Source organism: Ostreiculturibacter nitratireducens (genome assembly GCF_032670585.1).
In the GTDB taxonomy this organism is placed as follows: domain Bacteria; phylum Pseudomonadota; class Alphaproteobacteria; order Rhodobacterales; family Rhodobacteraceae; genus Ostreiculturibacter; species Ostreiculturibacter nitratireducens.
This window is the reverse complement of sequence record NZ_JAVQHL010000002.1, coordinates 625,001-732,999: the sequence shown is the minus strand read 5'-3', so window position 1 is coordinate 732,999 and position 107,999 is coordinate 625,001. Positions and strand designations below refer to the sequence as shown.

At 66.1% G+C, this 107,999-nt stretch carries 111 protein-coding genes, 1 tRNA gene and 2 rRNA genes (2 of these 114 running past the window's edge); 48 read left to right on the top strand and 66 right to left on the bottom strand.

Annotated features, from left to right (window positions below; all coding sequences use genetic code 11):
• A protein-coding gene (locus ABCN56_RS10905; protein ID WP_343080822.1) for a class I SAM-dependent methyltransferase crosses the window boundary here: on the top strand, positions 1-188 show its final stretch. Its footprint begins 445 nt before the window's first position; the window shows 188 of its 633 coding nt (coding positions 446-633); the start codon falls outside the window, past its left edge; its stop codon occupies positions 186-188.
• A 98-nt stretch (positions 189-286) separates the two neighbouring features.
• On the top strand, positions 287-742 hold the full coding sequence (locus tag ABCN56_RS10900; protein ID WP_343080821.1) for a transglycosylase SLT domain-containing protein: 456 nt from the start codon (positions 287-289) through the stop codon (positions 740-742).
• Between the two features lie 17 nt (positions 743-759).
• Here ABCN56_RS10900 and ABCN56_RS10895 read toward each other — a convergent pair whose 3' ends face one another.
• The gene (locus ABCN56_RS10895) at positions 760-1,218 is read right to left on the bottom strand and encodes an Lrp/AsnC family transcriptional regulator (RefSeq protein WP_343080820.1); all 459 of its coding nucleotides are present in this window, start codon (positions 1,216-1,218) and stop codon (positions 760-762) included.
• A 140-nt stretch (positions 1,219-1,358) separates the two neighbouring features.
• On the opposite strand from ABCN56_RS10895, the gene ald reads away from it, so the two are divergent.
• Positions 1,359-2,477 carry an alanine dehydrogenase gene (gene ald / locus ABCN56_RS10890; RefSeq protein ID WP_343080819.1) on the top strand — a complete coding sequence of 373 codons (1,119 nt, stop codon included), beginning with the start codon at positions 1,359-1,361 and terminating at the stop codon, positions 2,475-2,477.
• Between the two features lie 69 nt (positions 2,478-2,546).
• On the opposite strand, the gene mscL is transcribed toward ald, so the two are convergent.
• The 7 genes from mscL to ABCN56_RS10855 form a co-directional block, all read right to left on the bottom strand.
• Positions 2,547-2,975 carry a large conductance mechanosensitive channel protein MscL gene (gene mscL, locus ABCN56_RS10885; RefSeq protein ID WP_343081480.1) on the bottom strand — a complete coding sequence of 143 codons (429 nt, stop codon included), beginning with the start codon at positions 2,973-2,975 and terminating at the stop codon, positions 2,547-2,549.
• A gap of 138 nt (positions 2,976-3,113) precedes the next feature.
• Positions 3,114-3,761, bottom strand: coding sequence for a phosphoribosyltransferase (locus tag ABCN56_RS10880; RefSeq protein WP_343080818.1), 648 nt, complete (start codon positions 3,759-3,761; stop codon positions 3,114-3,116).
• Positions 3,762-3,836: 75 nt separating this feature from the next.
• Entirely contained in the window at positions 3,837-6,254 is a 2,418-nt protein-coding gene (gene pheT, locus ABCN56_RS10875; RefSeq protein WP_343080817.1) for a phenylalanine--tRNA ligase subunit beta, read from the bottom strand.
• Positions 6,251-7,012 (bottom strand): type 1 glutamine amidotransferase, encoded by a 762-nt coding sequence (locus ABCN56_RS10870; protein ID WP_343080816.1) that lies wholly within the window; start codon positions 7,010-7,012, stop codon positions 6,251-6,253. The genes pheT and ABCN56_RS10870 overlap by 4 nt, the downstream gene beginning before the upstream one ends.
• Before the next feature lie 36 nt (positions 7,013-7,048).
• The gene (gene pheS / locus ABCN56_RS10865) at positions 7,049-8,122 is read right to left on the bottom strand and encodes a phenylalanine--tRNA ligase subunit alpha (protein WP_343080815.1); all 1,074 of its coding nucleotides are present in this window, start codon (positions 8,120-8,122) and stop codon (positions 7,049-7,051) included.
• Positions 8,123-8,222: 100 nt separating this feature from the next.
• Positions 8,223-9,638, bottom strand: a complete 1,416-nt coding sequence (locus ABCN56_RS10860; protein WP_343080814.1) for a TrkH family potassium uptake protein — start codon at positions 9,636-9,638, stop codon at positions 8,223-8,225.
• 300 nt (positions 9,639-9,938) lie between these two features.
• The gene (locus tag ABCN56_RS10855; protein ID WP_343080813.1) at positions 9,939-11,528 is read right to left on the bottom strand and encodes an ArnT family glycosyltransferase; all 1,590 of its coding nucleotides are present in this window, start codon (positions 11,526-11,528) and stop codon (positions 9,939-9,941) included.
• A 77-nt stretch (positions 11,529-11,605) separates the two neighbouring features.
• On the opposite strand from ABCN56_RS10855, the gene ABCN56_RS10850 reads away from it, so the two are divergent.
• On the top strand, positions 11,606-12,655 hold the full coding sequence (locus ABCN56_RS10850) for a glycosyltransferase family 2 protein (RefSeq protein ID WP_343080812.1): 1,050 nt from the start codon (positions 11,606-11,608) through the stop codon (positions 12,653-12,655).
• The gene (locus ABCN56_RS10845) at positions 12,652-13,380 is read left to right on the top strand and encodes a class I SAM-dependent methyltransferase (protein ID WP_343080811.1); all 729 of its coding nucleotides are present in this window, start codon (positions 12,652-12,654) and stop codon (positions 13,378-13,380) included. Before ABCN56_RS10850 ends, ABCN56_RS10845 begins: the two co-directional genes overlap by 4 nt.
• A gap of 2 nt (positions 13,381-13,382) precedes the next feature.
• Here the strand turns inward: ABCN56_RS10845 and ABCN56_RS10840 are convergent, their stop codons facing one another.
• The 5 genes from ABCN56_RS10840 to pyk all read right to left on the bottom strand — a co-directional run bounded on the left by ABCN56_RS10840 (position 13,383) and on the right by pyk (position 16,146).
• Positions 13,383-13,667 (bottom strand): hypothetical protein, encoded by a 285-nt coding sequence (locus tag ABCN56_RS10840; protein ID WP_343080810.1) that lies wholly within the window; start codon positions 13,665-13,667, stop codon positions 13,383-13,385.
• Between the two features lie 90 nt (positions 13,668-13,757).
• Positions 13,758-14,120, bottom strand: a complete 363-nt coding sequence (gene rplT / locus ABCN56_RS10835; RefSeq protein WP_343080809.1) for a 50S ribosomal protein L20 — start codon at positions 14,118-14,120, stop codon at positions 13,758-13,760.
• Between the two features lie 12 nt (positions 14,121-14,132).
• On the bottom strand, positions 14,133-14,333 hold the full coding sequence (gene rpmI / locus ABCN56_RS10830) for a 50S ribosomal protein L35 (protein ID WP_343080808.1): 201 nt from the start codon (positions 14,331-14,333) through the stop codon (positions 14,133-14,135).
• A 115-nt stretch (positions 14,334-14,448) separates the two neighbouring features.
• The gene (locus ABCN56_RS10825) at positions 14,449-14,673 is read right to left on the bottom strand and encodes a hypothetical protein (RefSeq protein WP_343080807.1); all 225 of its coding nucleotides are present in this window, start codon (positions 14,671-14,673) and stop codon (positions 14,449-14,451) included.
• 27 nt (positions 14,674-14,700) lie between these two features.
• A complete protein-coding gene (pyk, locus tag ABCN56_RS10820; protein WP_343080806.1) occupies positions 14,701-16,146 on the bottom strand; it encodes a pyruvate kinase in 1,446 nt (481 codons plus the stop codon).
• 133 nt (positions 16,147-16,279) lie between these two features.
• On the opposite strand from pyk, the gene ABCN56_RS10815 reads away from it, so the two are divergent.
• From ABCN56_RS10815 to ABCN56_RS10790, 6 genes are all read left to right on the top strand, one after another.
• A complete protein-coding gene (locus tag ABCN56_RS10815; protein ID WP_343080805.1) occupies positions 16,280-17,023 on the top strand; it encodes an N-formylglutamate amidohydrolase in 744 nt (247 codons plus the stop codon).
• A gap of 3 nt (positions 17,024-17,026) precedes the next feature.
• Positions 17,027-17,680 carry an HAD family hydrolase gene (locus tag ABCN56_RS10810; protein WP_343080804.1) on the top strand — a complete coding sequence of 218 codons (654 nt, stop codon included), beginning with the start codon at positions 17,027-17,029 and terminating at the stop codon, positions 17,678-17,680.
• A 12-nt stretch (positions 17,681-17,692) separates the two neighbouring features.
• Positions 17,693-18,007 carry a DUF1244 domain-containing protein gene (locus ABCN56_RS10805; RefSeq protein ID WP_343080803.1) on the top strand — a complete coding sequence of 105 codons (315 nt, stop codon included), beginning with the start codon at positions 17,693-17,695 and terminating at the stop codon, positions 18,005-18,007.
• A complete protein-coding gene (locus ABCN56_RS10800; protein WP_343080802.1) occupies positions 18,004-18,534 on the top strand; it encodes a putative glycolipid-binding domain-containing protein in 531 nt (176 codons plus the stop codon). The genes ABCN56_RS10805 and ABCN56_RS10800 overlap by 4 nt, the downstream gene beginning before the upstream one ends.
• A 133-nt stretch (positions 18,535-18,667) precedes the next feature.
• Complete coding sequence (locus tag ABCN56_RS10795) at positions 18,668-19,303, top strand: DUF5671 domain-containing protein (RefSeq protein WP_343080801.1); 636 nt, start codon at positions 18,668-18,670, stop codon at positions 19,301-19,303.
• Positions 19,293-19,691 carry a hypothetical protein gene (locus ABCN56_RS10790; protein WP_343080800.1) on the top strand — a complete coding sequence of 133 codons (399 nt, stop codon included), beginning with the start codon at positions 19,293-19,295 and terminating at the stop codon, positions 19,689-19,691. Before ABCN56_RS10795 ends, ABCN56_RS10790 begins: the two co-directional genes overlap by 11 nt.
• Before the next feature lie 4 nt (positions 19,692-19,695).
• On the opposite strand, the gene ABCN56_RS10785 is transcribed toward ABCN56_RS10790, so the two are convergent.
• Positions 19,696-20,559 (bottom strand): D-amino-acid transaminase, encoded by an 864-nt coding sequence (locus tag ABCN56_RS10785; protein ID WP_343080799.1) that lies wholly within the window; start codon positions 20,557-20,559, stop codon positions 19,696-19,698.
• Positions 20,560-20,567: 8 nt separating this feature from the next.
• Entirely contained in the window at positions 20,568-21,533 is a 966-nt protein-coding gene (dgcA, locus tag ABCN56_RS10780) for an N-acetyl-D-Glu racemase DgcA (protein WP_343080798.1), read from the bottom strand.
• A 184-nt stretch (positions 21,534-21,717) separates the two neighbouring features.
• Here dgcA and ABCN56_RS10775 point away from each other — a divergent pair, with 184 nt between their 5' ends.
• Positions 21,718-22,674 carry an L-malyl-CoA/beta-methylmalyl-CoA lyase gene (locus ABCN56_RS10775; RefSeq protein WP_343080797.1) on the top strand — a complete coding sequence of 319 codons (957 nt, stop codon included), beginning with the start codon at positions 21,718-21,720 and terminating at the stop codon, positions 22,672-22,674.
• Positions 22,675-22,722: 48 nt separating this feature from the next.
• On the opposite strand, the gene ABCN56_RS10770 is transcribed toward ABCN56_RS10775, so the two are convergent.
• Positions 22,723-23,931 (bottom strand): MFS transporter, encoded by a 1,209-nt coding sequence (locus ABCN56_RS10770; protein ID WP_343080796.1) that lies wholly within the window; start codon positions 23,929-23,931, stop codon positions 22,723-22,725.
• A gap of 112 nt (positions 23,932-24,043) precedes the next feature.
• Between ABCN56_RS10770 and ABCN56_RS10765 the strand changes: the two genes are divergently transcribed.
• A complete protein-coding gene (locus tag ABCN56_RS10765; RefSeq protein WP_343080795.1) occupies positions 24,044-25,003 on the top strand; it encodes an acetyl-CoA carboxylase carboxyltransferase subunit alpha in 960 nt (319 codons plus the stop codon).
• Positions 25,004-25,128: 125 nt separating this feature from the next.
• On the opposite strand, the gene ABCN56_RS10760 is transcribed toward ABCN56_RS10765, so the two are convergent.
• From ABCN56_RS10760 to ABCN56_RS10750, 3 genes are read right to left on the bottom strand one after another with little or no spacing between them, the layout of a single operon-like run.
• Positions 25,129-25,866: a lysophospholipid acyltransferase family protein gene (locus ABCN56_RS10760; RefSeq protein ID WP_343080794.1), complete on the bottom strand. Its 738-nt coding sequence runs from the start codon at positions 25,864-25,866 to the stop codon at positions 25,129-25,131.
• Positions 25,863-26,753: a cell division protein FtsX gene (locus ABCN56_RS10755; protein ID WP_343080793.1), complete on the bottom strand. Its 891-nt coding sequence runs from the start codon at positions 26,751-26,753 to the stop codon at positions 25,863-25,865. Before ABCN56_RS10755 ends, ABCN56_RS10760 begins: the two co-directional genes overlap by 4 nt.
• The gene (locus ABCN56_RS10750) at positions 26,753-27,439 is read right to left on the bottom strand and encodes a cell division ATP-binding protein FtsE (RefSeq protein WP_425466095.1); all 687 of its coding nucleotides are present in this window, start codon (positions 27,437-27,439) and stop codon (positions 26,753-26,755) included. Before ABCN56_RS10750 ends, ABCN56_RS10755 begins: the two co-directional genes overlap by 1 nt.
• Before the next feature lie 152 nt (positions 27,440-27,591).
• On the opposite strand from ABCN56_RS10750, the gene ABCN56_RS10745 reads away from it, so the two are divergent.
• A complete protein-coding gene (locus ABCN56_RS10745; protein ID WP_343080792.1) occupies positions 27,592-28,404 on the top strand; it encodes a zinc-ribbon domain-containing protein in 813 nt (270 codons plus the stop codon).
• A gap of 45 nt (positions 28,405-28,449) precedes the next feature.
• On the opposite strand, the gene ABCN56_RS10740 is transcribed toward ABCN56_RS10745, so the two are convergent.
• Positions 28,450-31,035: a TIGR02302 family protein gene (locus tag ABCN56_RS10740; RefSeq protein ID WP_343080791.1), complete on the bottom strand. Its 2,586-nt coding sequence runs from the start codon at positions 31,033-31,035 to the stop codon at positions 28,450-28,452.
• A 35-nt stretch (positions 31,036-31,070) separates the two neighbouring features.
• Complete coding sequence (gene lysA, locus ABCN56_RS10735; protein ID WP_343080790.1) at positions 31,071-32,336, bottom strand: diaminopimelate decarboxylase; 1,266 nt, start codon at positions 32,334-32,336, stop codon at positions 31,071-31,073.
• A 163-nt stretch (positions 32,337-32,499) separates the two neighbouring features.
• Here lysA and ABCN56_RS10730 point away from each other — a divergent pair, with 163 nt between their 5' ends.
• Positions 32,500-33,159 (top strand): DUF6064 family protein, encoded by a 660-nt coding sequence (locus tag ABCN56_RS10730; RefSeq protein WP_343080789.1) that lies wholly within the window; start codon positions 32,500-32,502, stop codon positions 33,157-33,159.
• Positions 33,160-33,263: 104 nt separating this feature from the next.
• A complete protein-coding gene (locus ABCN56_RS10725) occupies positions 33,264-33,668 on the top strand; it encodes a hypothetical protein (protein WP_343080788.1) in 405 nt (134 codons plus the stop codon).
• On the opposite strand, the gene ABCN56_RS10720 is transcribed toward ABCN56_RS10725, so the two are convergent.
• From ABCN56_RS10720 to argH, 3 genes are all read right to left on the bottom strand, one after another.
• Positions 33,665-33,979 (bottom strand): DUF2834 domain-containing protein, encoded by a 315-nt coding sequence (locus ABCN56_RS10720; protein ID WP_343080787.1) that lies wholly within the window; start codon positions 33,977-33,979, stop codon positions 33,665-33,667. The genes ABCN56_RS10725 and ABCN56_RS10720 overlap by 4 nt on opposite strands.
• A gap of 62 nt (positions 33,980-34,041) precedes the next feature.
• A complete protein-coding gene (locus tag ABCN56_RS10715; RefSeq protein ID WP_343080786.1) occupies positions 34,042-34,209 on the bottom strand; it encodes a hypothetical protein in 168 nt (55 codons plus the stop codon).
• Positions 34,206-35,618 carry an argininosuccinate lyase gene (gene argH / locus ABCN56_RS10710; RefSeq protein WP_343080785.1) on the bottom strand — a complete coding sequence of 471 codons (1,413 nt, stop codon included), beginning with the start codon at positions 35,616-35,618 and terminating at the stop codon, positions 34,206-34,208. Before argH ends, ABCN56_RS10715 begins: the two co-directional genes overlap by 4 nt.
• A gap of 24 nt (positions 35,619-35,642) precedes the next feature.
• Here argH and ABCN56_RS10705 point away from each other — a divergent pair, with 24 nt between their 5' ends.
• Positions 35,643-36,197 carry a TlpA disulfide reductase family protein gene (locus ABCN56_RS10705; protein WP_343080784.1) on the top strand — a complete coding sequence of 185 codons (555 nt, stop codon included), beginning with the start codon at positions 35,643-35,645 and terminating at the stop codon, positions 36,195-36,197.
• Here the strand turns inward: ABCN56_RS10705 and ABCN56_RS10700 are convergent, their stop codons facing one another.
• Positions 36,198-36,767: a DNA-3-methyladenine glycosylase I gene (locus ABCN56_RS10700; protein ID WP_343080783.1), complete on the bottom strand. Its 570-nt coding sequence runs from the start codon at positions 36,765-36,767 to the stop codon at positions 36,198-36,200.
• Between the two features lie 118 nt (positions 36,768-36,885).
• Between ABCN56_RS10700 and ABCN56_RS10695 the strand changes: the two genes are divergently transcribed.
• The 5 genes from ABCN56_RS10695 (at position 36,886) to yddG (ending at position 42,007) form a co-directional block, all read left to right on the top strand.
• Positions 36,886-37,728, top strand: a complete 843-nt coding sequence (locus ABCN56_RS10695) for an EAL domain-containing protein (RefSeq protein WP_343080782.1) — start codon at positions 36,886-36,888, stop codon at positions 37,726-37,728.
• 141 nt (positions 37,729-37,869) lie between these two features.
• Positions 37,870-39,045 carry an acetyl-CoA C-acetyltransferase gene (locus ABCN56_RS10690; RefSeq protein WP_343080781.1) on the top strand — a complete coding sequence of 392 codons (1,176 nt, stop codon included), beginning with the start codon at positions 37,870-37,872 and terminating at the stop codon, positions 39,043-39,045.
• 94 nt (positions 39,046-39,139) lie between these two features.
• Entirely contained in the window at positions 39,140-39,865 is a 726-nt protein-coding gene (phbB, locus tag ABCN56_RS10685; protein WP_343080780.1) for a beta-ketoacyl-ACP reductase, read from the top strand.
• A 76-nt stretch (positions 39,866-39,941) separates the two neighbouring features.
• Positions 39,942-41,138, top strand: a complete 1,197-nt coding sequence (locus ABCN56_RS10680) for a sugar-transfer associated ATP-grasp domain-containing protein (RefSeq protein WP_343080779.1) — start codon at positions 39,942-39,944, stop codon at positions 41,136-41,138.
• Positions 41,135-42,007, top strand: coding sequence for an aromatic amino acid exporter YddG (yddG, locus tag ABCN56_RS10675; protein WP_343080778.1), 873 nt, complete (start codon positions 41,135-41,137; stop codon positions 42,005-42,007). Before ABCN56_RS10680 ends, yddG begins: the two co-directional genes overlap by 4 nt.
• A gap of 6 nt (positions 42,008-42,013) precedes the next feature.
• Here yddG and ABCN56_RS10670 read toward each other — a convergent pair whose 3' ends face one another.
• The 3 genes from ABCN56_RS10670 to ABCN56_RS10660 all read right to left on the bottom strand — a co-directional run bounded on the left by ABCN56_RS10670 (position 42,014) and on the right by ABCN56_RS10660 (position 43,297).
• Positions 42,014-42,181, bottom strand: a complete 168-nt coding sequence (locus ABCN56_RS10670) for a YdcH family protein (RefSeq protein WP_343080777.1) — start codon at positions 42,179-42,181, stop codon at positions 42,014-42,016.
• A 145-nt stretch (positions 42,182-42,326) separates the two neighbouring features.
• The gene (locus ABCN56_RS10665; protein WP_343081478.1) at positions 42,327-43,082 is read right to left on the bottom strand and encodes a tRNA1(Val) (adenine(37)-N6)-methyltransferase; all 756 of its coding nucleotides are present in this window, start codon (positions 43,080-43,082) and stop codon (positions 42,327-42,329) included.
• Positions 43,082-43,297, bottom strand: coding sequence for a putative signal transducing protein (locus tag ABCN56_RS10660; RefSeq protein ID WP_343080776.1), 216 nt, complete (start codon positions 43,295-43,297; stop codon positions 43,082-43,084). Before ABCN56_RS10660 ends, ABCN56_RS10665 begins: the two co-directional genes overlap by 1 nt.
• Positions 43,298-43,350: 53 nt before the next feature.
• Here ABCN56_RS10660 and ABCN56_RS10655 point away from each other — a divergent pair, with 53 nt between their 5' ends.
• A complete protein-coding gene (locus ABCN56_RS10655) occupies positions 43,351-44,352 on the top strand; it encodes a polyprenyl synthetase family protein (RefSeq protein ID WP_343080775.1) in 1,002 nt (333 codons plus the stop codon).
• On the opposite strand, the gene ABCN56_RS10650 is transcribed toward ABCN56_RS10655, so the two are convergent.
• From ABCN56_RS10650 to ABCN56_RS10640, 3 genes are all read right to left on the bottom strand, one after another.
• A complete protein-coding gene (locus ABCN56_RS10650; RefSeq protein WP_343080774.1) occupies positions 44,345-45,199 on the bottom strand; it encodes a 4-(cytidine 5'-diphospho)-2-C-methyl-D-erythritol kinase in 855 nt (284 codons plus the stop codon). The genes ABCN56_RS10655 and ABCN56_RS10650 overlap by 8 nt on opposite strands.
• Complete coding sequence (locus ABCN56_RS10645; RefSeq protein ID WP_343080773.1) at positions 45,189-46,898, bottom strand: tetratricopeptide repeat protein; 1,710 nt, start codon at positions 46,896-46,898, stop codon at positions 45,189-45,191. The genes ABCN56_RS10650 and ABCN56_RS10645 overlap by 11 nt, the downstream gene beginning before the upstream one ends.
• A 110-nt stretch (positions 46,899-47,008) precedes the next feature.
• Positions 47,009-48,661 carry an electron transfer flavoprotein-ubiquinone oxidoreductase gene (locus ABCN56_RS10640; RefSeq protein ID WP_343080772.1) on the bottom strand — a complete coding sequence of 551 codons (1,653 nt, stop codon included), beginning with the start codon at positions 48,659-48,661 and terminating at the stop codon, positions 47,009-47,011.
• A 425-nt stretch (positions 48,662-49,086) separates the two neighbouring features.
• Between ABCN56_RS10640 and greA the strand changes: the two genes are divergently transcribed.
• Positions 49,087-49,557 (top strand): transcription elongation factor GreA, encoded by a 471-nt coding sequence (gene greA, locus ABCN56_RS10635; protein WP_343080771.1) that lies wholly within the window; start codon positions 49,087-49,089, stop codon positions 49,555-49,557.
• Positions 49,558-49,585: 28 nt separating this feature from the next.
• Complete coding sequence (locus ABCN56_RS10630; RefSeq protein WP_343080770.1) at positions 49,586-50,611, top strand: hypothetical protein; 1,026 nt, start codon at positions 49,586-49,588, stop codon at positions 50,609-50,611.
• A gap of 9 nt (positions 50,612-50,620) precedes the next feature.
• Here ABCN56_RS10630 and ABCN56_RS10625 read toward each other — a convergent pair whose 3' ends face one another.
• From ABCN56_RS10625 to ABCN56_RS10600, 6 genes are read right to left on the bottom strand one after another with little or no spacing between them, the layout of a single operon-like run.
• Positions 50,621-51,265: a GNAT family N-acetyltransferase gene (locus ABCN56_RS10625; protein WP_343080769.1), complete on the bottom strand. Its 645-nt coding sequence runs from the start codon at positions 51,263-51,265 to the stop codon at positions 50,621-50,623.
• Between the two features lie 5 nt (positions 51,266-51,270).
• Positions 51,271-51,879 carry a hypothetical protein gene (locus ABCN56_RS10620; RefSeq protein WP_343080768.1) on the bottom strand — a complete coding sequence of 203 codons (609 nt, stop codon included), beginning with the start codon at positions 51,877-51,879 and terminating at the stop codon, positions 51,271-51,273.
• A gap of 27 nt (positions 51,880-51,906) precedes the next feature.
• The gene (locus ABCN56_RS10615) at positions 51,907-52,041 is read right to left on the bottom strand and encodes an aa3-type cytochrome c oxidase subunit IV (RefSeq protein ID WP_343080767.1); all 135 of its coding nucleotides are present in this window, start codon (positions 52,039-52,041) and stop codon (positions 51,907-51,909) included.
• 55 nt (positions 52,042-52,096) lie between these two features.
• Entirely contained in the window at positions 52,097-52,579 is a 483-nt protein-coding gene (locus ABCN56_RS10610; protein ID WP_343081477.1) for a DUF6173 family protein, read from the bottom strand.
• Complete coding sequence (locus tag ABCN56_RS10605) at positions 52,576-53,622, bottom strand: MBL fold metallo-hydrolase (RefSeq protein WP_425466094.1); 1,047 nt, start codon at positions 53,620-53,622, stop codon at positions 52,576-52,578. The genes ABCN56_RS10610 and ABCN56_RS10605 overlap by 4 nt, the downstream gene beginning before the upstream one ends.
• Positions 53,619-55,310, bottom strand: a complete 1,692-nt coding sequence (locus ABCN56_RS10600) for an acyl-CoA dehydrogenase (protein ID WP_343080766.1) — start codon at positions 55,308-55,310, stop codon at positions 53,619-53,621. Before ABCN56_RS10600 ends, ABCN56_RS10605 begins: the two co-directional genes overlap by 4 nt.
• 121 nt (positions 55,311-55,431) lie before the next feature.
• Between ABCN56_RS10600 and ABCN56_RS10595 the strand changes: the two genes are divergently transcribed.
• Positions 55,432-56,397, top strand: a complete 966-nt coding sequence (locus tag ABCN56_RS10595) for an L-threonylcarbamoyladenylate synthase (protein ID WP_343080765.1) — start codon at positions 55,432-55,434, stop codon at positions 56,395-56,397.
• A 21-nt stretch (positions 56,398-56,418) separates the two neighbouring features.
• On the opposite strand, the gene ABCN56_RS10590 is transcribed toward ABCN56_RS10595, so the two are convergent.
• Positions 56,419-56,973, bottom strand: a complete 555-nt coding sequence (locus ABCN56_RS10590) for a YqgE/AlgH family protein (RefSeq protein WP_343080764.1) — start codon at positions 56,971-56,973, stop codon at positions 56,419-56,421.
• A gap of 126 nt (positions 56,974-57,099) precedes the next feature.
• On the opposite strand from ABCN56_RS10590, the gene ABCN56_RS10585 reads away from it, so the two are divergent.
• The gene (locus tag ABCN56_RS10585) at positions 57,100-57,891 is read left to right on the top strand and encodes a protein-disulfide reductase DsbD domain-containing protein (protein WP_343080763.1); all 792 of its coding nucleotides are present in this window, start codon (positions 57,100-57,102) and stop codon (positions 57,889-57,891) included.
• Here the strand turns inward: ABCN56_RS10585 and ABCN56_RS10580 are convergent.
• The 4 genes from ABCN56_RS10580 to ABCN56_RS10565 all read right to left on the bottom strand — a co-directional run bounded on the left by ABCN56_RS10580 (position 57,872) and on the right by ABCN56_RS10565 (position 64,123).
• Entirely contained in the window at positions 57,872-61,210 is a 3,339-nt protein-coding gene (locus ABCN56_RS10580) for an efflux RND transporter permease subunit (RefSeq protein ID WP_343080762.1), read from the bottom strand. The two genes, ABCN56_RS10585 and ABCN56_RS10580, sit on opposite strands and share 20 nt — an antisense overlap.
• Complete coding sequence (locus ABCN56_RS10575; RefSeq protein ID WP_343080761.1) at positions 61,211-62,677, bottom strand: efflux RND transporter periplasmic adaptor subunit; 1,467 nt, start codon at positions 62,675-62,677, stop codon at positions 61,211-61,213.
• A 100-nt stretch (positions 62,678-62,777) separates the two neighbouring features.
• Positions 62,778-63,320 carry a molybdenum cofactor biosynthesis protein B gene (moaB, locus tag ABCN56_RS10570; RefSeq protein WP_343080760.1) on the bottom strand — a complete coding sequence of 181 codons (543 nt, stop codon included), beginning with the start codon at positions 63,318-63,320 and terminating at the stop codon, positions 62,778-62,780.
• A complete protein-coding gene (locus ABCN56_RS10565; RefSeq protein ID WP_343080759.1) occupies positions 63,317-64,123 on the bottom strand; it encodes a uracil-DNA glycosylase in 807 nt (268 codons plus the stop codon). Before ABCN56_RS10565 ends, moaB begins: the two co-directional genes overlap by 4 nt.
• A 120-nt stretch (positions 64,124-64,243) precedes the next feature.
• On the opposite strand from ABCN56_RS10565, the gene ABCN56_RS10560 reads away from it, so the two are divergent.
• The 6 genes from ABCN56_RS10560 to plsY all read left to right on the top strand — a co-directional run bounded on the left by ABCN56_RS10560 (position 64,244) and on the right by plsY (position 68,952).
• Positions 64,244-65,206 carry an aspartate carbamoyltransferase catalytic subunit gene (locus ABCN56_RS10560; protein ID WP_343080758.1) on the top strand — a complete coding sequence of 321 codons (963 nt, stop codon included), beginning with the start codon at positions 64,244-64,246 and terminating at the stop codon, positions 65,204-65,206.
• A gap of 42 nt (positions 65,207-65,248) precedes the next feature.
• The gene (locus tag ABCN56_RS10555) at positions 65,249-65,734 is read left to right on the top strand and encodes a hypothetical protein (RefSeq protein WP_343080757.1); all 486 of its coding nucleotides are present in this window, start codon (positions 65,249-65,251) and stop codon (positions 65,732-65,734) included.
• Between the two features lie 31 nt (positions 65,735-65,765).
• On the top strand, positions 65,766-65,903 hold the full coding sequence (locus tag ABCN56_RS10550; protein ID WP_343080756.1) for a hypothetical protein: 138 nt from the start codon (positions 65,766-65,768) through the stop codon (positions 65,901-65,903).
• Positions 65,900-67,000, top strand: a complete 1,101-nt coding sequence (locus ABCN56_RS10545) for a hypothetical protein (RefSeq protein WP_343080755.1) — start codon at positions 65,900-65,902, stop codon at positions 66,998-67,000. The genes ABCN56_RS10550 and ABCN56_RS10545 overlap by 4 nt, the downstream gene beginning before the upstream one ends.
• A 67-nt stretch (positions 67,001-67,067) precedes the next feature.
• A complete protein-coding gene (gene pyrC, locus ABCN56_RS10540; protein WP_343080754.1) occupies positions 67,068-68,360 on the top strand; it encodes a dihydroorotase in 1,293 nt (430 codons plus the stop codon).
• Positions 68,347-68,952, top strand: a complete 606-nt coding sequence (plsY, locus tag ABCN56_RS10535; protein WP_343080753.1) for a glycerol-3-phosphate 1-O-acyltransferase PlsY — start codon at positions 68,347-68,349, stop codon at positions 68,950-68,952. Before pyrC ends, plsY begins: the two co-directional genes overlap by 14 nt.
• Before the next feature lie 21 nt (positions 68,953-68,973).
• Here the strand turns inward: plsY and ABCN56_RS10530 are convergent, their stop codons facing one another.
• From ABCN56_RS10530 to ABCN56_RS10515, 4 genes are all read right to left on the bottom strand, one after another.
• Complete coding sequence (locus ABCN56_RS10530; protein ID WP_343080752.1) at positions 68,974-69,258, bottom strand: hypothetical protein; 285 nt, start codon at positions 69,256-69,258, stop codon at positions 68,974-68,976.
• A 78-nt stretch (positions 69,259-69,336) separates the two neighbouring features.
• The gene (locus tag ABCN56_RS10525) at positions 69,337-70,710 is read right to left on the bottom strand and encodes a glutamate--cysteine ligase (protein ID WP_343080751.1); all 1,374 of its coding nucleotides are present in this window, start codon (positions 70,708-70,710) and stop codon (positions 69,337-69,339) included.
• Positions 70,711-70,768: 58 nt separating this feature from the next.
• On the bottom strand, positions 70,769-71,275 hold the full coding sequence (locus ABCN56_RS10520; RefSeq protein ID WP_343080750.1) for a hypothetical protein: 507 nt from the start codon (positions 71,273-71,275) through the stop codon (positions 70,769-70,771).
• Positions 71,272-72,012, bottom strand: coding sequence for a 16S rRNA (uracil(1498)-N(3))-methyltransferase (locus ABCN56_RS10515; RefSeq protein ID WP_343080749.1), 741 nt, complete (start codon positions 72,010-72,012; stop codon positions 71,272-71,274). Before ABCN56_RS10515 ends, ABCN56_RS10520 begins: the two co-directional genes overlap by 4 nt.
• Positions 72,013-72,024: 12 nt before the next feature.
• Here ABCN56_RS10515 and ubiA point away from each other — a divergent pair, with 12 nt between their 5' ends.
• From ubiA to ABCN56_RS10500, 3 genes are all read left to right on the top strand, one after another.
• A complete protein-coding gene (ubiA, locus tag ABCN56_RS10510; RefSeq protein WP_343080748.1) occupies positions 72,025-72,990 on the top strand; it encodes a 4-hydroxybenzoate octaprenyltransferase in 966 nt (321 codons plus the stop codon).
• 62 nt (positions 72,991-73,052) lie between these two features.
• Positions 73,053-75,161, top strand: coding sequence for an OmpA family protein (locus ABCN56_RS10505; protein ID WP_343080747.1), 2,109 nt, complete (start codon positions 73,053-73,055; stop codon positions 75,159-75,161).
• A 28-nt stretch (positions 75,162-75,189) separates the two neighbouring features.
• Positions 75,190-75,516 carry a hypothetical protein gene (locus ABCN56_RS10500; RefSeq protein ID WP_343080746.1) on the top strand — a complete coding sequence of 109 codons (327 nt, stop codon included), beginning with the start codon at positions 75,190-75,192 and terminating at the stop codon, positions 75,514-75,516.
• 19 nt (positions 75,517-75,535) lie between these two features.
• Here ABCN56_RS10500 and ABCN56_RS10495 read toward each other — a convergent pair whose 3' ends face one another.
• The 3 genes from ABCN56_RS10495 to pgsA are packed head-to-tail and all read right to left on the bottom strand — an operon-like array spanning position 75,536 to position 76,892.
• Positions 75,536-75,976 (bottom strand): molybdenum cofactor biosynthesis protein MoaE, encoded by a 441-nt coding sequence (locus ABCN56_RS10495; RefSeq protein WP_343081475.1) that lies wholly within the window; start codon positions 75,974-75,976, stop codon positions 75,536-75,538.
• Positions 75,977-75,978: 2 nt separating this feature from the next.
• Complete coding sequence (gene moaD, locus ABCN56_RS10490; RefSeq protein ID WP_343080745.1) at positions 75,979-76,227, bottom strand: molybdopterin converting factor subunit 1; 249 nt, start codon at positions 76,225-76,227, stop codon at positions 75,979-75,981.
• Positions 76,224-76,892 (bottom strand): CDP-diacylglycerol--glycerol-3-phosphate 3-phosphatidyltransferase, encoded by a 669-nt coding sequence (pgsA, locus tag ABCN56_RS10485; protein WP_343080744.1) that lies wholly within the window; start codon positions 76,890-76,892, stop codon positions 76,224-76,226. The genes moaD and pgsA overlap by 4 nt, the downstream gene beginning before the upstream one ends.
• Positions 76,893-77,117: 225 nt before the next feature.
• Between pgsA and trhA the strand changes: the two genes are divergently transcribed.
• The gene (trhA, locus tag ABCN56_RS10480; protein WP_343080743.1) at positions 77,118-77,786 is read left to right on the top strand and encodes a PAQR family membrane homeostasis protein TrhA; all 669 of its coding nucleotides are present in this window, start codon (positions 77,118-77,120) and stop codon (positions 77,784-77,786) included.
• A gap of 102 nt (positions 77,787-77,888) precedes the next feature.
• Positions 77,889-78,821: a carbon-nitrogen hydrolase family protein gene (locus tag ABCN56_RS10475; RefSeq protein ID WP_343080742.1), complete on the top strand. Its 933-nt coding sequence runs from the start codon at positions 77,889-77,891 to the stop codon at positions 78,819-78,821.
• On the opposite strand, the gene uvrC is transcribed toward ABCN56_RS10475, so the two are convergent.
• The 4 genes from uvrC to ABCN56_RS10455 all read right to left on the bottom strand — a co-directional run bounded on the left by uvrC (position 78,818) and on the right by ABCN56_RS10455 (position 83,714).
• Positions 78,818-80,695: an excinuclease ABC subunit UvrC gene (gene uvrC, locus ABCN56_RS10470; protein ID WP_343080741.1), complete on the bottom strand. Its 1,878-nt coding sequence runs from the start codon at positions 80,693-80,695 to the stop codon at positions 78,818-78,820. The two genes, ABCN56_RS10475 and uvrC, sit on opposite strands and share 4 nt — an antisense overlap.
• Before the next feature lie 311 nt (positions 80,696-81,006).
• Positions 81,007-81,786 carry an SDR family oxidoreductase gene (locus tag ABCN56_RS10465; protein WP_343080740.1) on the bottom strand — a complete coding sequence of 260 codons (780 nt, stop codon included), beginning with the start codon at positions 81,784-81,786 and terminating at the stop codon, positions 81,007-81,009.
• 9 nt (positions 81,787-81,795) lie between these two features.
• The gene (locus ABCN56_RS10460) at positions 81,796-82,740 is read right to left on the bottom strand and encodes a calcium/sodium antiporter (RefSeq protein WP_343080739.1); all 945 of its coding nucleotides are present in this window, start codon (positions 82,738-82,740) and stop codon (positions 81,796-81,798) included.
• 173 nt (positions 82,741-82,913) lie between these two features.
• Complete coding sequence (locus ABCN56_RS10455; RefSeq protein WP_343080738.1) at positions 82,914-83,714, bottom strand: S49 family peptidase; 801 nt, start codon at positions 83,712-83,714, stop codon at positions 82,914-82,916.
• A gap of 158 nt (positions 83,715-83,872) precedes the next feature.
• Between ABCN56_RS10455 and ABCN56_RS10450 the strand changes: the two genes are divergently transcribed.
• From ABCN56_RS10450 to ABCN56_RS10430, 5 genes are all read left to right on the top strand, one after another.
• The gene (locus ABCN56_RS10450) at positions 83,873-84,643 is read left to right on the top strand and encodes an SDR family NAD(P)-dependent oxidoreductase (RefSeq protein WP_343080737.1); all 771 of its coding nucleotides are present in this window, start codon (positions 83,873-83,875) and stop codon (positions 84,641-84,643) included.
• Positions 84,640-85,548: a 2-dehydro-3-deoxygalactonokinase gene (locus tag ABCN56_RS10445; protein ID WP_343080736.1), complete on the top strand. Its 909-nt coding sequence runs from the start codon at positions 84,640-84,642 to the stop codon at positions 85,546-85,548. Before ABCN56_RS10450 ends, ABCN56_RS10445 begins: the two co-directional genes overlap by 4 nt.
• The gene (locus ABCN56_RS10440; RefSeq protein WP_343080735.1) at positions 85,545-86,150 is read left to right on the top strand and encodes a 2-dehydro-3-deoxy-6-phosphogalactonate aldolase; all 606 of its coding nucleotides are present in this window, start codon (positions 85,545-85,547) and stop codon (positions 86,148-86,150) included. Before ABCN56_RS10445 ends, ABCN56_RS10440 begins: the two co-directional genes overlap by 4 nt.
• An 80-nt stretch (positions 86,151-86,230) precedes the next feature.
• Positions 86,231-87,604 carry an aspartate aminotransferase family protein gene (locus ABCN56_RS10435; RefSeq protein ID WP_343080734.1) on the top strand — a complete coding sequence of 458 codons (1,374 nt, stop codon included), beginning with the start codon at positions 86,231-86,233 and terminating at the stop codon, positions 87,602-87,604.
• A 7-nt stretch (positions 87,605-87,611) separates the two neighbouring features.
• A complete protein-coding gene (locus ABCN56_RS10430; protein WP_343080733.1) occupies positions 87,612-89,000 on the top strand; it encodes a glutamine synthetase family protein in 1,389 nt (462 codons plus the stop codon).
• Here the strand turns inward: ABCN56_RS10430 and ABCN56_RS10425 are convergent, their stop codons facing one another.
• The 4 genes from ABCN56_RS10425 to ABCN56_RS10410 form a co-directional block, all read right to left on the bottom strand.
• A complete protein-coding gene (locus ABCN56_RS10425; RefSeq protein ID WP_343080732.1) occupies positions 89,001-90,593 on the bottom strand; it encodes an acyl-CoA dehydrogenase family protein in 1,593 nt (530 codons plus the stop codon).
• A gap of 1 nt (position 90,594) precedes the next feature.
• Positions 90,595-91,467: an amidohydrolase family protein gene (locus ABCN56_RS10420; RefSeq protein ID WP_343081474.1), complete on the bottom strand. Its 873-nt coding sequence runs from the start codon at positions 91,465-91,467 to the stop codon at positions 90,595-90,597.
• Between the two features lie 53 nt (positions 91,468-91,520).
• Positions 91,521-92,027, bottom strand: a complete 507-nt coding sequence (locus ABCN56_RS10415; RefSeq protein ID WP_343080731.1) for a MarR family winged helix-turn-helix transcriptional regulator — start codon at positions 92,025-92,027, stop codon at positions 91,521-91,523.
• Between the two features lie 437 nt (positions 92,028-92,464).
• The gene (locus tag ABCN56_RS10410; protein WP_343080730.1) at positions 92,465-93,508 is read right to left on the bottom strand and encodes an L-idonate 5-dehydrogenase; all 1,044 of its coding nucleotides are present in this window, start codon (positions 93,506-93,508) and stop codon (positions 92,465-92,467) included.
• 200 nt (positions 93,509-93,708) lie between these two features.
• On the opposite strand from ABCN56_RS10410, the gene ABCN56_RS10405 reads away from it, so the two are divergent.
• Positions 93,709-94,686 (top strand): beta/alpha barrel domain-containing protein, encoded by a 978-nt coding sequence (locus ABCN56_RS10405; protein WP_343080729.1) that lies wholly within the window; start codon positions 93,709-93,711, stop codon positions 94,684-94,686.
• A gap of 20 nt (positions 94,687-94,706) precedes the next feature.
• Positions 94,707-95,717 carry a carbohydrate kinase family protein gene (locus ABCN56_RS10400; RefSeq protein ID WP_343080728.1) on the top strand — a complete coding sequence of 337 codons (1,011 nt, stop codon included), beginning with the start codon at positions 94,707-94,709 and terminating at the stop codon, positions 95,715-95,717.
• Positions 95,718-95,723: 6 nt separating this feature from the next.
• On the opposite strand, the gene ABCN56_RS10395 is transcribed toward ABCN56_RS10400, so the two are convergent.
• From ABCN56_RS10395 to ABCN56_RS10375, 5 genes are all read right to left on the bottom strand, one after another.
• Positions 95,724-95,867 carry a hypothetical protein gene (locus tag ABCN56_RS10395; protein WP_343080727.1) on the bottom strand — a complete coding sequence of 48 codons (144 nt, stop codon included), beginning with the start codon at positions 95,865-95,867 and terminating at the stop codon, positions 95,724-95,726.
• Between the two features lie 208 nt (positions 95,868-96,075).
• A complete protein-coding gene (locus tag ABCN56_RS10390) occupies positions 96,076-96,564 on the bottom strand; it encodes a hypothetical protein (protein WP_343080726.1) in 489 nt (162 codons plus the stop codon).
• A gap of 189 nt (positions 96,565-96,753) precedes the next feature.
• Positions 96,754-97,692, bottom strand: a complete 939-nt coding sequence (locus ABCN56_RS10385) for a proline dehydrogenase family protein (protein WP_343080725.1) — start codon at positions 97,690-97,692, stop codon at positions 96,754-96,756.
• Positions 97,685-98,773, bottom strand: coding sequence for a GNAT family N-acetyltransferase (locus tag ABCN56_RS10380; RefSeq protein ID WP_343080724.1), 1,089 nt, complete (start codon positions 98,771-98,773; stop codon positions 97,685-97,687). The genes ABCN56_RS10385 and ABCN56_RS10380 overlap by 8 nt, the downstream gene beginning before the upstream one ends.
• A 213-nt stretch (positions 98,774-98,986) precedes the next feature.
• Complete coding sequence (locus ABCN56_RS10375; protein ID WP_343080723.1) at positions 98,987-99,742, bottom strand: polysaccharide deacetylase family protein; 756 nt, start codon at positions 99,740-99,742, stop codon at positions 98,987-98,989.
• 857 nt (positions 99,743-100,599) lie between these two features.
• Here ABCN56_RS10375 and ABCN56_RS10370 point away from each other — a divergent pair.
• Positions 100,600-101,016 (top strand): universal stress protein, encoded by a 417-nt coding sequence (locus ABCN56_RS10370; protein WP_343080722.1) that lies wholly within the window; start codon positions 100,600-100,602, stop codon positions 101,014-101,016.
• Positions 101,017-101,048: 32 nt separating this feature from the next.
• Positions 101,049-102,704, top strand: coding sequence for a BCCT family transporter (locus tag ABCN56_RS10365; RefSeq protein ID WP_343080721.1), 1,656 nt, complete (start codon positions 101,049-101,051; stop codon positions 102,702-102,704).
• A 210-nt stretch (positions 102,705-102,914) separates the two neighbouring features.
• Here ABCN56_RS10365 and ABCN56_RS10360 read toward each other — a convergent pair whose 3' ends face one another.
• Positions 102,915-104,492 carry a trimethylamine methyltransferase family protein gene (locus tag ABCN56_RS10360; protein WP_343080720.1) on the bottom strand — a complete coding sequence of 526 codons (1,578 nt, stop codon included), beginning with the start codon at positions 104,490-104,492 and terminating at the stop codon, positions 102,915-102,917.
• Positions 104,493-104,837: 345 nt separating this feature from the next.
• Here ABCN56_RS10360 and ABCN56_RS10355 point away from each other — a divergent pair, with 345 nt between their 5' ends.
• Positions 104,838-105,728 carry a LysR substrate-binding domain-containing protein gene (locus tag ABCN56_RS10355; RefSeq protein WP_343080719.1) on the top strand — a complete coding sequence of 297 codons (891 nt, stop codon included), beginning with the start codon at positions 104,838-104,840 and terminating at the stop codon, positions 105,726-105,728.
• Positions 105,729-106,317: 589 nt separating this feature from the next.
• Here the strand turns inward: ABCN56_RS10355 and ABCN56_RS10345 are convergent.
• The 3 genes from ABCN56_RS10345 to ABCN56_RS10335 all read right to left on the bottom strand — a co-directional run.
• Positions 106,318-106,394: transfer RNA gene (locus ABCN56_RS10345), tRNA-Met, on the bottom strand.
• Between the two features lie 48 nt (positions 106,395-106,442).
• A 5S ribosomal RNA gene (gene rrf / locus ABCN56_RS10340) occupies positions 106,443-106,557 on the bottom strand.
• Positions 106,558-106,633: 76 nt separating this feature from the next.
• Positions 106,634-107,999: ribosomal RNA gene (locus ABCN56_RS10335) — 23S ribosomal RNA — on the bottom strand (it continues 1,471 nt past the right edge of the window).

Here is a 107,999-nt window from a genome sequence, read left to right as displayed (position 1 = left end):
ACGGTCCGGAGTCCTGCTCCGGCCTGCCCGTGATGCGTTACTCGCCCGAGGCACTCGCTGCGGAGGTCGATTCGCTGGCACCCGGGCGGTTCCAGCCCGTAGAGGCAGAGCGGCACAGCCACGTGACACCGAAGGGCAACCTGCAAAACTTCCAGGTGAGCGTCTTCCGGAAGACGGAAGCGGGCTGAACGGCGGACGGCTTTTCCTTGCCGATCCTTTCGGAACGGTCTTTTCCGCGCGGCTTCGCTGATGCTAGGCATTCCGCCGAGCAGACCGGAGCCACAGAATGCACCACCTTCCCCGCCGCACCGCGATTTTACTTCTTGCCGCTGCGCTTGCCGGCTGCGGCGGCGGTCGCCGCCCCGAACGCGAACGCCCACCGGCAGGTGCGGGCGAGGTCAACCGGCTCATCACGAAATATGCGCGGCACTACGACGTACCCGAGGCTCTCGTGCACCGGGTCGTGAAGCGCGAAAGCAGCTACAACCCCGCCGCAAGGAACGGCCCCTATTACGGCCTGATGCAGATCCTGCCCGAGACTGCCCGGACGATGGGCTATCGCGGCGCGCCGGGCGGGCTTCTCGATGCCGATACGAACCTGAAATACGGCGTGAAGTACCTGCGCGGCGCCTGGCTTCTGTCCAACGGCAGCCATGACCGGGCGATCATGTGGTACTCCAAGGGCTACTTCTACGAAGCCAAGCGCAGGGGGATGCTCAGGGAAACCGGGCTCCGGGCCTGATCCCGAATCCCGCTGCTTCAGACCGGGATCGCGGTCGTCTTGAAGACGGTACGGAGCGCGAAGCTCGAATGCATCTGCGCGACCCCGGGCAGGCGGGCGAGGTGCTGGCGGTGGATCCGCGCGAAATCCTCGGTGTCCTGGGCCACGACCTTCAGAAGGTAATCCGCGGTTCCCGCCATGAGGTGGCATTCGAGGATGTCCGGAACCTTCTTCACTTCGCGCTCGAAGGCTTCGAGGACCTCGTCGGCCTGGCCCGACAGCGTGATCTCGACGAAGACGGTCGTCGGCCGGCCGAGCCTGCGGGCGTCCAGAAGGGCGACGTAGCTGTCGATGAAGCCTTCGGCCTCAAGCCTCTGGACGCGCCGATGGCAGGCGGAGGGTGACAGGTTCACCCGTTCCGACAGCTCGGCATTGGACATCCGGCCCTCTTTCTGAAGGGCCTTGAGGATTCGGCGATCCGTAGCGTCGAGTTCCATGTTTGCGCAATTTTCTTCGAACAAATCCACGTTTCTTCGAAGACCCTACACAATCCACACCAAGAAGCCACCGAAGATTTCAAAGCAATTGCACGCGTCATCCTGCATTCTCCTGCCACAGGAAACGGAGGAGCTACCCCATGAAGATCGGATGCCCAAAGGAAATCAAACCACAGGAATTCCGCGTGGGGCTTACCCCGCACGCGGCGGCGGAAGCGGTGGCGAACGGCCACGAAGTGCTCGTCGAGACGAACGCCGGCGTGGGTTCGGGGTTTCCGGATGATGACTACATCAAGGCCGGGGCGAAGATCGTTCCGACCGCCGAGGACGTTTTCGCCGAAGCGGAAATGATCGTTAAGGTGAAGGAGCCCCAGGCGGTCGAGCGCAAGCGGCTGCGCGAGGGGCAGGTCCTGTTCACCTATCTCCACCTCGCCCCCGATCCGGAGCAGACGAAGGATCTTCTGGAAAGCGGCGTCACGGCGATCGCCTACGAGACGGTGACCGACCGATTCGGCGGCCTGCCGCTTCTGGCGCCGATGTCCGAAGTCGCGGGCAAGCTCGCGCCGCAGGTCGGGGCCTGGACGCTCCAGAAGGCCAATGGCGGGCGCGGTGTCCTTCTGGGCGGCGTGCCGGGCGTCGGCCCTGCCAAGGTCGTCGTGATCGGCGGCGGCGTCGTCGGCACGCACGCGGCGCGGGTCGCGGCCGGGATGGGCGCGGAGGTGACGGTTCTCGACCGGTCGCTGCCGCGGCTTCGCTACCTCGATGACGTGTTCGGGCGGGAGTTCCGCACGCGGTACGCCAGCGCCGGTAACAATGCCGAAATGGTGGCCGAGGCGGACATGGTGATCGGCGCGGTCCTGGTGCCGGGCGCGGCGGCCCCGAAGCTCGTGACGCGTGAGCAGCTGAAGACGATGAAGCCCGGTGCGGCGATCGTCGACGTGGCGATCGACCAGGGCGGCTGCTTCGAGACCTCGCGGGCCACGACGCACGAGAAGCCGATCTACGAGGTGGACGGGATCATGCATTACTGCGTGGCGAACATGCCCGGCGCGGTGGCGCGGACCTCGACCATCGCGCTTGGCAACGCGACGATGCCGTTCATGATCGCGCTGGCGAACAAGGGCTGGAAGAAGGCATGCGCCGAAGACGCGCATCTGATGGCCGGCCTGAACGTCCACGCCGGCAAGCTGACCTATGAGGCCGTTGGCGTGGCGCTTGGCCTCCCGACGATCTCGACCGATGAAGCGCTGAAGATCTGATTTTTCCAGAATTGGAAGTGAGTTCGGCCCGCCGGCGATCCCGGCGGGCCGTTTCGTCTTTGGCCCGGTCTATTTCTTCAGCGCGTCACGGATTTCGATGAGCACGTCGATCTCCGACGGCCCCTTCGGTGCTTCGGGCTCTGGTTCCTTCTTCTTCTCGGAGGCCTCCTTGATCCGGTTCACGGCCTTGACCAGGAGGAAGACGACGAAGGCGATGATCAGGAAATTGATGACTGCCGTGATGAACGCGCCATAGGCGAAGACCGGCGCGCCGGCCTCGCGGGCGGCGGCGAGGCTCGCGTATTCGCCCTCACCGAGATTGACGAAGAGGTTCGAGAAGTCGATGCCGCCGGTGATGACGCCGATGATCGGGTTGATGAGGTCCGAGACCAGAGAGGTCACGATTGCGGTGAAGGCCGCGCCGATGATGATGCCGACGGCCATGTCCATGACATTGCCCTTGGCGATGAAAGTCTTGAATTCCTGCAACATGTTCAGTGCCTCCAAAACAAATGGATGCCCGCGTTTCCTGACGGCGCATGTGGGTGAAATCCCTAACACGATTTCACGCCTGAGCAGCCCGTTTCTTCGCGTCAGGAAGGAACCCCGAAGATCGCAGGGGGCGCGGGTCGCAGGTCAGTTCCCGGACTGGTCCGCTTCGCGCATCAGCCGCTGCACCTCCGTGTCCGAGGTTTGGCCGAAGTCACGGTAATGCGCACCCACGGCGTAGAAGTGGTCGGGGGCTTCCAGGCAGATGAGGTCGTCCACGAGGGGGTCCAGATCGGCCAGGCTGTCTGGCGGCGCGACCGGTATGGCGAGCACGATGCGCTTCGGGCCGCGCTTTGCGACCCCCTTCAGAGCCGCCTTGACCGTGGCGCCTGTGGCGATGCCATCGTCGACGATGATTGCCGTCTTGCCGTCGAGAGGCAGCGGCGCGCGGCCCGCGAGGTAGAGTTTGCGGCGCTCCTCGATCTCGGCGAGCTTCTGGCGCTTTTTCTCCTCGAAGTCGGACTCGGTCAGGCCCAGCATCCGCAGGACGTCCGGGTTGAAGACGACCTGCGCCTCCTCTCCGTCGACGATCGCGCCGGCCGCGAGCTCCTCGTGCCCCGGCGAGCCGATCTTGCGGACGAGAACGAGGTCGAGCGGCGCCTTCAGACGCTTCGCGACCTCGTTGGCCACGGGAACGCCCCCGCGCGGCAGCGCGAGGACGACCGGGTTCTCGGGGCCTAGCTCGGCGAGTTTCTCGGCAAGCTGCTTTCCGGCCTCGATGCGGTTCGCGAACATGACTGCCCTCCCCTGCCCTTGCGGGCTCAGGCGATCAGTCTGCCAGAGCGGGGAGCGCGGGCCAAGCCTCGCGGCTCAGCTGCGCAGCACCCCGCCCGTGGCCTTGGCGACTTTCTCGACGATCTTGGCGCTGACCGCCTCGATCTCTTCCTCGGTGAGTGTCCGGTCCGTCGGCTGGAGACGGACGGAGATCGCGAGCGACTTCTTGCCAGCGCCCATCTGCGCCTCGGCCTTCTCGCCCGTGAACTCGTCGAAGACGGATACACGCTCGATAAGCGCCTTGTCAGCCCCTTGCGCGGCGTTGACGAGCGTCAGCGCCTCGACTTGCCTGTCGACGACGAAGGCAAAGTCACGCTCCACCGCCTGGAAGCCCGACAGCGCCAGCGCCGGGCGCGTCGCGGTGCGGGTCTTCGGGAAGGGCGCGGCCTCGACGTAGATGGTCACCGCCATCGCGGGACCCTTCACGTCCATCGCCTTCAGGACCTTCGGGTGCACCTCGCCGAAGACCGCGAGCGCATTCGGCCCAAGCCCCATGACGCCGGAGCGGCCCGGGTGGAACCATGCGGGAGCCTTGCGCGTGATCTGCACCTTCTGCGGTGCGCCGATCGCGGACAGCACCGCCTCGGCATCCGCCTTCGCATCGAACACATCGACCGGCCGGCGCGACCCGAAGGGGTCGCGGGCCGCCGCCGCTCCGACGAGAAGCGCGGTTGCATGCAGCGCCTGGTCGCCCGGCTCGCCGCCGGAGAAGGTCGGGCCTACCTCGAAGAGCGCAAGATCCATGAAACCGCGGGCCTGGTTCCGCGCCGCTGCCTGCAGCAGGCCTGGCAGCAGGTCCGGGCGCATATGCGTCATCTCGGACGAGATCGGGTTGTCGATCCGCGTTGGCTCCGACCCGCCGCCGAAGAGACGGGAACTGGCCGCGTCGATGAAGGAATAGGTCACGCATTCGTTGTAGCCGAGAGCGGCGAGCGTGCGGCGCGCGGCCTTTTCGCGGACCTGCATCGGCGTGAGGATCGGCTTCGGCACGCCCGGCCGCGCGCGGCGCATGGGCTTGCCTTCGAGCTTCGTCAGGGACGCGATGCGGGCGACCTCCTCGACCAGGTCCGCCTCGCCCAGGATGTCGGGGCGCCAGGAGGGCGGGCTCGCCATGTCGCCTTCGAGCGTGAAGCCCAGAGCCTCAAGCGTAGCGCGCTGCTCGCCCTCGCCGATGTCCATGCCGACCAGGCGGATGACACGGTGGGGGTCGAACTTGTAGGCGCGCTTCGTGGCCGGTACGGCGCCGTCGAGGACGACGTCGGAGGCTTCGCCGCCGCAAAGGTCGAGGATCATCCGCGTCGCGGCCTCAAGCCCCGGGAGAGTGAATTCCGGGTCCACGCCCCGTTCGAAGCGGTAGCGGGCGTCCGAGTTGATCCTGAGCGCTCGGCCGGTGGCGGCGATGGTGATCGGGTCCCAATAGGCGGATTCGAGGAAGACGTTGACCGTTTCCCCGGTGCAGCCGGTGTGTTCCCCACCCATGACGCCCGCGATGCTTTCAGGGCCCTCGGCGTCCGAGATGATCATCTGGCCCGGGGAGAAGGTGTAGGTCTTCTCATCCAGCGCGAGAAGCTGCTCACCGCCCTTGGCGGCCTGGATGCTTAGCCCATCCTTCACCTTGTCCGCGTCGAAGACGTGGAGCGGGCGGTTCCGGTCGAAGGTGAAGAAGTTGGTGATGTCGACGAGCGCCGAGATGGGCCGGAGGCCGATCGCGCGGAGGCGCGCCTGAAGCCAAGCCGGCGAAGGCCCGTTCTTGACGCCACGGATCACGCGGCCCGCGAAGAGAGGGCAGCCCTTTTCCTTCAGCGCAGGGTCGATCGTTACCGTGATCGGCGATGGGAACGCGCCCTTCACCGGCTCGATCATCTCGGGCTTCAGCACGCCGAGCCCCCGTGCCGCAAGGTCCCGGGCGATGCCGCGGACGCCGAGCGCGTCGGGGCGGTTCGGGGTGATCTTGATGTAGATCATCGGGTCGTTCAGACCCTTGTAGTCGATGAACCGCTCGCCAAGGGGCGCGTTCGGGGGCAGGTCGATGATGCCCTCGTGGTCCTCGGAAATCTCGAGCTCGCGTTCCGAGCAGAGCATGCCGTTCGACTCCACCCCACGGATCACGCCGGGCTTGAGATCAACGCCGGTGCCGGGAACATGGGTCCCGACCGGGGCGAAGACGCCGACGAGGCCGGTACGCGCGTTCGGCGCGCCGCAGACGACCTGCACCTCTTCCTCCCGGCCGCCCGGGCCGTCGGGATAGGTCGCGACGCGGCAAAGGCGCAGCTTGTCCGCGTTCGGATGCTGCACCGCCTCGATGACCTTGCAGATGCGGAAGGCGCCGAGCTTTTCCTCGGGGTTCTCGACCTCCTCGACCTCGAGGCCGAGATCGGTGAGCGCGTAGAGGATTTCGTCGAGGGACGCGGTCGTCTCGAGGTGGTCCTTGAGCCAGGAGAGGGTGAATTTCATTTCGCTTTCCTATCTCGAACATGATCGAGCCAGTTTCTCAGCTCGGTCCGCCGCACTTCGGGTTTCATTTCCTCGGTCCGCGTGCCCGCGCGCTGCGCCGCCACGGCGTCCTCCGCGCAGACCCGGATCGCCTGGCAGTCCTCCAGGTCGATGCCACGGCTTTCCAGAACGCGGGCGAGGTAATCGGGCTCGTATTCAGGGTGATACTGGCTGCCCCAGAATGTCACCAGGTCGCGCTCATAGGCCATTGCCTGAACGGGCGAATGGGCGTTGCCGGAAAGCAGGATCGCGCCTTCCGGCAGGCCCTGCACCTCGTCGCGGTGAACGCAGAGCGCGGAATAGACTTCCGCGCGGCCCCGCAGCATCGGATGCGCGCGCCCGGCCTCGGTCACGATGATCTCGCGCGCGATCCCGTCCTCGCGCCCGTTCAGCGAGGCGCCGACCGTGCCACCGAGAACGACGGCGGCAAGCTGGAGCCCGTTGCACGAGCCATAGATCGGCCGCCCCGTCGCAAACGCCATGCGCATCGCGCCCCGGATCGCCTCCGCCTCAGGCGCGGCGGTGTTCCACTCGACGCTTGAGCCTGTGAAGATGATTCCGTCGGACTCCGCGAACGCATCCTCAAGCAACGCACCCGCATAGGGCGCGACGATCCGGATCGAGAGCCCCGGATCGATGGCCAGAAGCGCGGCCGCATAGATCTCCGCCTGCGCGGGCAGATCGGGCGTGTTGCTTTCGACGATGGTGATGGTGATCATCCGAGGGTTCCGGTCAGAGGTTGGGGCAAGGAAGCATTACCTGCTCAATCCCCCATGCACCGTCGGCATGTCGAGCGCGGCGAAGCCGTAGTGGCGGAGCCAGCGGAGGTCGCTTTCGAAGAAGGCGCGGAGGTCGGGTATGCCGTATTTCAACATCGCGATCCGGTCGATTCCCATGCCGAAGGCAAAGCCCTGCCATTCGTTCGGGTCGACGCCGGCGGCCTGGAGCACCTTCGGGTGGACCATGCCGGAGCCCAGGATCTCCATCCAGTCGTCGCCTTCGCCGATCTTCAGCTGCCCGCCGGTCCAGGAGCAGCGGATATCGACCTCGGCCGAGGGTTCCGTGAAGGGGAAGTGGGAGGCGCGGAAACGCAGTTCCACCTGGTCCACCTCGAAGTAGGCGCGGCAGAATTCCTCCAGCACCCATTTCAGGTTCGCCATCGAGATGTCGCGGTCGAGCGCGAGGGCCTCTACCTGGTGGAACATGGGCGTATGCGTCTGGTCCATGTCCATCCGGTAGACCCGGCCCGGCGCGATGACGCGGATCGGCGCGCCGTGCAGTTGCATCGCGCGGATCTGCACCGGCGAGGTGTGCGTGCGCAGAACGTGCGGCGGGCGGTTGTCGCCGGCTTCGCGCGCCATGAAGAAGGTGTCGTGTTCCTGCCGGGCGGGGTGTTCCGGCGGAATGTTCAGCGCGTCGAAGTTGTACCAGTCGCTTTCGATCTGCGGGCCCTCGGCCACGGCGAAGCCCATGTCGGCGAAGATAGCGGTGACTTCCTCGGTCACCTGGCTGACGGGGTGCAACGTACCCATGCGGCGCGGCCGCCCGGGAAGCGTCACGTCGAGCCATTCGGCGCGCAGCCGCTCATCCAGCGCGGCGTCGGCCAGCGCGGATTTCTTCGCGGCGAGCGCCGAGGTGATCTCGTCCTTCAGCGCGTTCAGCGCGGGGCCGGCCACCTGCCGCTCCTCCGGCGTCATCTTGCCGAGCTCGCGCATCTTGAGCGCCACCTCGCCCTGCTTGCCCATCGCGGCGAGGCGGATCTCTTCGAGCTTTCCCTCGTCCGCCGCATCGGCAATCGCGTTCAGGTATTTCTGGCGCAGATCGTCCATGAACGGTTCCTCTTTTCAGGTCGCCGCCGTAGCTAACGCAGCTTGGAACCAGCGACAAGTTCCGCATCCCGAGAAAACGGGAAAAGCTGCGGCCCGAAGGTCAGACCTCGCGCCAGAACGCCGGTGATAACAGGACGAAGACCGTCATCATCTCCAGCCGGCCGAGGTACATGCCGAAGGCGAGGATCGTCTTGGCCGTATCGTTGAGCGAGGCGAAGTTGCCCGCAGGCCCGATGATGCCGCCCACGCCGGGGCCAACGTTGGCGACCGCCGCAAGCGCGCCACTGACCGCCGTCGAGAAATCGAGCCCGGCGAGGTCGAGGGCCACGGCCAACCCCGCGACCGTGAGGAAGTAGAAGATGAAGAACGACAGGACACCGTTCAGCGCCTCGTCCTCGACCACGCGGCCCTCGTAGCGGATCGGGAAGACGCCGTGCGGATTGTGGATCTGGCGGATGCGCGCGACGGCCGAACGGGCGAAGATGATCCAGCGCATCGCTTTCGCCCCGCCGGCGGTCGAACCGGTGCATCCCCCCGCCGCGGTCAGGATGAAGAAGGCGATCACCGCGAAGCTGCCCCACTGCGTGTAGTCGGTCGTCGCGTAGCCGGTGGTCGTGACCACGGACACCACGTTGAACGCGACGAGCCTCAGCGCCTCGAATGGGGCCATGCCCTTCGCAACGACCATCCAGAGCGTCAGGGCCGCGATCACCGAGCCGAGGCTCCAGAGCATCATGGCGACCTGCTCGCTCCGGTAGATGCCCCGGTTGTAGACGCGGATGTACCAGGCGAAGGGCAAGGCGCCCATCAGCATGAAGGCGGTCCCGGACCATTGCAGGAATGGGCTTTCGAAATGGCCGAATGAAGCGTCGTAGTTCGAATAGCCGCCCGTCGAAAGCGTCGTCATCGCATGTGTGAGCGCGTCGAAGAAACCCATTCCCCCGATTAGGTAGACGAAGGCGCAGAGCCCGATGAGCGCGAGATATATGACGAGCGTGGCGCTCGCGATGAAGGTCGCGCTGCGCAGTTCCTTGTCGCTGCGGTCGGAGCTTTCGGTCCGGTAGAGCTGCATGCCCCCGACGCGCAGCATGGGCAGGAGCGCCATGCCCGTGACGATGAACCCGACCCCGCCGAGGACCTGCAGGATCGCCCGCCACATGAGGATGCCGCGGGGCGTCGCGTCAAGCCCCACCATCACAGTCGAGCCGGTGGTGGTGATGCCCGACATCGCCTCGAACATCGCGTCGACGGGGGAGAGGGTCCAGAGATAGAGCGGCAGCGCCCCGATCAGCGCCGAGGTGAGCCAGACCGTCGAGGTCAGCAGGAAGGTGTGGATACGGTGCAGCCCCGTCATGGAACTGGAAGCCGACATGGCCAGGAGCGCGCCCAAAGTCGCGGCAAGAGCCGAGGAGAGGGCGAAGATCGATGCCGTGTCGGGGAAGACGAGCGCGACGACCCCCATGAGGACCGCATTGAACAGGATCACCACGCCGTTCGCGAATATGACGAAGGTCATCGGAAGAGCCCCGTCTGCGCGTGTCCGGGCGCCGAGGCGCTGCCCCTTCCGGGAAGTCGGCTGGCCACCGGCGTCTTGTCAGCAAGATGCCGCCAGACCAGAGGGCGCGGCGGCATGCTGCTCACGTCCATTTCGCGGCTCAGGCGATCATGGCGCGGCGTGGTGTTTCCGGCGCTGCCTGGCTGGAGAACATGGAGGCCGCGTCGGGGTCTGTCCGCCTCAGGTCGTTCATCGCCGATCCCCAGTTGCCACGCCGCTCTGCTAGCGAGGGAGCGGGGCAAATGCAACCCGCAGCCAGGATCAGCCTTGGTCCAGGCGCCAGATGTCATAGCGCGAAAGCGTGCGCAGCAGACGGTAGCGGCCGGTCAGGAAGGACTTCAGTTCGGGAAATGCGTCAAGCATCTCTCGAGAATCCAGGCGATGACCGGTCACGAGGGGCACCTCGTCCTGCTTCTGGACGAGGATGATGTCGGGCGGCGAAGAACGGAGACGGTCGAGAAGGTCCTGCGTGTAGCGGCCGTCATGGAAATTGACGACCAACGGCCATGAATAGGGATAGCGATGGCGGGGCGGAGTCCGCTGCAGCAGGTAGATGCCCGTATCGTAGCCCCAGAGGAAAAGCGTCTCGTCAGGCGCGCGCAATTCGTCGAGTGTGGCGCTGAGCTGTCTCATGTCGGAGAAATTGTAGTGATCGAGCGGGAAGTCCTTTTCCCAGCGCGGCACCGGGTCCTCGCCGCGGGCGAGCATGAAGACGGTCGCGACGCTGCGCCGAGGCGCCTCGGTCGAGAAAGCCAGACCTGCGGCAAGGAGGAGCGGCACGAAGCGCAGGGTCCGGATCTCTGAGGGAAGCCTCGACAGGATCGCCCGGAGCCCGGATGCCGCGATGATGCCGGCTGGGGGCAGGATCGGGAGGTAGTGGTACTCGAACCCCTTGCCCTGGGCTATGCCCGACAGCGCGCACGTCCCGAGCCAGATCGCCAGGACAACAAGACCGAAGCGGCGGACATGGCCTGTGAAGGGCAAGGTAACGAGGCCGATTAAGAAAAGAAGGAAGGGGAGGGTGTTCCGCGCCAGAGCCAGAACGATTCTCAGGTGCGGCAGCGGCAGAGATTCTCCCTCGATGGTGATATAGCCGAGAATATAGCGCTGGATTTCCAGGAAATCGGCAAGGATACCGGCTGCGGCCATAGCGCTGAAGATGGCGGCGAGCGCAGCGATCCCGCCCGCGACGAAGAACAGGAACCCGCGCCAGGAAAAAAGGTATGCGGGGTCGCGTGCGAGAAGCGGGGCGAAGATCAGGAGCCCAGTCCCCGCAATCGTATACTTGAAGCCGAACGCCAGGCCGAGTAGCGCCCCGGCAAGGAAGAACCAGCCGCCCCTGCCCTCACCCCAGCCCCTGAGCAGGGCAAGGATCGCTGCGACGACGAGAAAACCGGCCCAGCCGTCGGTCTGGGCGTGTTCCCAGAAGGTCAGTCCGTAGTAGAAGGAAGCAAAGAGCAGCCCGGCCAGAGCCGCAGCAGGCCGCGACAGGCCAAGGCGTCCGGACACTGCCCGGACACCAAATGCTGTCGCGAGAACGGCCAGAAGGTCGAAGCACCGGATCGCCACGAAGGAATGGCCGAAGAGCGCCTGGGAAAGCCAGTGCGTCACTGTCGTCATCGGCGGCTTGATGTTGTAGACGTCGCGGTAGGGAAGAAGCCCCTGATCGAGCGCGAAACCGATCGTGGCGTGGATGCCCTGGTCGAGGCCGAGCGGTTCCCACAGCGTCCAGAGACCCAGGATCAGCGTCCCGAACACCACGACCCCGGCCCATAGCGCCGGGCTGCCGCAAACGCACTGGCCTGCCGAGACATGCGTTGCTAACTTGTGCTCCGTTTCCGGAAGGGACATGCGTAGGACAACCTGTGCGACGACGGACCCGTCGGGTACCGGATTTGAATCGACCAACCTCGGGGGCCGCCAACGCGATGAAGGATAGGAAAAACCTGGAATCGCTGACACCCGGCGCAGTGGTTTCCGCCGCGACTGTGGCCGACATGCCAGCCCCTCGCCGAAAGGTGAACTCGGTCTCAGTCGTGGTTCCATTCATGGACGAGGTGGAGACGATCGAGACGCTCTGGAGCCGGCTGGCCAAGGTTCTGGCTGGGATGGGATTGCAGTACGAGATCATCCTCGTGGACGACGGCAGCCTCGACGGTGGCGGAGAGATCGCGATCGGTCTTTCGGAACGCGCACCCGAGACGACCCGGACGATCCGTTTTACCCGCAACTTCGGCAAGGCCGCCGCGATCTCGGCGGGGCTGGCGGAAGCAAGGGGCGAGGTTATCCTGACCATGGACGCCGACCTCCAGGACGACCCCGCGGAGATCCCACGGTTCGTCGAAGCGATCGAGGCGGGCTTCGACGTGGTCAGCGGCTGGAAGAGGATGCGGCACGACCCGCTTCGAAAGACGCTGCCCTCGAAGGTCTTCAACGCGATGACGGCGCGGGTCTTCCGGATCGACATCCACGACATCAATTGCGGCTTCAAGGCCTACACCCGGCGGGCGGCGGAGCGGCTGAACCTGTATGGCGAACTGCACCGGTTCACTCCGGCGCTTCTGCATGCGGCAGGCTTCCGCGTCAGCGAGATTCCGGTCACTCATCACCCGCGTCGCCATGGCCAGTCCAAATACGGAACACGGCGATTGGTGAAAGGATTCCTCGACCTGGCGACGGTGATGCTTGTCACCCGGTACCAATCGCGGCCACTGCATTTCTTTGCAATGATCGGGCTGCCCCTCTTGCTGCTCGGGGGCCTGTTCATCACTTATCTCACGGTCCTGTGGTTCCTCGGTCTCGGTCCGATCGGGAACCGTCCGCTCCTGCTCATCGGCATCCTTTTCGTGGTGACGGGGATGCAGCTTCTGGGCACCGGACTTATCGCTGAACTGATCCACGCGAACCGGCTCGAAGAGAGCGACAAGTACGTCACGGCAGAGACGGCAGGGCGCGGCCTGCCGGGAGCCGGCGAATGAGCGTGGCCGCCCTCGCCCAGCGCAGCTATGTCGCCGTCCTGCGCGGTCTGCGCGGTGTCCTGCGACCCCTCGGGTTCCTCGGCTGGCTCGAACGGCGCGGCACGCGGCGGGCGCTCTGGCTGCGCTCCCTCTTTGCCATCTACGACATGGACGATCTGGTCCGGCTCGACCTGGCATGGTGGACCTTCGACGCGCTCGACGCGGTCGACCGCTTCCTCTCCGAGGGGGCGGGGAAACGAGTCTTCGAGTATGGCAGCGGGGCCAGTACGGTCTGGCTGGCACGGCGCAGAGCCGAGGTCGTTTCGGTCGACCACGATGCCGACTGGCACGCCCGCGTGCGGCGGCAGATGCAGGATAACCCGGCAGTGCGGCTTCTTCACGTGCCAAGCGAATCCGGAGGGCGGATTGGCTCCTCCAAGCCAGGTTTCGAGGGCCAGAGTTTCGACAGCTATGTCGCTGCGATCCGGGATGCGGGCGGGCCCTTCGACCTGATCGTGATCGACGGGCGCGCACGCGAGGCCTGCCTGACCGAGGTCGTCGAGCACCTGGCAGATGGCGGGATCATCCTGCTGGACGATACGAACCGCCGCCGCTACCGCGAGGCGATCACGCGCTCCGGCCTTGCTTCGCTCAGGCTCGACGGGATGGCGGTCTGCCTGCCATACAGGGATTCAACCACGCTTCTGGCGCGGGACCAGACCGCGCTTGACCGGCTCGGACCCTGATTTCAGCGCCTGCCCCGTCGCAGGAGCAGCAGATTGTAGAGCATCAGCACCATCGTCGAGAGCATGACGACGACGACGGAGAGAGAGCCGGTGCGGTAGCCCTCATAGGTCAGGAGGGCGCAAGCGACAGCTCTGAGCGCAAAGAACCTGCCCGAGACGACCGGTGTTCCGTGCAACCGCGATTCCCATGCCTGGAGCATCCAGGAGCCTAGGAAGATCGCCCCGCCGATCAGGCCGACGGCTTCGGCACGCAGGTCGGCGAATAGATGGAGAAAGATCTCGGGCATTCCGGACTCCCAAACGGTGGGCTGAAACGAAAACCCCGCGAACACCTTCATGGTACTCGCGGGGCTATTTCCTGTCCGTCTCGCCGCAGGTTACGCGAGCGCGGCCTTCGCTTTCTCGACGATGGCGCCGAAGGCAGCCGGTTCGTGAACGGCGAGGTCGGCGAGAACCTTGCGGTCCACCTCGATCCCGGCCTTCGAAAGGGCGTTCACGAAGCGGGAATAGGTGAGCGAGGCATCGATCTCGCGCACGGCCGCGTTGATACGCTGGATCCACAGCGCGCGGAAATTGCGCTTGCGGGTCTTGCGGTCGCGGGTGGCGTACTGGTTCGCCTTGTCTACGGCCTGAGTAGCGGTGCGGAAGTTGCGCGAACGGGCGCTGTAGTAGCCTTTCGCGGCCTTCACGACCTTGCGGTGACGGGCGTGGGTGACCTTGCCGGATTTAACGCGTGCCATTGTCCAGACTCCTCAGCGGTCGTACGGCATGTATTTCTTGACGATCTTGGCGTCCTGGTCGGAGAGCAGCATCGTGCCCGTCGCCTTGCGGACGAAGTCCGTCGAACGCTTGATCATGCCGTGACGCTTGCCGGCGACACCAGCCTTGACGCGGCCCGAGGCCGTCATCTTGAACCGCTTCTTCGCGGCCGATTTGGTCTTCATCTTGGGCATTTCGGTCTCCTCTTGCGAGATCGTTGACGCGCGACTCGGCATGCCACTATGGCCGGCCGCGCGGGGAATGAGCGCGCCCTATAGCCGGGCGCGCGCCTGTTGGCAAGTGGTGGGCTCAGTTCACGATCCGCCCGATCACCCGGACGAAGGCCCCCGGCACCTCATCCGGGCGGTAGCCGCTCGGCCGCATCGCCGCCGCGATCAGTATCATCGCGCCGCCCACCAGGAACAGCGTGATCGCCATTCTCGGTGGCCGGCTTTCCGAAAAGGCGGCGATCAGGGACGGAATCGCCAGGAAGACGGCAACGACTCCGATGACGAGTACCAGGTCGCTGTCCATGAGATGGCTCCAACCGGGGAGACCCGATTATTCGGGATCGGTGCGGAAAATCAACCTCTCGTCGCAGGGCGCCACCCGCACGATGTTGGTCGTGCCGGTGACGTTGAACGGCACGCCCGCGGTCACGACGATCTGGCTCGTCTCGTCCGCGAAGCCGAATTCCCGCGCCGCGCGCGCGGCCGACACGACCGCGCCCTTGAAGCGCTCGATCTCCTCCGTCTTCACGCAGTGGACGCCCCAGGTCAGGCAGAGCCGGCGCAGCACCCAGGTCAGCGGCGTCAGCGCGATTATCGGCACGCGCGGGCGTTCGCGGGCGACGAGGCTCACGGTCGTGCCGGACTGGGTGAAACAGCAGATCGCGTTGATGTCCGTCGTCTCGGCGATCTCACGCGCGGCGGAGACGATCGCGTCGGCGACGCTTTCGCGTTCGACCTTGCGGCTCGCCTCGATCACCTCGCGGTAGGTCGGGTCGCTTTCGACCGAGCGGGCCACGGCGTCCATCGTCGCCACGGCATCGACCGGATACTGGCCGGCAGCGGATTCGGCCGAAAGCATCACCGCGTCCGCACCCTCGTAGATCGCGGTCGCGACGTCGGAAACCTCGGCGCGCGTCGGCATCGGGCTTTCGATCATGCTTTCCAGCATCTGGGTCGCAACGATCACCGGCTTCGCGGCCGATCGGCAGGCGCGCACGAGGCGCTTCTGGATCGGCGGGACGGAGTGGACGGGAAGCTCGACGCCGAGGTCGCCCCGCGCGACCATTATCCCGTCGGAAACCTTCAGGATGTCGGCGAACGCCTTGACCGCTGCCGGCTTCTCGATCTTCGACAGGATCGCGGCGCGCCCCCTGGCCAGCGTGCGGGCCTCGATCACGTCCGCGGGCCGCTGCACGAAGGACAGCGCGAGCCAGTCCACGCCAAGCCCGCAGGCGAATTCCAGGTCGTCCTTGTCCTTGTCCGACAGCGCGGCGAGCGGCAGGACGACGTCCGGCACGTTCACGCCCTTCCGGTTCGAGATCGTCCCGCCCGTGGTCACGACGCAATCGGCGAAATCGTCGCCGCAACTTTCGACCCGCATCCGGATCTTGCCGTCGTTGACGAAGAGCCGCGAACCGGGCTCCAGCGCGTCGAAGATCTCCTTGTGCGGCAGGCAGACGCGGTGGCTTTCGCCCGGTGTCGGGTCGAGGTCGAAGCGGAAATGCTGCCCCTCTTCCAGATCGGCGGCGCCGGCGGCGAAGGTGCCGACGCGGAGCTTGGGCCCCTGGAGGTCGGCGAGGATGCCGATCGGCCGGCCGGTGTCAGCCTCGATCTGGCGGATGATGTCGTACCGCGCCTTCTGATCTTCGTGGCTGCCGTGGCTCATGTTCAGGCGGAACACGTCAGCGCCCGCTTCGAAGAGCGCGCGGATGGTTTCATAATCGCTGGAAGACGGGCCCAGTGTGGCCACGATCTTGACGTTGCGAAGGCGTCTCATGCTGCCTCGTTTCCTTGCATCGTTCAGTTGTCGCGGTGGGCCGCGCCCTATATGGAGCAAATCTCGGAAAGGGGCAACTGGCACCGAAGGCCATCCCCGCCGCTTGAACGTGGCAGCCATGCGTGACGGGAAGATGACGCAAGACGCCTTTGAAATCATTGGGGAGGATCGCGCCTCGCGGTGGCTGGTCACCTGCGACCATGCCTCGAACCGCGTGCCGGAAGAAATCGGCGGAGGATCGCTCGGCATTTCCGCTTCGGACATGGCGCGCCACATCGCCTATGACGTGGGCGCGCGCGGGCTGACGCTGGCACTGGCCGAACGGCTCGACGCGCCGGCCGTCCTGTCAACGTTCTCGCGGCTCGTGATCGACCCGAACCGGGGCGAGGACGATCCGACGCTTCTGATGAAGCTCTACGACGGCACGATCATTCCGGAGAACCGCAAGGCCGGCGCGGCGGAGCTGGAACGGCGGAAGGCGGCCTATTACCTGCCCTACCACGATGCATACGAAAGCCTGGCCGCCCGGCGTTCCGACACGGTGATCTGCGCCGTGCACAGCTTCACCCCCCGCCTCGTCGGGCGGGCGGAGCGCCCCTGGCAGATCGGCATCCTCTATTCGCACCGGGATGAACGGCTGGCCAAACCGCTGATCGAGCGGCTCCGTCAGGAGCCCGACCTGAATGTCGGTAACAACGAACCCTATTCCGGCCATCTCGACGGCGACGCGATCGACCGCCACGCGCTGGCGCATGGCCGGCCCAACGTGCTGATCGAGCTGCGCCACGACCTTATCGCGCTGGAAGAAGGGCAGATCGCCTGGGCGGACCGCCTCGCCCCGATCCTCGAGGAGGTGCTGGCGGAGACGGGGCTCTAGGCAATGTCACGCTTCGCAGCCGTCATCTTCGATCTCGACGGGACGCTCATCGACACCGAGCGCCAGGCGATCGAAATCGGCCTCACCGTCCTGTCCGGGATGGGCTTCCCGGTCGCGCGTGACTTCCTGACCTCGCTCGTCGGCGTCGACGAGATCGAGGGGCAGCGACGGCTCGCCGCGCATGTGGGGCCGGGCCTTGACCTCGGGAGGCTCGACGCCGAATGGCGCGCCGCGACCCGTCAGGCGCAGGACGCAGGCATCCCCCCGATGGCCGGGGTGGAGGTGCTTCTGGCCGACCTCGCACGCCGCGGACTGCCGCGGGCGGTCGCCACCAACAGTGCGACGGCAAGCGCGGTCCGCAAGCTTCGTGCCGCCGGACTGCACGGGCATTTCGACATGGCCCATGTCGTGGGCTTCGACGCGGTGCCGCGCGCGAAGCCCGCGCCCGACCTGTTCGTCGAGGCCGCGAGGCGCCTCGGCGCGGCCCCATCCACCTGCATCGCCTTCGAGGATTCGGACACCGGAACCGCCGCCGCACTTGCGGCGGGCATGACCGTTGTCCAGATTCCTGATATATCGCCCGCACGCACGCGGCGCGCCCATCACCTTGCGGAATCCCTGCTCGAAGGCGCGCGCGCCGCCGGGCTCATCGACTGACGGAGTGCTCTCATGGACGACAAGACCCGCACCGAAATCGAGGCCGCGGCCTTCCGCGCCCTGCGCGAACACCTGATCGAGAAGCGCCCGGACGTGCAGAACATCGACCTGATGAACCTCGGCGGCTTCTGCCGCAACTGCCTGTCGCGCTGGTACCAGGAGGCCGCCAACGCCCGCGGGATCGAGATGACCAAGGACGAGGCGCGGGAGATCTTCTACGGCATGCCCTACGACCAGTGGAAGGACGCGCACCAGACCGAGGCCGACGAGACCAAGAAGGCCGCATTCGAGGTGGCCTTCCGCGAGAACGTAGGAGAACGCTCATGATCGCCGGAACCCATGCCGTACTCTGGCTCCGCCGGGACCGCCCGGGCAACGACGCCTGCCGCTTCGCCGAAGCCGAGGGCGGATTCCTGATCGACGGCTCGGCCACCGACGCGGACTGGAAGGTGACCCGCTACCGCGTGCGCGCCCATGACGACGGCACCACCCGCCGCGTCCGGATCGGCGCCAATTCCCGCATCTTCATCCGTCGCACCAGGGAAGGCGCGTGGTCGATCAACGGCACCCCGGTCCCGGGTCTCGAGGATGCGGTCGACATCGACCTCGACTTCACGCCCGCCACCAAGACCCTGGCGATCCGGCGCCTGAAGCTCCCTGTCGGCAGCGAGGCCGAAATCGTCGCCGCCCGCTTCGACCTGGCGAAAGGAAGCCTAAGGCCCGAGCGCCAGACCTACAGCCGGCTGAACGAGACCGAGTATCTCCTCACCTCCGATGCCGGCTCGGCGCGGCTCAAGGTCGACGCGCAGGGCATCGTGCGCGATTACGAAGGGCTCTGGACCGCGCAAAAATAGCGGAGAGGTCGTTGCGCTCTCGGAAAAGGCTGACGAAAACGACCAGGCCGAAGGGGCGTTGACATGTGTCAACGACGCCGGCGCCGCGGCGGGCGAGCCTGATCCCCGGCAGGGACACACCGGAGGATTGCCGATGCGCAGGGCCGACCAACTCGCGGAGTTCGTGCGGGATGCGCTGAACGCCGGCCGGAACCGCGAGGAGATAGGCGCCGCGCTCGCCGATGCCGGATGGTCCGGTACGGAGATCGCCACGGCGCTCGCCGCCTATGCGGAAAGCGATTTCAGTCCCCCGGTGCCTCGGCCCCGCCCCTATGTCTCGGCCCGCGAGGCATTTCTCTACGGTCTCATGTTCCTGGCGCTGGCAATGTCCGCCTGGCACCTTTCCTCGTTGTCGATGCAACTGATCGACCGCTGGCTGCCGGAAGTCGGCGAGACGACGAATATCTTCGACCTGCGACGAATGCGGTGGTCCACGGCCTCGCTCATCGTCTTTTTCCCGCTGTTCTTCGCCTTGAATCTCCGCGCAACCCGGGAACTCAGGCGCGATCCCGGCAAGCGGCGGTCTACCGTTCGGAAATGGTTCGGCTACGTCACGCTGTTCCTTGCGGCGATCGGTCTTCTGGGCGACCTGATCTACGTGATCTATGCCTTCCTGAATGGCGACCTGACACTGCGCTTCGGGCTCAAGGCGCTGGTCGTCGCGGCTATCGGCGGGATCGTGTTCCTCTACTTCTCCGCCGAGATCCGGGAGGACGCCGATGCGAGCTGACCGGCTGGCTGCGGTCCTTGGCGCCCTGGCCGTGGGTGCTGCGGTCGTCCTCGGCGTCTGGGCGACGGGCGGCCCCATGCAGGGTCGCGCGGAACGGCGCGACGAAGTGCGTTTTCAGGATCTCCTGAGCCTGAAGGAACAGGTCGACTGCCTCGCGGACGCCGCGAACCGGACACTTCCGGCGCGACTGGAGGAAACCGACCTGTGCCTGATCGCCGATCGCTACGAGGACCCGTTCACCGGGGAGCCCTACGTCTACAAGCGGGTGTCAGCCACCGGCTTCAGGCTCTGCGCGGAGTTCGAGGCCCCGGAGATGACTCGCTTCATCCACGGGACCTTCGACGCGAAAGCCGGATGCCTCTCTTTCGACCTGAAATACCGCTACTGACCGATCAGATGGCGTCGATCCGGCTTTCCTCGATGTAGATTTCCCGCAGGCGTGTGGAAACCGGGCCCGGCGCCCCGTCGCCGATCTGGGTTCCGTCGATCTCGACCACCGGCATGACGAAGGTCGTGGCGGAGGTGACGAAGGCCTCGTCCGCGGCCTTGGCCTCTTCGACGGTGAAGGGACGTTCGACGACTTCCATCTGCGCCTCGGCCGCGAAGCGCAGGACTGCGGCGCGGGTGATCCCGTGCAGGATGTCGCTGGAAAGCTCGCGGGTGATGATGGTCTGGCCGACGACGATGTAGGCATTGTTCGACGTGCCTTCGGTGACCGCGCCATCCTCGACCATCCAGGCGTCGTCCGCGCCCTTGTGGCGGGCCATCATCTTGCCCATCGAGGGATAGAGAAGCTGGATCGTCTTGATGTCGCGCCGGCCCCAGCGGATGTCCGGGATGGTGATGACCTTCATCCCGGTCTTCGCGAGCGGGCTGTCGGCCAGACCCGGCTTCGACTGCGTGAAGAGCACGATCGTGGAGGGCACATTGTGCGGGTCGGGATAGACGAAATCACGGTCGCCGGGATTGCCGCGGGTGATCTGGAGATAGACCATCCCCTCGTCGATCCGGTTGCGGCGGACGAGTTCCCGATGGATCTCCAGCAGTTCTTCCGTCGTCGCCGGGCTCGCCATCTCGAGTTCATGGAGCGACCGGGCGAGGCGGGCGATATGGCCCTCGAAATCGACCAGCTTGCCGTCCAGCACGCTCGTCACCTCGTAGACGCCGTCGGCCATCAGGAAACCCCGGTCGAAGATAGAGATCTTCGCTTCTTCCTCGGGCAGGTATTCCCCGTTCACATAGACGATGCGGCTCATCTTCGCTCCTATCCCCAAAGCTCACGGTCCGGCGGGTGGACGCCCTCCGCGTCGTAGCGCAGAGGGTGCGGACGGTCTTCGGCCAGAAGAAGGGGCGCGTCAAGGTCCACGATGTCGGCGCCCTGCGCGACCAAAACGGCCGGGGCCATTGCCAGCGACGAGCCGACCATGCAGCCGACCATGACACCATAGCCCTGCGCGCGGGCGAGGTCGCGCAGCGCCAGCGCCTCGGTCAGGCCGCCCGTCTTGTCGAGCTTGATGTTGACCGCATCGTACTTGCCCGCGAGGTCGGCCAGCGAATGGCGGTCGTGGCAGCTTTCGTCGGCGCAGACCGGAAGGGGCCGCGCGATCTCCCCGAGCATCTCGTCAGCGCCGGCCGGAAGCGGCTGCTCGACGAGGCTCACGCCGAGCCGGACGAGGTGGGGAGCGAGATCCTCGTAGATCTCCGCTGTCCAGCCCTCGTTCGCGTCCACGATGATGCGCACGTTGGGCGCCCCCGCGCGGACGGCTTCAAGGCGGGGCATGTCCTCCGGCGTCCCGAGCTTGATCTTCAGGATCGGGCGGTGGGCATGCCGCGCCGCAGCCGCGCGCATCTTCTCGGGCGTGTCGAGCGAGAGCGTGTAGGTCGTGACGAGGGGGCCTGGCGCGGCGAGCCCCGCAAGTTCCCAGACACGCTTGCCGGCACGCTTCGCCTCAAGGTCCCAGAGCGCGCAGTCGAGCGCGTTCCTCGCCGCGCCAGGCGGGAGGGCCTGCTGCAATCCGTGTCGTTCGACAGGCGCGCCAGGGGACTCTATCTGACCCGTGACGCTGTCGAGGCTTTCGCCGTAGCGCGGATAGGGGACGCATTCACCCCAGCCGCACGGGCCGCCGTCCTCGATCCGGACGGTGAGCACGTTGGCATGGGTCCGGGATCCGCGTGAGATGGTGAAGACCTCGGCAAGGCGGAAGCTGTCGCGCGTGACGGTGATCTGCATTGTCCCGATCCGGGGCCGAAGGGCCTGATCGAGGCTTACGTCCAACGGCGCCCCGCGTCCACCGCAAGGCCCCGCTGCATTGCCGCAATCTTGCTGCGGCTGCGAAAGGAGTCTTGCATCCCGGCGCGCAATATTCTACCCGAAAGCCCGAGCGAAACGAAACATCATTGCCGGGAGCCCGCCCATGTCCTTCCGCCTTCAGCCTGCCGCCCCTGCCCGTCCGAATCGCTGCCAGCTCTTCGGCCCGGGCTCGCGTCCCGCGATCTTCGAAAAGATGGCGGCTTCAGCGGCAGACGTCATCAACCTCGACCTCGAGGATTCGGTCGCCCCGGACGACAAGCCGGAGGCGCGGAAGAACATCATCCAGGCGATCGGCGACATCGATTGGGGGAACAAGTACCTCTCGGTCCGGATCAACGGGCTCGACACGCCGTTCTGGTACCGTGACGTGGTCGACCTGCTGGAACAGGCGGGCGACAGGCTCGACCAGATCATGATCCCGAAGGTGGGCTGCGCCGCGGATGTCTATGCCGTGGACGCGCTCGTGACCGCGGTGGAAGCGGCGAAGGGCCGGAAGAAGCGCATCAGTCTCGAGGTCATCATCGAGAGCGCGGCTGGTATCGCGCATGTGGAGGAAATCGCGGCCTCCTCGCCCCGGCTTCAGGCGATGAGCCTTGGGGCGGCGGATTTCGCGGCATCGATGGGGATGCAGACCACCGGCATCGGGGGCACGCAGGAAAACTACTACATGGCCCGCGAGGGTCAGAGATACTGGTCCGACCCCTGGCACTGGGCGCAGGCGGCGATCGTCGCGGCCTGCCGGACGCATGGCGTTCTTCCGGTCGACGGGCCGTTCGGGGACTTCTCCGACGACGAGGGCTTCCGGGCGCAGGCGCGGCGGTCGGCGACGCTCGGCATGGTCGGGAAATGGGCGATCCACCCCAAGCAGGTCACTCTCGCGAACGAGGTCTTCACCCCCTCGGAGGAGCAGGTGGCCGAAGCGCGCGAGATTCTCGCCGCGATGGAGAAGGCAAAGGCCGAAGGCGCAGGGGCAACCGTCTACAAGGGGCGGCTCGTCGACATCGCCTCTATCCGGCAGGCGGAGGTCATCGTGCGCCAGGCGGAGATGATCGCGGGGTGATCCGGCAAAGCGCCCGGAACCTGCAGGTTCCAGGCGACCCGCTTCCGCTCAGGCCGGAAGCGCGCGGGGTCGGGAGCGCGACAGCACGAGCAGCACGATCCCGAGGTTCAGGACGTTCCAGCCGATGCCGTTGATGAAGGCCATCCGGTAGGAGCCCGTGAGGTCGTAGATCCAGCCCGACATCCAGCCGCCCAGCGCCATCCCCACGATGGTCGCCATCATGACGAAGCCCACGCGCTGGCCCGCCTCTTTCGCGGGAAGGTATTCCCGCACGATGAGCGCGTAGGAAGGCACGATCCCGCCCTGCGACAGGCCGAAGATCATCGACACGATGTAAAGCGAGGTCATCCCTCCGGAGGGCAGGTAGAGAACCAGCGCGAGGCCCTGTAGCGCCGACCCGATGAGAAGCGTCCGCACGCCACCGAGAACGTCGGCGAGAAGACCCGAGGCGATGCGGGACACGACGCCGCCCAGAAGCATCAGCGACAGCATCTCGGCCCCGACGGCGGGGCCGTAGCCCAGGTCGACGCAATAGGCGACGATATGGACCTGCGGCATCGACATGGCGACGCAGCACCCCACGCCGGCAAGCCCGAGGAGCCATTGCAGCGCGCGCGGGGAAAGCCCGGTCGCGGCGGCGCGGATCGCCGCGGCGCCGGAAGCAATCTGCGATGCCTCCTCGGGCACGCCGTGACGGAGGCGAACGGCGAGAGGAATCACGACGGCCAGCGTGATTGCCGCGAGGATCAGGTAGACCACTCGCCAGCCATGTTCGGCGAGGACACCGGAAAGGAGCATCGGCCAGATCGCGCCCGAAAGATAATTGCCGCTGGCGACCAGCGCCACGGCGATGCCGCGCCGGCGCATGAACCACTGCGAAACGTCCGCGATGAGGGGGCCGAAGCTCGCCGCCGTGCCGAAACCGACGACGAGTTGCGCGGCCGCAAGCATCGTGACCGAGTGGCTGGCTGCGGCAAGCGCGTTGCCTGCGGCGATGGTGATCGCGGCGCCGATGAGGGAACGGGTGACACCGAACCGATCCACGGCGCGGCCGATGAAATAGTTGCCGAGCGCGAAGCCCACCATCGTCAGCGTGTAGGGCAAGGACGCGTCCGCCCTGTCCACGCCGAATTCCGCCTGAACCGAGGGCAGGATGAGAACGATGGCCCACATGCCCACATTCCCCACCACGGCGATGAGGAGCGAGATGCCAAGGCGAATCCAGGCCGCGCGGCCGTCAAGCGAAATGGTCTGCATGGACGGCGACGCTAGGGCCGCGCATCTGCCTTGTCCATCTGCATTGCGCCAGCGAGTTGCAAAGCGCCTCGCCTGCCGTCATATAGGCCCGAGTCCCCCGAGGGAGCGCGACATGAACTATCTCGAATTCGAAAAGCCGCTGGCCGAGATCGAAGGCAAGGCCGAGGAGCTGCGTGCACTGGCGCGCAAGAACGAAGAGATGGATGTCGAAAAGGAGGCGGCCGCCCTCGACGCGAAGGCGGAAACGCTTCTCAAGGATATCTACAAGAATCTGAGCCCCTGGCGGAAATGCCAGGTGGCGCGCCATCCGGACCGTCCGCATTGCAGGGACTACATCGAGGCGCTGTTCACGGAATACACGCCGCTCGCCGGTGATCGGAACTTCGCCGACGATCACGCCGTGATGGGCGGGCTTGCGCGCCTGAACGACAAGCCGGTGATGGTGATCGGCCACGAGAAGGGCCATGACACCAAGACCCGGATCGAGCGCAATTTCGGCATGGCGCGGCCCGAGGGCTACCGCAAGGCGATCCGCCTCATGGACCTCGCCCACCGCTTCGGCCTGCCGGTCATCACGCTGATCGACACGCCCGGCGCCTATCCCGGCAAGGGCGCGGAAGAACGCGGCCAGTCCGAAGCCATCGCGCGTTCCACCCAGAAATGCCTCGAGATCGGCGTGCCGCTCATCTCGATCATCATCGGGGAAGGCGGTTCGGGCGGCGCGGTGGCCTTCGCCACCGGGGACCGGGTCGCGATGCTGGAACATTCGATCTATTCGGTGATCAGCCCCGAGGGCTGCGCCTCGATCCTGTGGAAGGATGCCGAGAAGATGCGCGAGGCCGCCGAGGCGCTGCGGCTGACGGCGCAGGACCTCGAAAAGCTCGGCGTGATCGACCGCATCATCAAGGAGCCGCTGGGCGGAGCGCAGCGCGGCCGCAAGGAAGCCATCGAATCCGTCGGCAAGGCGATCGATGCGATGCTGAAGGAACTGTCCGGCAAGAAGCCCGATCAGCTCATCAGGGATCGCCGGCAGAAATACCTCGACATGGGGTCGAAGGGTCTCGCCGCCTGATTGTCCGCGTGCTTGGGCCAATTCATCCTCCCGACAGAGGCCGGGAGGCTCCGGCGGCGCTCTGACATGGCGGCCGTCAAGCCGGACTGATCCCGATATCTGCTCCGAGAGTGGGCCTTTGCCCCTCAGGACGCGCCCGCACGGAACCCCGCCTCGGCCATGAGGCGGTTCGAGTTCGTTTCCACCATCTCTTCGAGTTCGGCCATGAACTCCTCGCTGGACTTCCCGGCCTTGATGCGGGGCAGGAACTCGACCACGGCGAGGCCGGGCTTTCGGTAGATCCCGTGGCGCGGCCAGAAGACTCCGACATTCGTCGCGGCGGGCACGCAGTCCTGGCCGAGTTGCCTGTAGAGTACGGCGGTGCCGATCTTGTAGGGCATCTTCGCCCCGGCGGCGACGCGCGTGCCCTGCGGGTAGATGATGAGCTGGCCGGGCTCTGCGCGCCCCGCCTGCACGTCGGCCACCATCTTCACGATGGCCTGGCCGCGCTTGCCCCGGTCAACCGGGATGCAGCCGAGCCGCACCGCGTACCAGCCGAGGATGGGCGCCCAGAGAAGTTCCTTCTTCATGATGAACTTCGGCCGCGGCAGCGCGGACACAAGCAGGATGATGTCGAAGAAGCTCTGATGCTTGGACGCGATCAGAACCTCGTCCGTGGGCGGCTCCCCGCGGATCTCGGACCGCAGCCCAACGATCAGGGCGGCGGACCAGCGGACGTAGCGGCAATAGGCATGGACGGCGTCGAAGGCCGCCTCGCGACGAAAGAGGACAATGGGGGTCCAGAGGATCCCGTAAACCGCCATCGCCAGATACATTAGGACGATGAAGATGACCGAGAGAGGCCATTGCAGGATACGTCTCATGCCAGCCCCCTGAGGTTCTTGAACGCGGCCACGCGGGTGGCCACGAAGGCCGTGACTGCTGCGAAGGGCGGAATCAGGAGCGGCCAGAACCAGCCCCAGCCGGTGAAACCCAGACCGGTCAGAAAGCCGCCCTCCTCCGCCGCGCGCGGCAGAAGCGCAATGGCGATCAGGCCGAGAACCGTGCCCCCGGCCGCGCCGCCCAGCGCGCGCAGGGTGAAGCGGCGGACGAAGGCGCGGGCGATGAAGGTGTCCCGCGCGCCGACGAGGCGGAGGACGCGGATCACCTGCCTGTTCGCCGCGAGCGACGCCTGGGCTGCCAGCGTGACCATTGCCGCCGTCGCCGCGCCGATCAGCACAAGCGACAGGAGCCCGAGAAACCGCAGACGCGCCGCAGCCGCCACCAGCGGTTCGCGCCAGCGGGTGTGGTCGTCCAAGACCGCGGATGGCGCCTCTGCCTGAAGCCTGAGTCTCAGGCCCTCGGCGTCAACGCCATCTCCGCCGGAGGTGACCTCGATCAGCACCGGCAACGGGAGCGACTCGACAGGCAGGTCGGGACCGAACCAGGGAGAGAGCAGCGCCTGCGTCTCCTCGGGGCCAAGAGTGCGGTACTTCTCGATCCCGGGCGTGGCGGCAAGCACGGCCTCGGCGGCGCGGACCTGGGCCGCGACCTGGTCGGCGGGCGCGGATATCCGCACCGTTGAACTGTGGGCGAGCGCGGCTTCCCAACGCTCCGCAAGCCGGGACGAGGCGAGCGAGAGGGCAAGCGCGAAGACCGCGAGGAAGGCCATCGCGCCAGCGACGAACACCGTGAGCTGCGCGGTATGGCCAGCCGGCGGCACGACGCGCGCGGCGGTGGCCCATTGCGGGGAAATCGCGAAGATCTGCATCACAGGTCCGCCCCGGCGAGTTGCAGCCGACGATTCTTGATCCTGAGGACCCGCGCGGCGACCTGCGCCTTCGCGGCGCGAATGAGGTTGAGATCGTGCGTGGCCACCAGCACGGCCTTGCCCATGCGGTTCAGCTCCACGAGCAGCGTCAGGAGCTTCAGCGACATTTCCCAGTCCACGTTGCCGGTGGGTTCATCCGCGAGGATCACCTCCGGCGACATGATGACCGCGCGGGCAAGCGCCGCGCGCTGGCGTTCGCCCCCCGACAAAGAGGGCGGCAAGGCGTCCGCCTGTTCGGCGAGGCCGACCCAGGCGAGAAGCTCGGCAAGTTCACCCGGATCCATCGTGCGGTCCGCTACCGTCAGCGGCAGCGCCACATTTTCCGCCAACGGCAGGTGGTCGAGAAACTGGCAATCCTGGTGCACGACGCCCATGCGCCGGCGCATCCGCGCCACCCCGTCGCGGTCCATCCCGCGCAGCTCCTGACCGAATACCGTGACCCGGCCCGACACGGGCATCAGATCGCCGTAGAGAAGCCTGAGGAAGGTCGTCTTGCCCGCGCCGGACGGCCCCGTGAGGAAATGGAAAGATCCCGGTGCGAGGCTCAGCGTCAGATTGCTGAACAGCACGCCGTCACCATAGCCATAGGCGACATCCTGAAGCTCGATCACCGCCCTCTCCCCCATCCCCGGCTTCGGAAGTGGCCGGGAAATCATAGTTTCTGCCTGTCGCGCCTCTGGCGCTTGGATTACGGCCGCCTGCTTGCTACAACATGAGAAATAGAAAGGCCAGAATTGCGCGACCGTCGGGACGCGCCCGTGGGGCAGGAAAAGAAACGATGCGGCTGGTTTGCCCGAATTGCGGGGCTCAGTACGAAGTAGCCGACGACGTGATCCCTCTGGCGGGTCGCGACGTTCAATGTTCTGCCTGCAACCACACGTGGTTCCAGACCCGTCCCGAGCCGGTCGAAGCCGAGGAGCCCATGCAGGCCGCACCCGAAGCAGAGCCCGAGATCGAGCCTGCGGAAGTGGCCGAAGAACACGAAGAGGCGCCCGCCCCCGTCGAGACGGAACAGCAGCGGCGCCAGCTCGATATCAGCGTTCTGAACATTCTGCGTGAAGAGGCGGAACGCGAAGCGCGTGCGCGCCGCGCCGAGGCCGGCACGATCGAATCGCAGCCCGACCTGGGGCTCGCGGAACCGGCGGCGGAGCCGGCCCCGGCGAAGGCTGAAGAGGAAGATGTAGAGGAAGAAGAGGAGTTCGAGCCCGAGGTCGCGGAGATCCGCACCCAGCCTCCGCGCGAGACGGGGCCTGCGCCGCGGGCGAAGATGCTGCCGGACATCGAGCAGATAAACTCCACCCTTCGCGCGGACGCGAAACCGGATGCCGCGGCGCTTGCGGCGGCTGCGGCCGAACTTGCCGCGAAGCGGCGCATCGGGTTCCGCCGGGGCTTCGTGCCCGTGCTGATACTCGCGTCCGTCGCGCTGGTGGTCTACCTGTCCGCCTCGAGACTGATCGCCACCTTCCCAAGCACCGAACCGGCCCTTGTGGCCTATGTCTCCAAGGTCGACCGCGCGCGCTTCTGGCTTGACGACCAGATGCGGAACCTGACCGCGCGCCTTCAGGGCGAACCCGCGGACGGCGGCCAGTAGCCCACGCTTCCGGCTGACGCGGTTCCGCGCGGCGCCTGCCGCGTGTCAGAACCGGTCGAGCAGACGCTTGAGATAGTCGAGTTCCAGGAGCGGGCGGCTCTGGTCGCCCGAACGCCGGCGGATTTCATCCAGAAGATCCTGCGCGCGGCGATAGATGTCCTCGCCCTGCAACAGGTTCTCGTCGGTGCCGAGGCGGCCGCTCTGGCCGGCGCTCCGGCCAAGGGGATCGCGCGGCACCTCGCGCCCGGCCTCACCGAAAGCTTCGCCCTGCTGGCCGGGCATCCTTTCACGCTGTTCCTGGGCGAGTGCCTCGCCGAGGTTGCGCATCCCCTCGCGCAGGTTCTCGATCGCCTCTGCCTGCCGGTCGAGCGCGCCTGACCTGTCACCCTGACGCAGCGCTTCTTCGGCTTCGTCCATCGCGCGGCCCGCATCGCCCAGACGACGGCGCGCCTCATCGGCATCCTCGCCGGAGCCGGGAAGGTTGCCGAGTTGCCCGCGAAGCTGGTCGCGCAAGGCCCGTTGGCGGTCGGCAAGGCTGCCCTGCCCCGGGCCCGAGCCCTCGCCGTCCTGGCCCTGCTGGCCTTCGCCCTGTTGCCCCTCGCCCTGCTGGCCCTGCTGTTCGCCGGGCTGCTGGCCGTCCAGATCCTGCTGGCCCTGCTGGCCGAACTGGTTCTGAAGATCGCGGAAGGTTTCGTCCGACAGGCCCTGCTGCTGACGCAGCGTATCCTGCAGATCGCGCATCGCCTGCTGGCCGGGGGATTGCATGCCCTCGCCGCCCTGGCCTTGCGTGACGCGCAGGTTCTGCATCATGCGGTTCAGCTGCTCCAGCAACTCCTGCGCCTCGGCCATGCGGCCTTCCTCCATCAGGCGCTGGATCTCGTCCATCATCTCCTGAAGCTGGTCGCCGGTGATCTGTTGGCTCGGCTGGTCCTGCGTGAAGCGGTCCGCCGGGTCCGTCTCGCCCCGTTCCGCGAGCATGCGGATGTATTCGTCCGTCGCCTGACGGAGTTCATCCATCAGTTCCTGGATTTCCTCGGGGGAGGCGCCGTTGCGGATGGCTTCCGAAAGGCGTTCCTGGGCGCGCTGCATCCGTTCGAGCGCGTCCGAAAGCCCGCCATCCTCGACCAGCACGGCAATCTCCCAAAGCGCCTCCGCGATCTCGTCGCGGAGATCGGTGGACAGCGGCCCCTGCGCGAGCCCAGTGTCGAGCCGCCGCATGGCGACCCGCAGCATCAGGTAGGCGCGCTGGTTGCGGAACAGGCCCTCTGGCTCGTTGGTGATAGCGCGCAGAACCTGCGACGTCCGATGGCCATTGTCGCGCGTCCACAGAAGATCGCGGCGCATTTCGATCAGGGCTGCTGCGAGCGGGTCGAAGAAGCGCCGGCCGGGAAGCGGCAGGCTCTGCGTCTCGCTCTGGCCCAGCTGACCACGGGCATCCTCGACGAAAAAGGTCATCCGCACCGGCAGGTTGGCCCAGGGATGTTTCGAGGCATTTTCCACCAGCGCCTCGGTGAAGTCGGCGCGGCTGCCAGAGATCGGCATCGGCAGGTCGAAGATCAGGGTCTCGCGCTGTTCGGGTTCCGCGGCGAGGCCGTGGCGGCGATCCATCGCGTCGAGGTCGAGGGTGAATTCGGCACGGCCCCGGACGACGGCGTAGTCATCCGAGGCGGTGAAGGGCTGAGACATCTGGCCATCGGCCTCGCGCTTCACCTCGCCGGCGAGCGTGACCAAGGGCGCCGTGTCGTCGAGGACGGTGATGTCCCAGCTGCGCCCGCCCGCCCCGTCGACCGTCAGAGTACCGGAGCGCACCGCCTCGAACTCGACCGCGCGCACGCTCTGCGGTTCGGCGGCGGCACCATCCTCCTTCGCCGCGACGGGCGAAAGGGCGGAAAGGGTTTCGCTCACCGAGATCGCATCGGGCTCGCCATACAGTCGGAGGGTGATGCGGCTCCCCTCGGGGATGTCGAGCGTTTCCGCCGCGATGTCGTTCAGGTAGAGGCTCGGCCGCCCGGTGTAGGTCGGGGGCTCGACCCAGCCTTCCCAGGCCGGGCCGGCCGCCGCCTGCGCCGCAGTTCCGCCCATCCCGATATCGGCCACCTCGGTCACGCGGCCGAGCGTTCCGAACATCATAGCCATGACGAAACCCGTGGCCGCAACATAACGCAACGCGAAGCGGTCGCGGGAGGAGAGCCTGAGGTCGGGAGAGACGGGCCTGGCACCCCTCGCGCGGTCCGCCATGCGCTGAAGATGCGCGCGCCAGACATGGACCGAACCTGCGTCGGCGGCGCCCAGCGCCTGCGCGTCGGTCATCGCGGCGATCGGGCGGCCCGGAAGGGTGCGGTCGAGGCGATCAAGCGCCTCGGCGCTCGTGGGCCAATGGAACCGGCGGAAGCCAAGGACCGCGAAGACGGCGAGGGCGAGAAGCCACAGCCCGGCAAGCACCCAGAGGGCCACTTCCGACATTTGATCCTGCAGCCCGAAGGCGAATGCGGTGGCGAGCGCGAGAAGCAGCGTGGAAACCGGCCAGAAGGCGCGCGCCGCACGTTCAGCCACCATCCCCGCGCGCGTGAAGCGCAGGGACCATCTCAGGCGGTAAAGGGTCGCCGCGGTGAGCTGTTCCGTGTCGGTCATTCACCCGTCCAGAGCTCACGCGCGACTGCCGCGCGTCAGAGCCACTCGGGGATGGTATCTCGGTTTATCATCTCGTCAAAGGATGGCCGCGAGCGGATGACGGCGAAGTGATCCCCCTTGACCAGAACCTCGGGCACGAGGGGACGGGAGTTGTACTCGGACGCCATCACCGCGCCATAGGCGCCGGCCGAGCGGAAGGCCACGCGGTCACCTTCGGCCATCGGCGGCAAGGGCCTGCCACGGGCGAATGTGTCACCGGATTCGCAGACGGGCCCCACGACGTCATAGGGCTGGTGGCCCGCATCCGGCGCTGGCTCCACCAAGGGGACGATATCGTGATGCGCGCCATACATGGCCGGGCGGATCAGGTCGTTCATCGCCGCATCGAGGATCAGGAAGTCGCGGTCCTCGCCATTCTTCACGTAGATGACCTGCGCGACGAGAAGGCCCGCGTTGCCCACGATCAGGCGGCCGGGCTCTATCTCGATCTCGCAGCCGAGATCGCCGACCGTGCGCTTGATGAGGTCTCCGTAGTCCTTCGGCAGGGGCGGCGCCTCGTTCGAACGGGTGTACGGGATGCCGAGCCCGCCGCCGAGGTCGAGGCGGCGAATGTCGTGCCCATCCGCGCGCAGCGCCCGGGCCAGGTCGGCAACCTTCGTGTAGGCCAGTTCGTAGGGTTCGAGCTCGGTCAGCTGGCTGCCGATATGGACGTCGATGCCCACGACCTCGAGGCCGGGAAGGCGCGCGGCTTCGGCATAGACTTCCCGCGCGCGGGTGATCGGGATGCCGAACTTGTTTTCCTTCTTGCCGGTCGCGATCTTCTCGTGCGTCTTGGCGTCCACGTCGGGGTTCACGCGGATGGCGATAGGCGCGGCCACGCCCAGCGACACCGCGACCTCTGACAGCGCCCGCATCTCGGGCTCGCTTTCGACGTTGAACTGGCGGATGCCGCCTTCGAGCGCGACGCGCATCTCCTCGCGTGTCTTGCCGACGCCCGAGAACACGATCCGGTCTCCTGGTACGCCTGCGGCCTTGGCGCGCAGGTATTCCCCGACGCTCACCACGTCCATCCCCGCACCGAGATTCCCGAGCGTGCGGATCACGGCCTGGTTGGAATTGGCCTTCATCGCGAAGCAGACAAGATGCGGCAGGGGCGCCAGCGCCTCTTCGAAAAGCCGGTAGTGGCGTTCGAGCGTGGCCGTCGAATAGACGTAGAAGGGCGTGCCGATCGTCGCCGCGATATCGGGGATCGCCACGTCCTCGGCGTGAAGAATGCCGTCCTTGTAGAGGAAATGGTCCATTCCGGCTTGGTCCCTGTCGCGATTTCGCACCGAGGGCACCTCATAGCAGATGGTCGGAGCGGCGCAATTGCCAAGGCTGGGAGGCCGCATTGATCCCTGTCAATGCGCAAGCCTGAAACGGCGCCAGAATTTCATGCGGTCTTCATACCGAGGAGAGCGGAGGATGCCGTTCACGGTTGACGAATTCTTTGCGGTCTTCGCCCGTTACAATGAATCCGTTGGGCCGCTGCCGGCCGTCGCCTACATCCTGGGGCTCGTGACGATCGCGCTTGTCATGGCGCGGTCGCGCGTCGCTTCCATGATCGCCGCGGTCATCCTCGCGGCGATGTGGGCCGCCAACGGTGTCGGGTATCACTGGCTTTACTTTGCCGAGGTCAATCCGGCGGCCTGGCTGTTCGGCGCGGCCTTCCTGGCCGAGGCCGTGTTGCTGGCCACCGCGCCCTTCGTCGCGCGCGGAATGACGTTTTCCGTCAGATCGGACGCGAGGTCAGTCGTCGGAACGGCGCTCATCCTATTCTCGATGGTGGCCTACCCGGTGTGGGGGCGTCTGGCCGGACACACCTATCCGGCGGTCCCGTCCTTCGGCATCGCGCCCTGCCCCACGACGATCTTCACTATCGGCGTGCTTCTGCTCGGCCCCTGGAAATCGGTGCGCTGGCTCCTGGTCATCCCGGTGCTGTGGTCTGTCGTCGGCGGGTCGGCGGCCGTTCTCTTGCGGGTGCCGCAGGATTTCGGTCTGATCGCGGCCGGGCTTTGCGCTGTGGTCTTCGCTCTGGCCCACCGGCGGGATGCGGGCCTCGCACGGCACGATGCTTCGGGCTGACGGAGTGCCAAGGGTGCCGCAGCATGCCGGCGTCAGGCCGAGGCAAGGCAGGCAAAGCCGGAAGTGGAAGGCGCGAGGAGGTCAAATGACAAGGGGAACATCGCATGGCTGACAGGCTTGCAGGCAGATATCCGGACCTCGTATCGAAGCTCCCGGAACAGGACATTGAAGCCCTCCGGGCGGTCGCGCAGAACGTCGTGGAGGAATGCTACGCACGGCTGTCGCCAGAGGCGCGCGACATCCTGGCGGACGAGGGCTTCACCCCGGATCATTCCCCGGAAAGCCACGACCCCGATCTTCTCGACGCGGCCTATCTGGATGCGCTGAAGGCGGACAAAGGCTCCGGCGCGATCGACCTGTTCACCGCCTCGAGGATGTCCGCCGCGGTTCGTTACGCGGCCGAGGCGACGACCGCCAGCGATCTGCACGAGGCGATCTTCGAGGCGCTGATCGCCGCGAATACGACGCCGGACAAGGTGCCGTCGCTCGCAAGGCTCCTGAACGGCTAGACGGGACGGGTCCGCAGGAAGAGATACAGCGGCAGGCCGCAGCTGACGCCGATGCAGAAGGTTGCCGGGACCGCGACAAGCGCGCTCCAGTTCTTCCGAACGGATGTCTCCGCGAGAATCCAAACCGTAAGCGCGATCGCGGAAATGGTGAGGTCGTAGACCAGCCCTTCGGTCGCGCGGTTTACGAACCAGGCGTCGATCATGCCCTGGAGGCTCCAGCCGTTTTCGCTGAACCAGGCGAGGAAATGGCGCATCGGCAGCACTGCGCCGACGACGGCGAGGGCAAGGTAGACAAGACGCAGGGGCGACATCGGGAACCTCCGGTTGCGCCCAGACCCTAGCGCCGGGGCGGACGGAGGCAAGCCGCCCCGCGTCAGAAGCGGGAAACGATGCCTACCTGCGTGGGCCCGGTTTCAGGGACGATGACGCCGAAGCCCTCTCCCTTAGACTTGGTCGTGATGACGCCTGGCGGAAGAGGTTCGCCCTCGGCGCCGCAGGCATTGAGGGCGAGAAGCCCAAGAAGCGCGGCAATGCGGATCACTTCAGTTTGCCCCTCCAACGGGCGATCTGCGCCCGGACCTGATCCGGCGCCGTGCCGCCGTAGCTCTGGCGCGAGGCCACGGAATTGTGAACGCCAAGCACCGAATAGATTTCCTCGGTGATCCCGGGGTGAGACGCCTGCATTTCCTCGAGCGTGAGGTCGGGCAGGTCGCAGCCCTTCTTCTCTGCCAGCGCGACGAGCGCGCCGGTGACGTGATGCGCCTCGCGGAACGGCAGCCCGGCCGCGCGCACGAGCCAGTCGGCAAGGTCGGTCGCCGTGGAGAAGCCCGAGGCGGCCGCCTTTTCGAGGTTCGCGCGGTTCGCGTTCATGTCGCGGACCATCCCCTCCATCGCGGCAAGGGCGAGCATCAGCGTGTCGGCCGCATCGAAGACCTGTTCCTTGTCCTCCTGCATGTCCTTGGAATAGGCGAGCGGCAGGCCCTTCATCACGGTGAAAAGCGCGACCGTCGCCCCGAGGATGCGCCCGATCTTGGCTCGGATCAGCTCGGCCGCGTCGGGGTTCTTCTTCTGCGGCATGATCGAGGATCCGGTCGAGAAGCGGTCCGACAGCGTGACGAAGCGGAACTGGGCCGAGGACCAGATCACCAGCTCTTCGGCGAAGCGGCTCAGATGCATTGCGCAGATCGAGGCCGCGGAGAGGAATTCCAGCGCGAAGTCGCGGTCCGACACCGCGTCCAGCGAATTGGCCATCGGCCGGTCGAAGCCAAGCGCCTTCGCCGTCATCTCCCGGTTGATCGGGAAGGAGGTGCCGGCAAGGGCGGCCGCGCCCAGCGGGCATTCGTTCATGCGCGCGCGGGCATCGCGGAAGCGGCCGATGTCGCGGGCGAACATCTCGACATAGGCCATCATGTGGTGGCCCCAGGTCACCGGCTGCGCGGTCTGGAGATGGGTGAAGCCCGGCATGACCCACTCTGCCCCGGCCTCGGCCTGGGCAAGAAGCGCGGTCTGAAGCGCCGTCAGGCCCTCGATCGCGGCGTCGGCCTGGTCACGGACCCAAAGGCGGAAGTCCGTCGCCACCTGGTCGTTTCGGCTGCGCGCGGTGTGGAGCCTGCCAGCCGGTTCGCCGATCAGCGCCTTCAGCCGCGCCTCCACGTTCATGTGGATGTCCTCGAGCGCGGTGGAGAACTGGAACTCCCCCGCCTCGATCTCTGACAAGACCGTGAGCAGGCCTTCCCCGATCGCCTCGGCATCCCTATCACTCAGGATGCCCGTCGCCGCGAGCATCGCCGCATGGGCCCGGCTGCCCCGGATGTCCTGGGCGTAGAGCCGCTTGTCGAACGAGATCGAGGCGTTTATCGCCTCCATGATCGCATCGGGACCGGCGGCGAAGCGCCCGCCCCACATGGCGTTCGCGCCGGGGGCGCCGGAGGTCTTGGTGTCGTCGGTCATAGTTCCGCCCGGCCCGGAGGCCATATGTCGCTTATTCGTTCGATCATCCTCTACACGGCGCTTGCGACTTGCGCAAACACCGCCCTCGCCGACCCGGCCGCGCTAGAGGCGCTGAAGGCCGGCGACATGAAGAAACTCGTCGTCTCGGCCGAACCGGCCGAGGTCGCGGACACCGTCTTCTACGACATCGAGGACGCCGAATTCCGCCTGTCCGACTGGCGCGGCAAGGTCGTACTCGTGAACTTCTGGGCCACCTGGTGCGCCCCCTGCCGAGAGGAGATGCCCTCTCTCGACCGGCTTCAGGCGGAATTCGGGGGCGAGGATTTCGCCGTCATCACCATTGCCACGGGGCGGAATCCGATCCCGGCCATGAAGCGATTCTTCGAGGAGACGGGCGTCGAGAACCTGCCTCTCTACCGCGATCCCAGGCAGGCGCTGGCGCGCGAGACGGCTGTGATGGGGCTTCCAGTCAGCATCCTTCTCGACCGCCAGGGGCGCGAGGTCGCGCGGCTCATGGGCGACGCGCAGTGGGACACGCCCGAGGCAAAGGCCGTCATCGAGGCGCTGATTTCGGAGTGATCAGGCGAGGCGCGCAACCCTGTCGTGGCAATGGCATGTCACGAGATGGTCGTTGACCATCCCGGTCGCCTGCATGAAGGCGTAGACAATCGTCGGGCCGCAGAAGCGGAACCCCGCCTTCTTCAGATCCTTGGAGATGCGCCGGGAAAGGTCGGTCTCAGCGGGAACCTCGGCCATAGTGCGGAAGCGGTTCTGGACCGGATCGCCGTCGACGTAGTCCCATAGGAACTCCGCGAAATCCCGCTTTTCCGACAGGTCGAGGTAGGCTTGGGCATTGCCGATCGTCGCCTCGATCTTGCCGCGGTGGCGGACGATTCCTGGATCGGCGAGAAGGCGGGCGATCTCGGGTTCGCCCCAACCCGCGATAACCTCGGGGCGGAAGTCCTCGAAGGCGGCACGGAAGGCATCGCGCTTCCTCAGGATCGTGATCCAGGCAAGACCAGCCTGGAACCCGTCGAGAATCAGCTTTTCCCAGAGCGCGCGAGGGTCGCGCTCGGGCACTCCCCATTCCTCGTCGTGATAGGCGACGTAGAGCGGGTCGGTCCCGCACCAACTGCAGCGTTCGGTCATCTTGCCCCCGGGCCGGGGCCGCGGCTGAAGTCCAGGCCCGCCCCTCTTTGATCGCCCATATTAACCGGCCGTTAGTCCGGCGCACGGAAATATTGCGCCAGAGGACGGGAGAGTCGCGATGCCGCACAACAGGAATGGCAGGACCGAACATCAGTTCTCCGGCGCGCGCAGCCCGCTCGACGTGGCCGTCGCCGTGCGCGACCGGTCCGTGATCGACATGGTGCGCCGCGCGGTCGAGGCGCGCGACGTGGTACTCGCGTTCCAGCCGGTCGTGCAGTCCTGCCGGCCGGAGGTTCCGGCCTTCTTCGAGGGGCTGATCCGGATCCGGGACGAGACCGGCCGGATCATCCCGGCGCGGGACTTCATGGAGCCGGTCGAAACCTCCGAACTCGGACGGCAGATCGATTGCCTGTCGCTGGAACTCGGGCTCGCCACTCTGGCGGAGGAGCCTTCCGTCAGGCTGGCGGTCAACATGTCGGCGCGCTCCATCGGCTATCCGCGTTGGATAAAGACACTGCGCCGGGGACTGGCGCGGGACGAAACGATCGGCGAAAGGCTGATCCTCGAAATCACCGAAAGCTCGGCGATGCTGATGCCCGACCTCGTCGGCGTTTTCATGCACGGCCTGCAAATGGAGGGCGTGGCCTTCGCGCTCGACGATTTCGGCGCTGGCTTCACCTCCTTCCGTTACTTGCGGGAATTCTATTTCGACATCGTCAAGATTGACGGTCAGTTCATCCAGGGGATCGCCGACAGTCCCGATAACCAGGTCCTCACCGAGGCGCTTCTGTCCATATCGCGGCACTTCGACATGTTCACCGTCGCCGAGAATGTCGAGAACGCGCGGGACGCCGCGTTCCTTACCTCGGCCGGGGTGGACTGCCTGCAGGGCTACCACTTCGGCGCGCCGACGCTTTCGCCCCCGTGGAAACATGCCGCAACTGCGAAGATGACCGCCTGAACCCGGAAAATTGCGACCCTCCGCCATACGGAACCGACGTTTTCCTTGCGCTTGACGGCCTGTGCCCTTAGGCCATGCTGCAGAGCGGCGACAAGGGCGACCGCCCCCGCCGGTATCGCGCCAGGAGAGAGGATCAGGCCCATGACCAACGTCGTAATCGTATCGGCCGCACGCACTGCCGTCGGCAGTTTCAACGGCTCGTTTGCCAACACCCCGGCCCATGACCTCGGCGCCGCAGTCCTGCAGGCGATCGTCGAGCGCGCCGGGATCGACAAGGGCGAGGTTTCCGAAACGATTCTCGGCCAGGTCCTGACCGCCGGACAGGGACAGAACCCCGCCCGCCAGGCCCACATCAACGCCGGCCTGCCGAAGGAAAGCGCCGCCTGGTCGATCAACCAGGTCTGCGGCTCGGGCCTCCGCTCGGTCGCGCTTGCGGCTCAGCACATCCAGCTTGGCGACGCTGACATCGTCGCCGCAGGCGGGCAGGAAAACATGTCGCTTTCGCCCCACGTCGCGCACCTGCGCGCGGGCCACAAGATGGGCGACATGAAGTTCATCGACTGCATGATCAAGGACGGGCTCTGGGACGCCTTCAACGGCTATCACATGGGCACGACGGCAGAGAACGTCGCCTCGCAGTGGCAGATCAGCCGCGACATGCAGGACGAATTCGCGGTCGCCTCGCAGAACAAGGCAGAGGCGGCGCAGAAGGCCGGCAAGTTCTCGGACGAGATCGTTCCGTTCACCGTGAAGACCCGCAAGGGCGATATCGTGGTGGACGCGGATGAATACATCCGCGCAGGCGCGAATCTCGAGTCGATGACGAAGCTGAAGCCCGCCTTCTCGAAGGACGGCTCGGTGACGGCGGGCAACGCCTCGGGCATCAACGACGGTGCTGCGGCGGTTCTCCTGATGACCGACAAGGAAGCCGCGAAGCGCGGGCTTACGCCGCTCGCCCGGATCGCCTCCTACGCGACGGCCGGCCTCGACCCGGCAATCATGGGCGTCGGCCCGATCCACGCCAGCCGCAAGGCGCTGGACAAGGCAGGCTGGAAGGTCGGCGATCTCGACCTCGTCGAGGCGAACGAGGCCTTCGCCGCACAGGCCTGCGCGGTCAACAAGGACATGGGCTGGGATCCGGCGATCGTGAACGTGAACGGCGGCGCGATCGCAATCGGTCACCCGATCGGTGCCTCGGGCGCCCGCATCCTCAACACGCTCCTGTTCGAGATGAAGCGCCGGGACGCCAGAAAGGGCCTCGCGACGCTCTGCATCGGCGGCGGCATGGGTGTCGCCATGTGCCTCGAGCGCGCCTGATTCGGGCAATTTCCGAGGCGGGCGCGCAATATTATTGCGCGCCCATTTCGATTTCGGTAACAGACTTTCAAGCATAATTGACATCGGAGGAATCATGTCCAGGGTAGCAATCGTCACCGGCGGCTCGCGCGGGATCGGCGCGGCAATTTCCACCGCCCTCAAGGCGGCCGGTTACAAGGTGGCGGCGAACTACGCCGGCAATGACGAGGCGGCGGCGGCCTTCACCAAGGAAACCGGGATCCCGACCTACAAGTGGTCGGTGGCCGATTACGACGCTTGCGTTGAAGGCATCAAAAAGGTCGAGGCCGACCTCGGCCCGGTGGATATCCTGGTCAACAACGCCGGGATCACGCGTGACGCGATGTTCCACAAGATGACGCCGCAGCAGTGGAAAGAGGTGATCGACACCAACCTTACCGGTGTCTTCAACATGACGCATCCGCTGTGGTCGGGCATGCGCGACCGCAAGTTTGGCCGCGTCATCACCATTTCCTCGATCAACGGCCAGAAGGGCCAGGCGGGCCAGGCGAACTACTCGGCGGCGAAGGCGGGCGATCTCGGCTTCACCAAGTCTCTGGCGCAGGAGGGCGCGCGGGCCGGCATTACGGTCAACGCGATCTGCCCGGGCTACATCGCGACCGAGATGGTCAAGGCGATCGACGAGAAGGTTCTGAACGAACGCATCATCCCGCTGATCCCGGTCGGCCGCCTCGGCGAGCCGGAGGAAATCGCGCGCTGCGTGGTGTTCCTTGCCTCCGACGACGCGGGCTTCATCACCGGGTCGACGATCTCCGCGAACGGCGGCCAGTTCTTTGTCTGAGCCGCGTCGGGCGCCTTGCGGCGCCGTGAACGCAATCCTAATGTCCCCGCCGACAGGGCTTCGGCGGGGATTTTTCATGGCAAGGGCTCAGGAGACGATCCTCAAGACGTCGAACGTGCCGAAGCAGGTCAAGCTCGCGCATGCTCTCGCCTGGGCAAAGGCGACCTACGGCAAGGGACGCTACCGGCAATTGGCGGAAATGGCGGCCCTGACGCTCGGGGCGCAGAAGCTGGAGCCGAAGGACTACTTCATCTACGGGCTCTTCCGCCCCTCGATCAGCGCCGGGGAACGGCACAGCTATGTCTCGATGGCATCGGGCGAAGCTTTGAACTCCCGCCTGTCGCCGCGCTGCAACGCCGGCCAGCACGGGCTCTTTTTCAACAAGCTCCTGACGGGCCTCACCCTTGAAAAGGCCGGCTTCCCGGTGCTCGAACCGCTCGCCGTCTTTTCGCGTCAGTTCCGCGTGCCGAGCGTTCCCATGCTGACCAGTTCGGAGGAGATCGCCAATTTCCTGCGGCGCGACGGCATACTTCCCTGCTTCGGAAAGGCCCTCGACGGTTCGCTGGGTATCGGCGGGGCGAGTTTCCTTTCCGTTTCGGCCGATGGCGTGATGGTCACTCTCGGGGATGGCCGCGAGGTCTCCATCAAGGCGCTGAGCGAGGAGATCGTGCTGCATTTCCCCCGAGGCTACCTGTTCCAGCCGCTGATCCGGCAGCACCCGGTCGTCGAGGCATTGAACGGTCCGGCAGTGGGCATGTTCCGGACGGTGACCCTGCGCACGAAGGACGGGATCGGGCTTCTCTACAGCGCGTTGAAGATGCCGGCGAAGGGCCTCATGATCGACGCGGCCGTGGGGGCCGCCTCGAACGCAATGGCGCTTGTCGATCCGGCCACGGGCGCGATCCTGCGCGCGCAGGACCTGTCCCGGCTCAGCACGTCGGTTCTCGAAAATTCGCTCGCGACGGGAGCATCCCTTGCCGGCGCGGTCCTGCCGCATGTGCGGGAGGCGGTGAAGCTTTCGATCGCCGCGCACGAGGCCTTTCCCGGCCACGGCATCCTCGGTTTCGACATTGCGCTGGCAAAGGACGGCCCGATCCTGAATGAGATCAATTCCAACCCGCATCACCATGTCTACCAGAGGGCGGCGGATCGCGGTCTTCTCAACCCCGAATTCCTGCCCCGCTTGAAATCGGCCGAGGAGGAATCGCGGCGTATCGCGGAAGACGTCGGCGGCCTTCCGAGCCAGCGGCGCCCGTGGGGCAAGCGCAAATGAGCCGCAGCAGGGCAACCCTTATTGGCGGTTCGGCCATCCTGATGTGGTCGCTTCTGGCGCTGTTCACGGTCGGCACGGCGCCGGTTCCGCCGCTTCTTCTGAACGGGCTGACATTCACGTTGGGGGGAGCGCTTGGCCTCATCTGGACCTGGAAGGCGGGCGGGTTCGCTGTTCTCAGGACCGTCAGCTGGAAGGTCTACGCCTTCGGCACGGCAGGGCTCTTCGGCTACCACCTGTTCTATTTCTCGGCACTGCGGATGGCACCCGCCGCCGAAGCGGGGCTGATCGCCTATCTCTGGCCGCTGCTGATCGTCCTGTTTTCCGGGCTCCTTCCGGGCGAGCGCCTCACAGGCGCACATGTCGCCGGGGCGATCCTCGCTTTCGCCGGCGCGGCGCTCATCGTTCTGAAGAACGGGGGCACGCTTTCGGCAGAGGCGCTGCCGGGATACGGGTTTGCCTTCCTCTGCGCGCTGACATGGTCGAGCTATTCGGTGCTGTCGCGGCGCCTGGGCGCCGTTCCGACGGCTTCGGTCACGGTATTCTGCCTCACGACGGCCGCGCTTTCGTTTGCCGCGCATTTCTCGCTGGAGACATCTGCCTGGCCCGTGGGCATGGCCGGATGGCTTTCGGTCCTGGCGCTTGGCCTCGGTCCCGTGGGGCTTGCCTTCTACACCTGGGACGTGGGCGTGAAGCGGGGGGATATCCAGCTTTTGGGAACGGCGTCATACGCCGCGCCGCTTCTGTCCACGCTTGTGCTGGTCGGCGCTGGTATCGCGGAACCTACTCCGCGTCTCGCGCTCGCCGCGATCCTTATCACGGCGGGCGCGATGCTTGCTGCTAAGGCTGGGGCCCGCGCACGGGCCGCCTGAGGTAGATCAGGCCTCGCTGAGGCGGTTGATCTCCTCCTTGAGCCGCAACTTCTGCTTCTTCATCTCGGCGATCTTCAGATCGTCCACGCCGGGGCTGCGCTGTGCTTCTTCGACGGCCTCGGAAAGGGTCTGATGTTTCCGGCGAAGTTCCTGAAGGTGCGAACTCAGCGACATGGGCATCTCCTCTCCTGTTTTGATAGGTCCATACGATCATAGATGGTGAGTCGTGTCACGCATGACAATGCTGTGACAAACGGTCCCTCCATGTGTAGAATTTGCCGCGCGAATTCTTGCCGAATCCTCTACGCGCGCCGTCTTTTCAGAACCCCAGCGTCGCGCCCGTTCGCAGAACCACGCGGGCAGCCTCCGTGTAATCGTCGCCGTCGGAAATATGCGTTGCGCCAGCGTGCAGTATGAATGGCGCGGCAAGGCGGAACGGGCCTTTCGCTCCCTTCCTGGCAATGACGATGACACGCCCGGCCTCTCGGCCCTCCCGCGCCGCGACGGGAAGCGCGGCGACGTCGCCCGCCCGGCCCGAAAGCAATGCGAGAATTTCCGGCAGGCGCTCCGTCCGCTGTATCAACGTGATCCGGCCACCCGGGGTCAGGCGCTTCAGCGCCGCGTCGATCCAGTCGGCAAGCGGCGTCGCCTCGCGTTGGGCGCGTTCCCGGCCCGCGTCGGCCGCGGTGGTGCCCGATGCGGGCGGGAAGAAAGGCGGGTTCGCGATGACGTGGTCGAAACTCCGCGCCCTTAGTGCGGCTGGCATGCGGGACAGGTCGCCCTCCACAACTTCGAACGCGAAACCGTTCAGGGCGGCGTTGCGGCGCGCGAGGTCGGCGTAGGAAGGCTGCACTTCGAGACCGGCCAGGGTGAGGCCCGGCACGCGGGCGGCGAGGCAGAGGCTGGCCACACCCGCTCCGCAGCCGAGTTCCAGGACGCTGTCGCCCTGCCTGGCGATCACTGCGGCGGCCAGCAGCACCGGATCGGTCGCGGCGCGGTATCCACGGCGCGGCTGGAGGATGCGGAGGCGCCCGCCCAGGAACCCGTCCTCGGTCAAATCCTCCGCGGAAAACATCATTCCTCCCCGGCGATCCCGTTTTCCGCCAGAATCGCGCGCGCCATGAAAAGATCCTCGTCACGGACCATCAGACGGCGCGGCAGGATACCGAGCGATCCTTCGAGCACGCTCATATGGACGTCCATGGGAAAGGCAGGTATACCCTCGCCCTCGAGGAGCAGGGTAGCGAGCGCGATTTTTGTCGGGTCCGTGGTTCTCAGAAGCTCTTTCATGATCCATGACTTAAACGGCACGAAGCCCGGAATGTCGAGCGTTGAGCGGAAGCATGAGCCTGGACGAAACATCACGCAAACCTCATGACCGGCTGGCCCAGTGGCTGGCATCCGACATGGAGGGCGTGAACACGCTCATCCGTGAACGCATGGCGTCGGAGCACGCGCCGCGAATCCCGGAAGTGACTGCGCATCTGGTGGAAGCCGGCGGCAAGCGGCTCAGGCCGATGCTGACGCTCGCGGCCGCGCGTCTGTGCGGATACGACGGGCCCTATCACGTCCACCTCGCCGCGACGGTGGAGTTCATCCACACCGCGACGCTCCTGCACGACGACGTCGTGGACGAAAGCGCCCAGCGGCGCGGACGGCCGACCGCGAACCTCCTGTGGGACAACAAGTCCTCGGTTCTGGTGGGCGATTACCTCTTCTCGCGTTCGTTCCAGCTGATGGTCGAGACGGGGAGCATCCGCGTCCTCGACATTCTCGCCAACGCCTCCGCGACGATCGCCGAGGGCGAAGTTCTGCAGCTGACCGCGGCGCGGGACCTCGGCACCACCGAAGGCACCTATCACAAGGTGATCCGCGGCAAGACGGCCGCGCTCTTTTCCGCCGCGACCGAGGTCGGTGGCGTGATCGCCAAGGCGCCGGAAGACCAGGTCCGGGCGCTCTTCACCTACGGCGACGCGCTCGGGATCGCGTTCCAGATCGTAGATGACCTTCTGGACTACGGCGGGGCGACGCAGGTGATCGGCAAGAACGTGGGCGACGACTTCCGCGAGGGGAAACTCACCCTGCCCGTCATCAAGGCCGTTGCGAAAGCCGATGCCGAGGAGCGGGCCTTCTGGAAGCGGGTGATCGAGAAACTGGACCAGCGCGATGGCGACCTGGAGCACGCGCTTTCACTTCTCGCCCGGCACGGGACGCTCGAGGAAACTCGAAGCGAGGCGCTGGCCTGGTCCAGGAAGGCGAAGGACGCGCTGAAACTGCTTCCGCCGCACGAGCTTCGCGACATGCTTTCGGACCTCGCCGACTTCGTCGTGGCGCGGGTCAGCTAGGCGCGTACAGCCCCGCGTCTTCCACCCACCAGTCCGGATGCGCGGCGCGAAGCCGGCGCGCGGCCTCGGCTGCGTCTGACGGATCGGCGAAGAGGCCGAAGACCGTGGCGCCCGAGCCCGACATGCGCGCGATGAGGCAGCCGTGCTGGGCCGAAAGCGCGTCGGCCACCTCGCCGATGACCGGGGCGATCGAACGTGCCGGAGGCTCCAGATCGTTACGCATGCCTCCAAGGAATGCCGCGAGGTCGGCGGCGTCGGCCCACCGCGGCAGTTCTGCGGGCATCGGCGCGCCCTCCTTGTCCGTCAGCGCGGCAAAGACGGCGGGCGTAGGCACCGCCACGCGCGGATTGGCCAGAACGAGCCAGGCCGACGGAAGGGGCGGTACATCCACCAGGACTTCGCCGACGCCGGACATGCGGCGGGGTCGAGCCGCGAGGCAGACCGGCACGTCAGCGCCAAGCTTCGCGGTCTCTGCCTCGGGCGGCAACGGCCGACCCCAGAGCCGCGAAAGCGCCCGGAGCGCGGCGGCGGCGTCCGAGGACCCGCCCCCGATGCCGGAAGCCACGGGGAGATGCTTGTCCAGCGTGATCGTCGCACCCGGCCCCTCGTCATCCCCACGAAGCATCCGCGCCGCGCGCAGGACGAGGTTCGAATCGTTCACCGGAATACCTTCCGCCATGGGGCCGGTGACCGCCAGGCTCAGGCGGTCGCCTGCGACGGCGGTAATCCGGTCTCCGACATCCGCGAAGACCACGAGGCTGTCGAGAAGGTGATAGCCATCCGCCCGCTGTCCCGTGACGTGGAGCGTAAGGTTCACCTTTGCGGGCGCGAAGGCCTCAGTTGCCATTCTTGGAGACTGCGAGGGGCTCGGCCCCCTCTTCCTGCAGAACGACGTCCAGACCGACCTCGAGCTTGCGGCGGATGCGCTGCGCCTCTTCCTCGGTTTCGGGCTCGAAGGACAGCGCGCGTTTCCACTGGAACTCAGCCTCGCGATGCCGGCCTACGGCCCAGTAGACGTCCCCGAGGTGATCGTTGACGATGGGATCGACGGGCATCAGCTCGATGGCGCGCTCCATCTGCACGACGGCTTCGTCGTATCGGCCGAGACGGTAGAGGGCCCAGCCGAGGGAGTCGGTGATGTAGCCATCCTCGGGCCGCGCCGCGACGGCGCGCTCGATCATGTCGAGCGCCTCGTCGAGGTTGGTCTTCATCTCCAGGTAGGAATAACCGAGATAGTTCAGAACCTGCGGCTGGTCGGGGCTGAGTTCCAGCGCGGTGCGGAAATCCGCCTCCGCCTGGGGCCAGCGCTTCTCGCGCTCGTGCGTGATGCCGCGGGCGTAGTAGAGGCCCCACTGCCCGGGCTGCGGATCGCCAAGGAGAGCGATCGCCTCGTCATATGCCTTGGACGCGGCGTCATAACGCTCGACCCGGCGGAAGGTGTCGCCCAGGGTCATCCAGATGATCGGCAGCTCGCCGTGGCTCTTGGTCAGCTGTTGCAGGACCTCGATCGCCGCCTCTATGCGGTCGGCCTTGATCAGCGCGTTCGCCCGGCCGAGTTCCGCTGCGTGGAAGGCAGGATCGTCACGGGGAATCCGGTTGTAGGCGTCGGTGGCGAGGTCATACTGGCCCTGCGCCTCAAGAATGTCCGCGGTCAGCAGGATCGCGTCCACATGGTCGGCGCGCAGATATTCCGCAAGCCGCGAGTAGCTCAGGGTGTAGGCGTCCTGCGTCTCGCCGCTGAGCGCGCCAGCGACGGTGAAGAAGACTTCCGCCAGCCCGTCCATCGCGTTGGTGACAACGTCGAAGGGCACCGGTTCCCCGGCCTTGAGGCGGTCGCGGAGGACAGCGAGGGCCGGTTCCGGTTCGGGCCCGAAGGTCGCCTCGATCAGCTCGACCGCGTCGGCGTTCCTCTCCAGCTGGCTCAGGATCTGCGCATGGGCGATGACTCCCCGCCGCGTCGCGCGCAACGGACCGCCGGCCTCGCCGGAGAAGATCGAGTCGGCCCCTTCGAAGTCACCCACGGAAGCCAGCGCCAGCGCCTTGTGGTAGAGCGAGAATGCATGAAGCCCCTCGGTTTCGCCAACCTTGTCGAAGGCGTCGGCGGCATCCGACATGCGCCCTTCGCCGAGAAGGGCCCAGGCGCGGAAGAGACCCTCGACGAGGGGGCCGGCCGCGCGGCCGCCGTCAAGCTCCGCGAGGGCGCCCGTGTAGTCGCCCTGCTTTGCGAGGTCCGCAAGGATCACGAGATTGCCGAGCTGGCTGACAGCCTCGATCTGGTCGATCTGGCGGGCGATGGGAACGGCACGGTCAACTTCGCCCAGGGCGACCTGCGCGACGATCGCGTATTCCAGGAGCAACGGATTCGAGGGATCCGCGATCAGCGCGCGGGTGAAGTAAGTCGCCGCCGCCTCGTAGTCGTTCTCGATGCTCGCGGTGCGCGCGGCGAGATAGGGGCCGGCAAGCCCGTCGGGGGCCTGAGCCGACGCCGGCGCGCCAAGTGCGAGGCCGAACGCGACGGCAAGCGGGATCAGGCGGGATATCGGCAATTCGGGCGGCTCCTCCAGGGCGGGATGGGGGAAACGTAGTCCCCCCACCCGGTCAAGGCAATGCGCTGACCGCCGGAAGCGCGCCCCGGCGGCGCCTTATCGCCCGAATGTTACATGTTCGGATAGTTCGGCCCGTCGCCGCCCTGCGGGGTCGTCCAGTTGATGTTCTGGCTGGGGTCCTTGATGTCGCAGGTCTTGCAGTGGACGCAGTTCTGGAAGTTGATCTGGAACCGCGGCTTGCCGGCTTCGTCCTCGAGGATCTCGTAGACGCCGGCCGGGCAATAACGCTGGGCCGGCTCGTCGTATTTCGCAAGGTTGACCGAAATAGGAATCGAGGGGTCGCGAAGCTGCAGGTGGCAGGGCTGGCTTTCGGCGTGGTTCGTGCCCGAGAAGCTGACGTTGGTAAGGCGGTCGAACGAGATCTTTCCGTCCGGTTTCGGGTAGTCGATCTTCGGGAACTTCGACGCCTCGCCGGTCGAGGCCGCGTCGGATTTCTTGTGCCGAAGCGTGCCGAAGAACGAGAACCCGACGATGTTGTTCGTCCACATGTCGAGCCCGCCAAGGACGAGGCTCGGCATCATGCCCCAGCGCGACCACATCGGCTTCACGTTGCGGACCTTCTTCAGGTCCTTGCCGACCGGACCCGACCGGAGCGCGTCGTCGTACTCGTTCAGCTCGTCGCCCGAACGCCCGGCCTTGATCGCGTCATGCGCCGCCTCGGCCGCGTGGATGCCCGAGAACATCGCGTTGTGGTTGCCTTTGATCCGCGGCACGTTCACGAGGCCCGCGGAGCAGCCGAGAAGAACGCCGCCCGGGAACGCCGTCTTCGGGATCGACTGCCAGCCGCCCTCGGAGATCGCGCGTGCCCCGTAGGCGACGCGCTTGCCGCCTTCGAGGAGCTCCGCGACCATCGGATGGTGCTTGAAGCGCTGGAATTCCATGTAGGGGAAGAGGTGCGGGTTCTCGTAGTTGAGGTGCACCACGAAGCCCAGGTAGACCTGGTTGTTTTCGAGGTGATAGATGAACGACCCGCCGCCCGCGTTCGAGCCGAGCGGCCAGCCCATCGTGTGGGTGACCGTGCCCTCACGGTGCTTGGCGGGATCGATCTCCCAGATCTCCTTCATGCCGAGGCCGAACTTCTGGGCGCACTTGCCCTTGCCCAGTTCGTACTTCGCCATGACCTGCTTCGAGAGCGAGCCGCGCACGCCTTCCGCGAGGAAGACGTATTTGCCGCGCAGGATCATGCCGGGCTCGTAGGAAGGTCCGGGCGTGCCGTCCGGGTTCCGGCCGAACTCGCCTGCGACGACGCCGGAAACCTGGCCGTTGTCGCCATAGACGACTTCCGAACAGGACATGCCCGGGAAGATCTCGACCCCGAGGCCTTCCGCCACGCCGGCCATCCAGCGGCAGACATTGGCCATCGAGACGATGTAGTTGCCGTGGTTGTTCATCAGCGGCGGCATCGGCCAGTTCGGGATGCGCATCTGGCCGGCTGGCCCGAGGACGTAGAAGTTGTCTTCCTTCACCTCGGTCTTGATCGGCGCGCCCATGTTGCGCCAGCCGGGCAGGAGCGTATCGAGCCCGGAAGGGTCGAGCACCGCGCCCGACAGGATATGCGCGCCGACCTCGGAGCCTTTTTCGAGCACGACCACCGACAGGTCGGCATCAAGCTGCTTGAGCCGGATCGCGGCAGACAGGCCAGCTGGGCCCGCCCCCACGATGACGACATCGTAGTCCATCGCTTCGCGCTCGATCTCGGCCATGCCCGCTTCCCTTTCGCGTTTCCTATCCTGAGCCGGGGGAACGGTTAGCTTACCCCGACGCGCGGCGCAATCGTGACGACAAGGTTCCGAGAAGCACCGCTACATTGCGGCAAACGCGTGCATATCCGCGACATGTATGCGCGCAGGACCCCGGAAATCGGCGCCAGTCTCGGTCCTGCTCCGGAAAACGGCGGCCTTCGAGCGACATTGACAGCGTGTCAGGCAGCGTTCCTGCCCGCGCGAGTCAGTCACGAGCCTTTTCCGATGAGGCGGATCGACGATCGCCACCGGGACATCCCCGGCTTCCCGCCACTCAAACCGCTTGCAATCGGGCTCCGCCTCGGGTCAGGTGCGGGAAACATTGACCACGGACCAGCATTCCCGGCCCAAACGGGCCGCGGCGGTGCCTTTGCCTGAAGAGAGCGATGGAAAAGATACCGATGACCCGCGCGGGCCATACCGCGCTCGACGAAGAACTCAAGACACTCAAGACGGTGGAGCGGCCCGCCGTGATCCGCGCCATTGCCGAGGCGCGCGAGCATGGCGACCTGTCCGAGAACGCCGAGTATCACGCGGCGCGCGAGCGGCAGAGCTTTGTCGAGGGCCGGATCAAGGAACTCGAAGCGATCCTGTCGCTGGCCGATGTGATCGACCCGGCCAAGCTGTCCGGAGCAATCAAGTTCGGCGCCACGGTAACTCTCGTCGATGAGGACACCGACGAAGAGCGAACCTACCAGATCGTAGGCGAGGCCGAAGCGGACATCGAGAAGGGGCTACTGAACATAAAGTCGCCGCTCGCCCGCGCGCTCATCGGCAAGGACGAAGGCGACAGCGTCGAAGTCCGCACGCCGGGCGGCGAAAAGAGCTATGAAGTGCTGAGCATCCGCTACGTCTGAGGATTGGGGTCGACCCCAAGGCAACCACATGGCGAACAACGGCAAAGAGGCGCGCCAGGGCAATCCCGGATTCTACTCGCGTCAGGGCGGGGAATCGGGAATCTCGGCAACGGAGATCATCGCCGGCGCACTGACACTTCTCTGGCTCGGGTCGGTCGGCCTTCTCTACGCTTTTTCGTCCGGGGACGGCGAAACCGGCATCCTGCCCGCGATCGTGACCCTCGTCGCCGTGGTTCTGCCCGTGGCGATGATCTGGATTGCCGCCGTCACCTTGCGCACCGCCCGGTCGATGCGGGACGAGGCGCAGAGGCTCCAGTCGGCGATCGACGCGATGCGGAACGCCTATGTGGCCCAGGCCCAGGCGGGGTTCGGCAAGCCGATGTTCGAGAAGAAGCTCGACGAGATCGCCGCTGCCCAGCGCCAGACCGAAACCGCTATCGCGACCTTCACCACGAGCCGCGACGCCGAGGCGACGGTACCTTCCGCGGACAGGAAAGCCGCGCTTGCCGCGCCGCCCCCCGCCGAAGCCGGAGAGGAGCAGCCCACCCTGGCGCTCGGCACGCCGGCCGAAGCGCTGGCCCAGCCGATTTCCGTGGCCGATTTCATCCGGGCGCTGAACTTCCCGGACAATCCGGACGACGCCGAGGGGTTCCGCGCGCTCCGCCGGGCGCTCGGCGACCACAAGCTCGCCAAGCTGATCCGCGCGGCCCAGGACGTCCTTACTCTCCTGTCGCAGGACGGGATCTACATGGATGACCTGAAGCCCGACAGGGCGCGGCCCGAGTTCTGGCGCAAGTTCGCCGAGGGAGAGCGCGGAAGGGCGATCGCCGCGCTCGGCGGTGTGCGGGACCGCTCATCCCTCGCGCTGACCGCCGGGCGGATGCGGAACGACCCGATCTTTCGAGACGCGGCGCACCACTTCCTGCGCCAGTTCGACAAGACGTTCTCGGAATTCGAAAGGAACGCGTCGGATCAGGAGGTCTCCGATCTCGCCGAAACCCGCACCGCGCGCGCCTTCATGCTTCTTGGCCGCGTCACCGGGACGTTCGACTGAGCCCCGGCGTCAGGGTTTTCGGACCATCGTCACCGCGTCCGAGAAGCCGAACAATGCAGCCATGAGGCGGCTCCGTTCGGTCCTGACGGTGACGAAGCCCAGCCGTTCGTAGAGCGACCGCGCCCGGATGTTCTCGGCCACGACATCCAGACGGATCTCGCCATAGCCCCGGGCCTGCGCCTCGCGACAAAGGGCCCCCACCAGCGCCGTGCCGACGCCGTGACCACGCGCCTCGGCGCGGACGGCGATGCCGTCGACGAGGAAGCGGCCGTTGTCCACCTCGCGCAGCAGAAGGGACAACAGGCCGCGCCGCCAGATGGCACCCCAGTATCCGTAGACCGCCCGAAGATCGGCGAAGCCGCCGCTGACAAGCGCACCTTCGCCCGAACGAAAACCGGCAACGCCAAGAAGTGTGCCGTCGGGCGCGCGCGCGCTGATCGCGTGACGGGGAGAGGCAACGGCCCGGATGAAGCACTTCGCCTTGTCGGCCGGCCCCATGACCCGGTCGAGTTTTCCGCCAAAAGCCTGCCAGTAGAGCTCGGCGATATCGGCCCGGTCGGCGTCGAAGAACCCTGAATTAAGGGTGAAGGCCACTTCCGATGGCTTGTCGTGCCTGCGGCCATCGCCCTCCGGCCTGCTGGCCTGCCAGTCCATGCAGGTCAGGTGGGCGGCGTCGCGAACTGCCGCAGCAGCACTTCGCGGTTGCTGTCGGAATCGTCGTCCCTGATGATCCGCTCGGTCACGCCGGGCTTCTTGCCAAAGGCGCGCATGATCTTGCCGGGCAGGAAGCTGCGCGGAATGTCCTCGAACCCGGGAACGTCGCGCAGGATGTCACTGACCGAGTTGCCGCAGAAGGCCTTCGGAACCGCTCCGTAGCTCTGGGCCGCGCGCATGGCGGCTTCCGCCTGTTCGGGCGTCACGTAGAGCGTCTGCTCGACGACGTAGTAGGTCTCGCGCGCGTGGTAGTCGATGTAGAAGTCGCGCAGCTGGTCGGTGATCCCGAAATGCACGTCGTTGCGCTCGGGCGCGTAACGGCTTTTCCATGTGCCCGCCGGGTCGAAGATGACCCGGTGCGAGTTGTTGATCATCAGCCCGGAATGCTCTCCGTTGTCCGACTTGACCCGGACAACGGTATAGAGCGTGATCGACGGCGCTTCCCCCGTTGAGTGAATCGCCCGCGTCACCTGCTCATCGGGCGCCCATACTGGCTCCGCGCCGCAGGCGGCGAGGAGCACGGGAAGGGCCAGAATGAGAAGAAGGCGGCGCATCGGAGTGCCTCCGCTTGGGGCCCGCTGTCAGGCGTTCACGAGCGCCATGAAGATCAGGACACCGAGGATAAGGATCACCGTCCATTTGGTGAAGGTGACGAAGCCCGCGAAGGTCTTCTCATGCGTCTTGATGTCCATCTCGCCGTGCTTGTGTTCGGCCATCTTGCTGCTCCCCGATCCGAATTTCTCAGTCCAATACCCGATCCGCGTGGCCGTGTCACGACCCTGCGGACGGTCCCTTTTCCTTCCTGAGCCCCGCCGCCAGCCGAAATCCGATGCGGCGCGGCTCCTGCTTCGCCTCGTCCTTTGGCATGGCGACGAGCATGACGTTCAGCTGCGTGACATGCTGAATGAGCTGGGTGCGCGCGCCCTCCTCGTCCTTGCCGTAGAAGGTCACGATGTCGGGCGCGTAGTATCCGAGCCCCTCGATCTGAAGGACGCCCACGTCGCCGCCGGTGAACCCCATGGCGACCTCGTGTTCGTCGTCGAGTTGCTCCTCGAAATTCTGGATGTAGAGCACGAGCCGCTCGTAGGCCCATTGCGCGGGGCTCTTTTCCTCGATCGGCTGCTCGGCAAGCTCTGGCGGCAGGGGGACCACCTCGGCCGTCGGGCGCCCGCCCGGTTCAGCCAGGACAACGCGCGCCGACGGCAGGGCCGAGGCCTCCTGAGCCTCGGCCGTCGTGCTGATCTGGTCGCTCAGGCTTGGTTTCGCCGCCATTCCCATGCTCCGTCCGTCCGCCGTTCACGCCGGATCGCCCCGGCCTTCAGCAGATGATTCAGATGCGCGACCGCTTCGACAAGGGCCAATCCGTATTCGCTTTCCCCGATTTCCCGAAGGAAAAGGGGCTGGAAGCACTCCGCCGCGGTGCGGGGCGTGGCGAGGTGGTCGAGGAGGCGTGACAGCGCACCCTCGTGATTCTCGATCATCTGCACGAGTCGCAGTGGCAGCCCCGTGAACGGGAGCTTGTGGCCCGGAAGGACGAAGTGACGTTCGGCCGCATGATCGAGAAAACGGCGGCAGCTGGCGAACCAGTCCGCCACCGGGTCAGCCGCAGGTTCGCTCGCGTAGACGCCGAGATTGGCCGAGATCGAGGGCAGGAGCTGGTCCCCGCCGATCACGAGGCCGTCGTCGCGGCTCCAGAAGGTCGCGTGTTCGGGCGCGTGGCCGTCGCCGCAGCGGATGTCCCAGGTGCGTCCGCCCATGCGGATCGTGCCGCCTTCCGCGATGCGGGTGTATCCCAGTGGCAGCGGGTGCACGCAGTCCGCGAAGTTGAAGGGCCGCTCGGCAGCGCGCTTTTCGTAAAGCGCCTCGTCCATTCCAGCCGCCCGCCAGAAGGCGAGCGTCTCGGGCACCGGGCTGTCATGGACGTCGAGCGTGAGCATTCGCGCCATGAGCCAGCTCGTCCGCGTCGTCAGAAGCTCCGCCCCGTTGGACTGGAACCAGCCGGCCAGTCCGACGTGATCGGGGTGGTAGTGCGTGACGACGACGCGGGTCACGGGCTTTCCGCCGAGCGGGCCGGAGAGGATCCTTTCCCAGATCGCCCGCCCCCGGCGGCTGTCGAAGCCTGTGTCGATCACCGTCCAGCCGGGGCCGTCGTTCAGCGCGAAGACGTTGACGTGGTCGAGCCGCATCGGCAGCGGAAGGCGCAGCCAGAGGACGCCCTCGGCGACCTGCACCGCCTCGCCCTCCGCCGGCGGTGTCTCGTGCGGATAGCGGATGGCTGCCCCCGTCCCTCGGATCACGAAGCGAGATCCTCGGGAGAGAGAGCGTAAAGATCCTCCGATCCCTCACGCGCTTCGGCCAGAAGCGCGGCGTGACGCGGCAGAAGGCGCGTGATGAATATCTTCGCCAGGGTCGTGCGCGGTCCGGCGCCGCCTTCGGCAAGCGCCGCGCGAAGGTGGAAATGGCCGCCGAGAACCAGAGCGAAGGCATGCAGATAAGGCGCCGCGCCCGCGAAACGATCAAGCATCCCTTGCGCCACCAGCGCCTCGGTTGCCTCCCTCTGCGCTTCCGCCGCCGCCCAGACCGCCCCGGCAAGGTCGGGCAGACGGGACCGCGCCGCCTCGGCGTCCGCCTCGACCTCGTCGAGCAGCCGCTGCGCCGCCTCGCCTCCGTCGGACATCTTGCGGCCCACGAGGTCCATCGCCTGGATGCCGTTCGTCCCCTCGTAGATCGGCGTTATCCGGACGTCCCGATACAGCTGCGCCGCGCCGGTTTCCTCGATGAAGCCCATGCCGCCGTGGACCTGCACGCCCGTCTCCGCCACCCGGCAGCCCGCGTCGGTGCCGTAGCCCTTGGCGATCGGTGTCAGGAGCGCCGCCCGCGCCTGCCACTCCGCCGAACCCGTCGCGCGGGCCATGTCCAGAGCCACCGCGCAGACGAGCCCGATGGCCCGGGCCGCGAACACCTCGGCCTTCATCGTCGAAAGCATCCGCCGGACGTCGGGATGATTGATGATCGCCCCCATCTGCTGGCGTTCGTTCGCATAGGCGAGCGCCTTCTGGAAGGCTGCTTCCGCCACGCCAACGCCTTGCATGCCCACAGCCAGACGGGCGGCGTTCATCATGGTGAACATCGCGGCCATGCCCTTGTGCTCCTCGCCGACGAGCCAGCCGGTCGCGCCCTCGTAGGACATCACACAGGTGGGCGATCCGTGGATGCCCAGCTTGTGTTCGAGGCTGACGACCTTGAGGCTGTTCGCCGGGCCGGGCTTGCCTTCACCATCCGGCAGGAACTTCGGCACCATGAAGAGGCTGATGCCCTTGGTGCCTTCACCCCCGTCCGGCAGGCGGGCAAGGACGAGGTGGCAGACATTCTGCACGAAGTCGCAATCGCCCCAGGTGATGAATATCTTCTGCCCGGTGATCGCGTAGGTACCGTCGTCATTGCGCTCGGCCTTCGTCCGAAGGGCGCCGACGTCGCTGCCGGCCTGCGGCTCGGTCAGGTTCATCGTCCCCGACCATTCGCCGGAGATGAGCTTCGGCAGGTACAGCGCCTTGATCTCGTCGCTCGCGTGATGATCGAGCGCCTCGATCTGGCCCTGCGTCAGAAGCGGGTTGAGCTGAAGCGAGAGGCAGGCCCCCGCCATCATCTCGCCCACGACCGAGTTGACCGCCTGCGGAAGGCCCATCCCGCCGAATTCCGGCGAGGCCGCGAGCGCCACCCAGCCACCGTCTGCGATGGCGCGAAACCCGTCCTTGAAACCCGGCGAGGAGCGCACGACGCCATTCTCCAGACGCGCGGGCGTCAGGTCGCCTGCGCGGTTCAGGGGGGCAAGCACCTCGTCGCAGAGGCGCGCCGCCTCGGTCAGCACCGCGTCCACCATGTCGGGTTGCGCCTCGGCAAAGCGCTCGGTCCCCGCGACGGGGGCAAGCGGCACCACGTGGTTCAGGATGAACTGGTATTCGCCCAGAGGCGCGCGGTAGGTCATATCGCTCTCCTTCACCCCGCGCCTTGGCAAGAGGGCCTCCGGCGCGTATGTCAGCCCTGTTCTCGCCCGAGGCTACCTCAAGGCCAGCCTCCTTCAACCCGAACGCTGCGTCACGAGCAAGATGGAAGAGGAAACCCGCCTTCTGCCGCCCGACCGGGAGGGCCTTGCCGAAGCCGCGCGGCTTCTGGCAGAGGGCCGGCTCGTCGCCTTCCCGACAGAGACGGTCTACGGGCTCGGCGGCGACGCGCGCAACGACCGGGCCGTCGCGGCGATCTTCGACGCGAAGGGGCGGCCGCGCTTCAATCCGCTGATCGTGCACCTGCCTTCGCTGGAAGCGGCGCGGAAGATCGCCGTCTTCGACGCGACCGCCGAACGGCTCGCCTCGGCCTTCTGGCCGGGTCCCCTCACGCTCGTCCTGCCGGTCCGGCCCGAGGCGGGATTGTCGCCGCTGGTCACGGCGGGGCTGGACACGGTCGCGGTGCGAGTGCCGGCGCATCCGGTGGCGCGGGCGCTGCTCGAGGCATTCGGGGGGCCGCTCGCCGGCCCATCGGCCAACCCTTCCGGCAAGGTCAGCCCGACGCGGCCCGCGCATGTCCTGTCCGGCCTGTCCGGCAGGATCGCAGCCGTGGTCGATGGCGGCGACTGCGCCGTCGGGGTCGAATCGACGATCGTCGGTCTTGCGGAGGGCCCGGTCCTGCTGCGTCCGGGCGGCATCCCGGCGGAGGCGATCGAGGCATGCCTTGGCGGGCCCCTGCCCACGGGCGGCCATGCGGAGAAGCCATCTGCACCCGGCCAGCTCGCCTCGCACTACGCCCCGTCAGCACGGGTCCGGCTGGGCGCGGACACTCCGAAGCAGGGCGAGGTCTGGCTGGGCTTCGGGCACGACGCCCTGGAGGCCGATCTGAACCTCTCTCCCACGGGCGATCTGGTCGAGGCGGCGGCGAACCTGTTTCACTACTTGCGAGAGGCTGACGCGCTGGCGGGCGAGGGCGGCGCGATCGCTGTGTCCCCGATCCCCGAAAAGGGCCTGGGGCGCGCGATCAACGACCGGCTGCGGCGTGCCGCGGCCCCGCGCCCTGCGGCCTGACCTGAGAAGTGCCCGGCCTATTCAGGCGCGACCCGCCGCAGCGGAGAGAGTAAGCGGGTCTATCCCGAGCGTCCGCAGCGCGCGCTCCCATTTCTTCGCGTTCTCGGAGGAAAATACGAGATCGGGAGCGGCGTCGCAGGTCAGCCAGCCATTCTCCGCGATCTCGGTTTCAAGCTGGCCCGGACCCCAGCCGGCATAGCCGAGCGCGAGGAACGAGGATGCCGGCCCGCCGCCTTTCGCGAGTTCCTGAAGAACGTCGAGCGTCGCTGTCATCCCGAAGCGGTCGTCCACTCGCAGTGTGCCCTCCGGCGCGTGATAGTCGCCGGAATGAAGGACAAAGCCGCGGCCATGTTCCACCGGGCCGCCGAAATGCACGCGGATGTCACGGCTGCTGTCGCCCTTCGGAATTCCGAGCTGGGTCAGGAGATCGCCGAACTCCAGTTCGTCGAGCGGCTTGTTGACGATCAGCCCCATCGCGCCTTCGTCGGAATGCGCGCAAAGGAAAACGACGCTCTTTTCGAAGCGTGGATCGCCCATGCCGGGCATCGCGATAAGGAGTTTTCCGCTCAGGTCCATTCAGGGCCTCCCTTCTTCAACATCGCCCCGCGGGCTCCCGCGCGCAAGGGCGCGCATGTCACACCCTTTCGTGATTGGCGCGTTTGTGACTTCCCATCGGCGGCGCCTCGCTTAAATCTGCGGGCGATGATCAGAACGTGTCTCCTCTCCGCCGCGGCCGCGCTTGCGCCGCTTGCCGCCACCGCTCAGACCGTGCCCGGCGACGCCGTGCGCGCGGAGTTCCTCGACGGCTGGCGAACCGATCGCGGCACGCATATGACCGCGCTGCGCCTCACCCTTGCCGACGGCTGGAAGACCTACTGGCGCGCCCCGGGCGAGGCGGGGATTCCGCCGCGCTTCGACTGGACGGGGTCGGAGAACGTCGCGGGCGTCGCGTTCCATTGGCCGCGCCCGGAGGTCTTCGAACTGAACGGAATGCGCGCGATCGGCTACAAGCACGAGCTTGTCCTCCCGATCGAATTCACGCCGGCCGACACCGGCGGCGGGATGACGATCGCGGCCGAGGTGGAGCTTGGCGTCTGCCAGGAAATCTGCGTCCCGGTGACGCTCAGCCTTTCGCGTCCCCTGCCGGAAGAGGGCGCGCCCGATCCGGCGATCAGCGCGGCGCTGGCGGAGGTTCCGCCCGCCGGTAAGGCCGACGCGATCCGCTGCGCGGTCGAACCCCTGCGAGACGGTCTCAGGATCACTGCGCAGATCGACATCGCCTCCGCCGGAGGCGAAGAGGTCGCCGTGGTGGAGCTTGCCGATCCGACGATATGGGTTTCGGAGGCGGTCACCCAACGGGAAGGCGGGCGCCTGACGACCACCGCCGACCTCGTTCCCGCGAACGCGAAGCCGTTCGCTCTGGACCGGAGCGAGGTGACGATCACGATTCTCGGCGAAACTCGGGCTCTCGAACTCAGGGGCTGCCCGTCCTGAAGCCGCCCCGGCGGAGCGCGAGCGCGCCGATAATCAGAGCCGCAACCGCGACGGCAGCCGATCCGGCGACGAAAAGGCCGAAGGCCCTGAACGCGCCTTCTCCGGCAAGGATTGCACGGCCCATCGTCAGCGCGAAGACGATGCCGACCCCAATGGTCGCGAGCGTCAGGGTCGCGGCCGTGCCCGTTGCCCGGAAAGCGCGGCGGAATGCACGGACCTGCCGGCCGATATCGTCCTGCGCGGCGAGAAGCGCAGGCACTACAAGAAGAACCAGCACCATGCCGAAACCAAGACCGTATACCAGCGTGATGACGGTCGGCTTGAGGAACTGCGCCTGGCTCGACGTTTCGTAGAGGAGCGGCGCGAGGCCGAAGACGGTCGTCGCGGTGGTAAGGAACACCGGCCGCAGCCTGTCCGCGACGGCATCGGCGATGGCCGGCCGGAGGCCTCGGTTGCGGGCGTAGTCGTCGACCGTGCTGATGAGCACGATGGAATCGTTGATGATGATTCCCGACATGCCGATGAGCCCGACGACAGAGAACATCGACAGCGGAACGCCCCACCACGCATGCCCCCAGATCGCCCCGACAAGGCCGAAGGGGATGACCGACATGACGACCAGCGGGCGGAGCCAGCTCGAGAAGATCCACGCGAGGATCAGGTAGATCGCAAGGAGCGCCGCCGCGAGGCCGAGGAGCGCGTCGTTCAGGAAGGTGTCCTCCTGCTCGGACAGGCCGGAGAGGCGGAAGGCCACGCCATGTTCCTCGGCAATGCGCGGCAGGATCTCGGCTTCCAGGGTCTGCATGATCTCGGCGGCGCGGTCGGGGTCGTCCTCCGAGATGTCGCCGGTCACGGAGACGAGCCGAAGCCCGTTTTCCCGCCGGATCGCTGAGAAACCCGAGCGGGTGGTGACGGCGACGATATCGGCGAGCGGCACGTAGTTCCCCGCCGTCGTCCGAAGCATCGTGCGTTCAAGGAAGTCGGCCGTCAGCTCCTCCTCCGGCAGTTCCACCCGGACCGTCGCGCTGCGCGGCCCTTCGGGGAAGCTCGCCGCCTCGATCCCGTTCAGGCGGTTCCTGAGGACCCGGCCGAGGTCGTCTATGGTGAAGCCGAGCGCCTGCCCCTGCGGCGTCAGGTCCAGGATCAGCTCATCCTTGTCGTAGGCGAGCGAATCCTCGACCGCCGAAACCTCCGCGAACGGCGCGAGCGCGGCCTTCAACGCCTCCGCCGCCGCCTTGAGCCCGGGCGCGTCCGAGCCGGAAAGCTCCACGTCGAGCGCGTCGCCCCCGGGGCCGGAGCGCCAGCCACGGAAGCTGACTTCCTCCAGCAAGGGGTGCTGCGGAACGGCTTCCTGCAGGCGGGCCACGAAATCGAAGCTGGAATAGGGCCGGAAGTCCGGGTCTATGAGTTCGATGGAGATCGCCCCAAGAAGTTCGGGTTCCTTCGTGTCGGACCCGGCCAGCGCCCGGCCGGCATTGCCGCCAATCTCCGCGATCATGTAGTCGATGGGATTGCGGCCATGTTCGGCCTCATACGCGGCACCGACATCCTCCGCCGCTTGCCGCAGTGACCGCATCATCTCGATCGTGTCGTCCCGGCTCGCGCCCGGAAGCATCGCGAAATTGCCGGTGACGGAGCCCTGTTCGGGCGCGTTGAAGAAGCGCCACTGAACCTCGCCCGTCACGACGAGTGCCGCCTGCGAGGCGAGAAGTGCCACTGCCCCGGCAAGGACCGGGTAGCGCGCCCGGATTACGCCGGCGACGAGCGGGCGGAAGAGACGTTCGCGCACCCAGCGGAAGCCGCGGCTCACCTGGCGGCTCGGCCAGTCGTACCAATGTTCGCGCGCCGTGTGCACGAGGGCGTGGGCCATGTGGTTCGGCAGGATCAGGAAGCATTCGATGAGCGAAGCCAGAAGAACCACGCCCACGGTGAACGGGATGTCCGCGATGAGCGTCCCGAAGGTCCCGGAAATCGTCATGAGCCCGAGGAAGGCCGCGACCGTCGTCAGCGTCGATGCGGTGACAGGCCCCGCCATCCGCCGCGCGGCGTTCTCGGCCGCCTCGACCGGAGGCTCGCCCAGTCGGCGGGCGCGGAAATCGGCATGCTCCCCCACGACGATCGCGTCGTCCACCACGATGCCGAGCGTCAGGATCAGCGCGAAGAGCGAGATCATGTTGAGCGTGAGCCCGAAGGCCTGCATCGCGGCGAGTGCGGCGAGCATCGAAACCGGGATGCCGATCGCCACCCAGAAGGCGGTGCGGGCGTTCAGGAAAAGGAAGAGAAGCGTGACGACGAGGCCAAGTCCCATCGCGCCGTTGTCGATCAGGAGATTGAGCCGCGCGGTGATGTTTTCGGCCCGCGACCGGATCAGGTCGATCGAGGTTCCGGGCGGCAGCGTCAGTTCCATCTCCGCCGCCACCTCGGCGACGGTTTCGTGAATGCCGATCGCGTCGCCAAGGTCGGACCGGTCGACCCGCACCGCCATCGCCGGGTTCTCGCCCACGAAATAGGCCCGTGCGCGGTCCGCTCCTTCCACCCTGATGCGCGCGACGTCGCCGATGGTCAGCGCCGACCCGTCGGGGTTCGTCCGGAGGACGATCGCGGCCAGAGCCTCGGGGGAGCGTTTCTCCACCCCGGTCCTGACCCGCGCCGCGCCACCCGACACGTCGCCCGCCGGGTCCGCCGCGGCCTCCGCCGCGATGGCCGAGGCGATCTCGGCCATGCTCACGTCGTGGCGGATGAGGTTCGCGGAGGGCACCTCCACAATGGTCTCCGGTGCGGCAAGGCCCTGGATCGTCGTGCGCGTCACCCCTTCCGCGAAGAGGCGGGCCACGAATTCGTCCGCGAAGCGGCCAAGCTGACCGACGGACACCGGTCCCGTGATGACCGCTTCCGTCACCCGGTCGCGCCACACCCTCTGGCGGATCTCGGGATCCTCGGCATCGGACGGCAGCGACCCTGCGGCGGTCACGGCCGCCTCGACGTCGTCCATCGCGCGACTCATGTTCCAGCCGGGCTCGAATTCGAGCGTGATGGAGGCGTTTCCTTCCGCCGCGCGCGACGAGGTCGTTTCCACGCCCTCGACGACGAGAAGCGTGGGTTCGAGGACCTGCACGATGGCGCGGTCCACGTCCTCCGCCCCCGCGCCCTCCCAGGCGACGGAGACGGTGATCTCCTCGACGATCACGTCGGGGAAGTATTGCGCCCGCATCCGGGGCAGCGCCGCGAGCCCGACCGCGAGCATCACGACAAGGACGAGATTCGCCGCCGTGCCGTGACGGGTGAAATAGGAGAGGATACCGCCGGGGCCGGCCACCACTCAGCCCCCCATCCGCTCTTCAAGCCGCTCGACGACGCGCACCGGAACCTTGTCCTCGCGCAGCTGGGCGAGCACCCGCGCCTTCGCTTCTTCCGGCATGAACTTGTTGCCCTCGACGAAGGCGATGAGTTCCGCGCGCCGCTCCGGCGCAAGCTCGATGAACTCGGGCGGTTCCTCGGCGGGGTCCGCTGCGGCCGCGTCCCGGCGGAGGGGTCTGACCTTGATCCCCGCCCCAAGAAGCGGCGAACGCTCCGCGACGACTTCGCGGCCAGCAATGGCCCGCGCGTCGATGATCACGTCGTCGCCCTGACGACGCAGCACCTCGACGGGGACTTCTTCCAGTCGGTCCTCGGGTCCAAGCGCGAGAACCGTGCCTGCCGGCCCGACCGCCGTCGCCGGAAGCAGCGCGGCGTTCTCAAGCGCCGGTTCTTCCATCCGGACGCTCACGAAGTCGCCCGGCCGAAAGCCCGGCGCGGCATCGAGCGCCGCATAGACAAGCCGACCGGTCAACCCTTCACCCACGGCCGCGCTGACGCGCGTGAGGTGCCCGCCGGCAAGGATTTCCGCTCCGAACACGTCGAGCGACACGGTGACCGGAACGGGCCGAAGCTGGCCCTTATCGTCGATCAGACGGGCGAATTCCGCAGTGGACACCCGGAAGGATACATCAAGCGCCGTCGGGTCGATCAGTTCGCCGATCTTCTCGTTCTGGCTGACGAGCCCGCCCTCGACCGCCGTGACCGACGCCAATGCGCCCGCGAAGCCGGCGCGAAGTTCTGTTTCGGCGAGGTCCCTCTCCGCCTCGGCCAGCGTGATCTTCTGGCGCGCCAGGGCAGTTTCGGACTGGGTCACGCGCGCCTCTGCCTCCATGAGCGCCTGCCGGCGCGACAGGACCGCCTGCGTCGCCGTACTGGCGGCAAGCTCCGCTGCCTCCCGATCCGCCGCCGTGCCGAGCGAGCGGCCGGCAAGGTCCCTCTGCCGGGCCAGCGCCTCTTCGCGAAGTTCGGCCTGCTTTTCGGCGGCGCCGAGGTCGTCTCGCGCAAGTGCGAGCGCGCGCTGCGCCTCGACCCACTCGTTTTCCGCCTCCCGGAGACCCGTCCGGGCAAGGGCCAGCGCCGTCTCCGCCGGGGCGGGGTCGATCCTGAGAAGGAGTTCGCCTTCGGCCACTGAGGCGCCATCCTCGAACCCGGGCGCAAGCTCCACGATCCGGCCCGCGGCGGGCGCACGCAGTTCCAGACGCCGGCGGCTCTCGACCTCCCCGAAGGCGGTCAGGACCGGGGTGATCCGTTCCGGCGTCACCGTCACGACGTTGGCGGCAAAGACCCTTTCGCGCGCCGCGCCGGGCGGCCCACCCCCGGCCATGCGCGTTTCGACGGCCTGCCAGAGCGTGGCGCCCGCCAGCGCCAGAAGCCCCAGCGTCACGGAGGCCAGGAACAGCCCCGTCACTGCGCGGATCAGAAACCGCATCCTTGCCGTCCCTCCGAAATCCGGGCCTCACCCGGCCCTCGACGAAAAATCTAGTCCGAGGTACGCAGAGGTCCAAGTGGCGACTTGGCGCGCGGGCGTTTCACTTCCGCCGCTTGTGTTCCTCGAGGCGCGGAAAGATTTCCACGAAGTTGCAGGGCTTGTGGCGGTAGTCGAACTGCCACTTCAGGATCTCGTCCCAGGCGTCCTTGCAGGCACCGGGGCTGCCCGGAAGCGCGAAGAGGTAGGTGCCGTTCGCCACCCCGCCACAGGCGCGCGACTGGACCGCCGAGGTCCCGATCTTCTGCATCGAGACGATCGTGAAGACCGTGGCGAAGGCCTCGATCTCCTTCTCGTAGACGTCGCGATGCGCCTCCACCGTCACGTCGCGGCCCGTCAGGCCGGTGCCGCCGGTGGACAGGACCGCGTCGATGTCTGGGTTCGCGCACCATTCACGCAGGATTTCCGCGATCTCGGCGCGCTCGTCCTGGACGATCCGGCGGTCGACCAGCACGTGTCCGGCGTCTTCGATCCGCTGGGCCAGCGTGTCGCCCGACCGGTCCTCCGACAGGCTGCGCGTATCCGACACGGTGAGAACCGCGAAGCGGACCGGGATGAATTCCTTCGACTCGTCGATACGGCTCATTCGAGCTCCTTCAGTTTCGCCTTCAGTTCCAGGAGGTCAGACCAGGCCTCACGCTTGGCAGCCGGGTTCCGGAGAAGATAGGCTGGGTGGGTCATCGGCAGGGCAGGCTTGCCGAAAGCTTCGGTCCAGTTGCCGCGCAGGCGCAGTATCCCGCGCTTGCCGAGCGCCGCGGCACAGGGTGTGTTGCCCATCAGGACGATCACGTCGGGATCGGCAAGCTCGACGTGCCGCCTGAGGAAGGGCAGCATCATCGAGATCTCGGAGGCGTCGGGTTCGCGGTTCTGCGGCGGCCGCCAGGGCATGACATTGGTGATGTAAAGCGCCGATTCCGCGTCGGGCGATCCGCGCGACAGACCGATCGCGGCGAACATCCGGTCCAGAAGCTGCCCGGCGCGGCCGACGAAGGGCCTACCTTCAAGGTCTTCCTCCCGCCCCGGCGCCTCGCCGATGATCATCACGCGGGCCTTATGGTTGCCATCGGAAAAGACGAAGTTCCGCGCGCCCTTCTTGAGGTCGCAATGCTCGAATGCGGCCTGCGCCTCGGCGAGCGCTTCGAGGCTTTGGGCCCGGGCCGCCATCGCCTCGGCCTCGGCGACCGGGTCGGGGCCGGCGGGCGCCCGGATGGCGGACGCGGCCGCCGGGGACGCCTCGCGTGGCGCGGCGGCGGTCGCCGGCTTGGCCGCCTCTGTCGCCAGTGCGTAACGGTTGACCGGAGCCTCTGCGATCGGTTCGTCCGCGCCGAGTTCGACAAGCCACATCAGCGCCGCAAGCGCGGCCTCGTGGTCAATATGATCGGCGCTCATTCCCATGCGGCCCAAGCTATGCCGCCAACACGCCAAGGTAAACGGGGCCCGCGCCCGATTGAGCGTTGCTCCGCGCGCGGGCGCTTCCTATAAGCGGGTCGGACAGGGACCGGAGACACCATGACATTCCGCGCGCGTCATCTTCTGGGCATCGAACATCTGGCACCGGAGGAGATTCGTTCCGTCCTCGACCTTGCCGAAAGCTATGTCGACCTGAACCGCCGGACGGTGAAACACTCAGACGCGCTCGCGGGGATGACCCAGATCAACATGTTCTTCGAAGCCTCGACCCGCACTCAGGCGAGCTTCGAGCTTGCCGGCAAGCGGCTCGGCGCGGACGTGATGAACATGTCGATGGCGCATTCCAGCGTGAAGAAGGGCGAAACGCTGATCGACACGGCGATGACGCTGAACGCGATGCATCCCGATCTTCTGGTGGTCCGCCATCCGTCCTCCGGGGCGGTGAACCTTCTCGCGTCCAAGGTCAACTGCGCCGTCCTGAACGCGGGCGACGGGCGGCACGAACATCCGACGCAGGCGCTTCTCGATGCGCTGACGATCCGCCGCAAGAAGGGCCGAATCCAGCGCCTGACAGTCGCGATCTGCGGCGATATCGCGCACAGCCGCGTCGCGCGATCGAACCTGATCCTTCTTGGCAAGATGGAGAACCGCGTGCGGCTCATCGGGCCGCCGACGCTTATGCCCTCCGGCGTGGCCGAGCTTGGCTGCGAGGTCTACGAGGACATGAAGGAGGGGCTGAGGGACGCCGACGTGGTGATGATGCTCAGGCTCCAGAAAGAGCGGATGGACGGCGGTTTCATCCCGTCGGAGCGCGAATACTACCACCGCTACGGCCTCGACGCCGAGAAGCTGGCCTTCGCCAAGGAAGACGCCATCGTGATGCATCCGGGTCCGATGAACCGGGGCGTGGAGATCGACGGAGAACTGGCCGACGACATCAACCGCTCGGTCATCCAGGACCAGGTGGAGATGGGCGTCGCCGTGCGCATGGCCTGCATGGACCTTCTTGCGCGGAACCTGAGGGCCGAGCGGGGGCGGCAGGCGGTCGGGGTGATGGTGTGACCGGGCGGCGCCTGATACGACACCTGCCCGGGAGGGCGCCGCATGCCTGAACTCGGCCGCGACGAGGTTCACAACTACCGGCCAGGTCCGCAGTCCGAAAGCCCGCTGGACGAAGGCGAAACGGTCATCGCCATCTTTTCGGCGGACCGGAAGCGCTACTGGAAGGACCACGCCGCCATGGCGGTGATCGGATCGGTCGCGATATCGGCCGTCCTGCCGTTTCTCGGCAACGCGGACCAGATCCCGGTGGCCATTCTGGCGATCCTCCTGGGGATTGGGGCGCGCGGCGCCTATTTCGCGTCCGAAGCCTTCGCGCGGCGCTGGCAGTTGACCGAGCGCCGCCTGATCGGGCCTCAGGGCCAGTCGGTGATTCTTCTCGAGATCAAAACCGTCCGGCGACTCTTCGGTGACGTGCAGGTCGTCACCAGGAGCGGTGCGAAGCATCTCATCAAGCATCTGGGCGACGGTCAGGCCGTGGCGGACAGGATCGAAACAGCCTGCAAGCGACGGGCAATGGTGGCGATATGAGGCCGGGCCAGCGCGTTGCCGTTCCAACGGTATGACCGTGACGCCGCATCGGACGAGTGCCCGCCCGGTCGCCCCCCAAGTGCGGCCCGAGGCCATCGGCGGCCACGATTTCTGCAACGGCCTCAACGGTGCGCTCGCTCGCCGAAGCGCGACGGGGATCACGGCGTGAAGGACGTAGCGAACCGCAGGCACGACACGGCCGATTGGGACGGGGTGTTCGATCGCGACGGCACGGTCTACTGGACGGGCGCTCCTGACCGAACGCGGCTTGTTCTGACGAAATACGGCCTCGCGGCCTCAGCCCTGTTTCTCGGCGGCCCGTTCGTTGCCGCAGGTGGCATGCAGGCGGCCGTCTCGGTGATCGTGACGTTCTTCGCCCTCCGCGCCTTATGGCTTCACCTGTTGCGGGTCAGCGAGACGCGCTATGCGGTAAGCGACCGTCACATCGCGATCCGGCGGTTCGGGCACGGAGCCGGGTGGCTGAAATACCCCTCGTCGGACTACTTCCTGCAAAACGACAACGGGCAGGTCCGCGTCTTCGCGCGCCTGCATGTGCCGAGGTCCGCGCACGGGCCGGTCGCGCGCCTGCCCTATCTGCCGTCCCGCGAAAGGACGGCGGCACTTCGCGCCGCCGGTCGGGTGCCTCATCATCACTTCCACGTCCCGCGGCACATGGCAGGCATGGATATCGAGGTTCTCCTGCCCTATCTGCTCGCGCGTGCCGGGATCGAGGAGGCGGAAATGCCCCCGCTTCTCTGGCAGGGCAGGCCTGATTCTGCACCCATGATGGTGCCGTGGCTGTTTCCGGGGGCCGTGGCCATCGTTCTCTTCGGCGCGGCGCTTGCCGCCGCCGTCGCGGGACATGTGCAAAGCGCGATATGGGCGGGCGCGGGATCGCTCCTGGCTGCCTTGATCGAGATCGGCGTCTTCCGCCTGCAAGACCGCCGGGCGACCGCGGTCCGCTACGCACTCGCCGGGCGCTATGCCATACGGATCGGTCCGGGGGTGCCGTTTCTGACCGGACTCTGCGAAATCCAACGGATATCGCCCACGGCACCAATTTCCGCCGACGCGACGGATGTGATCTACGGGGAAGAGGCCATTCGAATTCGCGGCGCTTGGGTAACGGCCCGCGTCACATTCCACAAGCCGCCGGACGCGGCGCGCCTGCTCGGCCTATTGCGCGACGCGGCCGCCTCCGACCCGGACAGGGGATCGAGCGGCCAACGGCGGGAACCGGAAGCCGCCGTGCCATTCGGGACTTGACGGAAAACGGGCGGACCGCTTCAAGACACCGGGGCGCGTCGCCCAAGGACGGAGACGACAGAGCAGCATGACCACCCTCCTCACCAACGCCCGCCTGATCGACCCAGATGCGCTGACCGAGACCACGGGCAGCGTGCTCGTCAAGGACGGCCTCATCGCCGGGATCGGTGAGGTCGAGGCGCCGGACAGCGCGACCGTGATCGACTGTGGCGGCAAGTGCCTCGCGCCCGGCATCGTGGATATCGGCGTCAAGGTCGGAGAGCCGGGAGAGCGGCACAAGGAATCGTTCCGCTCGGCCGGACTTGCGGCCGCCGCCGGGGGGGTCACCACGATCATCGCCCGGCCCGACACGAACCCCGCGATCGACAATCCGGAGACGCTTGAATTCGTCACCCGCCGAGCGCGGGAGGCTTCGCCCGTCCGGATCCGCCACATGGCCGCCCTGACCAAGGGAAGAGAAGGGAGGGAGATGACGGAGATCGGCTTCCTGCTCGACGCCGGCGCCATCGCTTTCACCGACTGCGACCATGTTGTGACGGACACCAAAGTCCTCAACCGCGCGCTTTCCTACGCGAAGTCCCTCGGCGCGCTCGTCATGGGCCATCCGCAGGAACCGGGCCTGTCGAACGGGGGCGCGACGACCAGCGGCAAGTTCGCCTCCCTGCGTGGCCTGCCGGGAGTTTCCCCGATGGCCGAGAGGATCGGTTTCGACCGCGACATGGGCATGGTCGAGATGACCGGGGCGAAATACCACTTCGACCAGATCACGACCGCCCGTGCGCTGCCGCCGCTCGAACGCGCCAAGAAGAACGGCTTCGACGTGACGGCGGGGACCTCGATCCATCACCTGACGCTCAACGAATTCGACGTCGGCGACTACCGCACCTTCTTCAAGGTCAAGCCGCCGCTCCGGTCCGAGGACGACCGCATGGCGGTGGTGGAGGCGGTGGCTTCGGGGCTGATAGACATCATCAGTTCGATGCACACGCCGCAGGACGAGGAATCGAAACGCCTTCCGTTCGAGGAGGCCGCCTCTGGCGCAGTCGGTCTGGAAACCTTCCTTCCGGCGGCGATGCGGCTCTATCACTCCGGGCACCTGAGCCTGCCGCAGCTTTTCCGCGCGATGTCGCTCAATCCGGCGAAGCGGCTCGGCCTGCCGCAGGGACGTCTGGCCGAGGGCGCGCCCGCCGACCTCGTCCTCTTCGATCCCGACGCGCCCTTCGTTCTCGACCGTTTCAAGCTGCGCTCGAAGTCGAAGAACACGCCCTTCGACGGGGCAAGGATGCAGGGGAAGGTCCGGATGACCTTCGTCGCGGGCCAGAAGGTATATGACGCGGAGGCCGCACATGCCGATCTTTGAGACTGGCCCCGCCGGGCTGATCCTCACCGCGCTGATCGCCTATCTCATGGGATCGATTCCCTTCGGGTTGGTGCTGACCCGCGTCTTCAACCTGGGCGATCTCCGCAAGATCGGGTCGGGCAACATCGGCGCGACGAACGTTCTTAGGACCGGGAACAAGGCCGCCGCCGCTGCGACGCTGGTTCTCGACGCGGCGAAGGGTGCCGTGGCGGTCCTGATCGCGCGGGCGGCCTTTGCGGAGGACGCGGTCCAGCTCGCGGCGCTGATGGCGCTTCTCGGCCACTGCTTCCCGGTCTGGCTCCGCTTCAAGGGCGGCAAGGGGGTGGCGACATTCCTTGGCGTTCTTCTCGCGCTGTCCTTTCCCGTAGGACTTGCTGCCTGCGGCACCTGGCTCGTCTTCGCGCTCGTCTCGCGCATCTCGTCGATCGGAGCGCTCGGCGCGGCGGCGAGCGCTCCCGTCTGGATGCTGTTCCTAGGCGGATCGAGAATGTTCGTGCTGGGCGTGGTCATGACGGCCCTCGTCATCCTCCGCCACAGGACGAACATCCAGCGAATCATGGCCGGCACGGAATCGCAGATCGGCCGGAAATAGCCGGCCGGTACCGGCCTCGGATCAGCGCGCTTCGAGCTTCTCGATCGCCTCGGCGGTGCGCTTGGTGTTCTGGTAGATGCCAAGCCCGAGATACATGAAGCCGCCGACAAGGATCAGGTAGATACCGCCGCCGATCAGCACCAGAAGCCCCGCGAGCGGCCCGCCGCCGCCCATTGGTCCCATCGCCTGACCGCCCATCGGTCCGCCCAAGCTGACCACGACAGCCGTAATGACGACGATGATCGCGCCGAGAACGACGATGACGTTGATCAGCATCTCGAGCGACCGGATGAAGAAATCGCGCATGACGAAAATTCCTTTCCTTTCTCATTCGCCCGACGAAGCCGGGCTCGCGCGAAGTGAAAGGCAGACCGGCCGAACCGGTCAATAACTGTATTCGGCGTAGACGCGGGACAGGTCCCCGTCCCACTCTCCGTAGTATTTCTCCAGAAGCTCGTCCGCCGGCGCCATGCCGGAGGCGACGCTTTCCTTGAGCGCGTCGAGGAAATGCACCTCGTTCGGGATCATGCCGCTGGCGCCGGGCATCGCCCGCGCCTTGAGGCCGTCCTCGGCAATCGCCACGACCTCGCGCGCGAGGTCGAGAAGCTTGATGCCCGCCGCCTCGCCCTGAAGACCGTCGACGCTGGCCGCCACGCGAAGTGCCTCGCGGGTTTCGGCGTCCCACCCCTTGGCGAGGTCCCAGGCCGCGTCGAGCGCCGTCTGGTCGTAGAGAAGCCCGACCCAGAGCGCGGGAAGCGCGCAGAGCCGCCGCCAGGGGCCGCCGTCGGCGCCCCGCATCTCGATGTATTTCTTGACGCGGGCCTCGGGGAAGACCGTCGTCAGGTGGTCCGCCCAGTCGCTGAGCGTCGGCTTCTCGCCCGGCAACGCGGGGAGTTCGCCCTTCAGGAAGTCGCGGAACGACTGACCGAGCGCGTTGATGTATTTCCCGTCGCGGTAGACGAAGTACATCGGCACGTCGAGAACGTAGTCCACGTAGCGCTGGAACCCCATTCCGTCCTCGAAGAAGAAGGGCAGCATGCCGGTGCGCGCGTCGTCAAGGCTCCGCCAGATGCGGCTCCGCCAGGACTTGTGGCCGTTCACCTTGCCCTCGAAGAAAGGTGAATTGGCGAAAAGCGCGGTCGCGACCGGCTGAAGCGACAGGGCCACGCGCATCTTCTGCACCATGTCGGCCTCGGACGCGAAGTCGAGGTTCACCTGCACGGTGCAGGTCCGGTACATCATCTGCGTGCCGTGGGTGCCGACCTTGCCCATGTAGTCGGTCATGAGCCGGTAGCGCCCCTTGGGCATCATCGGCATGTCCTCGTGCCGCCAGATCGGCGCAGCGCCGAGCCCGATGAACCGCGCTCCGATTTCTTCCGCGACCGTCTGAACCTCGCGCAGGTGCTCGTTCACCTCGTCGCAGGTCTGGTGGATCGACTCAAGCGGCGCGCCGGAAAGCTCTAGCTGCCCGCCCGGTTCGAGGCTGACGTTGGACCCGTCGGGGAACGTCAGGCCGATGATGTTGTCCTGCTCGTAGACCGGGGTCCAGCCGAAGCGGTCCCGCAGCCCCTCGAGCATCGCCTTGATCGAGCGCGGCCCGTCATAGGGCAAGGGCTTCAGCGTGTCCTTGCAGTAGCCGAACTTCTCGTGCTCGGTGCCGATGCGCCAATCGTCCTTCGGCTTGCAGCCGGATTCGATGTATTCGGCGAGTTGCTCGAATCGTTCGATCGGGCCGCCGCCCTGTTGTGGAATTGACATGCGGGCCTCGATCCTGTCCGTCGCGTCCGGGATGGCTAGACCTGCCGCGCACCTTGGGTCATGTCAAGGCCGCGCGAGCGGGTCGTTGCCACAGCACCTGTGCATTTTCGCGCGCATCCAGTGCGGCGGTCAGCCTTCCCATGTCGATGCCCGGGAGCGCGGCGAAGGCATCGAAGAGAGCCTCGGCCCCCTTGGCGGAAGCCGGGATAAGGAGAACCTGCCCGTCGGCCTGCTTCAGACGCCACCGCGGAACGCCGTGCAGATCGACGAGGCGTATCTCGACCAGCTCGCGCAGCGACAGGAAGCCACCGAAGTCCGGCCCGAAATAGCCCACCTGCCCTTCGTCCACTTCGACGACGCCGGGCGCTGACCCGCCCCGCGCGAAGCGCATCCGGCGGAGCGCAATGACGCCGAGGCCAAGGGCCAGCGCGACGAGGCCGATCCCTGCTGGTGCGAGGATCCATCCGCCCAGCGAAAACATCCAGAGACCGAAAGCCAGAATCGCCGCGGACCCGGCGACCTCGCGCCAGCGGCGGAGCGTGGCCACGGCCTCCGGCCGGATCACCGCCAGTCCCCCCGCGCCGCCTGCCAGAGAGCCAAGGCCGCGACGGCCGCGGTTTCGGCCCTGAGGATGCGCGGTCCCAGAGGCAGGACCGTGACAAAGGGAAGCGCCCTCAAGCGCGTGCGCTCGGCTTCGGAAAAGCCACCCTCCGGCCCGATCAGGATCGCCTCGGCCGAGGCGCGCCCTTCGTTCTCCACGAGCGCGGCGAGGCTCGACGCGCGCCCCGCTTCGCCCTCGTCGCAGTAGTAGAGCCGACGGCCTTCGGGCCAGCCGGCGAGAACCCGGTCGAGGCGTTCGAGGTCGGCCACTTCAGGCACCCAGGTGGCGCCGCACTGCTCCGCGGCCTCGGTCGCGTGCGCCTGCAGCCGGTCCTGCCGGACCCTCTCGGCGTTGGTGAACTCCGTCTGCACGGGCTGGATGCGCGCCGCGCCAAGCTCGACCGCCTTTTCCACCACGAAATCCGTCCGCGCCTTCTTGAGCGGCGCGAAGAGAAGCCAGAGATCCGGCGGCGAGTCCTGCGGCCTGACGAGTTCGACGCAGCGCAAGAGCCCCTTGCGTTTCCCAGCCTCCTCCACCTCGGCGAGCCACTCCCCGTCCCGCCCGTTGAACACGAGGACCCGCGCACCGACGCCAAGCCGCATCACCCCGAAAAGGTAATGCGCCTGCGCCTCCGCCAGAGGAAGCGATTGCCCAGCCCCGAGCGGCTGGTCTAGATGAAGCCTGATCTTCGCGTCCGACATGAGGCCGAACCTATGACCGGAACCCCGGGAACGCCAGAGCCAGAAGGCCGTGTCGCCGACGCCGTCAAAGGCAACTGGGTCGACCACATCGCCCCTGCGCCCACGCGGCCCTACCTGCGCCTTTCGCGGGCCGACCGTCCGATCGGAACCTGGCTTCTGCTCCTGCCCTGCTGGTGGGGCGTGGCGCTTGCCGCCTCGATCGACGGGAATCGGCTCTGGGACCTGTGGATAGCGCTCGGCTGCGCGATCGGGGCGTTCCTGATGCGTGGCGCGGGCTGCACCTGGAACGACATCACCGACCGCGAGTTCGACGCAAAGGTGGCGCGCACCCGGTCCCGCCCAATTCCCTCGGGTCAGGTCAGCGTGCGTCAGGCCGTGATCTGGATGGCCATTCAGGCCGCGGTCGCTGCCATGATCCTCTTCACGCTCAACTGGACGACCATCGCGCTCGGCGTCGCCTCGCTGGGCCTCGTCGCGATCTACCCTTTCGCGAAGCGGTTTACCTGGTGGCCCCAGGTCTTCCTCGGCCTCGCCTTCAACTGGGGCGCGCTTCTGGCCTTCGCGGCGCATTCCGGATCGGTCTCGCTGCCCGCAGTCCTTCTCTATCTTTCAGGGATCGCCTGGACGCTCTTCTACGACACTATCTATGCCCACCAGGACAAGGACGACGACGCGTTGATCGGCGTGAAGTCCACGGCCCGGCTGTTCGGGAAGGCGACGGGGAAGTGGCTCGCGTTCTTCCTTACCCTTTCGGTCCTGTTGATGGCTGCGGCGGTTCTCGTCGCGCTTCTGCCGCAGGACGAACCCGTGAAGCTCGCCGTGGCGCTGGCCGCGCCGTGGTTCTTCGGCTGGCATCTCCTGTGGCAGCTCCACCGCCTTGACACAGAAAACTCCGACACTTGCCTTAGGCTTTTCCGTGCCAATCGGGACACCGGTCTCATCGCTGCGCTGTTTCTTGCCGTCGCGGCGGCGCTTTGATTGAACCCGGCCTTCGGGATGCTTACAGATAGCGCGTTCTGGAACTGCCCGAAGGCCCGCACATGCGTCTGCCCGCGAACCTGATCGGCCTTGCCGCCTTCGTGACCGCCGCCTTCCTGTCGGTCCTGGCGGCAGTCTGGGCGGTCTCCGTCGTTGAATCCCGCACCACGGACAGCGTGAAGCGCGCCCTCGATGCCGGGGGCCTGACCTGGGCCAAGGTCGACACAGATGGTCTTCTCGTCCGTCTCTCCGGCACGGCGCCATCCGAGGCGCTGCACTTCCGTGCTCTGTCGGTGGCGGGCAGGATCGTCGACGACCAGCGCGTCGTGGACGAAATCCAGGTGCCCGACCCGACGGCGATCGCGGCGCCCGATTTCTCGGTGGAGATCCTCAGGAACGACGACGGCATTTCGGTCATCGGCCTGATCCCCGCCGAAACCGCGCGCGAGCCGCTGGTCGCATCGCTGACGAAACTCGCCGGGGAAGGCCGCGTCACGGACCTCATGGAAAGCGCCTCCCACCCGGTCAAGGAGGGCTGGAACGAGGCCCTCGCTTTCGGCTTGGAAGCGCTGAAGGTGCTCCCGCGCTCGAAAGTCTCGATTTCGGCCGAAAGGGTCGCCGTCACCGCGATCACCGACAGCGCGGCGGAAAAGGCGCGGACGGAGTCCCTCCTGGCGCGGAAGGCCCCCAAGGATATCCAGCTCGAACTGAACATCTCCGCGCCACGCCCGGTCATCACCCCCTTCACGCTACGCTTCCTTGTCGACGCCAATGGGGCCCGTTTCGACGCCTGCTCCGCCGATACGGAGCGGGCGCGCGACCTCATCCTCGCCGCCGCCGCGAAGGCCGGGGGCGAGGGCAAGTCGACCTGCACGATCGGGATGGGCGTTCCGACGCCCGAATGGTCCACGGCCGCCGTCATGGCGATCGAGGCGATGGCCGAACTCGGCGCGGGCTCCGTCACCTTCTCGGATGCCGACATATCGCTGATCGCCGCAGACACCGTCAGCCAGGCCGACTTCGACAAGGTCGTGGGCGAGATGGAATCGAACCTGCCCGAGGTGTTTTCGCTGCACGCCGTCCTCACGCCCAAGGCGGAAGGTTCGACGGGCGGCCTGCCGCAGTTCACCGCCACGCTGTCGACCGAAGGCAGGGTCCAGCTCAGGGGCCGGCTTACCGACGACCGCAGCCGTGATGCGGTCGAAAGCTTCGCCCGTGCGCGCTTCGGCAATGACGCCGTCTATGCCGGCACGCGGCTCGACCCCGAACTTCCGAAGGGCTGGCCGGTTCGGGCGCTCGCCGCGCTAGAGGCGCTCGGCGAACTGGCCAGCGGAACCGCGATCGTCGAACCCGACCTCGTGCGGATCGAAGGCATCACCGGCAGCACCAGCGCCTCGGACACGATCTCCCGCATCCTTGCCGCCCGTCTTGGAGAGACGGCGCAGTTCGAGATCAATGTCCGCTACGATCCCAAGCTCGATCCGCTTCTGGGCCTGCCCACGGCGGAAGAGTGCGTGGCCGAGATCAACGCCTTCCTCAACACCGCCAAGATCAGCTTCGAGCCCGGCTCGGCGAAGATCACCGCCGACGGCGCCAGCACGCTCGACAAGATCGCGACTCGGATGAAGGACTGCTCGGACTTCCCGATGGAAGTTGCCGGCCATACCGACAGCCAGGGGCGGGAGGAGATGAACCTCGCCCTCAGCCAGGAGCGGGCCGAGGCGATCATCACCGCGCTGATGGAACGCCGCGTCCTTACCGGGAACCTCAAGGCAGTCGGCTACGGCGAGACCCGCCCGATCGCGGACAACGATACCGAGGAAGGTCGCGAAGCCAACCGCCGGATCGAGTTCAGCCTGCTCACCGAGGAAGGCAAGGCCGCTGCGGAGACGACAGATGCGGTGGCACCGGACGGCGCTGGGGACGTAGAGGCAACCGGGGCTGCCGAGGACGAGACAGCGGCCACCGCGGCGGGGAACGAGGAAACCGGAGACGAAGAACCGGTGGCCGTCGTGGTTCAGGAAGCCGGAGAAGACACGCCCACCCCGCGCCCGCGCCCCTCGGACCTCGTTCCGGCAGACGCCGGGGACGGAGGGGACATCACCGACGAAGGCTCCGGTGACGGCGATCCGAACGCGCCGCCGGAAGGCGAAGAAGGTTCGGGCGACTGAGGCGGCGAAAGACAAGAGGGGACAGGCCATGAACAGAACAGAATTCATCGTCGCGACGGCGATCATCCTCTTCGTCGCCTTCAGCCTCGGGTGGTTCGCCTCGTGGCTATTCCACCGCCTTACCCGCGTCACCCAGGCCGAAATCGGCGAACTGGACCAGATGGCGCAGTCGCTTCACGAGGCCGAAGAGACCCGCGACCGGGCCATCGCCTACCTTGAGCAGCGCGAGACCGAGCTGACCAACCAGTTGCAGCAGTCGGAGGCGGAATTGCGCGCCGCCATGGACGGGCTGCGCGACGCACGGCGCGAGGCCGAGGAACTTCGTGCCTATGTGGAAAAGATGAACGCGGGCTGAAGGTCGCCCTTTCGGGGTCTCACCAGCGCTTCAGCGCCGCCTCGTCCTCGTCCTTCGCAGCGACCCATTCGGCGCCGTCGGGGCCGAATTCCTTCTTCCAGAAGGGCGCGCGCGATTTCAGGTAGTCCATCAGGAACTCCGCCGCGGCGAATGCGTCGGCACGGTGACGCGCCGCCGCGGCGACCATCATGATGGTCTCGCCGGGCCGCATGTCTCCGTATCGGTGGATGACCAGAACGTCCGCGAGGTTCCAGCGCCTGGCAGCCTCCTCCGCGATGTCGGAGATCGCCTTCTGGGTCATGCCCGGATAGTGCTCGATCTCCATGCGCGAAAGCCGCCCGCCGTCGTCGCGGACGATGCCCTGAAAGGTCACCACAGCGCCCACGTCCTTGCGGCCGCGCCCGAACTCCGCCGTTTCGGCAGCGAAGTCGAAGGGCTCGGACTGGACGAGGATGCGCATCTTCATCCCCCAGTCATCGGCGGGAAGAACGCGACCTCACGCACGCCTTCGAGAGAAGCGTCGAAATCGGCGAGCTCCTGGTCAAGCGCCACCCTCAGCGCAGAAACATCGGCGAAGGCGGCCTCGTAGCGCTCTTCCCGCGCCCTGAGCTCGGCAACGAGTTCCGAAACCGTCCGCGCGGAGGTCTCCACCCGTTCCTTCGGGAGTCCGATGCGCTCGCGCACCCAGGCGAAATAAAGAACGTCGATCATTGCTGCTTGTCCTGAAGATAGGGCAGCGACTTCCGGAAATAGTCCCAGCCGGTCATGATCGTCAGCACCGCCGCGATCCAGATCAGCACGAGGCCCACGTCCCCCGCAAGCGACGCGCAGTCGCGTTTGCCGCAAGCGCGGACCGGGTCGGCAAGACCGGCCGTGACCGCATCCGCATACTCCTGCGTCGTCATCCCCTGCATGGCGACGCCATTGAGGTATTCGAGCCCCGTTCCCAGGAAAAGGGTCGCGATCGCCACCATCTGCGCCGTGGTCTTCCACTTCGCAAGCTTCGTGACCTTCAGAAGCTTCGCGCTCGCACCAAGGTATTCCCTCAGGCCCGAAACGAAGACCTCACGGAACAGGATCACGGTCGCTGGCAGGATCAGCCAGGGGTTCATCCCGGAATAGCCGGTGAGGACGAGCAGCGCGATCACCACCATCGCCTTGTCCGCGATCGGGTCGAGCATCGCGCCGAATCTCGATTCCTGCTTCCAGAGCCGCGCGAGGTAGCCATCGAACCAGTCGGTGACAGCCGCCCCGATGAAGAGCGCCAACGCGAACCAGTCCGCCCAAGGGCGGTGGAAATACAGGAACATGACCGGCACGCCGGGCGCGGCGAGCAGGCGCAGGACCGTCAGCGCGTTTGGGATCGTCCATTTCATCGGTGAAATCGATAGCGCATTCGAGTTGCAGGGGGAAGCGGGAACGCTTCGTCGCCCCGACATGGCGACTGCCGCACACCAAATGCGCGACGCGCACCCAAGCCGCTGATGGAATGAGGAAAAACGAAGGATCGCCGCACGTCATGTCTCCTCACGCGTGTTCACGGTTCCGCGTTGGCAAGGCCCTGAAGTTGCCCGAATGCGCCACCCGATCTATCCTGAACCATGACCTGCGGTTCCCTTTCACGTCCCGCCTACAGCCGTGCCGAACGGATCTCCGACGCAGTGGTTCATGTCGCAGGGCTCGCAGCCGTTGCCGCAGCGGTGCCAGTTCTGATCGTCCTGACGGCTCGGGTTCGGGGAGATGCCGCGTCGGTTGCGGGGATCTCGGTCTACGGCGCGACCTTCGCGCTTATGATCCTCTGCTCGGCGCTCTACAACATGATCGGCCATCCGCGCTGGTCGGCGATCCTGAAGCGGCTCGATCATTCCGCCATCTACCTGAAGATCGCAGGCACCTACACGCCGTTCATGGTGCTTTCCGGTCACGGCGTCGCGCTGACCGCCGGGCTGTGGGGGGCCGCGCTGACCGGGCTGTTCCTGAAGATGATCTCGCCCGAGCGATTCCGCTGGGCCGCGCTCGCGCTCTACCTCTCGATGGGTTGGGCCGGGATCGTCGTCGGCGGGCCGCTGATCGAAGCGTTGGCCATGCCGGTCGTTGTCCTGATGCTTGTGGGTGGGATCCTCTATACCGTCGGCGTGGCGTTCTTCCTGTGGCAAAGGCTCCCCTTCCACAACACGATCTGGCACGTCTTCGTCCTTGCGGCGAGCCTCGTGTTCTACGCGGCCGTGACGGTGCAGGTCGTCACGGGGGAACCCCCGGTCGCGGCCTAGCGCCCGGCCGCCGTCCCGGGAAGGATCCTGACGCAAATCGGAGGCCGTTTCCCACGATGCCCTCGGACCTGTGCTATCCTTGCCGGGAGGAAAGGGGGGCAGATGAAGATTTCAGTCGTTCAGCAAGCGCCGGTATACCTCGATCTCGCGGGCTCTCTGGAAAGGGCAGTCGCACTGATCGGTGAAGCCGCCGCCCTTGGATGTGAACTGGTCGTTTTCCCGGAGGCATGGATTCCGGGTTATCCGACCTTCGTCTGGCGGCTGCCCCCCGGATCGGGGATGCGGAAGACCGACGAACTGTTCGCGCTGTCGCAAGCGAACTCCGTCGACCTCGGCCAGGACGGCCTCGCCCCGATCCGGGAGGCCGCGCGGGATCATGGCGTCGTGGTGGTCATGGGCTACCAGGAGGTGGACGGCGCCATCAGCGGCAGCACGATCTTCAACAGCTGCGCCATCATCGACGCCGACGGACGCATGGCAAACAACCACCGCAAGCTCATGCCCACGAACCCGGAGCGGATGATCTGGGGGTTCGGCGACGGGTCCGGGCTGAATGTCGTCGAGACGGCCGTGGGCAGGATCGGGACGCTGATCTGCTGGGAAAACTACATGCCGCTGGCGCGCTACGCGCTTTATGCACAGAACATCGACATATACGTCGCGCCGACATGGGACAGCGGGGAAACGTGGCTGGCCACGATGCAGCACATCGCGCGGGAAGGTGGCTGCTGGGTGATTGGCTGCGCGACCTCGCTTGAGGCGTCCGACATTCCCGAGGGCGTTCCCTACCGCGAGGAACTCTTTCCCGATCCCAAGGAATGGGTGAACCCGGGGGACGCGGTCATCTACAAGCCGTTCGGCGGATTGGCCGCCGGCCCGATGCGGAAGGAAAAGGGCATGCTCGTCGCCGATATCGAGGCGTCGGCGGCCCGCGCCTCACGGCGGAAGTTCGATGTGGCCGGCCATTACGCGCGCCCGGACGTCTTCACGCTCCACGTTGACCGCAGGAAGCAGCGTCCGATCGCGTTCGACTAGCCCCCGGCGTGGAAGAAGTCGTAGACCGACTGGGCAATCGTCTCTGAGATGCCTTCAACGGCCTTGAGGTCCTCGACCCCCGCCCGGCTTACCGCCTTGGCGCTGCCGAAGTGCTGGAGAAGCGCGCGTTTCCGCGCCGCTCCGATCCCGGGGACCTCGTCGAGAGGTGTCGCGCCCACGGCCTTCGCCCGCTTCGCCCTGTGCGCGCCGATAGCCCAGCGGTGAGCCTCGTCCCGCAGTCGCTGGATGAAGTAGAGGACGGGGTCGTTGTGGCGCAGCGCGAAGGGCGCTTCTCCCGGCCGGTGGAACTCCTCCTTCCCCGCATCCCGGTCTATGCCCTTGGCGACGCCGACGATCGGCACGTCCTCGACGCCGAGTTCGGCGAGAATCCCGGCAACAGCCGATACCTGCCCTGCGCCCCCGTCGATCAGCAGAAGATCGGGCCATGCGGGCGTATGCCGGTCGGGGTCCTCCTTGAGCAGTCGCTGGAAGCGCCGCGTCAGCACCTCGCGCATCATTCCGAAGTCATCGCCAGGGGTCAGGTCTTCGCCGCGGATGTTGAACTTCCGGTACTGGCTTTTCTCGAACCCCTCGGGACCGGCGACGATCATGCCGCCCACCGCGTTCGCGCCCTGGATGTGAGAGTTGTCGTAGACCTCGATCCGGCGTGGCGGCGCGTCGAGGCCGAAGGCATCGGCCAGTCCGTTCAGGAGCTTCGCCTGCGTCGCGCTTTCGCTCATCTTCCGGGCAAGGCTTTCGCGCGCGTTCCTCGCCGCGTTCGCGACGAGTTCCGCCTTTTCACCGCGCAGGGGCACGGCGAGTTCGACCTTCCGCCCGGCGCGGTCCGAAAGGAGACCGGTCATGAGGTCCGCATCCTCGATCGGGTGCGACAGGAGGATCAGCCGTGGCGGTTCCTTGTCGTCGTAGAACTGGCCGAGGAAGGCCTCCAGCACCTCGGCCTCCTCCGCGCCGGAGCCGGTCTTGGGATAATAGTCACGGTTGCCCCAGTTCTGGTTCGCCCGGATGAAGAAGACCTGAACGCAGGCCTGCCCTCCTTCCATGTGGAGCGCGACCACATCCGCCTCGGCCACGCCGCGCGGGTTGATTCCCTGGACCTCCTGCACCTGCGTCAGCGCCCGGATACGGTCGCGGAGCGCCGCCGCGCGCTCGAATTCCATCGCTTCGGAGGCCGCCTGCATCTCGGCGGCAAGGCGCGACTGCACCTTGGTCGAACGGCCTTCCAGGAACCTCTCCGCGTCCGACACGAGCGCGGCGTAATCCTCTTCGGAGATCAGCCCCACACAGGGGCCGGCACAGCGCTTGATCTGGTAGAGGAGGCAGGGGCGCGTCCGGCTTTCGAACATCGCGTCCGAGCAGTTCCTCAGAAGAAACACCTTCTGAAGCTGGTTCAGCGTCCGGTTCACGGCGCCCGCGCTGGCGAAGGGGCCGTAATAGTCGCCCTTCTCGCGCTTCGCGCCCCGGTGCTTCTTGATCTGCGGGAACCGGTGCTCCCGCGAGACGAGAATGTTCGGGAAACTCTTGTCGTCCCTGAGAAGCACGTTGTAGCGCGGCTTCAGCTGCTTGATGAGGTTCTGCTCGAGAAGCAGCGCCTCCGTCTCTGTCCGCGTCGTCAGGAACATCATCGACGCGGTCTCGCCGATCATCCGCGCAATCCGGGCCGAGTGGCCGGAGGGACGAGCGTAGTTCGACACCCGCGCCTTCAGGTTGCGCGCCTTGCCGACGTACAGAACCTCGTTCGATGCGTTCAGCATCCGGTAGACGCCGGGCGACCCGTCGAGGCCGCGCAGATAGGACTGAATCAGGGCGTGCCCTGTCAGTTGTTCGCCCGTCTTTTCCGCGTTGCCGTCGTGCATTCCTAGGCCGCCGATGATTCCCCGCCGGGCTGCAATCTTACAGGGGGCGAAGCAAGTGAAAACCTGTCCACGGAATCTGTGGACAACTCTGTTGGAAACAATTGGGGGTTCCGGATTTTCCTTTGTTTTTAGCCGCTTTCCTTGGTTTGCCTATTTTTTGTGCACAAGAATAATGGATTGATTTTAAACAATAAATCTTTTGCTCGAGGCAACGGACTGAAAGCATTGGGAGAATCGTAACGCTTTCGTTACACCCGAGCCGCCGGTGCACAAGTCAAGACCCGGGTCGAAAATTTTGTTCACTGGGCCGCCTATTCCACACCCAGGATATCGGGCGTCTGCCAGCCCAGATGCTGCCCCCCGTCGGTGCACAGAAGCTGACCCGTTACCCCCTTCGCATCGAGGAAATACCCAAGCGCCGCAGTGACATCCTCGGGGTTCGCGCCACGCTTCAGAATCGTTGCCGCACGCTGCCGCGCGAAGTGCTCTTCGCTCTGCCTGATCCCCTTGATCGTCGGCCCCGGGCCGATCGCATTGACCCGGATATCCGGGGCGAGCGCCTGCGCCGCCATGCGGGTGAATGCCCAGAGCGCGGCCTTGGCGATCGAGTAGGTCATGAACTCCGGCGTCGGCTTCAGCACCCGCTGGTCGACCATGTTGATCACCAGTCCGGAGGCGACGGGTTCGTTTCCGTCCGTGCCCGCCTTCGGCGCCTGGGCCGCGAACGCCTGGGTCAGCAGGAAGGGTGCGCGCAGGTTCGATCCGATATGCCGGTCCCAGCTTCGCTTCGTCGCGCTCGCGAGATTGTCGTATTCGAAGATCGAGGCGTTGTTGATCAGGACCGTGAGCGGCCCGCCCAGCGCATCCACCGCGCGGGGAACCAGGGCCTCGGTCGCAGCTTCGTCCAGCAGGTCCGCCTGGAGCGCAGCCGCCCGGACGCCCATCGCGGCAGCCTCCTCCGCGACCGCATGTGCGTCGTCGGCGGAAGTCGAATAATGCACGGCGACGTCGTATCCACGGCCTGCGAGGTAGAGCGCCATGGCTCGCCCAAGCCTGCGTCCTGCACCCGTCACCAAAGCCTTGCCCGCCATCGCCGTCTCCTATCCCAAGAGCATGACAACATAGGCGCCGTATGCGCCGGTCAAGCCAAGCCCCCAGCGCCGTCCAATCCGCCATCCGTGAAAAACGAAGGGAGCAAGCAGCAAGGCCGCGGCCAGCATCACCCAAAGGTCGCGCGAGGTCATCTCGGCGCCCACCGGGATCGGCCCAACCAGGCCGGCGACGCCGATGATCCCCAGAAGGTTGAACATGTTCGAGCCGATCACGTTGCCGAGCGCGACGTCGGCGCGCCCTTTCCAGGCCGCCATGACCGAAGTCGCGAGTTCCGGCGCAGAGGTGCCGATGGCGACCAGCGTCAGGCCGATTACCGTCTCGCTGATCCCGGCCGCTCGCGCGATGCCGCTTGCGCCGTCGACCAGAAGATCGGCGCCAAGAGGAAGTCCGACGAGCCCGACCGCGATATAGCCCAGCGTTCGCCCCCAGTGCGCGGCCGGGTCCACCTGGTCGAGGGTTTCGTCCAGCGTCACCCTCGCCGCCGCCCGCTCTCTCAGCGCCCCACGGATCGCGTCGCCGAGCATCAGGGCAAGCCCCGCGAGAAGCGCCAGCGCATGCGGCCAGCGGATCGGGCCCGAGAAACACAGGATCATGAACAGAGCTGTCGCGGCCAGCATCGTGAGGAAGCTCTTCCGCGTGTCGTAGTCCCTGGTGATGATCGGTGCGATCAGCGCGGGCAGGCCGAGGACCAGAAGCACGTTCGCGATGTTCGAGCCGACGACATTGCCCAGCGCGATCCCCGGCGCGCCTTCGATGACGGCGAAGACCGAGATGAGCAGTTCCGGCGCCGAGGTGCCGAAGGCGACGACGGTCAGGCTCACGATCAAGGCCGGGATGCCGAGCTTCAGGCTGAGGTTCACCGCTCCGCGGACGAGCACGTCCCCCGCCGCGACGAGGATCGCGAGGCCGGCGAGGGCCCAGACGAAGTCCATCGCCAAGGTCTCAGCCCTTTTTCGTCCGGCAAGGGCAGGGCCCCTTGCCTATCAGGGGCCGTCCGCACTTCGGACAGTTTCTTGATGCGCTCTTCCGCTTCGGGAACCGCAGCCGCCCGAAGATCGCGAGGACCGCGAGCGCCACGAGCATCAGAGTGATGCCCTTCACCATGTCAGAGCCCGAAGCGCGACCAAAGCGCGCGCTCCTCTATCGCTTCGGTAGCGCCGTTCAGCGCCTCAGCGCCGAACCGCCGCCAGAACGGCTTCCGCGCGGTGTAAGGGACGAGTTCGACCTTGTCGCCATAGAGTTCCTTCAGCTTCGGCACCATGTGCGCCACGCCGTCGGCGAGCCCAAGGGTAACGGCCTCTGCCCCGACCCAGACCGACCCGTCGAACAGCTCCACATCCTTCGATAGCTTCGCGCCGCGGCGGGCCTTCACCTGCTGGATGAACGCCTCATGGATCGGTTCCTGCAGGGCCTTCAGCCGCTTCACGTCCGCGGGCCTTTCGGGCTGGAACGGATCGAGGAAGCTCTTCGACTTGCCCGCGGTGTGCACCCGCCTTTCGATCCCGTGCCGCGCGAGGAACTCCGGGAACCCGAAAGACGAAGAGATCACCCCCACCGAGCCGAGGACGGAGGACACGTCGACCCAGATGTCGTCCGCCGCGGTGGCCAGCCAGTAGCCACCGGAAGCCGCGACGTCCTCGACGAAGGCATGAACCGGAAGCTCCTTCTCCTCCGCCAGACGCCGGATCCGCGCCGCGATCAGCGAGGATTGCGCAGGCGATCCGCCGGGGGAATTCACCGCCAGCGCCACGGCCGCGGGCTTGCCGCGGCTGAAGGCGCGCTCGATCAGGGGTGCAAGCCCCGCATCGTTCATGCCGCCCATGCGCCCACCTGCCGCGATCATGCCCTGAAGGCGAATGACCGCGACGCGCGGCTCGGCTTTTCGGAATGGAAGGAACCGTTTCATGGCTCGGATGTAGTCCGCCCGGGGCCGGGGAACAAGCGGCATGCCCGACACTTCCGCGCTTGACTGACCCGGGATCTCACCTGCGCGGTTGACGCGGCATCGTCTGGCGAAGAAACCTTTCGGGGCTTCCGGCCGGAAGCGCCAGCGGAGGAAAGACGATGAAGGACCTGCCGACGTTCCCAGATCTCAAGGACGCCTCCGTCTTCATCACGGGCGGCGGCTCGGGCATCGGCGCGGGCCTGACCGAGGGCTTTCTCCGGCAGGGCGCGCGTGTCGCCTTCGTTCAACGCTCGGACGCGACCGACTTTTGCGAGAGGATGTTCGAGGCAACAGGCAGCCGCCCGCTCTACATCCCTTGCGACATCACCGATACGCCCGCTCTCCGCGCCGTCATCGCGCGCGCGGCCGAAGCACACGGGCCGATCACCGTTCTCGTCAACAACGCCGCGAACGACGAACGGCACAAGACGCTCGACGTGACCGAGGAGTATTGGGACTGGGACCTCTCGATAAACCTCAAGCCCTACTTCTTCGCCGCGCAGGCGGTGATCCCCGGCATGCAGAAGGCCGGCGGCGGGTCGATCATCAACTTCTCGTCGATCAGCTACATGATGGGGGGCGCGGGCTACCCGATCTACACGACCGCGAATTCCGGCATCAACGGGATGACTCGGTCGCTCGCCCGGGAATTCGGCCCGGATCGGGTCCGCGTCAACGCGGTTGCGCCAGGGTGGGTGCTGACCGAAAGGCAGAAGCAGAAATGGGTGACGCCCGAAGGCTTGGCCGCCCATGTCGACCGGCAATGCCTCAAGGATACGCTCCTGCCCGAGGACATCGTGGGCGGCGTCCTGTTCCTCGCGTCGAACGCCAGCCGGATGATGACCGGACAGGCGCTGGTGATCGACGGCGGCGTGGCGGTGACGGGATGACCCGGGCAGACTGGATAGCCGCCGACTGGGGCACGACGAACCTGCGCCTTTGGGCCATGTCGGCCGAAGGCCGGGTGTTGCACGAGGCGCAATCCGACGACGGCATGGGACGGCTCAAGCGCGAGGAGTTCGAGCCGGCGCTTCTGCGCCTTGCCGGAGACTGGCTCGCGCCGGATCGGGTGACGCAGGTCTTCGCTTGCGGGATGGTCGGCGCGCGGCAGGGCTGGGTCGAGGCCCCGTATCGCTCCGTTCCCTGCGCACCGACGACGCCGGGTGGATTCGTCGAGGCCCCAACGCATGATCCACGCGTCAGGGTCCACATCCTTCCCGGTCTCAGCCAGTCCTCCCCCGCCGACGTGATGCGCGGCGAAGAGACCCAGATCGCCGGCCTGCTCGCGAACGAACCCGGCTTCGACGGCGTTATCTGCCTGCCCGGCACGCATTCCAAGTGGGTCCGCGTCTCGGCAGGCGAGGTCGTGAGCTTTCAGACCTTCATGACCGGAGAACTTTTCGCGCTGCTTTCCACGCAATCCGTTCTGCGCCACGGCATCGCCGGCGACGGCTGGGACGAAGGCGCTTTCCTCGACGCGCTCTCCGACACCATCTCCCGCCCCGAACGGATGGCCGCGAAGCTCTTTTCGCTTCGCGCCGAGGGGCTGCTTCACGGCCTTTCCCCCGAAACCGCCCGTGCGCGTCTCTCCGGCCTCCTCATCGGCGCGGAACTGTCCGGCGCAAAGCCCTACTGGCTCGGGCAGGAGATCGCGATCATCGGGGCTGAGGCGGTCTCGGCCGCTTACGGCGCCGCGCTCAGAGCCCAGGGCGCCGCGCCGCGCCTCGTCCCGGCCGGCAGGTTGACGCTGACCGGACTCGTCACTGCCCACGCTGCCAAGAGGAGTCAGACATGAGCCGCAACCTCATCGCCATCCTGCGCGGCCTGACGCCGCCCGAGGCTCCGTCCATCGCGAAGGCGCTGATCGACGCCGGGATCACGAGGATCGAGGTTCCGCTGAACTCGCCCGATCCGTTTTCGTCGATCGCAAGGATCGCGGCCGAATTCGGTGAGGCCGCGCTGATCGGGGCGGGAACAGTCCTGAATGTTCAGGAAGTTCAGGAAGTTGCGAAATCGGGTGGGAAGCTCGTGGTTTCCCCGAATTGCGATCCGGAGGTGATCGCTGCCACGAAGGAACTCGGCATGCAGAGTTTTCCGGGCGTCCTGACGCCCACGGAATGCTTCGCCGCGCTGAAGGCGGGCGCGGACGGGTTGAAGATATTTCCCTCTTTCCTCATGGGCTACGAGGGGCTGAATGCGGTGCGCGCCGTCCTTCCCCCCGGAACCCGGATCTATGCCGTCGGCGGCGCGGGTCCCGAGAACTTCGCCGACTGGAGGAAGGCAGGCGCCGACGGCTTCGGGATCGGAACCGCGCTCTACAAGCCCGGTTTGTCCGTCGAAGAGGTCGCCGACCGGGCGCAGCGCATCGTGCAGGCCTACGACGCAGCCTTCGGCTGAGGCCGCTCTGCCGCGCCAATTTCACCCCTTCCCAACCGCCGAAACTTCGCGGAGAAACGGGTACCCACTGGAGCCTCCCGATGCCCCGCCAGACCGACCGCATCGCCGGCGTCCCGAAGAGCCGGCTCCAAGACCTCGCCACGCGCGAGGCGAAACGCTTCGCCCGCGCGCGACCCGAAACCCGGGCTGCGCTGGAACTGGGCGCGGGCGCCTTCCTCGATTCCGTGCCCATGCACTGGATGAAGGACTGGCCGATGCCCTTCCCCTTGCTCGTGAGGGAAGCGAAGGGCGCCCGGCTCACCGACATCGACGGCTTCGGGATCGATGATTTCTGCCTCGGCGATACGGGTTCCATGTTCGGCCATTCGCCGAAGCCCGTGGCGAAGGCGATCCGGAAGCAGGCGCGCATCGGCCTGACCTACATGCTGCCCACCGAGGCGGCGCTGGAGGCAGGCGCGCTCCTCACCAAACGCTTCGGCGATTTCCGTTGGCAGATCGCGACGACCGCGACCGACGCGAACCGCTTCGCTCTGCGTGTCGCGCGGGCGGTGACCGGGCGCCCGAAGGTTCTGGTCTTCAACGGCTGTTACCACGGCACCGTCGATGACACGATGGTGGCGCTGAAGGACGGCAAGACCATTCCCCGCCCCGGCCTGGTCGGCCAGGTTGCGGACCTCACGAGGACTGCGGTCGCCGCCGAGTTCAATGACCTCGCCTCCGTCGAGGAGGCGCTCAGATCGGGCGAGGTCGCCGCGATCCTGACCGAACCGGTGATGACCAATTCCTGCATGGTCCTTCCCGAACCCGGTTTCCACGACGGCCTCAGAGAACTCGCCACCCGATACGGCGCGCTCCTGATCATCGACGAGACCCACACGATCTCCTCGGGGCTCGGCGGCTACACGCGCGTCCACGGGCTTTCACCCGACATCTTCGTCGTCGGGAAATGCGTGGCGGGGGGCATGCCCACGGCCGTCTGGGGCCTTTCGCCCAAGCTGGCCGAGGCGTTCGCCAGCTACGACGCGGCCCGCGCGCCCGGCCATTCCGGCATGGGCACCACGCTTTCCGCGAACCCGATGCAGTTCGCCTGCCTCACGGCCACGCTTTCCGAGGTGATGACCAGAGAAGCCTACGCCCGCATGGAGAAGGGTGCGGCACGCCTGGAAAAGGGCCTCGCCGCCGTGATCGCGAAGCACAAGGCCCCGTGGCACGTCGTCCGCGTCGGTGCGCGAGTGGAGTTCATCTGCGCCCCCGGTCCACTGAAGAACGGGTCCGAAGCCGCCCAAGCTCACCAACCGGAGGTGGAGGCCGCGATCCATACCGCGCTCCTGAACCGCGGTTGCCTCATTGCCCCCTTCCACAACATGATGCTCGTCAGCCCCGCGACGAAGAAACGGCAGATCGACCGCCTCATCGCCGCCTTCGACGAAATCCTGACCGAGCTCTTTGCCTGAGACTGACATGACCCAGCAGAAAAGCCCCTCGGGCTCCACCCTCGCCGAGGCCGAAGCCTTCCTTGCCGAACACCCCGAGATCGAGGCCATCGACATCGTGCTGCACGACGCCAACGGCATCGGGCGCGGCAAGATCATCCGCAGGCACGAGCTGCTCGGCTTCTTTTCGTCCGGCCGTCACCTGCCGATCTCGATCCTCGGGCTCGACATCTGCGGTGAGGACGTTCACGAAACCGGGCTCATCTGGGACCAGGGTGACGGCGACCTGCGCGCCTGGCCGATCCCCGGCACGCTGAAGCCCCTGCACAACACCACGCCACCGCGCGGCGAGGCGTTCATGTCGCTCTACACGCTCGACGGGCGGCCGATGACGTCGGACCCGCGCCATGCGCTTCAGCGGCAGGTGGACACGCTCGCGGCGAAGGGGCTTCATCCCGCCGGAGCTTTCGAGCTGGAATTCTTCCTTCTGGCGAACGAGCGCGGCCCTGACGGCAAGGCGCGGCCCGCCGCCGACGTACTCGACGGGCGCAAGAGCCACAAGACCGAGGTCTATTCCGTGGATCACCTCCACGGCATGATGCCCCTCTTCTCCGACATCTACGCCGGAGCGGCCAAGGCAGGCATCCGGGCGGAAACCGTCATTTCCGAATACGCGCCGGGGCAATACGAACTCACGCTCCATTACCGCGAGGACGTGATGCAGGCCGCCGACGACCTGATGCGGCTGAAGCGCATCGTCCGGGCGCAGGCCCGCGCCCACGGCGTCACCGCATGCTTCATGGCGAAGCCGATCGAGCAATACGCGGGCTCCGGGATGCATTTCCACGTCTCGCTCATGGATGGCGAGGGCCGGAACGTCTTCACCGAGCAGAAGTCCGGCGAATGGCCCGAAACGCTCCTTCACGCCCTCGGCGGTCTCAGGGAGACGATGGCGGAATCGATGCTGGTTTTCGCCCCTCATGCGAATTCCTGGCGCCGCTTCGCGAACCAGAGCTACGCGCCCGTCTCCGCAAGCTGGGGCGTCAACAACCGCTCCGTCGCGCTCCGCATCCCGGAAGGCGACCCGCGCGCGCGGCGCATCGAACACCGGCCCTCCGGCGTGGACGCGAACCCCTACCTCGTCGCGGCGACGGTGCTCGCGGGCATCGCGCACGGCCTTGAGAAGGGCATCGACCCCGGCCCCGAAACCACGGGCAACGCCTATGCCGAGGGTGGCTCGGACATACCGCGCGACTGGAACGCCGCGATCCGGGCCGCGAGGGACTCCGCCTTCCTGAAGGAAGCGCTCGGCGAGGACATGCACCGCACCTTCACCGCCGTGAAGGAGGCCGAATACGCCCGCGTCGCCCGCACGATCTCGGACGTGGATTTCGACCTTTACCTGCACACGGTCTGATCAGCCGATCAGCTCTGCCGAGGCGCGCGCCAAGATGGGTGCGCGCCGCGCGGCCTCCCGGGCAAGGCGGGCGATGCGTTCGGGGTCGGGGTGACGATCCGCCGCGCGCCCGATCCGCGCCCAGACCGCAGCGAGCATCGCCTCCGCCGTCAGCTTCGCGAAGTCATGGGCGATAGGGCCCGGGTCCTTCGCCGCCAGCACGCGGTCCCGAGCAGCGAGCCAGAGGTCGCGACAGTGGGCGACGGACTCCGCATTGCCCTTCGCCGCTTCGCGGCCGAGGAAGCCGGCGAAGGCGTCGCCGCACCGCCCGCCATCATGGCGCAGCATCCGCCCGGCAAGCGTTCCCGCGTGGATTCCATTCGCCCCCTCGTAGATCGCCGTGATCCGTGCATCGCGATAGGTCTGTTCCAGCCTGTATTCGCTGAGATAACCGTAGCCACCGAGCACCTGCATCCCCATTTCCGCGGCGCGGATTCCCGCCTCGGCCCCGATCAGCTTGGCAAGTGGCGTCAGGAGGTCCGCGAGCGCCGACTCCCCCGCTTCGACCTCCACGAGCGCGACATGCGCGACGCCCCGCGCGCCCAGCGCTAGGCTGTCGATCTCGTCGAGCATCCGGCGCACGTCTCCATGCCGGTCGATCGTCACCTCGGCACCGTCCGGTCCCCGCCCCTGCACGCGCTCGGCGGCATAGGTCCGCCCGACGTTGCAGGCCCGGGCGGCATGGGCGACGCCCTGCAAGGCCACGTCGAGGCGGGCATGGTTCATCATCGTGAACATGGCCATGAGCCCCGCGCCCGGCTCCCCGACGATCTCCGCATCGGCCCCCTCGAAGGTCAGGCCGCAGGTGGGGGAAGCATGAAGCCCCATCTTCTCCTCGATCCGGGTCACGGTGACCGCGTTCCGGGTTCCGTCCGTCCGATGCGACGGGCAGAGGAAGAGCGAAAGCCCCCGCGTTCCCTCGCCTCCGGTGCGGGCGAGGACGAGATGCAGGATGCCTTCGCTCATGTCCTGGTCGCCGCCGGAGATGAATATCTTCTCACCCGTGATGCGCCAGACCTCTCCGGACCGCTCCGCCCGGCAGCGGATGCGCGACAGGTCGGACCCCGCGCCGGGTTCGGTCAGGCACATGGTCGAAAGCCACTCCCCCGAAACGAGTTGCGGGATCACCTTGGCCTGCTGCTCCGGTGTGCCGAAATTCAGGAGCGTCCGGATCGCCCCCGGCACGAGGCCCGTCACCATCTGGAGCGAGTGGCAGGCGCCCGAGAATATCTCCGACGTCACGGCCAGCATCGCCGCGCCCATCCCCTGCCCGCCGAAATCCGCCGGGGCCGTCAGCCCGGGCCAACCCTGTTCCGCGTAGTGGCGGTAGACCTCCGCGAAGCCCGTGGGCATCCGCACCCGGCCGTTTTCGAGACGGCACCCTTCCCTGTCGCCAACCGCGTCCAGGGGCGCGATCTCGGCTTCGGCGAAGGAGGCGAAGTGAGCCCCCATTTCGCGCGCGAGGTCCGCGTCCCAGCCGGGTATCCGCCCGGCTTCCGCGACATCGTTCAGGGTGAAGTGGATGTCTTCCAGTGGCGCGCGGAACGGGATCATGTCACGACAGCCCCAGAAGCCGCGCGGCGTTGTCCTTCAGGATACCCGGCCGCACTTCGTCCCGAATGGCGATCTTCTCGAAATCGGCGAGCCAGCGTTCCGGGGTGATCATCGGCCAGTCGGAACCGAAGAGGACCTTCTTCTTCAGGATCGAGTTGCAGTATTTCACGAGGATCTCGGGGAAGTATTTCGGGCTCCAGCCCGACAGGTCGATGTAGACGTTCGGCTTGTGCTGCGCGACGGCCAGCGCTTCCTCCTGCCAGGGGAAGGAGGGGTGGGCGAGGATTATCTTCATGTCGGGGAAATCCACGGCGACGTCGTCGATGTACATCGGATTCGAGAACTTGAGCCGCATCCCGTTGCCGCCCCGCATCCCCGAACCCACCCCGGTCTGGCCAGTGTGGAAAAGCGCAATCGCGCCCGCCTCCGCGATCGCTTCGTAAAGGGGATAGGCCAGCCGGTCGTTCGGGAAGAAGCCCTGCATCGTCGGGTGAAACTTGAAGCCCTTGATCCCGAATTCCTCGATCAGCCGCCGCGCCTCTCGTGCACCCATCTTCCCCTTGTGCGGGTCGATCGACGCGAAGGGGATCAGCACATCCGAATTCTCGGCCGCGAGTGCCGCGACCTCCTCGTTGGCGTAGCGGCGGTAGCCCGTCTCCCTTTCGGCATCGACGGGAAAGATCACCGCCGCGATGTTCTGTTCCCGGTAATGCGCCGCCGTTTCCGGCACGGTGGGCGGATGGCTCCACGGCGCGCCGAAATACCTTGCCATCGTTGCCTGAAGATCGTCGTAGCCATCATCCGCATGGCAGCCGCAGGGCTCCTCGGCATGGGTGTGGATGTCAATCGCGCGAACCTTCGTGATGTCGACCATGCTCACCCTCGGATGGTTGTTGTCGCTGTATCGGAATGGCCAGCGGAAGTTCTCTAACCGGAAGAACCGCCGTCGGCGTCCTTCCCCTCGTCGGCCCGCCGGCGGACAAGCGCAAGTATCTCGGCAAAGCGCTTTCGATCCTCATCGGGCACGGCGCCGAATATCCGAGCCTCGTGCGCCTCGACCGCCCGGAGCGCGGCCCCGTTGAGCCTCTCCCCCTCCGGCGTCGCGCGGAGCGAATAGGACCGCCGGTCGGACGGCATCTGCTCCCGCCGGATCAATCCCTGGCGTTCCAGTTCGTCAACGATCTGGACGAGGTTCGACCGTTCCACCGACAGGGCCCGCGCGAGTTGCGATTGCCGCATCCCGGGGTTCCCCGCGATCAGCCTCAGCGCGGTGAATGTCACCATCCTGAGCCCGAACGGCTGCAGCGCCCGCGCCAGGTCCCCCAGCACCGCGCGGGAAGCGAGGCGGAGATGATAGCCCAGGAACCCGCGCAGCGCCGTGTCGGTCACGGCGTCCGGCATTCCCCGTTTGCGGCTCTCTTTGCTGCTCGCCATGGTGCTAGAAGCCTTTCGGCCACCCCGCGTGCTTTTCCAATGGGGCCATGAGCGGCCCCACGGGAAATTGTTATGTAACATAGTGAAAGCGCGCAAGCGCAACCCACCCCCATCGGGCCAGCTGCTTCGGAGGGGCTGACAATGGCTTCCCGGTCGACCGATCAGGGCCTGCCCGTCGCGCAGCCCCGAGGGTACAGACGCCCAGCGCATGGATGCGTCCCGATGTCGCCTGACGAGCGCCGGAGTATCCGCGCAGGATCATCCCGCGTGCCGCCTTCGGTATGGGCGGAGAATACCCTGTTCGGGGCGAAACGCAGGGTGGCGTCCATCGGCATCGGCTCCTTCGCGAGGACGTCAATCCCCGCCGCCCCATGGTGGATGCGTTCCGGCCGGGGCGGGTGGTCCCGCCTATGCCGAGGGCGCGCCGGAATTGCCGCTCACGCCTGCCGGAAAAGAAGCTGCACCTTCATCGCCCTGCCCTTGTCGGAGGCGGTGTCGAACGCGGCCCTTGCGTCTTCCACCGGGACGACGCCGGTCAGAAGCGGGCTGACGTCGACCAGCCCCCGGTCGATCAGGTCAGCCGCGATGGCGAATTCACGATCGAAACGGAAGGTGCCGGTCACTCGGATTTCCTTGGTCACGACGAGGCTCAAGGGCAGCGGGATGTCGGCGCCGAGACCCACCGTCACCAGTTGCCCTCGCGGCCGAACCAGCTCGCAGGCGGCCTGAAGCGCCGGGGCCGCGCCCGAGCATTCGAAGACAACGTCAATGCGGCCCTTACCCGCGCGGTATCGGTCGAGCTTGCCGGCCTCCGCCGACAGGTCGATGGTCTCCGTCGCGCCCACGGCATGGGCGATCCGCAGGGGCTTTTCGGAAATGTCGGTCGCAATGATCTCCGACGCGCCGGCGTGGGCGGCCGAAAGGACCGTGAGACAGCCGATGGGCCCGCAGCCCAACACCAGGACCCGCTTGCCAATGAGCGAACCTGCCTTGCCGACGGCATTCAGGCAGACGGCGAGGGGCTCTGACATGGCGGCCATGGCGAGGTCGGCGCCTGGGCTCAGCCGAACCGCCTGAGTTTCGGGGACGGTAACTTCGGCGCGGAACAACCCCTGCACGTGGGGGAACCGCATCGCCGAACCGGCGAAGCGCATGTCGAGGCACTGATTGCGCATGTCACGGCGACAGTATTCGCACTCGCCGCAAGGCCGGGACGGGTTGACCGCGACCTTGTCGCCGACGGAAAGCCCGGTGACGCCCTCTCCAAGCTCGGCAACGATGCCGGAGACCTCGTGCCCGAGCGTCATCGGCTCCCTGAGGCGCACCGCTCCGAACCCGCCGTGGTGGAAATAGTGGAGGTCCGAACCACAGATGCCGCCGTGCGAAATCGCGACACGCACGTCTCCCCGTCCCGGTTGCGCCGCTTCCGGGATGTCGTCGATCCGCAGATCGTGGGCCGCGTGGATGACTACCGCTTTCATGGTTCTTCACCGAAACCATGACACCATTGGGGATGATGATCCAGTCCCGCATTGGCATGGGGCCGCGGCCTCAGACCGCGTGGCGGCGGCAGGCTAAGCCTGCAGGACAACGGCGCAGACCGATCGAGTCTTCGCTGTTTCTATGAGAGCGTTGAGCGATTAGCGTGGACCTGGGACATCGTAAGCAAGAGGCACCGACCGTGAAACGTCTTGATTACAAGCTGGACCGCATTCGCCGCGGGAATTACAGACCGGCGGATTTCATCATCGCGGACGCCAAGGATGGCGACATGGCCTTTGGCTGCGCGACCCCCGGAAAGGGGCCTGATGGCCGAATGAAGCCGCTGCGCGCATACCGCGACGACATGGTGAAGGTGACGGAGTCCGACCTCGTCGATATCATGCTGATGTCGCTGTCCTCGGCCGAGGTGCTGAGCGGTGAAGGGATTTTCGACGGCTCGCAGGTGACGCCGGCGGTTCGGGTGAACGACACCACGGACATCTGGCACGCGCGGGGCGGGTCCTACCCCAAGTCGATGATGCTGCCGTTCCGCTCGGCGCGCCTCGACCGGGTGAAGCCGGTCGCCGACCTCGGTCTCTATTCGGTGACGTTCTACAACGACCTCGACCGCGACCACGCCACCCTGGAAGCCTATTGCAGGTTCCGCGACGAATCCTCTGCCGCGGGCATCCGCCACTTCCTCGAGGTCTTCAATCCACGGGTCCCGGTCGAGACCAACGGTGATTTCGCATTCTACAACAACGACATGATCGTGCGTTGCCTTGCCGGGGTGTCGCGGCACGACCGGCCCGTATTCCTCAAGGCCGCCTACAACGGCCCGGCCGCGACCGAGGAAATCGCCGGCTATGACCCCGAGAATATCGTCTTCGGCATCCTTGGGGGCGGGGCCGGCACAACGCGCGACTGCCTGGAACTGATCCGGCAGGCGGAAAAGCATGGCGCCCGCGTCGCGCTCTTCGGGCGCAAGATCTATTACTCCGAGGACTCCGTCCTGATGGTCCGCGCCATGCGCCGTGTGATCGAGGAACGGATCACCTCGATGGAGGGCGTGAAGGCCTACCACGCCGATCTGGCGCAGGCGGGGATCAAGCCACTTCGCCCCCTGGAAGAGGACCTCGAATTGACCGAACAGGTGCTCAAGGCCAACGTGGGCTGACCATCGGCGGGGAGGAAGCGATGGAGAGACACGGGTTCGTCACGGCCGGAACATGGTGTGTCGACCGGAACATCATCGTCGACCAATGGCCGCGCGAGGACATGGCCGCCACGGTGCGCGACGTCCGGCTCGCCGGCGGCGGATCGGCATGCAACTTCGGCGTGGACATGCGGCGGCTCGATCCGTCCGTCCCGGTCGAGACCCAGGGGCTGATCGGAGCCGACGCCGAGGGCGATTTCCTTCTGGGCGTGGCGAAGGAACACCGGATCGACATCTCAGGGCTGCACCGATCGGAGGCCGGCCGGACGGAGGTCACGGACGCTTACGTCTCGGCAGCGACGGGCCGGCGGACGCATATCCTCTTCTACGGGGTGGCGGGGCAGATGACGCCCGACCATTTCGACTTTTCACGGACCCGGGCGCGCTACCTCCATCTCGGCCTGCCGGGCGTGCACGAGCAGATGGACGGTCCTTGGGGCGAGGATGCAAATGGCTGGGTGACGGTCCTCAGGAAGGCCCGGGCCGCGGGGCTGGAAACGAACATGGAGTTCGTCGCGAACGAGGAGGAAGCGATCAGACGGCTCGCTCTGCCCTGTCTTCCCCATCTGACCACGCTCGTGGTGAACGACCAGGAGATCGGCGCCATGGCCCGCATGGAGACGGTCAGCGACGACCTGACGGACCCTGCGGTCTGCCTGGCCGCAGCGCGGAAGGTGATCGGCGAGGGCGCGATGGACGTGGTCGTCGTTCACTTCACGCGCGGCGCCGTTCTCGTGGCGCGAGATGGCGAGGTGATCCATCAGCCCTCGGTGGCGGTTCCCGACGGCGAGCGGAAGGGGGCCAACGGCGCGGGCGACGCGTTCGCGGCGGGCTTCTTCTACGGGCGACACAAAGGATGGAACCGAGCCGAGTGCCTCCGCATGGGCCACGCCACGGCGGCGGCCAGCTTGCGGTCTGCCGAAACATACGCCGCCGTCGAAAGCGCCAAGGCATGCCTCGAACTGGCGGATCGCTGGGGGTGGAGAGCATAGGTCCGCTCAGAGGATATCCTTCAGCGCCGCGATGAGCCGCGCGTTGCCTCCCGGACGCGAGGTCGTCACCCGCATGAAGCCCGGTCCGAGCCGGGCATCGCCGAGGGGGCGTAGAAGGATGCCCCGTTCGCGCAGCCTTGCGGCGATCATCCCCGCGTCATGCGGCGCGAAGTCGGCAAGGAAGAAAGAAGTTTCGGTCGGAAAGGTGCGGATGCCCAGCGCCTTGAGATCTCATGCCAGCCCTGCCGCCCATTCCCTCAGCAGCGCGGAATGCTCTGCGATCTTCCGTCGTGCCGAAGTTTGGCGAGCGCGGCGGCCTGGCTCGGCCGCGCCAGGGGGTAGGCGTCGTTGCCTGCGTTCAGGTCGTCGTCCCGGGATGCCGGGCAAGGAGCGCCGGCAACGGGCTCATGTCGAAGGTGCCGCCATTGGGATTGTTGGGGTTCAAGATCACCACGAGCGTCGTACCATCGGACACCGCCAGTTGGCCCATGCCGAAGCGGAAGCCATGCTCGGGCAAGAGGGGCGTCTCGGTATGGCTCTGCGCGATCTCGGGGAATAACGCATGGTTGGGAGTGAGCAGACGGACCTGCTGGCCGAGCCTGTCGAAGATCTGCCGGAGGATCAGTTCGGAGCCTGCGTTGACGTGGATCAGCGCCTCGGGAACGTCGAGTTGCCGGGCGAGAAGCTCGCGCAGCGGGGCCGAATAGGGTTCGGTATACAAGTTGCTGTGCGGCAACTCGGCCCGCGCAGCCTCGATCGCCTCGTCGATTGGCGGGAGCGGATTCTCGCAGAGAAGGAGCTTCAAGCCCTCGAAGCCTGCACCGCCCTTCTCCGCCCTGGGCGTCATGGCCGCCCCCCTTCAGCCTTCCCTATCCGTGGGCCAGCGCCAGAGTCCACGGTTTCCCCGGGGTTTCATCGATCCCGTGGACCTGCCGCCGCGCATCGTCGCCACGTGCCGCTCGAAGCCGCATGGGCACGAAGCCGCGGCAGCCCGGTCAGCGTGTTGACAAGCGGAGGCTACGGATCGCCCCCCATTCTACCTCGAGCCAGGTCCGGTGCTGCGGGTCGCCATCCCCTTCAGCACGCGCCAAGCCAGCCGTGGATTGCGCCGCAACTGGCCGATCGCGTTCGGAATGAAGCCCCTTCCGTAGGGAACGTAGGACCGCAGCGCCACGCCATTCTCCCGCGCCCAGACGAGGACCGGCGCCATCGGCACGCCATAGATCGCCTCGACCTCGAAAGAGGCGCCGGCAGCGCGCAGCCGCGATGTCGCCTCCGCGAGAAGCGACAGGTCATGGGTGGCCACCGCGACGTGGCGTGCGCGCCCGGCCAGTCGATCGATCACCTCCAGGTAGCCCGCGCGCATGTCCCGGTCGGGATCTTCGGGATCGGGCCACTGGCCCTTGACCACGCGGACACTCAACCCGCGCTCGATCGCCCAGTCGGCGTCCTCGAGGCTCCGGCGCCAACGGCCCGGCAACGTCGTGCCGAGGTTGGCCGGAGGGAGATGGACGAGCATGGTGTCGATCATCCGATGCGAAAGCTCGACCGACTCGATGCCGTGGGAATCGCAATGGAGCCGGACATTCCGCGCCTTCGCGCAGGTGGCCATCTCTGTCGCCAGCCCGTCGTCGAAAAGGACCGCGGGCGGCTTGATCGAGAGATACCCGTCCAGACCGCTGGCCGCGAGCGCCTCGATCGAGGCGAGGTACTGATCGGCCATCTCCCGCGCCGACTCGTCCCCGAGGGGCCAGAAACCGAGGGTGTTGGGAAGGTCGTCCGCCGCCAGTCGCCGCGCCACGCAGATCGCATCGTCCACCGTATCGCCGCCGATGTGATCGCGCGCAACCCGTTGCGCAATTGGCGTCAGAAGGGCCGACGCCCGTTTGACCATCCCCGATTTCAGGCGCCGCATGCCAGTTTCGGCTGCATCCGGCGGCGCCGAGGTGCTGTAGGATCCGTCCCCCCTATTCATCGCGGTCGCCCCCCGCAAGACCCGTGGAATGCTGCGGCCGGCCGTGACCCGGCGCGCTATTCAGCCGCTTCTGGACGCCACCGCCCTCCCTGAACTTCTGCAGCCGTTCGGCGATCAGGTTCTTCTTCCGTCTCACCGTTTCCGCAAGGGAAGTCGCCCCCCGGAGCAGCGTAGGATATCTTTCGAGTGCGGCCTTCGCATGACGCTTCACCTGACGGATGCCGGATCCTATCCGGATCGAAATCGGAGGCGTGCCGATCGGCCCGAGCACGCGCACATTCGTGCAATAGAACCACTTGTAGTCTTCATCGCCGATCGAGAAATCGAACTCGCGGTGCCCGCGTTCCTTGCTCTCCTTCAACATGGCGTGCAGCAGTTGGTGACCGAGCGAGTATTTCTGGAACGCGGGATCCTTGTCATAGGAAAATATCCATCCGGACCACACCCCATCGTGGACGAAGCCCAGCCACACCGACAGGAGCCGGCCGTCTCCACGCAAGGTCGAGGCGGTCAACAGGCCACTCTCCCTCAACAGCTCGAAGTATTTTCGATTGCGTGAATCGGCCAGATAGTTGGGAACGCCCGTGTCGTGGAACTGCTGGGTCTTCCATTCGAATGCCAGTTCAAGAACGTCGTCGCCCGTATCGTTCATCTCGAATACGAGCTCGTCGAACTGCTCGGCCAATCGCCTTCCGCGTCTCTGCTGGTCCTTGTAGAGACGCTTGCTGCGCGTCTGGAGGAATTCCTCGTACTCGGAAAAGGAGTCGAAACGCGTCCAATCGATGAACGGAGCCGGATCCAGGTCCTGGTATTTTTCCCGGTCCCACTGCGAGGCGTCTATGACTTCCCGCACAACCGATCGGGCGTAACGACCCTTGCGCACCGGAGCGGATGGATCCACATCCTCGAGCGGCTCAAGGTAATCCATGAAATGAAGGTCGGGCATGGCTGTCTTGCCATCGACGACCAGCAGGCGAAAAACGTGGTCTTCTATCTTGACCAGCTCGATATCTGTCTCTCGATCGGGGAAATAGGCTTGCGCCGCGACATTTAGATACCCGGTGGATGCATAAAATTGCATAACGTTACCCTTACATTGACTCGGAAATTCTGACTTGTCTTCCCTCCGATTGGCTGATGTCACCGAAGACGACGATCAGGCCGAGATACGTTGGCGCATGGTCTCTGAGCGGACTGCGCCACACGAGTGGTCCACCTAGATTGTTAGTGCATGATCGGCCCATGATCAATGATAGTGGCCCTTTCGGGATTGGCGGGACGCAGCACGCCGCCCCTACGCCGTCGCCGGGGACGAGGCGAGGTCCAGCGCCTCGCGAACGGGCAGGACATCGCACCCCGAGGCGATCGCCGTCGTGACAACCTCCTCCAAAAGCCGTGGCGTCGTGCCGTATGGACCGTGGGTTTCGGACACATCGTGGGTCAGGAAGATCACCCACCCATTGAGCCGCACGGCGTCCTGGATCCACTCCGCGACGCTTCGCTGGCTAAGCACATGGGGCTCCAGGCACACGCAGGACAAGAGACCGACATCGACCTTTCCGACGTTGACCCCTTCGAACACCCCGCGGCAGGCGGCAAATCGGCTGGCCGCCGTCCGCTTGGCAGCGACGGAAACATCGCCATAGGGATAGGCAAAGGTCGTGACTTCTTCCTTCGGAAGAACCGATTTCAGAAAGGCCAGGTTCGCATCGAATTCGGCAACGATGTCCGGAGCCGGCAGGCAGCGCAAGCGCCGATGGTTGAACGTGTGACAGCCGATCTCGTGCCCGGCCGCCGCAACCTCTGTCAGACGGGACGCTTCGACGATCGCGTTTCCGTCAAACTCGGTCCCGCACAGGTTGCCCGCAACATAGTAGCTTCCGCGCACCCCGTGTTGCCTGAGGATTCGCCCGCCCACTTCCCATGCCGACACGGGGAAATCGTCAAACGATATGCTGACGACCGGGCGCCGGAATCCGAGGGTGCGGTATTTTCCGCCAAACGCGCGGGCTGCCCGGTGGGTGAGGCTGGTGGAAATTCGCGAGAACATGACTCAGCTCGTCGACCGACCGGTTATGACCACATGCCGCCGGGGCGCTGCAATCACGGCGCCCTGCAGCCGGGTGCGCGCTGCCGGCACCTCACCCTTGGCACACCCGGCCCCGCCAGATCGCGCGGAATGCAAAGCCTCTGCCTGCCGCATGAGCACCCAGGGATTCTCCGGTATCGAGCCTGCGCCACGTTGCTCTGTGAACAACGTTGGGAGAGTGGCCGGATTGGGCGCAGAAAATCGCATGCGGGCGGATCCTTTTGCTGGGGCTCCAGTGCTTTCCACACGCTAGCACAGCGCAATATGCCCGTCGTCACGTAATTGCCCGGGATGGGCCAGCGTCAGGCCCGATGGCCAGAGCGCCTGCGTTGGGGTGTTTGGGGCAACTGGCCGGCTCGTGGAGCGCGTTGGCAACCGGCACTTACATTCCCCGTCAGGCGCGGCAGTCCTGACAGGGTCCCAACCAGCCGTCTTCCTCGGGACACCGTGGAAAAATGGCCGCGATCCGGCGCCAACCATAGGGAACTCGTCACAAGGTTGCGGCGAACTCAGGTTCTCTTGCCCCAAGGAATGGCGGGCGCCGATGCGCTTCGGGAAGCTTGGCAGAGCGAGGAGACCTGTTGCCGCTGGCTCGACGCGTCGCGCTGAACATGTCTCGACCGCCTGACCGATTGCCCGAAACGCGCAAATTTGCGCTGAGTGGCGCGACATGCGACACTTCAGTCGGTCGAGAGCGTGGCACATGCTTGCGCCTCGTCTGGAAGCCGGTCGGCTTGGGGCTCTCGTTCGGCCCGATGACTGCGCACCCGGAAACAGGCGGAATCGCTGAAAGGTGTCCGCCCGACACAGGAGGGACAATGTTCAAGAGAATAGTTGTGCCCGTGGACCTTGCCCACGTGAGCAAACTCGAAAAGGCGCTTCGTCTGGCGCGTGATCTGGCGCAGAAGTATGAAGCCGAGCTTTGTTACGTCGGCGTGACGACGTCGACACCAAGCGCGGTCTCACGCACTCCCGAGGAATTCATGCGGAAACTGCAGGCCTTCGCGGCCGAGCAAGCCAAATCGTCGCAGTCCACCGCATCGACGCACACCATCGTCAGCCACGATCCAACCATTCAGATGGATCGCGAACTCGAGGAAGCGATCGATGAACTGGGCGCGGACCTCGTCGTGATGGCCTCGCACGTGCCGAACGTGGCGGACTACGTCTGGTCCGGCCACGGTGCGCACATCGCCGCCCACAGCAACGCGTCCGTCATGCTGGTGCGCGACTGAACTTCAGACAAATTGAATTGAAAGGGGATCAAATGGCCGATCAATCAGGCGACACGGCTACACCTGAAGGGATCCCGAGTCCGGAAGGTGCCGTCGATCTCATCGAAACCGACTACGAGATCGGACAAGACAATGTCGAGGGAAGCCTTGGCCCATTGGGGTTCGACATTCACAACCCCGTCTTCCTCGTTTCAGGCCTCTCGATCGTAGCCTTCGTGTTCTATGCCCTGGCGTTGCCCGAGCAGGCGGACGCCGCCTTCAGCTGGCTGTTCAGAGCCGTCACCAAGGGCTTCGACTGGTTCTTCCTCGGAGCAGCCAACATCTTCGTTCTTTTCTGCCTCGTCCTCATCGTCACGCCCTGGGGCAAAGTCCGGCTGGGCGGCACGGAAGCCGTGCCGGACTACAGCTATACCGGTTGGTTCGCCATGCTTTTTGCCGCAGGCATGGGCATCGGGCTGATGTTCTATGGCGTCGCCGAGCCAATGAGCCACTTCTCGTCCTCCATTGGCGGCGTAGCGGCCGACGGCGGTGCGCGCATCGACTGGGCGCCCCTTGGTGCGGCCGCCGGTGACGAAGCCGGTGCCGTCAGGCTCGGGATGGCGGCAACCATCTTCCACTGGGGACTGCATCCCTGGGCGATCTACGCGATCGTCGCGCTGGCGCTGGCGCTTTTCACCTATAACAAGGGACTTCCGCTCACGATCCGCTCCGCCTTCTACCCGATTTTCGGCGATGCCGTCTGGGGCTGGGTCGGCCACATCATCGACACCCTCGCGGTATTCGCCACGCTCTTCGGCCTGGCAACATCGTTGGGCTTCGGCGCGACACAGGCGAACGCGGGCCTGAACGAGCTGTTCGGCATCCCGGTCGGACCGATGACCGAAGTGCTGCTGATTTCGGGGATCACCGCCATCGCGCTCGTCTCGGTCCTGCGGGGCCTCGATGGCGGGGTCAAGGTGCTCTCGGAAATCAACATGGCGCTGGCATTCCTGCTGCTGATCTTCGTCCTGATCGCGGGTCCGACCGTCTATCTCCTGAAGCTTTTCGCAAGCTCGCTCGGCTCGTATTTCCAGTACCTGCCGGCACTGTCGAACCCGTTTGGCCGCGAGGACGTGAACTTCAGCCAAGGCTGGACGTCATTCTACTGGGCATGGTGGATCAGCTGGTCACCGTTTGTCGGCATGTTCATCGCACGGGTCAGCCGTGGCCGCACCGTCCGCGAATTCGTGGTCTGCGTTCTTCTCATACCGTCGCTGGTCTGCGTGTTGTGGATGTCCGTCTTCGGCGGCACGGCCCTGCATCAGGTCGTCACCGAAGGCTACACGGTTGCACAGGACGCAGCGCTTGAGCTCAAGCTCTTCAAGATGCTGGACGTTCTGCCATTGGCCGGCATCACGTCGCTCGTCGGCATCGTCCTTGTCATCGTCTTCTTCGTGACCTCGTCGGACTCCGGTTCGCTCGTGATCGACACGATCACCGCCGGTGGCAAGATCGATGCGCCGGTGCCCCAGCGGGCGTTCTGGTGCATCTTCGAAGGTGCCGTCGCCATCGTTCTTCTGTTGAGCGCCGGCGGCCTGCAGTCGCTTCAGTCGATGGTCATCTCGACGGGTCTGCCGTTCACCGTGGTGCTTCTTCTGATGTGCGTTGCCATAGGCCGGGGCCTCAGCGCCGAGGCGAAGCTGTCCTAGTTTGGCACCTGCGCCCCCCCGCCCCGACAAGGGCGGGGGCCGTGAGCATGCGCTCAGCCTGGCCTTGCCCTCGGAATTCGGCGATGCGACGCCGACCGGTCCACGCGTCGGCCCCGGTGGCCTGGTCCACTCAGGCTGACGCGCCAGGATTGGCCCGCTTGCAGACATGGTTGCCGCAGCGGGCCAGTCGTCATCCGAGGTGTTTCTTCCTCAGTACCACAAGTCGGCCATCGAGGCCTTCTTGCGGGCGATGAAGTCCTTGAGCGCCTCGTCCTTGTCCGCGTCGAGGTGCGGCGGCTCGTATTTGGCCAAGATGTCTTTCCAGCGCTTGTTTGCCCGGGTCGCGGAGTCCGCCTCGCCCTGTTCGGACCAGGTTTCATAAGGCGAGTCGTCGTTCAGGGCGCTGTCCCAATACGCGGTTTCGTAGTGGCGGAGCGTATGTGCGGTGGAGAACAGGTGTTTGCCCGGTCCCTGTTCCGCCAGCGCGTCGATGCCGAGCGTGTCCTCGGTCACTTCGACGCCGTTGAGATAGGCATGCAGCGCGCCGCACATGTCGGTGTCCATGACGAATTTCTCGTAGGACATGCTGAGCAGCCCGTCGAGGAAGCCAGCCGAGTGCAGGATGTAGTTCGCGCCGCCCTGGATGGCCGACATCATCGACATCATGCTCTGCTGCATCGCCTGCCCGTCTGGACGCTTCGAGGTCGAGAAGTTCCCGGCGCAGCGCAGGGGCATGTTCAGACGACGGGCAAGCTGCCCCATAACAAGCGAGCCCAGCGCCGGTTCGGGCGTGCCGAAGGTCGGCGATCCCGAACGCAGCGACATAGAACTCAGGAACCCGGCGAGGATGGCGGGCGCGCCAGGACGGACGAGCTGGGTGATCGCACAGGAGACCATGGACTCGGCCAGGCATTGCGCGACGCTTCCGGCCACCGTCAGCGGCGAAACCGCGCCGCCGAGGAGGAAAGGCAGGTGGATCGACCCCTGGCCGGCACGCGCATAGGCGGTGATGCCCTTGGTCGTGGCCCCGTCGAGGACGAGGGGCGAGGTCGTGTTGAAGTTACCCATGATCACGCAGTTCTGGTCGACGAACTCCGCGCCGAACAGGATCCGGCACATCTCGATCGAGTCCTCGGCGCGCTCGGGCGCGGTGATCGAACCCAGGAAGGCCCGGTCCGAATAGCGGATATGGGCATAGACCATGTCCAGATGCCGCTTGTTGACCGGAACGTCCGTGGGCTCGCAGATCGTGCCGCCGGAATGGTGCAGCCAGGGCGAGGATTGCGCCAGCTTCACCAGGTTCTGGAAGTCCTCGATCGTGCCGTAACGGCGGCCCTTGTCGAGATCCATCACGAAGGGCGAGCCGTAGGAGGGCGCGAAGACCATCGCCTTGCCGCCGATCTCGACATTGTTGGCGCGGTTGCGGGCGTGCTGGGTGAAGCTCGCAGGCGCGGTCTTCAGGATTTCCCGGATCATCCCCGGTTCGAATCTGATGTTCCAGACATCTTTTTCGATGTTTGTGACCTCGCCCCCGGCCTTGCGGAAGAGTTCCACGGTGTCCGGGTCCTCGCGGAACTCGATACCGATCTCGGCGAGGATTCGGTCCGCGCCGGCCTCGATCCGGATGAGGCTCTCTTCGTCGAGAAGGTCGTAGGTCGGAACCTTGCGGGTGATGTAGGGCACGCGGAGATGGAGGTTCTCGCCGGCCTCTCCGGTGCGCCCCGACTTGCCCGAGCTGCGCCGCGACCGGCGTTCACGAACTCCAGTGGTCACTTCCTGATCCAGCATTCCGTATCCTTTCGAGAGAATGACCGCGCACCCGTGCCTGGCAGCGCCAAGGTCTCATGCACGTTCTTTTTCCGTATGCGGGGGCGCCCCCGGCAACCCAGCGGCCTCGGCAACGGCGATCCCGGAGAAGCGCCGCTGCTCCACGCGAAGCCTGTCGTCAGGCTGAACGAGATTCGGACGCGCCATTGCATCGGGCCCTTGGTGAATTCTGTTGATGTAATGGGGTGCTTCGGTCCGAGCTGACAATTGCAATAATACTCGCCCTGAATTAGTTGAACTAATGCATACCCGTCGAGATTCTGCAGAGCGGTTCGCCGGGACAAGGCGGCAGGGAGGAGCAGGCATATGCCAAGACGACCGTATGACCTGCCCCCGATGAGCGCGCTTATCGCCTTCGAGGCGGCTGCACGTCTTGTCAGCTTCAAGAGTGCGGCGCAGGAACTCAACGTCACGCCCGCGGCGATAAGCCATCAGGTGAAGGCGCTCGAAGCCGAGTTGCAGCAGACCTTGTTCCGCCGTCATCACAGAGGCGTGGAGCTGACCGAGACCGGGGCCTACCTCCTCGTCGCGATGCAGCGCGGGCTCGAAGAGATCTCCGACGCCATCGCCCAACTGCGGTCCCGGTCCACCAAGGCGGATGTGACCATCCACACTTCGACGGCAGTCAGCTCGCTGTGGCTGGCGCCAAAACTCGCGCGGTTCTGGAAATCCTTCAGCCACATCTCGGTCACCCAGAATGTCAGCGACGTCGACGTGCACACGGCGTATTGCGATCTCAGCATCCACTACGGCGACATCGCGAAGGCCACGGGCGATTGCCGCGTGCTGTTCCGCGACCGGATCATGGCACTCGGCAGTCCGCGCTTCCGTCAGGAGCACCCGGTTTCAGTGATCTCGGATTTTGCCAGCCTTCCGCTGATCCATCTGGAGGCCGGCGAGGCCGGCTGGACCGAGTGGCGCGACTGGTGCCGGGCGCTCGGATACGATGGGCCGCTCCGCAAGGGCTTTCGGGTCAACAACTACGTCATCGCCCTGCAGGCCGCTCAGGACGATATCGGCGCCGTCCTGGGATGGGACGGCCTGACCGGTCCGCTGGTGGCGTCGGGGAAACTGGTCAGGCTGATCCCCGACTGCATCGTCTCGCCTCTCGATTTCTACATCAAGGTGCACCCGCATGCGTCGTCGAACGCGATCGTGTTTACCGATTGGCTGTTGCGGGAAGCGAGGGAAGAATGATCCGGGGGCCATTCAAGTGCTTGCACCCACACCGTTTCACGAAGAGTGTCTCGGCCCACGTCGAGCCCAGGACACACTTGGGGCTTTGCTGCGCAAATCCTCTTTGGGTCAGCGTTCCGCTTTCTCTTGATGGAGTCGTTCAGCGCGCTGCGTGAACGCTGTGCCGAGAGAGGTGCAGCGGTTCAGGATTGCGGCGCGGATCTGAACCTCGGCAACCTGTCGATCGAGGTCCTGTGACATGACCCTTTTGCCGAGGAGCTTGAACACTGGATCCTGGCCTCCACCCGGTTGCACCAGAGATGGCCGCCTTTGCGTCACCAGATCGCGCGGCCGAGACGCGACTGGCGCAGTGTGTTTCGCCTCCGACGCGGGCACCGGCCGAACATTCTTTCCTGGGCTCGCTGTTCCGGCGGGGCGGGATCACAGCAGCGGCATCACGCGCGGCGACGGCCGCGTGACAGGCGCGAGCAACAGCTTGGATGCGCAGCGTGAATCCATCACGGTATTTGCACAACAAAGCCGCCTGTAGTCGGAACGCAAAAAGCCTCGCGGCGAGCGAGGTTAAGCATCTGACATTATTTCAGGATTTTGGTTGCGGGGGTAGGATTTGAACCTACGACCTTCAGGTTATGAGCCTGACGAGCTACCGGGCTGCTCCACCCCGCGTCAGGGTGATTTCATCGTGCGAGAGATACGGTTTGTGTTTCTTTCTAGGTTTGGCGGTGACCTACTCTCCCACGTCTTGAGACGCAGTACCATCGGCGCGGCGGCACTTAACGGCCGAGTTCGGGATGGGATCGGGTGTTTTGCTCGCGCTATGACCACCAAACCGAGAAAGAAACACAAATCAGGTGTCCAAGTGACTTTGCAGAAGTTCGCAGGCGCATGCCTGGCTTCTACTGGATCAAATCAAGCCTATCGGGCAATTAGTACCGGTCAACTGAACGCATTGCTGCGCTTACATCTCCGGCCTATCGACGTGGTGGTCTTCCACGGCCCTCAAGGGAGACCTGGTTTTGAAGGGGGCTTCCCGCTTAGATGCCTTCAGCGGTTATCCTGTCCGCTCATAGCTACCCAGCACTGCCGTTGGCACGACAACTGGTCCACCAGTGGAGCGTTCACCCCGGTCCTCTCGTACTAGGGGCAACTCTTCGCAAGTCTCCTACACCCACGGCAGATAGGGACCGAACTGTCTCACGACGTTCTAAACCCAGCTCACGTACCTCTTTAAATGGCGAACAGCCATACCCTTGGGACCTGCTCCAGCCCCAGGATGAGATGAGCCGACATCGAGGTGCCAAACGATGCCGTCGATATGGACTCTTGGGCATCATCAGCCTGTTATCCCCAGCGTACCTTTTATCCGTTGAGCGATGGCCCACCCACGTGGAACCACCGGATCACTATGGCCGTCTTTCGACTCTGCTCGACTTGTCAGTCTCGCAGTCAGGCTGGCTTCTGCCATTGCACTCAACGAGCGATTTCCGACCGCTCTGAGCCAACCATCGCGCGCCTCCGTTACACTTTGGGAGGCGACCGCCCCAGTCAAACTCCCCACCATGCAGGGTCCCGGACCCGGATAACGGGCCGCGGTTAGACATCAAGAATGCGAAGGGTGGTATCTCAAGGGAGGCTCCACGAGGACTGGCGTCCCCGCTTCAAAGCCTACCACCTATCCTGCACATCACATTCCTGATGCCAGTGCAAAGCTGGAGTAAAGGTGCATGGGGTCTTTCCGTCTAACCGCGGGTAGTGTGCATCTTGACACACAGTTCAATTTCGCTGAGTCCACATCAGAGACAGCGGGGAAGTCGTTACGCCATTCGTGCAGGTCGGAACTTACCCGACAAGGAATTTCGCTACCTTAGGACCGTTATAGTTACGGCCGCCGTTTACTGGGGCTTCAATTCGGAGCTTGCACCCCTCCTTTTAACCTTCCAGCACCGGGCAGGCGTCAGACTGTATACGTCGCCTTACGGCTTCGCACAGCCCTGTGTTTTTAGTAAACAGTCGCCACCCCCTGGTTTGTGCCCCCCGCCAACAGTTGCCTGCCAACGGGGCCTCCTTCTCGCGAACTTACGGAGGTATTTTGCCGAGTTCCTTTGATGTGGTTCTCTCAAGCGCCTTGGTATTCTCTACCAGTCCACCTGTGTCGGTTTCGGGTACGGTCTCATGGAGGGCTATTTCCAGGAACCCCTAAGCAGCCCAACCAATCCGATAAGGTTGAACTACACTCGGGATCCGTCACATCCTCCTGGCCCAGGAATATTA

What these genes read in the sequence shown, in the direction of transcription:
- ABCN56_RS10900 (WP_343080821.1), top strand. Translation starts at nt 287, where the DNA reads ATGCACCACCTTCCCCGCCGCACCGCGATTTTACTTCTTGCCGCTGCG.
- ABCN56_RS10895 (WP_343080820.1), bottom strand. Translation starts at nt 1,218, where the DNA reads ATGGAACTCGACGCTACGGATCGCCGAATCCTCAAGGCCCTTCAGAAA.
- ald (WP_343080819.1), top strand. Translation starts at nt 1,359, where the DNA reads ATGAAGATCGGATGCCCAAAGGAAATCAAACCACAGGAATTCCGCGTG.
- ABCN56_RS10880 (WP_343080818.1), bottom strand. Translation starts at nt 3,761, where the DNA reads ATGTTCGCGAACCGCATCGAGGCCGGAAAGCAGCTTGCCGAGAAACTC.
- pheT (WP_343080817.1), bottom strand. Translation starts at nt 6,254, where the DNA reads ATGAAATTCACCCTCTCCTGGCTCAAGGACCACCTCGAGACGACCGCG.
- ABCN56_RS10870 (WP_343080816.1), bottom strand. Translation starts at nt 7,012, where the DNA reads ATGATCACCATCACCATCGTCGAAAGCAACACGCCCGATCTGCCCGCG.
- pheS (WP_343080815.1), bottom strand. Translation starts at nt 8,122, where the DNA reads ATGGACGATCTGCGCCAGAAATACCTGAACGCGATTGCCGATGCGGCG.
- ABCN56_RS10860 (WP_343080814.1), bottom strand. Translation starts at nt 9,638, where the DNA reads ATGACCTTCGTCATATTCGCGAACGGCGTGGTGATCCTGTTCAATGCG.
- ABCN56_RS10855 (WP_343080813.1), bottom strand. Translation starts at nt 11,528, where the DNA reads ATGTCCCTTCCGGAAACGGAGCACAAGTTAGCAACGCATGTCTCGGCA.
- ABCN56_RS10850 (WP_343080812.1), top strand. Translation starts at nt 11,606, where the DNA reads ATGAAGGATAGGAAAAACCTGGAATCGCTGACACCCGGCGCAGTGGTT.
- ABCN56_RS10845 (WP_343080811.1), top strand. Translation starts at nt 12,652, where the DNA reads ATGAGCGTGGCCGCCCTCGCCCAGCGCAGCTATGTCGCCGTCCTGCGC.
- ABCN56_RS10840 (WP_343080810.1), bottom strand. Translation starts at nt 13,667, where the DNA reads ATGCCCGAGATCTTTCTCCATCTATTCGCCGACCTGCGTGCCGAAGCC.
- rplT (WP_343080809.1), bottom strand. Translation starts at nt 14,120, where the DNA reads ATGGCACGCGTTAAATCCGGCAAGGTCACCCACGCCCGTCACCGCAAG.
- rpmI (WP_343080808.1), bottom strand. Translation starts at nt 14,333, where the DNA reads ATGCCCAAGATGAAGACCAAATCGGCCGCGAAGAAGCGGTTCAAGATG.
- ABCN56_RS10825 (WP_343080807.1), bottom strand. Translation starts at nt 14,673, where the DNA reads ATGGACAGCGACCTGGTACTCGTCATCGGAGTCGTTGCCGTCTTCCTG.
- pyk (WP_343080806.1), bottom strand. Translation starts at nt 16,146, where the DNA reads ATGAGACGCCTTCGCAACGTCAAGATCGTGGCCACACTGGGCCCGTCT.
- ABCN56_RS10815 (WP_343080805.1), top strand. Translation starts at nt 16,280, where the DNA reads ATGACGCAAGACGCCTTTGAAATCATTGGGGAGGATCGCGCCTCGCGG.
- ABCN56_RS10810 (WP_343080804.1), top strand. Translation starts at nt 17,027, where the DNA reads ATGTCACGCTTCGCAGCCGTCATCTTCGATCTCGACGGGACGCTCATC.
- ABCN56_RS10805 (WP_343080803.1), top strand. Translation starts at nt 17,693, where the DNA reads ATGGACGACAAGACCCGCACCGAAATCGAGGCCGCGGCCTTCCGCGCC.
- ABCN56_RS10800 (WP_343080802.1), top strand. Translation starts at nt 18,004, where the DNA reads ATGATCGCCGGAACCCATGCCGTACTCTGGCTCCGCCGGGACCGCCCG.
- ABCN56_RS10795 (WP_343080801.1), top strand. Translation starts at nt 18,668, where the DNA reads ATGCGCAGGGCCGACCAACTCGCGGAGTTCGTGCGGGATGCGCTGAAC.
- ABCN56_RS10790 (WP_343080800.1), top strand. Translation starts at nt 19,293, where the DNA reads ATGCGAGCTGACCGGCTGGCTGCGGTCCTTGGCGCCCTGGCCGTGGGT.
- ABCN56_RS10785 (WP_343080799.1), bottom strand. Translation starts at nt 20,559, where the DNA reads ATGAGCCGCATCGTCTATGTGAACGGGGAATACCTGCCCGAGGAAGAA.
- dgcA (WP_343080798.1), bottom strand. Translation starts at nt 21,533, where the DNA reads ATGCAGATCACCGTCACGCGCGACAGCTTCCGCCTTGCCGAGGTCTTC.
- ABCN56_RS10775 (WP_343080797.1), top strand. Translation starts at nt 21,718, where the DNA reads ATGTCCTTCCGCCTTCAGCCTGCCGCCCCTGCCCGTCCGAATCGCTGC.
- ABCN56_RS10770 (WP_343080796.1), bottom strand. Translation starts at nt 23,931, where the DNA reads ATGCAGACCATTTCGCTTGACGGCCGCGCGGCCTGGATTCGCCTTGGC.
- ABCN56_RS10765 (WP_343080795.1), top strand. Translation starts at nt 24,044, where the DNA reads ATGAACTATCTCGAATTCGAAAAGCCGCTGGCCGAGATCGAAGGCAAG.
- ABCN56_RS10760 (WP_343080794.1), bottom strand. Translation starts at nt 25,866, where the DNA reads ATGAGACGTATCCTGCAATGGCCTCTCTCGGTCATCTTCATCGTCCTA.
- ABCN56_RS10755 (WP_343080793.1), bottom strand. Translation starts at nt 26,753, where the DNA reads ATGCAGATCTTCGCGATTTCCCCGCAATGGGCCACCGCCGCGCGCGTC.
- ABCN56_RS10750 (WP_425466095.1), bottom strand. Translation starts at nt 27,439, where the DNA reads ATGGGGGAGAGGGCGGTGATCGAGCTTCAGGATGTCGCCTATGGCTAT.
- ABCN56_RS10745 (WP_343080792.1), top strand. Translation starts at nt 27,592, where the DNA reads ATGCGGCTGGTTTGCCCGAATTGCGGGGCTCAGTACGAAGTAGCCGAC.
- ABCN56_RS10740 (WP_343080791.1), bottom strand. Translation starts at nt 31,035, where the DNA reads ATGACCGACACGGAACAGCTCACCGCGGCGACCCTTTACCGCCTGAGA.
- lysA (WP_343080790.1), bottom strand. Translation starts at nt 32,336, where the DNA reads ATGGACCATTTCCTCTACAAGGACGGCATTCTTCACGCCGAGGACGTG.
- ABCN56_RS10730 (WP_343080789.1), top strand. Translation starts at nt 32,500, where the DNA reads ATGCCGTTCACGGTTGACGAATTCTTTGCGGTCTTCGCCCGTTACAAT.
- ABCN56_RS10725 (WP_343080788.1), top strand. Translation starts at nt 33,264, where the DNA reads ATGGCTGACAGGCTTGCAGGCAGATATCCGGACCTCGTATCGAAGCTC.
- ABCN56_RS10720 (WP_343080787.1), bottom strand. Translation starts at nt 33,979, where the DNA reads ATGTCGCCCCTGCGTCTTGTCTACCTTGCCCTCGCCGTCGTCGGCGCA.
- argH (WP_343080785.1), bottom strand. Translation starts at nt 35,618, where the DNA reads ATGACCGACGACACCAAGACCTCCGGCGCCCCCGGCGCGAACGCCATG.
- ABCN56_RS10705 (WP_343080784.1), top strand. Translation starts at nt 35,643, where the DNA reads ATGTCGCTTATTCGTTCGATCATCCTCTACACGGCGCTTGCGACTTGC.
- ABCN56_RS10700 (WP_343080783.1), bottom strand. Translation starts at nt 36,767, where the DNA reads ATGACCGAACGCTGCAGTTGGTGCGGGACCGACCCGCTCTACGTCGCC.
- ABCN56_RS10695 (WP_343080782.1), top strand. Translation starts at nt 36,886, where the DNA reads ATGCCGCACAACAGGAATGGCAGGACCGAACATCAGTTCTCCGGCGCG.
- ABCN56_RS10690 (WP_343080781.1), top strand. Translation starts at nt 37,870, where the DNA reads ATGACCAACGTCGTAATCGTATCGGCCGCACGCACTGCCGTCGGCAGT.
- phbB (WP_343080780.1), top strand. Translation starts at nt 39,140, where the DNA reads ATGTCCAGGGTAGCAATCGTCACCGGCGGCTCGCGCGGGATCGGCGCG.
- ABCN56_RS10680 (WP_343080779.1), top strand. Translation starts at nt 39,942, where the DNA reads ATGGCAAGGGCTCAGGAGACGATCCTCAAGACGTCGAACGTGCCGAAG.
- yddG (WP_343080778.1), top strand. Translation starts at nt 41,135, where the DNA reads ATGAGCCGCAGCAGGGCAACCCTTATTGGCGGTTCGGCCATCCTGATG.
- ABCN56_RS10670 (WP_343080777.1), bottom strand. Translation starts at nt 42,181, where the DNA reads ATGTCGCTGAGTTCGCACCTTCAGGAACTTCGCCGGAAACATCAGACC.
- ABCN56_RS10665 (WP_343081478.1), bottom strand. Translation starts at nt 43,082, where the DNA reads ATGTTTTCCGCGGAGGATTTGACCGAGGACGGGTTCCTGGGCGGGCGC.
- ABCN56_RS10660 (WP_343080776.1), bottom strand. Translation starts at nt 43,297, where the DNA reads ATGAAAGAGCTTCTGAGAACCACGGACCCGACAAAAATCGCGCTCGCT.
- ABCN56_RS10655 (WP_343080775.1), top strand. Translation starts at nt 43,351, where the DNA reads ATGAGCCTGGACGAAACATCACGCAAACCTCATGACCGGCTGGCCCAG.
- ABCN56_RS10650 (WP_343080774.1), bottom strand. Translation starts at nt 45,199, where the DNA reads ATGGCAACTGAGGCCTTCGCGCCCGCAAAGGTGAACCTTACGCTCCAC.
- ABCN56_RS10640 (WP_343080772.1), bottom strand. Translation starts at nt 48,661, where the DNA reads ATGGCCGAGATCGAGCGCGAAGCGATGGACTACGATGTCGTCATCGTG.
- greA (WP_343080771.1), top strand. Translation starts at nt 49,087, where the DNA reads ATGGAAAAGATACCGATGACCCGCGCGGGCCATACCGCGCTCGACGAA.
- ABCN56_RS10630 (WP_343080770.1), top strand. Translation starts at nt 49,586, where the DNA reads ATGGCGAACAACGGCAAAGAGGCGCGCCAGGGCAATCCCGGATTCTAC.
- ABCN56_RS10625 (WP_343080769.1), bottom strand. Translation starts at nt 51,265, where the DNA reads ATGGACTGGCAGGCCAGCAGGCCGGAGGGCGATGGCCGCAGGCACGAC.
- ABCN56_RS10620 (WP_343080768.1), bottom strand. Translation starts at nt 51,879, where the DNA reads ATGCGCCGCCTTCTTCTCATTCTGGCCCTTCCCGTGCTCCTCGCCGCC.
- ABCN56_RS10615 (WP_343080767.1), bottom strand. Translation starts at nt 52,041, where the DNA reads ATGGCCGAACACAAGCACGGCGAGATGGACATCAAGACGCATGAGAAG.
- ABCN56_RS10600 (WP_343080766.1), bottom strand. Translation starts at nt 55,310, where the DNA reads ATGACCTACCGCGCGCCTCTGGGCGAATACCAGTTCATCCTGAACCAC.
- ABCN56_RS10595 (WP_343080765.1), top strand. Translation starts at nt 55,432, where the DNA reads ATGGAAGAGGAAACCCGCCTTCTGCCGCCCGACCGGGAGGGCCTTGCC.
- ABCN56_RS10590 (WP_343080764.1), bottom strand. Translation starts at nt 56,973, where the DNA reads ATGGACCTGAGCGGAAAACTCCTTATCGCGATGCCCGGCATGGGCGAT.
- ABCN56_RS10585 (WP_343080763.1), top strand. Translation starts at nt 57,100, where the DNA reads ATGATCAGAACGTGTCTCCTCTCCGCCGCGGCCGCGCTTGCGCCGCTT.
- ABCN56_RS10575 (WP_343080761.1), bottom strand. Translation starts at nt 62,677, where the DNA reads ATGCGGTTTCTGATCCGCGCAGTGACGGGGCTGTTCCTGGCCTCCGTG.
- moaB (WP_343080760.1), bottom strand. Translation starts at nt 63,320, where the DNA reads ATGAGCCGTATCGACGAGTCGAAGGAATTCATCCCGGTCCGCTTCGCG.
- ABCN56_RS10565 (WP_343080759.1), bottom strand. Translation starts at nt 64,123, where the DNA reads ATGAGCGCCGATCATATTGACCACGAGGCCGCGCTTGCGGCGCTGATG.
- ABCN56_RS10560 (WP_343080758.1), top strand. Translation starts at nt 64,244, where the DNA reads ATGACATTCCGCGCGCGTCATCTTCTGGGCATCGAACATCTGGCACCG.
- ABCN56_RS10555 (WP_343080757.1), top strand. Translation starts at nt 65,249, where the DNA reads ATGCCTGAACTCGGCCGCGACGAGGTTCACAACTACCGGCCAGGTCCG.
- ABCN56_RS10550 (WP_343080756.1), top strand. Translation starts at nt 65,766, where the DNA reads ATGACCGTGACGCCGCATCGGACGAGTGCCCGCCCGGTCGCCCCCCAA.
- pyrC (WP_343080754.1), top strand. Translation starts at nt 67,068, where the DNA reads ATGACCACCCTCCTCACCAACGCCCGCCTGATCGACCCAGATGCGCTG.
- plsY (WP_343080753.1), top strand. Translation starts at nt 68,347, where the DNA reads ATGCCGATCTTTGAGACTGGCCCCGCCGGGCTGATCCTCACCGCGCTG.
- ABCN56_RS10530 (WP_343080752.1), bottom strand. Translation starts at nt 69,258, where the DNA reads ATGCGCGATTTCTTCATCCGGTCGCTCGAGATGCTGATCAACGTCATC.
- ABCN56_RS10525 (WP_343080751.1), bottom strand. Translation starts at nt 70,710, where the DNA reads ATGTCAATTCCACAACAGGGCGGCGGCCCGATCGAACGATTCGAGCAA.
- ABCN56_RS10515 (WP_343080749.1), bottom strand. Translation starts at nt 72,012, where the DNA reads ATGTCGGACGCGAAGATCAGGCTTCATCTAGACCAGCCGCTCGGGGCT.
- ubiA (WP_343080748.1), top strand. Translation starts at nt 72,025, where the DNA reads ATGACCGGAACCCCGGGAACGCCAGAGCCAGAAGGCCGTGTCGCCGAC.
- ABCN56_RS10505 (WP_343080747.1), top strand. Translation starts at nt 73,053, where the DNA reads ATGCGTCTGCCCGCGAACCTGATCGGCCTTGCCGCCTTCGTGACCGCC.
- ABCN56_RS10500 (WP_343080746.1), top strand. Translation starts at nt 75,190, where the DNA reads ATGAACAGAACAGAATTCATCGTCGCGACGGCGATCATCCTCTTCGTC.
- ABCN56_RS10495 (WP_343081475.1), bottom strand. Translation starts at nt 75,976, where the DNA reads ATGCGCATCCTCGTCCAGTCCGAGCCCTTCGACTTCGCTGCCGAAACG.
- moaD (WP_343080745.1), bottom strand. Translation starts at nt 76,227, where the DNA reads ATGATCGACGTTCTTTATTTCGCCTGGGTGCGCGAGCGCATCGGACTC.
- pgsA (WP_343080744.1), bottom strand. Translation starts at nt 76,892, where the DNA reads ATGAAATGGACGATCCCAAACGCGCTGACGGTCCTGCGCCTGCTCGCC.
- trhA (WP_343080743.1), top strand. Translation starts at nt 77,118, where the DNA reads ATGACCTGCGGTTCCCTTTCACGTCCCGCCTACAGCCGTGCCGAACGG.
- ABCN56_RS10475 (WP_343080742.1), top strand. Translation starts at nt 77,889, where the DNA reads ATGAAGATTTCAGTCGTTCAGCAAGCGCCGGTATACCTCGATCTCGCG.
- uvrC (WP_343080741.1), bottom strand. Translation starts at nt 80,695, where the DNA reads ATGCACGACGGCAACGCGGAAAAGACGGGCGAACAACTGACAGGGCAC.
- ABCN56_RS10465 (WP_343080740.1), bottom strand. Translation starts at nt 81,786, where the DNA reads ATGGCGGGCAAGGCTTTGGTGACGGGTGCAGGACGCAGGCTTGGGCGA.
- ABCN56_RS10460 (WP_343080739.1), bottom strand. Translation starts at nt 82,740, where the DNA reads ATGGACTTCGTCTGGGCCCTCGCCGGCCTCGCGATCCTCGTCGCGGCG.
- ABCN56_RS10455 (WP_343080738.1), bottom strand. Translation starts at nt 83,714, where the DNA reads ATGAAACGGTTCCTTCCATTCCGAAAAGCCGAGCCGCGCGTCGCGGTC.
- ABCN56_RS10450 (WP_343080737.1), top strand. Translation starts at nt 83,873, where the DNA reads ATGAAGGACCTGCCGACGTTCCCAGATCTCAAGGACGCCTCCGTCTTC.
- ABCN56_RS10445 (WP_343080736.1), top strand. Translation starts at nt 84,640, where the DNA reads ATGACCCGGGCAGACTGGATAGCCGCCGACTGGGGCACGACGAACCTG.
- ABCN56_RS10440 (WP_343080735.1), top strand. Translation starts at nt 85,545, where the DNA reads ATGAGCCGCAACCTCATCGCCATCCTGCGCGGCCTGACGCCGCCCGAG.
- ABCN56_RS10435 (WP_343080734.1), top strand. Translation starts at nt 86,231, where the DNA reads ATGCCCCGCCAGACCGACCGCATCGCCGGCGTCCCGAAGAGCCGGCTC.
- ABCN56_RS10430 (WP_343080733.1), top strand. Translation starts at nt 87,612, where the DNA reads ATGACCCAGCAGAAAAGCCCCTCGGGCTCCACCCTCGCCGAGGCCGAA.
- ABCN56_RS10425 (WP_343080732.1), bottom strand. Translation starts at nt 90,593, where the DNA reads ATGATCCCGTTCCGCGCGCCACTGGAAGACATCCACTTCACCCTGAAC.
- ABCN56_RS10420 (WP_343081474.1), bottom strand. Translation starts at nt 91,467, where the DNA reads ATGGTCGACATCACGAAGGTTCGCGCGATTGACATCCACACCCATGCC.
- ABCN56_RS10415 (WP_343080731.1), bottom strand. Translation starts at nt 92,027, where the DNA reads ATGGCGAGCAGCAAAGAGAGCCGCAAACGGGGAATGCCGGACGCCGTG.
- ABCN56_RS10410 (WP_343080730.1), bottom strand. Translation starts at nt 93,508, where the DNA reads ATGAAAGCGGTAGTCATCCACGCGGCCCACGATCTGCGGATCGACGAC.
- ABCN56_RS10400 (WP_343080728.1), top strand. Translation starts at nt 94,707, where the DNA reads ATGGAGAGACACGGGTTCGTCACGGCCGGAACATGGTGTGTCGACCGG.
- ABCN56_RS10395 (WP_343080727.1), bottom strand. Translation starts at nt 95,867, where the DNA reads ATGATCGCCGCAAGGCTGCGCGAACGGGGCATCCTTCTACGCCCCCTC.
- ABCN56_RS10390 (WP_343080726.1), bottom strand. Translation starts at nt 96,564, where the DNA reads ATGACGCCCAGGGCGGAGAAGGGCGGTGCAGGCTTCGAGGGCTTGAAG.
- ABCN56_RS10385 (WP_343080725.1), bottom strand. Translation starts at nt 97,692, where the DNA reads ATGAATAGGGGGGACGGATCCTACAGCACCTCGGCGCCGCCGGATGCA.
- ABCN56_RS10380 (WP_343080724.1), bottom strand. Translation starts at nt 98,773, where the DNA reads ATGCAATTTTATGCATCCACCGGGTATCTAAATGTCGCGGCGCAAGCC.
- ABCN56_RS10375 (WP_343080723.1), bottom strand. Translation starts at nt 99,742, where the DNA reads ATGTTCTCGCGAATTTCCACCAGCCTCACCCACCGGGCAGCCCGCGCG.
- ABCN56_RS10370 (WP_343080722.1), top strand. Translation starts at nt 100,600, where the DNA reads ATGTTCAAGAGAATAGTTGTGCCCGTGGACCTTGCCCACGTGAGCAAA.
- ABCN56_RS10365 (WP_343080721.1), top strand. Translation starts at nt 101,049, where the DNA reads ATGGCCGATCAATCAGGCGACACGGCTACACCTGAAGGGATCCCGAGT.
- ABCN56_RS10360 (WP_343080720.1), bottom strand. Translation starts at nt 104,492, where the DNA reads ATGCTGGATCAGGAAGTGACCACTGGAGTTCGTGAACGCCGGTCGCGG.
- ABCN56_RS10355 (WP_343080719.1), top strand. Translation starts at nt 104,838, where the DNA reads ATGCCAAGACGACCGTATGACCTGCCCCCGATGAGCGCGCTTATCGCC.